Source organism: Ruegeria intermedia, assembly GCF_900129345.1.
In the GTDB taxonomy this organism is placed as follows: domain Bacteria; phylum Pseudomonadota; class Alphaproteobacteria; order Rhodobacterales; family Rhodobacteraceae; genus Ruegeria; species Ruegeria intermedia.
Genome location: NZ_FQVK01000012.1, coordinates 1 through 108,558, shown reverse-complemented (window position 1 = coordinate 108,558; position 108,558 = coordinate 1). Strand labels below are relative to the sequence as shown.

Sequence of the window (108,558 nt, the reverse complement as noted above, 5' to 3'; positions counted from 1 at the left end):
GCAGAGGGGCCGGGCAACGAAACTCTGATATTGACTCGGGTCTTCGGGCGAAAGAATCTCTCGGTTTTCCCGAGGCGCGGCATTCTGGCAACAACGAAAAAGGCGCCGCTCGCGGCGACGCCTTCTTGATCGGGATTCGTCAACAAATATTGACGTAAAGTCAGCCCAGCGCTTTGACCCGGGCCGACAGGCGCGACATCTTGCGAGCCGCGGTGTTCTTGTGGAACACGCCTTTGGTAACGCCGCGCATCAGCTCGGGCTGGGCCGCGCGCAAGGCTGCGGTTGCGGCTTCCTTGTCACCGGATGCGATTGCTTCTTCGACCTTGCGCAGGAAGGTGCGGATGCGCGAACGACGTGCTTTGTTGATTGCGTAACGCTTCTCGTTCTGACGAGCGCGTTTCTTTGCCTGGGGCGAGTTTGCCATGTGTCTCTGACCTTTGTTCGGTACGTTTGTTTAGGCTTGCACGTCACGGAATTACCCGCACCGGATCAGAAATCACGAGTGTGAATCGGGCCAAGCGGGCCGCACGCGCATGTATGGTGGCGGTCAATAGCCAAGTTTTCAGTCTTTGCCAAGCCGATTCTCGGCCTTGTGGCCTGCCATGAAAAAAGGCGGGCAGCGCCCGCCTGATCCATCGGTCCTGTCGGCGCTGCCTATTTGTCGCGGAACTGGGCCGCGCGCTTTTCAAGGAATGCGGCCATGCCTTCCTTCTGGTCTTCGGTCGCGAACATCGAGTGGAACACGCGCCGCTCGAACAGCATGCCCTCGCTCAGCGGCACCTCGTAGCTGCGGTTGACCGCCTCTTTCGCGGCCATCGCGGTCAGCAGCGATTTCTCGGCAATCTTCTGGGCCGCGCCGGTCGCCTCTTCGATCAGCTTCTTGGCCGGCACCACGCGCGACACCAGGCCCGCGCGCTCGGCCTCTTCGGCATCCATGAACCGGCCGGTCAGGTTCATGTCCATCGCCTTGGACTTGCCCACGAACCGCGTCAGGCGCTGGCTGCCGCCCATCCCGGCGATGACGCCCAGATTGATTTCCGGCTGGCCGAACTTGGCGGTGTCTGCGGCGATGATGAAATCGCACATCATGGCCAGTTCGCACCCGCCGCCCAGCGCATAGCCCGCCACCGCCGCGATGATCGGCTTGCGGATCGCGGTGATCCGGTCGTTGGCGTCGGCGAACAGGTTGGTGGTGTAGACATCGACAAAGCTCATCTCGGACATCTCCTTGATGTCCGCGCCCGCGGCGAATGCCTTTTCCGATCCGGTGATGACGATGCAGCGCACCTTGTCATTGGCGTCCGCGTCCTCGAGCGCCTCGCACAGCTCACCCAGAAGCTGCGTGTTCAGCGCGTTCAACGCATCGGGTCTGTTGAGCTTGATTAGGGCGACGTGGTCTTCGATTTCGACGATGATCGTCTCAAAAGCCATGAGGTCTGAGCTTTCGGTTGTTCCGTTCAGGTCCATTTCCTTATCACGCGAAAAACTCGGATCAAGCTATCTTTGGCATTGCGCGCAATAGAAGGTCGACCGCCCAGACTGGGTGATTCTGCGGATCTCGGCCCCGCAGCCCTCGGTCCGGCAGGGCTGGCCCTCGCGCCCGTAGACGTCAAAACTGTGCTGAAAATATCCAAGCTCTCCATCGGCTTGCCGGAAATCTCGCAGCGAGGATCCGCCGGCCTCGATGGCCTCGGCCAGCACCGTCCGGATCACCGGAACCAGGGCTCGGACCCGCCCGGCCGAGATCTGACCCGCCTTGCGACGTGGCGACACTCTGGCGCGGTAGAGCGCCTCGCAGACATAGATGTTGCCCAGCCCGGCAACGATTCTCTGGTCCAGCAGCGCCGCCTTGACCGGTGTGCCCCGGCCGCGGAAGGCCTCGATCAGATAGGTCTCGTTGAAATCGTTGCCCAGCGGCTCCGGCCCCAGCACGGCCAGCAGCTTGTGCTGCTCGGCGGTGGCCGTGGGCAGCAGGTCCATCGCCCCGAACCGGCGCGGGTCATTGAAGGTGATGCGCGCGCCGTTGGCCATGTGAAACACCACGTGGTCATGTTTCTGCGGCATCGGGTGATGATGCACGAACTGGCCCAGCGGATCGCCCGACACGGTCATGCGGCCCGACATGCCCAAGTGAATCAACAGGGTTTCTCCGCCGCTCAGATCGGCCAGGATGTATTTCGACCGCCGCCGCAGACGTTCGACCCGCTGGCCGGTCAGCCGTTCGGCCATCCGCTCGGGGAACGGCCAGCGCAGATCGGGGCGGTTCACGTCCGCCCTTTCGATCACCACGTCTTCCATCGCCGGGGCAAGGCCGCGTCTTACTGTCTCGACCTCGGGCAATTCGGGCATTAGACGGCTCCTATTCCAAAGGGCCGCATTGTGCCCCGGTTTCCAGGCCCTATAACAGAGACGAAATTCGACGAACGGCAAGGCTTATGTCCGACAACAGCGACAAGACCACTCATTTCGGTTTCGAAACCGTCCCCGAGGCCGAAAAGGCCGGACGCGTGCAGGGCGTATTCAACTCGGTCGCGTCGAAATACGACGTGATGAACGATGTCATGTCGATGGGCATCCATCGGGTCTGGAAGGACGCGATGATGGACTGGCTGGCGCCAAGCCCCGGCCAGCGTCTGCTGGACGTGGCGGGCGGCACCGGTGACATCTCGTTCCGCTTCCTCAAGCGGGCGGGCCACGGCCATGCCACCGTACTGGATCTGACCGAGCCGATGCTGATCGAGGGCCGCAAACGCGCCGAGGCCGCGCAGATGGCCGACAGCCTGGACTGGGTGGTGGGCGACGCGATGGCCCTGCCGTTCGAGGACAACACCTTTGATGTCTACACCATTTCCTTCGGCATCCGGAACGTGACCCGCCCGCAAGAGGCCCTGAACGAGGCCTACCGCGTGCTCAAACCCGGCGGGCGACTGATGGTGCTGGAATTCAGCCAACTGCCCAATGACGGGCTGCAGAAACTCTATGACCTCTACAGCTTCAACGTGATCCCGCGCATGGGTCAGCTGATCGCGAATGACCGCGACAGCTATCAATACCTGGTGGAATCGATCCGCAAATTCCCAGATCAGGAGACCTTTCTGGGCATGGTCCGCGCCGCCGGATTCGAAAACGCGAAATACCGCAACCTCAGCATGGGCATCGCCGCCCTGCATTCCGGCTGGAAGATCTGACGCATGCGCGGCCCCCACAACATCATCCGCCTGATCCGCACGGGCGCCACGCTGGAGCGCACCGGCGCCATGAACGTGGTGCTGGACGCGTTCGAGGCTCCGCGCGCGTTGCGGGTCGTGGCCCACACTCTGGGCAAACCGTTCCAATGGCTGGGCTACAAGGGCGACCCGTCCATGCCGCCGGCGACCCGGGCGCTGACCGCCCTGGGCCCGGCCTACATCAAGTTCGGTCAGGTCCTGTCCACGCGCCCCGATGTCGTCGGCGAAGAGCTGGCCGGACAGCTCCGTGTCCTGCAGGACAAGCTGCCCCCCTTTCCGCGCGACGTGGCCATGGCCGAGGTCGAAAAGGAGCTGGGCCAGCCTCTGGATCAGATGTTCTCGGAATTCAGCGAACCGATCGCGGCCGCCTCGATCGCGCAGGTCCACAAGGCCAAGATGGCCAGCACAGGCGAGGACGTGGCCGTCAAGGTCCTGCGCCCCGGCATCGAACGCGCGTTCCGCAAGGATGTGGATGCGTTCTATTTCGCCGCCCGGATCGTCCAGCTTTTCGCCCCCGGTGCGCGCCGACTGCGCCCGATGGAAGTGATCGAGCATTTCGACGGCGTCGTCCGCGGCGAACTGGATCTCAGGCTCGAAAGCGCGGCGGCCTCGGAATTTGCCGCCAACACGCAGAATGACGAAGGCTTCTGGCTGCCGCCCGTGGTCTGGTCCCTGTCCGCGCGCCGGGTCATGACGCTCAGCTGGGCCGACGGTATTCCGCTGGGCGACAACGCCACGCTGGACGCCGCAAATCACGACCGCCGCGACCTGGCCGAGCGCGTGCTGCGCCTGTTCCTGCTGCACGCCCTGCGCGATGGCTTCTTCCACGCCGACATGCACCAGGGCAACCTCAAGGTCGCCGCGAACGGGGACATCATCGCCTATGACTTCGGCATCATGGGCCATATCGACGAATACACCCGCCGCGTCTATGCCGAGATCCTCTTCGGCTTCATCCGCCGCGACTACAAGCGCGTGGCCGAGGTGCATTTCGAGGCCGGCTACGTCCCGGCCGATCAGGACGTCGATGAATTCGCCCGCGCCCTGCGCGCAGTGGGCGAGCCGATCTTCGGCATGGATGCCACCCATATCTCGATGGGCCGCCTGCTGAACTACCTGTTCGAGGTGACCGAACGCTTCGGCATGGAAACCCGCACCGAACTGATCCTGCTGCAACGCACGATGGTGGTGGTCGAAGGCGTCGCCCGCTCGCTCGATCCGCATATCAACATCTGGGAAGTCGCCCGCCCCGTGGTCGAGGACTATATCAAGCAGTCCATCGGCCCCCGCGCCGCCCTGCGTGATTTTGGAAAAACAGCGCTGGTTCTTGCACGGTTCGGGCCCCGCCTGCCTGATCTGGTCGAAAATGCCCTGATCGCCCAGACCCGCAAGGATGATCCCTCCGGATCAGATTTCTGGCCCAAGGCCATTCCCGCCGCGATCGGAGCAGTCGCCGGGGCAGTGGCCGTCCTGCTCCTTTCGGGTCTGGGCTGACAGGCGCCGTCGCTTCATCTGGCCGAAAATATCCTCGGGGGGAATCGCGCCCCGGCGCGATGGGGGGCAGACAGCCCCCCTGCCCGGCCCGGGATCAGAGCCGCTCGATGGCGATGGCAATCCCCTGCCCGCCACCGATGCACATGGTGATCAACCCTTTCGACCCGCCGATGCGCTCCAACTCGTACAGAGTCTTCAGCGTGATGATCGCCCCGGTGGCCCCCACCGGATGACCCAGGGCGATGGCCCCGCCATTCGGGTTCACCTTGGCCGGGTCCAGCCCCAGTTCCTTGTTCACCGCCAGCGCCTGGGCGGCAAAGGCCTCGTTGCTTTCGATCACGTCGAAATCGCCTGCCGACAGGCCGGTCCGCTCCAACAGGTTGCGCACGGCCGGAACCGGGCCGATTCCCATCACCTCGGGGCGAACGCCGGCATGGGCATAGCCCAGGATGCGCGCCTTGGGCGTCAGGCCGACTTTCTCGGCGGCATCCGCCGTGGCCAGAACCATCGCCGCCGCGCCGTCATTGATGCCCGAGGCGTTGCCCGCAGTCACACGCCCGTCCTTCTGGAACACCGGCCGCAGCCCGGCCAAGGCCTCGGCCGTGGTGGCCTTGGGATGCTCGTCGACCTTGAAATCGACCATGTCGCGCTTGACCTTGACCTGCACCGGCGCGATCTGGCTGTCGAAATAGCCCGCCTCGATCGCGGCCGCCGCCCGCTGCTGGCTGGTCAGCGCAAACGCGTCCATCTCCTCGCGCGTGATCTGGTGCTCATCGGCCACGTTCTCGGCGGTCACACCCATGTGCCCGGTGCCAAACGGGCAGTTCAGCGCGCCCAGCATCATGTCCAATGACTTGATGTCGCCCATCTTGGCGCCCCAACGCGCCTGCGGCACGATGTAGGGGCTGCGCGACATGCTCTCGGCACCGCCGGCCACGGCAAACTCGGCATCCCCCAGCATCAGCGACTGCGCCGCCGATACGATGGCCTGCGCGCCCGACCCGCACAGCCGGTTCACGTTCATCGCCGGAGTGCCGTTCGGAATGCCCGCCTGCATCGCCGCGACGCGCGACAGGTACATGTCGCGCGGCTCGGTGTTGATGACGTGCCCGAACACCACATGCCCGATCCGGTCGCCTTCGACGCCGGATTTCTCAAGCGCGGCCTTGGTCACGACTGTGGCCAGATCGATCGGCGGGGTCGCGGCCAGCGACCCTCCGAACGTACCGATTGCTGTGCGGGCACCGTCCAGAATCACGATGTCGGTCATGTCTCTCTCCTCTAGGATTTGCGCGCAGTATGCACCCGCAGCATGGGCCTGTCGCGCGGGACGTTCCGTCATCGGCGGAATTGACAATTCGCGCCCGGACGCGCAAGAAATTCCGCCATGACGGAAAATTCAGACGATATCCTGACACGCCTGCCCGCCCGCCTGAAAGAGGCCCGGCGCGCCAAGGGGCTGTCACTGGAAGCAGTGGCCAATCTCAGCGGCGTATCCCGGTCGATGGTCAGCCAGATCGAACGCGGCGAAAGCAGCCCCACGATCTCGACTCTGTGGAACCTGACCCGCGCGCTGCAGGTCGATTTCGCCGGTCTGCTGGAAGAGTCCGAGACCACCGACCAGATCGAGGTGCTGCGCAGCGCCGAGGTGCCCAGCATCGACAACATGGGCCAATCCTGCCGGATCCGCATCCTCTCGCCACCCGAGGAGGCCGGCGGGCACGAGGTCTATGATATCCGGTTCGACGCAGGTGGCGCGTTGAACAGCCAGCCCCATGCCCGCGGTGCGCGCGAACAGCTGACCGTGTTGGAAGGGGCCGTCCGCGTCACCTCGGGCGCCGCGACGATGGAACTGCAGCAGGGCGACACGGCCCGGTATGCGGCCGACGTGGCCCACGCCATCGCAGCACCGGACGGGCCCGCCCGCGTGTTCCTGATCGTCAAGAACGCCTGATCCGCACAAATCGGCCAATTTCCGCCTTCGCGGATTTTTTTCCGCCATACTGAAAATCTCCTATTTGGGACGCGCGTCCGTTATGTTAGATACGCGACTCAGAAAAAGGAGATCGCCATGGCTGATGCATTCCTGTCCCACGTTTCGGACACCCTCTCGCAGATCAAGGCGGAAGGCCTGTACAAGACGGAACGAATGATCACCTCGCCCCAGGGCGGCGAGATCACGGTGGGCGGACGTCAGGTCATCAACCTGTGCGCCAACAATTACCTGGGTCTGGCCGACCATCCGGCGCTGATCGAGGCCGCGAAGAACGCGATGGAGCCCAAGGGGTTCGGCATGGCCTCGGTCCGGTTCATCTGCGGCACGCAGGACATCCACCGCGAACTGGAGCAGCAGCTGGCCAAGTTTCTGGGCAAGGACGATTCGATCCTGTTCGCGGCCTGCTTCGACGCCAATGGCGGGTTGTTCGAACCCCTGCTGGGCCCCGAGGATGCCGTCATCTCGGACAGTCTGAACCACGCCTCGATCATCGACGGGATCCGGCTGTGCAAGGCCAAGCGCTATCGCTACATCAACAATGACATGAACGACCTCGAAGCCTGGCTGAAACAGGCGCGCGCGGACGGGGCGCGGCACATCATGATCGCCACCGACGGCGTGTTCTCGATGGACGGCTACCTGGCCAACCTGCCCAGGATCCGCGAACTGGCCGACAAATACGACGCGGTCGTGATGGTCGATGACTGCCACGCCACCGGATTCATGGGGCCGCGCGGCGCGGGCACGCCGGATCATTTCGGCGTGGACGTGGACATTCTGACCGGGACATTGGGCAAGGCACTTGGGGGGGCAATCGGCGGTTACATCGCCGGGCCGCAGCCAGTGATCGACCTGCTGCGGCAACGGGCGCGGCCCTATCTGTTCTCGAATTCGCTGCCGCCCTCCATCGTCGCCGCCGGGCTCGAGGCGATCCGCCTGGTCGAAGACGGCGACATGCTGCGCAAGCAACTGTTCGGCAATGCCAAATACTGGCGCGCCGGGCTGGAAAAGCTGGGGTTCGACCTGCTTCCGGGTGAACATCCGATCATCCCCGTGATGCTGGGCGAAGCGCAGCTGGCGCAGGACATGGCCGCCCGCCTGTTCGACGAAGGCGTCTATGTCTCGGGCTTTTTCTTCCCGGTGGTCCCGCGCGGCCAGGCCCGCATCCGCACTCAGATGAACGCGGCGCTGACTCGTGACGAGCTGGACCGCGCGCTGGCGGCCTTCGGCAAGGTCGGCAAGGAATTGGGGGTGATCTGATGCGACCCAACACGATGAAGGCGCTGGAGAAGTCCAGGCCCGAAGAAGGGCTGTGGATGGTGCAGGCCCCGGTCCCCGAGCTCGGCCCCGACGAGGTTCTGATCCGCGTGAAGAAGACCGGGATCTGCGGCACCGACATCCATATATGGAACTGGGATGAATGGGCATCGCACACGGTGCCCGTCCCCATGATCACCGGCCACGAATTCGCCGGCGAGATCGTCGAGCTGGGCCGCAACGTGACCGGGTTGAAGATCGGCCAGCGCTGCTCGGGCGAGGGTCACCTGATCGGCACCGACAGCCGCCAGAGCCGCGCGGGAAAGTTCCACCTGGACCCCGGCACCCGCGGGATCGGGGTGAACGAACAGGGCGCCTTTGCCCAATATCTCAAGCTGCCGGCCTTCAACGTGGTGCCCCTGCCCGACGACATCCCTGACGAAATCGGCGCGATTCTCGACCCGCTGGGCAATGCCGTGCACACCGCGCTGAGCTTCGACCTGCTGGGCGAGGACGTGTTGATCACCGGCGCCGGCCCGATCGGGATCATGGCCGCCGCGGTGGCCCGCCACGCCGGCGCCCGGCATGTGGTGATCACCGACATCAACCCCGACCGGCTGGCGCTGGCGCAGCATGTCGTGCCTTCGGTCCGGACGGTGAACGTGGCCGAGGAAGAGCTGCAATCGGTGATTTCCGACCTGGGCATGAGCCAGGGTTTCGACGTCGGGCTGGAAATGTCGGGCTCGCAGGCGGCGCTGGACCAGATGGTCGAGGCGCTGGTGATGGGCGGCAAGATCGCCCTGCTGGGCATTCCGCCCGGCAAATCGCCCGTCGACTGGAGCCGCATCGTGTTCAAGGCGATCACCATCAAGGGCGTCTACGGCCGCGAGATGTTCGAGACCTGGTACAAGATGATCGCGATGCTGCAGAACGGGCTGGATGTCAGCCGGGTCATCACCCACCGTTTCGCCGCCGATGACTTTGCGCAGGGCTTTGCCGCCATGAAGTCGGGAAAATCGGGCAAGGTGGTGCTGGACTGGACCTGACCCTCTGGATAGTTGCAAACGCACCTTCTAGACAGGTGCGCACACATGCCGGGGAGGAAATGAGATGGCCGACAAAGCCAAGGGCGACCGCCCGCTGGAACGCGGAATCGAAGACACGCTGGTGACCGATTTCGCGGACACCCACCGCAAAAGCTATGGCGATTTCCTGCAGCTCAAGACCCTGCTGAACCTGCAGAAAACCTTCCAGGACCCGGCCCAACCGGATGAGATGCTGTTCATCATCATCCATCAGGTCAGCGAGCTGTGGCTGAAACTGATGCACCATCAGCTGGTCGAGGTGCGGCGTTTTCTGCAGCAGGACGAGTTCGGCCCCGCGATGAAGAACCTGGACCGCATCAAGGCGATCCAGCGCCAGCTGATCGCCGCATGGGAAACCCTGCTGACCATGACGCCCGCCGACTACATGACCTTCCGCAAGGCGCTGGGCAATTCATCCGGCTTCCAGAGCTACGGCTATCGCCAGATCGAGTTCATCCTGGGCAACAAGGACACCGCCACCCTGAAGGTGCATGAACACGACCCCGAAGTGATGGAGATGCTGACCGCCGCCCTGGTCAAGCCGTCGCTGTACGACGAGGTGTTGCACATGCTGGCGCGGCAGGGGTTTGACGTGCCGCAGGACCTGTTGGACCGGGACTATTCAAAGACCTATTCCGGCGATCCGCGCATCGTGAAGATCTGGGCCGAGATCTACCGGAACACGGGCCGGTACTGGGACCTGTATGCGCTGGGCGAAAAGCTGATGGATGTGGAATCGCTGTTCCAGCGGTGGCGCTTCGACCATGCGACCGCCGTCGAACGGGTGATCGGCATGCAGCCCGGCACCGGCGGCTCCAGCGGCGTGGCCTTCCTGCGCAAGGCGCTGGAGCTGCGGTTTTTCCACGATCTCTATGATGTGCGCACCGACCTCATGTACGGCGAACAGGGCTGAGCCATGCTGTATCGCGGGTTTTCCCAAGAACAACTGGAACGCGAATACGCGCCCAGTTCGATGATCGGCGGCGACATTGCGCCCTATCTGGCGGCCTATTCGGCGCTCAGCGCGCAGGCGCGGGCGCAACTGACGGTGCAAGAGAACCTGGACTATGGCGACGCGCCCGCGCAAGTGCTGGATTTTTTCCCGCCCGCGCGCCTGGCGCATCACTGCATGTGTTCATCCACGGCGGCTATTGGCAGGCGCTCAGCCAGCGCGATTCGGCGATGATGGCACCCGCGCTGGTCCAAGGCGGGCAGGCGTTTGCAACGGTGAACTACACGCTCGCCCCCGACGCGCGGCTGGGCCAGATGGTCGATGAATGCCGGACCGCACTGATGTGGCTGGCCACCCGGGCCAAGTCGCTGGGGTTCGATGCCTCGCATGTCACCCTGTCCGGGCACAGCGCCGGCGCGCATCTGGCGGCGATGGTCATGGCGACATCGGCCGACCAATTCGCCCGGATCGGCCTGCGGGTGCGCGAAGTCATCCTGATCAGCGGCGTCTACGACCTGGAACCGATCAGCCTGACCCCGGTCAACGATCCACTGCAGCTGACCCCGGTCGAGTTGCACGACCTGTCCCCCATTCTGAACCTGCCGGCGCCCGGGCCGCGCTATCGGGTCACGGTGGGCGAGCGGGACACCGGCGAGTTCATCCGGCAGAGCCGCGACTATGCCGAAGCGTTGCGCAAGGCCGGGCATGCCGTCAGCTTTGATCTGCAGCCGGGCACGCACCATTTCGACATCATCCTCAAGGACGGGACGTTTCTGAACGACCACCCCTGAAAACGAAAACGGCGGCCCCTGGGGACCGCCGCTTCCTTCACTTTCGACCGGATCAATCCAGCGTGCGGGTGACTTCCTCGCGCTCGAAGATCTCGATCACGTCGCCGGGGCGGATATCGTCGTAGTTCTCGAACGCCATACCGCATTCCTGACCCGACTGAACCTCGGCCACTTCGTCCTTGAAGCGTTTCAGCGTCTTCAGCGTGCCTTCGTGGATCACCACGTTGTCGCGCAGCAGGCGCACACCGGCCGAGCGGCGGGCAACGCCCTCGGTGACCAGACAGCCGGCAACCTTGCCGACGCCGGTGACCTTGAACACTTCCTTGATCTCGGCATAGCCGATGAACTTTTCGCGGATCTCGGCGCTCAGCAGGCCCGAGGCGGCGGCTTTGACGTCATCCACCAAGTCGTAGATCACCGAGTAGTAGCGGATCTCGACGCCCTTCTGGTTGGCGGTGTTGCGCGCCGATGCGTTGGCCCGCACGTTGAAGCCAAAGACCGGAGCCCCCGACGCTTCGGCCAGGCCGATATCGGTTTCGGTGATGGCGCCGACGCCCGAGTGCAGCACGCGCACGCGCACCTCGTCGTTGCCGATCTTCTCCATCGCCTGCACGATCGCCTCGGCCGAACCCTGCACGTCGGCCTTGACCAGAATGGGCAGCTCGGCCACGTTCTCGTCTTCCTTGGCCTTCTGCATCAGCTGTTCCAGCGTGGTCGCGGCACCGGCGGCGGCGCGCTTGTCCTTGGCGACCTGCGCGCGGTACTCGGCGATCTCGCGGGCCTGCGCCTCGGTCTCGGTCACGTTCAGAACGTCACCGGCCTCGGGCGTGCCGTTGAGGCCCAGAACCTCGACCGGAACCGACGGGCCGGCTTCTTTCACGCGTTCGCCCTTGTCGTTGATCAGCGCGCGGACCTTGCCGTACTGCTCGCCCACGACGAAGATGTCGCCCTGGTGCAGCGTGCCCTTCTGGACCAGAACGGTCGCGACCGGGCCACGGCCCACGTCCAGCTGAGCCTCGATCACGGCGCCCTGCGCGGCGCGGTTCGGGTTGGCCTTCAGCTCCAGGATCTCGGCCTGCAGCGCGATGGCTTCCAGCAGGTCGTCCAGACCCTGACCGGTGATGGCCGACACTTCGACATCCTGCACGTCGCCGGACATCTTTTCGACGATCACCTCGTGCTGCAGCAGGTCGGTGCGCACCTTGTCGGGGTTCGCTTCGGGCTTGTCGATCTTGTTGATCGCCACGATCATCGGAACACCGGCGGCCTTGGCGTGGTTGATCGCCTCGACCGTCTGCGGCATCACCGCGTCATCGGCCGCAACCACCAGAACGACGATATCCGTCACCTGAGCCCCGCGCGAACGCATCGAGGTAAAGGCCGCGTGGCCCGGCGTATCCAGGAAGGTCAGCGTGGTGCCGTCCTTGGTCTGCACCTGGTAGGCGCCGATATGCTGGGTGATGCCACCGGCCTCGCCCGACACGACCTTGGTGTTGCGGATCGCGTCCAGCAGAGAGGTCTTGCCGTGGTCGACGTGGCCCATGATGGTGATGACCGGCGGACGCGGCTGCAGGTCTTCTTCCTTGTCCTCGATATCGGCGATGACGTCCTCGACATCGGCGTCGGACACCCGCACGACCTTGTGGCCGAATTCCTCGATGATCAATTCGGCGGTGTCGGCGTCGATGCTCTGGTTCTGCGTGACCATCATGCCCATGTTCATCAGCGACTTGACGACGTCGGACACGCGTTCCGCCATGCGGTTGGCCAGTTCCGAGACCACGATCGTCTCGGGCAGCTGAACCTCGCGGATCACCTTTTCACGCTCGACCGAGCCACCCATGGCCTTCTGGCGCGCGCGTTCCTGCTTGCGCTTCATCGCGGCCATGGACCGCTGACGCCCACCTTCGCCGCCCGAAAGCGCCTGGTTCAGGGTCAGCTTGCCCGAACGGCGGCCATCGTCACGGCCCTTGCCGCGGTTCTGGCGCTGGTCGCGCTCGCGGTCGGTCTTGCGCGGCGATTCGGCGGGCGCCTTGCCCGTCGGCGCGGCCTTGGGCTTGGGCGCTTCTTTCGCCGCGGCGGCCTCGGCGGCCGCGCGCTGAGCGGCGGTCTCGGCCTCCTTGCGCTTGCGCTCTTCTTCTTCCGCCTTCCGGCGCGCCTTTTCTTCGGCCTCGCGCTGTTCGCGCTCCTTGGCCTCCTGTTCGGCGCGGCGACGCTCGCGCTCTTCGGCACGCGCCTTTTCCTCGGCCTCGCGCTTGGCGGCCTCTTCGGCCTCGCGTGCCTTGGCGGCCTGCAACGCCTTCAGGCGCCGGGCCATTTCGGCGTCGGAAATCCCGGCCGGCCGGCGCGAAGGATCACCCGCCGGCGCAGCGCCGCCGCTGGGTTTGGTCGCTCCCGGCTTGGGAACCACCACGCGTTTGCGTTTGGTTTCCACCACGACATTCTTGGTCCGTCCGTGGCTGAAACTCTGTTTCACGTTCCCGGGGCGTGCCCCGCCACGCAGACCCAATGTCTTTTTGCCGTCACTATCGCTCATAAAGCTTCTTACCCTTCCGCGCGGCCCTTGCCGCCGTCATCCGTTTCGCGCAAGCCACGCAGGCGCTGCGCTTCCTCTACAACACGTTTGGCGAGTCCGCCAGAGGCGAGCGCCGCATGAATCACCGTTTGGCGCCCAAATGCCTGTCCAAGCTCGTCCGCGGTCAGCCAGCCGATGTATTTGCCGAAATGCGGCGTGCTCAGCTTGGACTTGCCGCGCCCCGACCCGTCAACCGCTTGGATCAGCACCCAGGCCTGTTCCCGGTCCAGCCAGGTCTTGACCTTTTCATAGCCCGCGACCGCGTCACCCGACTTGCGCGCCAGACTGATCAGTTCGACCACCCGGCGCGACAATTGGCGTTCGACCTCGTCCACCAGGTTCTGCGGCACGGTGACCTGCGCCTTGAACCCGCGCGCGAACAGCTTCTTGCCGACGGCCGTGTCCAGCGCCTTGCGGTCCGCCGAGACATAGACCCCACGCCCCGGCAATTTCGCCGCGACGTCCGGAAACACCTGCCCGTCCGGGCCGGTCACAAAGCGGATCAGGCCGAATTTCGGCTGCACATCGCCCGTGGCGATGCATTTCCGCTCTGGCCCGTCGGACCGATCCTTATGGACGCCACCGCGACTCATTCACGTCACCCGAGGCCCGCAATCAGGCCTCGGCCTCCTCTTCCACCGTTTCACCCTCGGCGTCTTCCTCGGGCTGCTCCAGCTCGGCGGGATCGACCCAGCCCAGCATGACCCGTGCCGTCATGACCAGGTCCTGCGCCTCTTCCAGCGTCACGCCGAAGGGCTCCAGAATACCGTCGTCCTTGACCCGCTGGCCGTCAACCGTGGTCCAGCCGCCGGCCAGTTCCCAATCGGCGCAGGTGGCGAAGTCCTCGAGCGTTTTCACGCCGTCCTTGGCCAGTGCCTCAACCATCTGGGGCGTCAGGCCCTCGAATTCAATGAGGCTGTCCTCGGCGCCCAGCGCACGGGCGTTGTCCAGCGCCGCCTTGGCCTGGGCTTCGATGACGTCGCGGGCGCGTGCCTGCAGCTCGTTCGCGGTGCCCTCGTCGACACCGTCGATTACCAGCAGCTCGTCCAGCTCGACATAGGCGACCTCTTCGAGGTTGGTGAAGCCTTCCGAAACCAGAAGCTGGGCGAAGAATTCGTCCAGGTCGAGGCTGTCCATGAACAGCTTGGTCCGCGCCTCGAACTCCTTCTGGCGGCGGGCCGATTCCTCGGCCTCGGTCATGATGTCGATGTCCAGACCGGTCAGCTGGCTGGCCAGGCGCACGTTCTGACCGCGGCGGCCGATGGCCAGAGACAGCTGGTCTTCGGGCACGACGACCTCGATCTTGCCGGCTTCCTCGTCCAGAACCACCTTGGAAACCTCGGCCGGCTGCAGCGCGTTCACCAGGAAGGTCGGCTGATCCTCGTTCCACGGAATGATGTCGATCTTTTCGCCCTGCAGTTCGTTCACGACGGCCTGCACGCGGCTGCCGCGCATACCGACACAGGCGCCGACGGGGTCGATCGAGTTGTCATGCGAGATCACGGCGATCTTGGCGCGCGATCCGGGGTCGCGGGCCACGGCCTTGATCTCGATGATGCCGTCATAGATTTCCGGCACTTCCATCTTGAACAGCTCGGCCATGAACTCGGGCGCGGTGCGCGACAGGAAGATCTGGTGACCGCGCGGTTCGCGGCGGACTTCCTTGATGTAGGCGCGCACCCGGTCGTTGGGGCGATAGCTTTCGCGGCCGATCTTGTCGTTGCGGCGCAGAACCGCCTCGGCCCCGCCCAGATCGACGATCACGTTGCCGAATTCCTCGCGCTTGACGGCGCCGTTGATGATGGTGCCGACACGATCCTTGAAATCTTCGTACTGGCGGTCGCGCTCGGCCTCGCGGACCTTTTGCAGGATGACCTGTTTGGCCGACTGCGCGGCGATCCGGCCCATTTCGACGGGCGGAACCTCTTCCTGGAACACGTCGCCCACCTGCGGACCGGTCGAGAAATCCTCGATCGGCTGTCCGTCGCGCAGCCAGACCGCGCGACCATCCTTGCTGGGTTCGAAATAGGCGCGCGCCTGATCGACGGTCATCTCGGCCTGATAGTTCTCGAGCTCTTCCTCATCTACCACGGTGCGCACGCGGGTAAAGGTCGCCCTGCCGGTCTTGCGGTCGATCGAAACGCGGATGTCCATCTCGGCGCCGTAGCGGCTCTTGGCGGCACGGGCGAGCGATTCCTCCATCGCTTCGACGACCAGACCGGGGTCGATCATCTTTTCGCGGGCCACGGCCTCGGCGGTCTGCAGCAGCTCCAGCTGGTTTGCTGAGGTGATTGCCATCAGTTCGTCTCCTCTTCGGACCCTTCGGTCTCAATCTCGTCGAAAGCGTTTTCGTTCAGGGCGCCGGCATCCTTGCGCTGGCGCAGCATTTCCTTGATCAGGTCATCGGTCAGGACCAGCTTGGCGTCGCTCAGCCAATCGAATTGCAGACCGATGGTCACGGTCTCTTCGCCATTGGGGATGTTGATCAGAACCTCATCCCCTTCGACACCGGCCAGTTCCCCCTTGAAGCGGCGGCGGCCGTCGATCAGTTCGGTGGTTTCCAGCTTGGCCTCGTAGCCCTCGAACGTCTCGAAGTCCTTCAGCCGCGTCAGCGGACGGTCGATGCCGGGGCTGGACACCTCGAGCGTATAGGCGTCGAGGATCGGGTCCTCGACGTCCAGCGTGGCGCTGACCGCGTTCGAGATCTCGGCGCAATCATCCACCTCGATGCCGCCATCGGGCTTGTCGGCCATGATCTGCAGCGTGGTCTGCTTGCCGCTCATCAGGCGGATGCGGACCAGCTCATACCCCAGATCCTCGATCACCGGAGTGATGATCTCGGCCAGTCGTCGGTCGATCGCCGCCTTGGCTATCAGGTCGTTTGTCATGTGGTGCTCTACCCTTCGATCGGGCACAAAAAAACGGGCGCGCGGCCCGTCAAACTTTCCGGTGGAGCCCCGGACCAGTAGTCCGACGCGCCGCTGTTGCAACTGCATATACGCAGGACGCCCCGAGTCTGCAACCCCTGCCGTCAACGAACGGACAATCGGCGTCGGTTTTCAGGCCGGTTTCAGGCCATCCACCAGCGTTCCGCGATGCGCCCATCGTCCAAGGGGGCCCCCCGCCCGATCCGGCGCGGCAGGCCCACGGTGCCGGAGATCGCCAGCGACATCTCTGATTCGCTGGGGAAGAACCGCACGCCACCCAGACCGCGCAGCCCTTGCGCCGCCGGCAGCACCGACACGTCCACGTATCGGTCGCGCAGCGCCTCGGCCCGCACGGCCGGGTCGGAGATCACGATGATGTCGACCGCCTCCAACCAGCCGGCCTGACCATCCTTGTAGTGGCCCTCGACCCGGCGGCCGCGGAAATGGCGCCCGTCCTCGGCCCGCTCGACCCGGTAACACCCGGTGCCGTTCGCCTGCTGCAGCGGCGACACGCTCTGCCCGTCGCGGGTGATGACGAACCGGGTATCGGCCAGCAGGAACGGCAGGCCGGGGTTGGCCTCGGCCAGTTCGATCCGGATGCGGTCCGACGCCAGGGCTTCGGCGCGTCCGACCTCGGACAGGACCGCCAGAACATCCCCGGCCGTCAGCGCCGCGCCGTCGTGAAACACCGCATCGGCACGCAGGTCGAAGGTCCAGACCCGGGCCTCGGAATCGGTCTGCCAGGCGGTCGCCAGCTCGCCGCGCAGAGTGCCGTCGGGCGCAATCTCGGTCAGGGTGTCGAACACCGCACCCCGGGCCAGCCGGTCCAGACTGTCGTCTCGCGGTACCGCAATGCGCAGCACGCCGCCCGATTTCGGCGTATCCGCCAGCGAGGCCCCCGTCGCGGCCAGCAGGGCCGCGGCGGCACCCGAGGTGAACAGGGCACGGCGGTCGATGCGGGTCATGCCATCTCCTGCGCGGTTCGGTCCATGATGCGCACCAGTTCGGCGCTGATCCCCGGTTCCGACAGGGCGTGACCGGCCTGCCGCACCATCTTCAGCTCGGCCTCGGGCCACTTCTCGGCCAGGCTCCAGGCCGCCTGCGGGGGGCAGATCATGTCATACCGGCCCTGCACGATATGGCCGGGGATATGCGCGATCCGGTCCATCCGGTCCAGAATCTGGCCGTCATATTCCAAAAACGCCTTGTTGATGAAATAGTGATTCTCGAGCCGCGCGAAGGTGCGCGCATATTCGCCGGGGCTTTCACCGACGGCACCATTCGTGTGGATCGAGGCCAGCGCGTTTTCCCAGTGCGACCAGGCGCGGGCGTACAGGATCTCGGTCGCGCGATCGCCCGAGAACAACCGCTTGTTGTAGGCGCCGATGGTGTCGGACAGTTCCGAGTCGCGCAGCAGCGAGGTGAAGCGCGCCCATTGCTCGGGCCAGAACTTGCCGGCCCCGCCGCCATAGAACCAGTCGAGCTCTGCCTGCGTGGCCAGAAACACGCCGCGCAGAACCAGGCGGGTCACCCGGTCGGGGTGGGTTTGAGCATAGATCAGCGCCAGCGTGGCGCCCCAGCTGCCGCCGAACACGATCCAGTCATCGATCTCGAACAGTTTCCGCAGGCGCTCGATATCGGCCACCAGGTGCCAGGTCGTGTTGTTCTCGACCGAGGCCGTGGGCCGCGACCGGCCGCAGCCGCGCTGGTCGAACAGAATAACCCGGTAGACCTCGGGGTCGAAATAGCGCCGCATGGCCGGGCTGCAGCCGCCGCCGGGCCCGCCATGCAGAACCACCACCGCAATCCCGTCGGGATTGCCGCATTGCTCCACATAGATGCGGTGCCCGTCGCCCATATCCACCACGCGCTGGTCGAACGGATCGACCGGCGGGTAAAGATATTGCACTGCGCGCTTTTGGTCCGGGTACTTGTCCATTATGGCACTATATAGTCTTACAGCGTAAAAGAGCACACGGAGACAGGAATGCAAGCGCATCCGAACACGGTGGACCCGTCCGAGATCGCAAAATTCGAGGCCATGGCCGCCGAATGGTGGGACCCGCACGGGAAATTCAAACCGCTGCACATGCTCAATCCGTGCCGTCTGGACTATATCACACAGCAGATCGCGGGCGAATTTGACCGGGATCTGACGGCTCCGAAACCGTTCGAGGGCCTGCGCCTGCTGGATATCGGCTGCGGCGGCGGGCTGCTGAGCGAGCCGATGGCGCGGCTGGGGGCCGAGGTCGTGGGCGCCGACGCGGCCGAGCGCAACCTGCCCGTGGCCCGCATCCATGCCGAGCAATCCGGCCTGCAAATCGACTATCGCCACACCACCGCCGAGGCGATGGCCGACGCGGGCGAGCAGTTCGACGTGGTGCTGAACATGGAGGTGGTCGAGCATGTGGCCGACCCGCTGGCCTATCTGACCGCCACGCAACGGCTGTTGAAACCCGGCGGGCTGGAAGTCTGTTCGACCATAAACCGCAACCCGAAATCCTACGCCATGGCGATTTTCGGGGCCGAGGTCGTCATGCGCTGGCTGCCGCGCGGCACCCATGAATGGTCCAAGTTCATCACCCCGGACGAGCTGTTTGACCTGCTGCGCCAGGCCGGTCTGGACCCGGTGGACCGCAAAGGATTCGTATTCAACCCGATCACCTGGAGCTGGTCGATCTCGGACCGGGACCTGAGCGTGAACTACGTCACCGCCAGCGTGAAGCCGGGCTGAGGCCTATTCCTCTTCCAGCTTCATGCGCAGGTCGCGCAGAACCGGCAGGGTCGTGCGCACACGCTCAAGACCCAGCTCGCCCACGACCCGGTTGATCAGAGGTGCGATGGCCGAGATCGCCTGATCCCGTGCCCGTCGGCCGGCCGGGCTGATCGCCACCATCTTGCGGCGGGCATCGTCCCAGTCGGGGCGGATGTGGATGTATCCGGCCCATTCCAGCTTGGCCAAGGTGTTGGTCATCGCCCCACGCGTCACGTGGAACGTGCGGGCCAGCTGCGCGGGCGTCCGCTCGCCCCCCACGAACACCAGGTGGTTCAGCACCGAGAAATGCGAAATTTCCATGCCCTTGGGCAGCACCCGGCTCAGCCGGTTCCGCAGCAATTGGTCCGCGGTCAGGATCTCGCTGAACAGCGCGACCGCCAGGGCGTTGGTTTCGTCAGTCATAACCCGGTTCTGGATCAGGGCCCGTCGAACGGGCGAACATGTGTCAGGGACGGCACGCGCCGCCGTGCCTCTGTAACAGACCTATCATCCAGATCAAAAAAGTGAATGCCGGTCTGAGTGCCTGCGTCGATCAGCACCTCGCCCCAGGGCGTCACGACCATGCTGTGCCCGTGGGTCTGGCGCGTTTTGCCGCGGGTCTTGGGGTGTTCTCCGGTCTGCGCGGGGGCAATGACCCAACAGCCGGTCTCGATGGCGCGGGCGCGCAGCAGCGGTTCCCAATGGGCCGCGCCGGTCACCGGAGAAAACGCCGCCGGAACCGTCAGGATCGTGGCCCCGCCCTGCGCCAGCGCGGCGTGCAGATGCGGGAACCGGATGTCGTAGCAGATGGTCATGCCGACCTTGCCGAAGGCGGTCTCGGCGATCACCGCCCGCGACCCGGGGCGATAGCTGGCCGATTCGCGAAAGGTCTCGGTCTCGGTGACCTGCACGTCGAACATATGGATCTTGTCATAGCGCGCCACGATCCCGCCCTGCGGGTCGATCATGAAGGACCGGTTGGCGAACCGCCCGTCGGCGTCATGAGTCTTCAGCCCCAGCGATCCGATCAGCAGCCACACGCCCAATTCCGCCGCCTGTTCGCGCAGGCCCGCCAGGGTGATGTCGTCTTCCTCGTGCTGCAGCACCTCGCGTTGGCGCGTTCCGCTGGTCGAGACGCAGTTGGTGACCTCGGGCGTCAGGATGAACCCCGCGCCCCGGTCCGCGGCCTCGGCCATCATGGCGCGCACCATGTCCAGGTTCGCGGCCGGGTCGTCCGACGAGGTGATCTGCAGCAGGGCGGTTCTCATCAGGCGGCCAACAGCGGGTCCAGCTTGCCGGCCTGTTCGAGTTCATACAGGTCGTCGCAGCCACCGACATGGGTGTCACCGATGAAGATCTGAGGCACCGTGCGCCGGCCGCCCGCCCGCTGGATCATCTCGGGCTTGCGTTTGGGGTTCATCAAAACGTCGATCTCCTCATAGGCGACGCCTTTCTGGTTCAGCAGCCGTTTGGCCGCGTGGCAAAAGCCGCACAGCGGCGAGGTATAGATGACAACCGGTTTCATGGTCCGTTCCCTTGGATTTCGCGCAATCTAGGGGGAATTAGGCATCCTTGGCAACGCGCGCCAGTACCAACACGGAAATATCATCCGCCCCGGCCGCCCGGCAGGCGCGGGCGCAGGCCGCCAGGGTCGCACCCGATGTCATCACGTCATCGACCAGCAGCACGGGGCGCCCCGGCAGGCGGTCCGCCCGGCGCGGATGCACGGTGATCGCATCGCGCAACGTTTCGGTCCGTTCGGCGGCCGTTTTCCCCTCCAGCGCCGGGGTGCGCCGGCTGCGCAGCAGCAGGTCGGGGCAAACCGGCAATCCGACCGTTTTTCCCAGATGCTGCGCCAGCAGCGCCGACTGGTTGTACCGACGCTTCAACAGGCGCGACCAGTGCAGCGGCACCGGTGCAATCAGCATATCCGACCGAAACAGAGAGCGCCCGGCTTGCGCCATCCAACGCGCCGCGGGCCTGGCCAGTTCCGTCCGGTCGCCATGTTTCAGCGCCAAGACCAACGCCCGCGCCTTGCCCGCGTACAACAGCGTACCGCGCCCCTCGGACCAGGGCGGCGGCTGGCGCATGCAGTCATCACACTCGACCCGGTCACCGTCGTCCTCGCCCGGCAACGGGACGCCGCAGCTGGCACAGACCAGCCCCCCGATGAACGGCGTATCGCGCCAGCATGGCCCACACAGCCCGAAATCCGATTCGGTCATCTCGCCGCAACCGATGCAGCGCGGCGGGTACACGACCTTGATGGCGGTTTGAATCCGCTGCCATATGCGATAACTGCGCTCTATGGACCCATCCGCAGCCAAGACACCCTCATTGTTTGACCGATCCGCCCTGGCCGCGCATCGCGCCCGGGCCCGGGACGACGCCCTGTTCCTGCACCGCGCCGCCGTCGACGAGGTGCAGGATCGCCTCGCCGTGGTTAACAAAACCTTTACGGCGCCCGCGATCGTGACCCCTTTTGCCCAAGTATGGGCAGGCGTTCTGAACGGCGCGCGCATCGTGCCCGATGACGAGGTTCTGGACCTGTCCCCGGGCGCGCATGACCTGGTGATCCACGCCATGGCTTTGCATTGGGCGAATGACCCGGTCGGTCAGCTGATCCAATGCGCCCGCGCCCTGAAGCCGGACGGGCTGTTGCTGGTGGTCTGTCTGGGCGGCGAGACGCTGCACGAATTGCGGGCCGCGCTGGGTCAGGCCGAGATCGAGGTGACCGGCGGGCTCAGCCCGCGTGTCGCGCCGATGGCGGAACTGCGCGATCTTGGTGCCCTGTTGCAACGCGCCGGGTTGGCCCTGCCCGTGGCCGACCGGGTGCCGCTGACGGCGACCTACCGCGACCTGTGGCACCTGATGGCCGACCTGCGCGCCATGGGCGAGGCCAACGCGGTGACCGAACGGCTGAAACACCCCACGCGCCGGTCCGTGTTTCATAGGGCACAACACATCTATGCCGAAAGCTTCGCCGCCTCCGACGGGCGCCTGGCCGCCACGTTCGAGCTGGTCTGCCTGACCGGCTGGGCACCGGATGCCAGCCAGCCCAAGCCGCTGCGGCCCGGCTCGGCCCAGGTCAGCCTGGCCGAGGCCCTCGGCACGAAAGAAGGCAAACTGTACGATTGACCCCGTGATCCATCCGATTAATTCAGGCACTTAAGGAAAAACTCAGGAAACCCACCATGTTCGACGCCATCCGCCCCGCGCACGCGCCCGCAGATCACCCGAAGGTCAAGATGGGGCGCGTCGGCATTCTGCTGGCCAATCTGGGCACGCCGGATGATTACAGCTATTGGCCGATGCGCCGCTATCTGAACGAATTCCTGTCCGACCGGCGGGTGATCGACTATCCGGCCTGGAAATGGCAGCCGATCCTGCAGGCGATCATTCTGACCAAACGCCCCTTCAGCTCGGGCGCGGCGTACAAGTCGATCTGGAACCACGACAAGGGCGAAAGCCCGCTGATGACCATCACCAAGGACCAGACCGCCAAGCTGCGCGCAGCGATGCAGGACCGCTATGGTGACAAGGTCATGGTGGATTTCTGCATGCGTTACGGGAACCCCTCGACCAAATCCAAGGTCCGGCAGATGGTGGCCGAGGGCTGCGACCGCATCCTGTTCTTCCCGCTCTATCCGCAATATGCGGGCGCCACGACCGCCACCGCGAACGACCAGTTCTTTCGCGCGCTGATGGAGGAGGCCCGGCAGCCCGCCAGCCGCACGGTGCCGGCCTATTTCGACGAGCCAGCCTATATCGACGCCCTGGCGCAGTCGGTCGAGCGCGCCTATGCCGCAATGGAGACCAGGCCGGACATTCTGGTCTGTTCCTATCATGGCATGCCGGAACGCTACCTGATGCAGGGTGATCCGTACCACTGCCAGTGCGCCAAGACGTCGCGACTGCTGAAAGAGCGGCTGGGCTGGTCGGACGATCAACTGGTGACCACCTTCCAGTCACGTTTCGGACCCGAGGAATGGTTGAAACCCTACACCGTCGACCACGTCGCCGAACTGGCCCGACAAGGCAAAAAGAACATCGCCGTCATTGCCCCGGCCTTTTCCGCTGACTGCATCGAAACTCTGGAAGAGATCAACGAAGAGATCCGCGAAAGCTTTGAAGAGGCCGGCGGCGAGACCTTCACCTATATCCCCTGCCTGAACGACGAGGACGCGCATATCGCGGCCCTGGGCAAAGTTGTCGAGGACAACCTGAAAGGCTGGCTGGACTGAACCGGCCCCGGAACACGCATGAAAAAAGGCGGTGGAAATCCACCGCCTTTCTTTTTTTCATGGTCCGTCGGGCTTAGCCGGCAGCAACAGCTGCGGCAACGACGACCAGCAGGATCAGCGGCAGGATGATGCCCTGCGACGAGCCCTGGGTCTCTTCGACGACAACCGGTGCTTCCACAACCGGCTCTTCCAGGTTGCCGGCATATGCGGTCGAAGCAGCAGCGGTCAGGGCAGCAGCGAGAACGAGTTTCTTCATGTTAACCTCCAAAGTTTGCGTGGCCCCGGGATATTGGAGCCCCGCACCTAAGACTTACCTCGTGATTTTTTCTAAGCAGCAAAGCGTCGCGAATGCAATTGCAACTTGTGCCACCGGCGGGTTGGCGCGGGAAAATGTCGTCAAATTAGCAACACTTGCGTGCCGACCTTGGTCAGAGCGTACAATTCGGCGATATGTTCGTTGAACAGGCCGATGCACCCGTTCGACGACCGCCGCCCGATCTTGCGCGTATCATGCGTGCCGTGAATGCGATAATATTTCCAGCTCAGATACAGGGCATGGGTTCCCAGCGGATTGTCGGGCCCCGGCGGAATATAGTCAGGCCATTCCGGGTTTCTCTTCTTCATCGACGGCGTCGGCGACCAACTGGGCCCCTCGACCTTGCGGATGACGCTGGTGCGACCGCGGCGGGTCAGCTCCTCGGTCAGCGGAACCGAGGACGGGTACAGCTTGTATACCGTCTGATCCTCGGACCAGTAGTGCAGTGCGCGCGACACCGTATCGACCAGAATCGCCCCGTTTCGGGTGTTCGAGAAATAGGGCTGCCACTCCATGGCGCGGAACCCGGACACGTTGCGCCGGACCGGCGGTTCGGGTTCGGGCGCGGGGCGCAGTGGATCGCCGGGTATGAACTGCGCGATCGCCGGACTGGCCAGCAGGGACGTGGCCCCGGCCAGGAACCCGCGGCGCGAAGGCAGGTGAACGTGTTTCTTGGCCATGCCGAAAGGTCCTTTGACAATCAGTATTCAAATTCACCCGCATTTTATGGCCAGAATGCTTCAGTCGCAAATCAAACCGGCAGAAATACGCGAACAAAGGCGATTGGGTCTTTGCGCGATGCATTCGTGCAGGCTATCCCCTCTGCGGAACAACGAACTGGGTCCATGATGACGCGTATCTTTTCTTTGCTGGTGATCTGCCTTGTCGCGCTTGCGGCATGTACCGAAACCTCGGGCACCTCGGCACTGGGGGCGGACGGACGACCGCTGCCCAAGGTCTACAAGATCCGCGGCAACCCCGAGAAGCTGCAGTTCCGCATGCTCGATTCCGTCAACGCGCTGCGCCAGGCCTCGGGCTTGCAACCGGTTCAGCTGAATGCCCAGCTGAACGCGGCCGCGGCGACGCATGCCAAGGACATGGCCCGCCAGAATCGCCCCTGGCACTTTGGGTCCGACGGGTCCTCGCCATTGGATCGCGCGGCACGCGTCGGCTACCCGGGAACGTTTCGAGGCGAGGCCATCTCGGAAACCTACGAGACCGAAACCGAGACCCTGGCCGCCTGGATGCAGGAGCCCGGCCCGCGCTCGGTCATCATGGATCCGAAGGCCACGCAGATGGGGTTTGCCTGGTTCCAGGAAAAGGGCGGAAAGATCTGGTGGGTTCTGGAAATGGGCACCGGCGGCTGACCCTGCCGCGTCCGGCCAGCCCGAAAGGGGCGCACCGCCACATCAGCGGGATCAGGCCGCCTGAACCGATTGCCCAGTGGTCAGAATCGCATACAGCTTGACCGGATCGGGATTGGCCCGCAGCTTGGCGCAGACCGAAGTGTCACGCAGGGTCCGTGACACCAGGGCCAGCGCCTTGAGGTGCTCGACACCGGCCTCCTCGGGGGCGAACAGGGCAAAGGCCAGATCCACGGGCTGCCGGTCGACCGAACCGAAATCAATCGGCTTCTCCAGCATCACGAACACGCCCGCCACGGTATCAAGGCCCGACAGACGAGCATGCGGCAGCGCCACCCCGTGCCCGACACCGGTCGGGCCGAGGCTCTCCCGCTCGAGCAGGCTGTCGACCACGGTCTGCGCATCCAGCCCCAGGGCGCCGGCGGCGACATCCCCGATTTCCTGAAACAGGCGCTTCTTGCTGGATGCGGCGGACAACACGCGCACCGCTTCGGGCTTCAATATGCTCGAAAGCTCCATCATCATGCTCCACGGCAAAGCCCCCGCCGCTGCGGAGGCCCTGCCTTCATCCTTGCCTGTTACGGATCGATCCAGCCGATGTTTCCATCGTCGCGACGATACACGACATTCAATCCGTCCTTGTTTTCGTTCCGGAACACCAGCACCGGAGCGCCCGCGAGTTCCATCTGCATGACAGCCTCACCAACGCTCAGCGATGGGATCTTGGTTTCCATCTCGGCAACGATGATTGGCTGCAAGGAGTCGGGTTCCTGCTCCGGCTCCGATTCGTTCGAGGCGAGGATATAGGACGACGCCCCGAAGAGTTCAACCGGCTCGGACCGCTCGCGGTGGTGGTCCTTCAGGCGGCGCTTGTAGCGGCGCAACTGTTTCTCCATCTTGTCACAGCACGCCTCGAATGCCGCGTAGATCTCGGTGGCATGGGCCTTGGCCTGGGCCGTCAGGCCGGTGGACAGGTGCACGGTGGTTTCACACACATATTCATGCGCCGAACGGGAAAAGACGACGTTGGCGTCCGTTGCGCGCTGGGCATATTTGCCCACAACCTCGCCCAGTTCGGTCTGCACGTGGGTCTGCAGGGCCGCACCGATGTCGATCTGTTTGCCGCTGATTTGGTAACGCATGTGATCTCCTTCACAATTCACACCCCTGTTTGCGCCGCATCATGCGGCAGACTTGTTGTTATGGGGTGGGGGGTCGAGACGCTGTACGGGGTTGCCGATCATCGCGCCCTTCAACGAAGGGGGTCGAGATCCAGACTGAATCCACGCAAGCGTCATGTCCCAATTCAGCCAACAGGCGGCGGCAGAGTCAATCAAAACACGAGCGCATATCCGAGAAAACTGTCGCGGACTTCCGCCGCCATCCGACAAGTCTATGAAATTCGGAAGTTTTCACCCAGATAGACGCGGCGCACGTTCTCGTTCTCGACGACCTCGTCCGGGGTGCCCGACATCAGAACCTGCCCGTCATGCAGGATATAGGCGCGATCCACGATTTCCAGGGTCTCGCGTACGTTGTGGTCGGTGATCAGCACGCCGATCCCGCGCTTTTTCAGGTCGGCCACAAGATGGCGGATATCCCCCACGCTGATCGGATCCACCCCGGCAAACGGTTCATCCAGCAGCAGATATTTCGGATCGGCCGCCAGACACCGCGCGATTTCCACCCGCCGCCGCTCGCCACCCGACAAGGCCAGCGCCGGCGCCCGCCGCAGGTGCTCGATCGAAAAATCCGACAGCAGTTCCTCCAGCCGCTCCTTGCGCCGATGCGCATGCTTGACCGAGATATCCAGAACCGCTGCGATGTTGTCCTCGACGCTGAGCCCGCGGAAGATCGACATCTCCTGCGGCAGATAGCCGATTCCCATCCGTGCCCGCCGGTACATCGGCAGCGTGGTGACGTTCTGACCGTCCAGCGTTACCGAGCCGGCCTCGGGAAAGACCAGCCCGGCCACGGAATAAAACGTCGTGGTCTTGCCCGAACCGTTCGGCCCCAGCAGCGCCACGACTTCGGACCGGTCCAACGTCATCGAGACATCCCGGATCACCGTCTTCTGGCGATAGGATTTCCGCAGCTTGTCGATTTTCAGCCCGGACGCCCCTTCGGTAACGGACAGTTTCGGCCCCGCCATCAATCACCGCCCGACTTGAGGATTGTCTTGACCCGCCCGCTCATGGTCGCGGTTCCGTCCGCCAGATTCGCGACCATCCGGTCGCCGCTGATCGTGCTGGGCCCCTGGCTGAGCAGAACGTTGCCCGTCATGACGACAACCCCGCTGTCGATCGTGTATTCCGCCCAATCCCCTTCGGCCGCATCCGGCGGGCTGACCAGCAGAACGTTGTCGGACGCCTCGAGGCGCTCGATCCCCGAGCGGTCCTCGTTGTAGATCACCAGAACCCGGTCGGCTGACAGGCGCATCTGGCCCTGCACGACGACGACATTGCCCAGAAATTCGGCCGACCCGTCCTCCTGGTTGACCTTGAGCGTTTCCGACGTGACCTCGACCGGAAGGCTTGGGTCGGCCTTGACCGCCCCGAATGCAACCTGGGCTTCCTGGGCGCCCGCCGGGGCCGCCCCAAAGGCCAGTACGGCACACAAAGAAACTATTCGAAAATCAAACACGGGTTATCTTTCGGTCTTTTTCGGCTCGTATATCAGCTTCACGCCGTCTGTAAAAACAATATGGACGGGGCCGTCGGAATTTTCGGCACCGAAGGTCATCCGCCCGGCCGTGAAGTTGCCGATCGGCCCGGTGCCGGCAACCTGCCCCGGAGTGTCGCCCCGAATCTCGTCCAGCGACGTGTTCAGAAGATCGGTCGTGACCCGGAAGCCGTCGGTCGTGGTGACGACCACATCGTCGGAGAAGGTCGCCATGCCCTTGTCGGGACGGATCAGGCCGGTGTTGGAATCAAGGGTGATGACGCGGCCGCCATTCAGGCCAAGCCGCCCCTTGAACTCGGCCGCCGTGGGCGCCTCGTCGGCGGTGCCGCGGCTGGCGCGGACGGCCTCCACCTGGATATCCTCGCCGTTGCGGGTGACGCCGCGATAGTTCGGCTGCGTCACAAGCTGATTGTTCAGGCGGTCATCGATATCCTGCTGCGAAAACGGAACCGCCACCTGGGTCTCGATGCTGCGCGACAGCAGGAACACCATCGACAGCAGCAGGATGGCCGCCAGCGGCAGCAGAACCTTGAGGAACTGCACCATGCGCGAATAGCGATCCATCCCGGCCCTCACTCAACCCAGCCCGACGCGCAGGCAGTCGTGGATGTGCAACAGCCCCTGCGCCCGGCCCGGCCGGTCCGGGTCCACCACGAACAACGAGGTGATCTTGCGCGCGTTCATGATCGCCACCGCCTCTTCGGCCAGGGCGTCGGGGGCGATGGTCGTGGGGTTTGCGGTCATGACCTGGGCCGCCGTGTTGTTCAGCAACCCGTCCATATGCCGGCGCAGGTCGCCGTCGGTGATGATGCCGACCAGGGCGCCATCCGCATCGGTCACGCCGACCACGCCAAAGCCCTTTTGGCTGATCTCGATCAGCGCGTCGCTCATCGGGGTGTCGGCCGACACCAGCGGCAGCGCGTCGCCGCCATGCATCAGGTCGCGCACCGCGCTCAGCTGCGCGCCCAGCTTGCCGCCGGGGTGGAAGGCACGGAAATCCTCGGGCTTGAAATCGCGGTATTTCATCAGCGCGATCGCCAGCGCATCGCCCATCGCCAGCGTCAGCGTGGTCGAGATCGAGGGCACCATGCCGTATCCGCAGGCCTCGCCCAGCGCCGGGATCAGCAGATGCACGTCGGCCTGCTTCATCAGGGTACTGTCCGGCCGGCTGGACAGGCCGATCAGCGGAATCCCGAACCGCCGGGTAAAGGCCAGCAGGTTGGCCAGCTCGGGCGCCTCGCCGGAATTGGATATCGCCAGCACCACGTCATCCTTGGACACCATGCCCAGGTCGCCATGGCTGGCCTCGGCCGGGTGCACGAAATAGGCGGGCGTGCCGGTACTGGCCAGCGTGGCCGCGATCTTGTGACCGATATGGCCCGACTTGCCGATGCCGCTGACGATCAGCCGGCCCTTGGCCTGCAGGATCAGCCGCACCGCGTCGGCGAAGCGTTCGTCCAGCCCTTCGGCCAGAACCCCAAGCGCGCGGGCCTCGTCGGTGACGACCTGGCGGGCGGTTTTAAGAAAGGATTCGGTATCGGTCATGAGTGCGCAAAGATGTCGGTTTCGGGCCAGCCCGCCAGATCCAGCCTGGCGCGCATCGGCAGAAAGTCGAAACAGGCCTGCGCCATCTCGGTCCGGCCCTCGCGTTCCAGCCGCGCGTCCAAGGCGGCGCGCAGCTGGTGCAGATACAGAACGTCCGAGGCGGCATAGTCCAGCTGCGCCTCGGTCAGGGTCTCGGCGCCCCAGTCGCTCATCTGCTGCTGTTTCGAGATGTCGATGCCCAGCAGTTCCTGGCACAGGTTCTTCAGCCCGTGCCGGTCGGTATAGGTGCGCACCAGGCGGCTGGCGATCTTGGTGCAATAGACCGGCGCCGCCAGCGCGCCAAACGCATGATACATTGCGGCGATGTCGAAACGGCCGAAGTGGAACAGTTTCAGCACCTCGGGGTTTTCCAGCATGGCGCACAGGTTCGGGGCCTCGGCCTGACCCTTTTCCACCTGCACGATGTGGCTGTGACCGTCGCCACCCGACATCTGGATCACGCACAGACGGTCGCGATGCGGGTTCAGGCCCATGGTTTCGCAATCGATGGCCACGACGGGGCCCAGGTCCAGCCCGTCGGGCAGGTCGTTCTTGTAGAGGTGGTTCGCCACGAATGTTTCCTTTGCTCGGTGTTGCCCCCGAAATAGGGTGTTTGGCCCGCAAACTCAACGCCGTCTGCCCCTTGGCGGCACTCGGGCGTCATTGCGGTTGAGGCATCCGCGCCGGGCGCATAGGGTCGGGCCATGTCTCGACCGTCCTGCGCCTCGTTCGAACAAATCACCGCCCGCCCGAGCGACGGCGGCCCCCACGACGCGCGCGGAGCCATTTCAGAGTTTTTGCCATGCTGAAGATTCTGCGGAACCGAACATATCGTCACCTTCTGGCTGCGCAGGAGGTGGCGCTGCTGGGCACCGGGCTGGCGACGGTTGCGCTGGGGTTGCTGGCCTATGATCTGGCCGGCGAGTCCGCCGCGATGGTGCTGGGCACGGCCCTGACCATCAAGATGGTCGCCTATGTCTCGATTGCGCCCGTTGCCGCGGCTTTTGCCGAAAGGCTGGACCGCCGCCGCATGCTGGTGACGCTGGACATGGTGCGGGCCGTCGTCGCGCTGTGCCTGCCCTTCGTGACCGAGATCTGGCAGGTCTATGTGCTGATCTTCGTGCTGCAATCGGCCTCGGCCGGGTTCACACCCGCGTTCCAGGCCACGATCCCCGATGTTCTGACCGACGAGCAGGAATATACCAAGGCCCTATCGCTGTCGCGGCTGGCCTATGATCTGGAGAACCTCGTCAGTCCGATGCTGGCAGCCGCGCTGCTGCTGGTCGTCAGTTTCGACAGCCTGTTCTGGGGAACGGCGCTGGGCTTTGCGGCCTCGGCCCTGCTGGTGGTCTCGGTGGCCCTGCCCTCGCCCACGCCCCGTCAGCCGCGCGGGGTCTTTGACCGGACGACGCGCGGCATTCGCATCTATCTGCGGACACCGCGCCTGCGCGGCCTTCTTGCGCTGAGCTGGACCGCCGCCGCCCTCAGCGCGATGGTTCTGGTCAATACCGTGGTGATCGTGCGCGGCGACCTGGGCCTGCAGGACAGCGCCGTGGCGATCGCGCTGGCCGGGTTCGGCGGCGGGTCGATGCTGGCGGCTTTCGTGCTTCCGGCGCTGCTGGAGCGCCTGCCCGACCGGCCGGTGATGCTGGCCGGCGCAACGCTGGCCACCGCCACCATGGCAACCGCCGCGCTGCTGTCGGCGGTGGCGCCGATGTCGCTGGCGATGCTGACCGCGCTTTGGGCGCTGGTGGGTTTCGGCTACTCCTCCACGCTGACGCCCTCGGGGCGATTGCTGACCCGATCCGCCCACCCCGAAGATCGCGCGGCCGTGTTCGCCGCCCAGTTCACCCTGTCCCATGCCTGCTGGCTGGTTCTGTATCCGCTGTCGGGCTGGCTGATGACCCAGCATGGCGCAACCGTGGCGATGGCCGCGCTGACCGTTCTGGCCCTGGGCGGTCTGATGCTGGCCGCCTGGGCCTGGCCCGCATTCCAGCCGCGCTCCATCGCGCATGACCACCCGGACCTGCCAGCCGATCACCCGCACCTGTCCGGGGTCGAACCGCATGCGCACCCGATCATCATCGACGACCTGCACCCCCGTTACCCGCACGCGCCTTGACGGCGACCGCCCTTCTGCCCGACACCCGAACCACACGACCGACAGCCGAAAGCCCCATGGACCAGCTTGACCGCCGCATCATCGCCGCCCTGCAGCACAACGCACGCGCCTCGACGACGCAGATCGCGGCCCGGCTGGGCGTGGCCCGGACCACCGTACACGAGCGCATCCGGCGCATGGAGGACGCGGGCGTGATCGCGGGCTACTCGGTCGTGCTGGGCCGGGCCGACGACACGCCCAGGGTGCAGGTCGTGGTGCTGCTCGAGGTGCAGCAGAAAGAGACCGCGCGCATCATCAAGCGGCTGGAAGCCTATCCCGAGGTCAAGCTGTGCCTGTCGATCAACGGCGAGTTCGACCTGCTGCTGTCGGCCGAAGCCCCCCGGATCGAGGATCTGGACATCCTGGTGGACGAACTGGCCAAGATCCCCGGCGTGCTGCGCACCAATACCAGCGTCGTGTTCGGCCGCAGAATCGACCGGAACTGATCGGCGCTAACGCTCTGTAAACCGATAGCTGGCTAGCTTGGCCCGGTCAGAAGAATCCCGGACCGGCAGAATGCCAGAACTCAAGATCGTCTTCCTATCGCTGTGGGTGCAGGCCCTGGTCGCCACGGCGGCCCTGGCCGTACCGGACATGCGCACCGCCGATATCTGCGACCGGGCGGCCCGACGTGCCGCCCGGGCCGAGGGCGTCCCGCTGGATGTCATGCAGGCCATCACCCGGGTGGAAACCGGGCGCCGCGTCGATGGCAGCCTGCACCCATGGCCCTGGACCGTTAACCTTGAAGGCAAGGGATACTGGTTCGGGTCCGAGGCCGAGGCCAAGGCCTATGTGTTCGAGGTGTTCAAATCGGGCGCCCGCAGCTTTGACGTCGGCTGTTTCCAGATCAATTACCGCTGGCACGGCAAGGCGTTTCGGTCGATCGACGCGATGTTCGACCCCGATCAGAATGCTGCCTATGCGGCGCAGTTCCTGAAACGGCTTTACGCCGAACATGGCGACTGGTCGGCCGCTGTCGGCGCCTATCACTCGCGCACCCCCGAATATGCCCGCAGATATGTCGCCCGGTTCCAGACGGTTCTGGCCGCGCTGTCCGATGCGCCCGAACCGGTCGCCCGTCAGGCCGTCGACCCGTTCCACCGCACCGCGCTGCCGCTGATCCCGCTCGGCCCCTCTGCCGCCGGGGCCGACCGCCCGGCCCTGGGATCACTGGTTCCGGCATCCGGGACCGCCGTGGCCTTCATCACATTCGATCAGGAGTGACGCGTGCCGAAACTTGACCCAAGGACCCTGTTTTCACCCACGGTTCTGCTGGCGCTGGCGCTGATGACCGTGATCGTGATGATGATCCTGCCGATGCCGTCCTGGGTGCTCGACATCGGGCTGGCGGCCTCTTTTGCGCTGGCGATTTTGATCTTCACCCTGACCCTTTTCATCGAACGACCGCTGGATTTCTCGTCTTTCCCAACCATCCTGCTGGCCTCGCTGATGCTGCGGCTGTCGCTGAACGTGTCCTCGACCAAACTGATCATCGGGCAGGGCCACACCGGCCCCAATGCCGCCGGCGACGTGATCGAAGGTTTTGCCCAATTCGTCATGAGTGGCAGCATCTTTCTGGGTCTCGTCGTGTTCGGCGTGCTGCTGATCGTGAATTTCATGGTCATCACCAAGGGCGCCGCGCGCATGGCCGAGGTCGGCGCAAGGTTTGCGCTGGACGGGATGCCGGGCAAGCAGCTGGCCATCGACGCCGACATGTCGGCCGGTGCTATCGACCACCAGCAGGCCAAGGAACGGCGCGAGCTCGAACAGCAGGAAACCACGTTCTTCGGCTCGCTGGACGGGGCGTCGAAATTCGTCAAGGGCGACGCGGTCGCCGGGCTGCTGATCACGCTTCTGAACCTCGTGATGGGGCTGATCATGGGGGTGATCGTGCATGGCATGCCGGTTGCCTCTGCGTTCGAAACCTATGCCATCCTGACCGTGGGCGACGGGTTGGTGTCGCAGATTCCGGCCGTGATCATCTCGATCGCATCGGCCCTGTTGCTGGCGCGCGGCGGCACGCAGGGGGCCACCGACAACGCGTTGTTCTCGCAACTGGGCCGTCATCCGGCGGCGCTGGGCACGGTGGCGGTGCTGATGGCTCTGTTCGCGCTGGTGCCGGGCCTGCCCTTCCTGCCCTTCATTCTGGGCGGGGCGGTCCTGGGCTATGCCGCATATCACGTTCACAAGAAACAGAAGGCCGAGGCGCTGGCCGCGCAATCGCCCACACCCGAAGCCCAGGCGCCCTCCGCGCAGGCGATCGGCGATGTTCTGGACCTGGACGACGTGCATCTGGAGTTCGCGCCCGACCTGGTCAGCATGGTTCTGAACCCCGGAACCGGCCTGGACGCGCGGATCGCAAACATGCGGACCTACGTCGCCTCGAGCTTCGGCCTGATCCTGCCCGAGATCCGCCTGACCGACCGCGCCGATCTGCCGATGGGCACCTATGTGATCAAGGTGCAGGGGGTCGAGCAGGCCCGCGGCGTGCTGCACCCCGACCTGATCCTGGCACTTGTGCAGGATGGCGCCGATCTTCTGCCCGACGGCAATGACGTGACCGAACCGGTCTATGGTGCCCCGGCCCGGTGGATCCTGCCCAAGGACCAGGAGGCAGCCGCCCTGAGCGGCGCCACGATCGTGACCCCGCCCGAGATCCTTGCCACGCATCTGCTGGAGATCATCAAACAGAACTTCTCGCGCCTGCTGACGCTCAAATCCTTGCGCCGCCTGCTGTCCGAGATGACCCGCCTCAGTGATCCCGTACGGGCCGAGGCCAACCGCAAGCTGCTGGACGAACTGATCCCCGACAAGGTTCCGATCGACACGCTGCATGCGGTGCTTCGGCTGCTGCTGGACGAGCGGGTCTCGATCCGCAACATGGCGCTGATCCTGGAAAGCGTGGCCGAGGCGCGGATGACCACGACCCAGCCCGAAGCCATCTGCGAGATCGTGCGCCAGCGGCTGGGCTTCCAACTGGTGGCCGAACTGAAGCGCGGCGACGGCTCGATCCCGCTGATCCAGCTGGCACCGGAATGGGAAGAGACCTTCGCATCGTACCAGATCGACGCCCCCGGCGCCGGATTGGATGTGGCGCTGCCGCCCAACCTGTTCAACAAACTCGCGGACGGAGTCGTGCAGGCCCTGGCGCGAACCGCGGATCAGGGACTGTTTCCTGCCCTGGTCACATCCACGCGCCGCCGAAGATTGCTGCGCACGATCCTGCAGGCCCGCGGCGTGTCGAACCCGGTTCTGTCCTTCGAGGAAATCGGGCTCGAGGCGCGGCCGGCATTGGTCGGGACGGTGCCGGCATGATCGCCCTGCCTCCGGCGCTGCTCGACCAGCTGGGGGCCGGGCTTTGGCTGGCCTTCATCGTGTTTCTGCGCGTTTCGGCCTTTGTGTCGCTGCTGCCGGCCTTCGGCGAGCGCAGCATTCCCACCCGGGTCAAACTGGGCGCGGCCATCGCCTTCACCCTGCTGATCGCTCCGGCGGTACCGGGGCCGGAAGTTTCTGCGGGCCTGCTGCCATTGGTGAAGGCAATTCTGACGGAGACCCTGATCGGGCTGGTTCTGGGTTTTGGTCTGCGGCTGTTCGTGCTGGCGCTGCAAACCGCCGGGTCGATCGCGGCCCAGGCAACCTCGCTGTCCCAGATCCTGGGGGGTGCCGCAGCCGAGCCGGTGCCCGCCATGGGGTACCTGATGACACTGGCCGGGCTGGCATTGGCGACGGTGATGGGCCTCCACATCCGCGCGGCGCAGTTCCTGATCCACAGCTACACGCTGTTTCCGATCGGCAGCGCACCCGCAGCATCGGATCTGTCGCAATGGGGCGTGGGGCAGATTTCCCAGAGCTTTTCCCTGGCCTTCGGGCTGGCGGCCCCATTCGTCATCGCCTCGCTGATCTACAACCTGGCCCTGGGTGTCATCAATCGCGCCATGCCCCAGCTGATGGTCGCCTTCGTGGGGGCGCCCGCGATTACTTTCGTCGGTCTGTTCCTGCTGTTTGCCGGAACGCCCATCATTCTGTCCACCTGGAGCGACGCCATGTTCGCGTTTCTCATTGACCCGGTCGGAACCAGCCCGTGAGCAGCCAGGACGACGACAGCGACAAGTCATTCGAAGCCACGCCGCAGAAGCTTCGAAAAGCGCGCGAAAAAGGCGAGGTGGTCAAGTCCAATGACCTGTCCGCCGTGGCGGCCTATGCCGGGCTGACGATCGCATTGATCGTTGTCGGACAATACTCTGCCGAGCACCTGGGCTCGGCCTTCGTGGTCTTGATCGACCAGTCTTTCGCACTCGGCCCGCTGCTTGTCACCGGGTCTTCCAGCGGTCCGGTGGGGGGATTGATGGCGGTCGTTGCAGGCTCGGCCGGTGCGCTGTTGGCCGTGCCCGCCATCGTGGTACTTCTGAATCTTCTGGCGCAAAGGGCGCTGGTATTTGCCCCCAGCAAACTGAAGCCGAAGCCGTCACGTGTTTCCATCCCCTCAAACGCAAAGAACAAGTTCGGCCGCGGAGGTTTGTTCGAGTTTGCCAAGAGCTTTGCAAAGCTGGTCATCTACAGCGTTTGCCTGGCATTTTTTCTGCACGCAAACCTGTCCCAGATCCTGTCGGCCGCAGCCGCGCCGCCCAAGGCGTCGATCCTCTTGATGATGAACCTGCTGCTGCGCTTCCTCTTCATCGTAGTTGCCGTGACGCTCACGATCGGCGCTATCGACTATCTTTGGCAATACGGCGAACACATGCGCAAGAACCGGATGTCGCGAAAGGAATTGCAGGACGAAACCAAGGAGTCCGAAGGCGACCCCCACCTGAAGCAGCATCGCAGACAGCGCGCGCAGGAAATCGCGACCACGCAAATGATGGCGGACGTGCCAAAAGCCGACGTGGTCATCGTCAACCCCACGCATTATGCCGTCGCCCTGAAATGGTCGCGCGCACCCGGAACGGCGCCCACCTGCGTGGCCAAGGGGGTCGATGAAGTTGCGGCGACGATCCGCAAAACCGCGATCGAGGCCGGCGTTCCCATCCATTCCGACCCGCCGACGGCGCGCGCGCTGCATGCGTCGGTGGAAATCGGTCAGGAAGTCCCCGAAAACTACTATCGCCCCGTCGCCGCTGCCATCCGCTTTGCCGAGGCCATGCGCAAACGCGCCAGGAAAGGTATCTGATGAAGACCGACAAGCTCTCAGACCTTGTTGCGGTGACCACCGCCGCCTTTGAAAAGGAACATCAAAAGCTGCGCCCGATCCTCGAACAGGAGGCGCGTATTCAGAACCGGATCTCGCAATTGGACGCACAACTGGCACAGGTCCGTTCGACGGCCGCCGACGCGACGGGCTACAGAATGGCCGGCGCCGACGTCATTTGGTACGGATGGGAGGCATCAACCCGCAGGCAACTGAACACCGAGCTCGCGCAGATCCGGTCGCAGAAGCTTGCGATGATGGACGGGTTGCGCCAGGCCTTCGGGCGAAAACAGGCTGTGGAAAAACTCGCAAAAAGACAGGCAGCCGCGCTGCGGCGCGCACGCCTGCAAAAAACTGACTGAGGCGATACCGCCAAGACAGGAGAGGAGCCGTCAGGTATCCTGACGGCTCATGCTGACGATCAACACGCGGTTGACTTCATCCCCAAGGTCTTTCCTGGCGGCCTCCAGAAGAGATCGACGCAAGGTTTCCATGTTGTCCGAATGGGTGAACTCCCCGTCAAACCCTCCCATGTTCGCGTGGTCGAACAACACCTGCAGGAACGCGTCACGCAACTTCGGCTCGAGCCTGTAGAACTTCTCTGCGTTGCCGGGCTGGGCTTCGAGGCTGAGCGATACGGTCACCAGGGCGGAAATTTTGTCATCCTCGACCAACGGTACAACGAACTGCTTGGTCAGCTTGAGGTACTCATAGCCCCCGCCATCGTGTCCATTCCCGTGAGCGCCGCCATCATGAGAATCCACGGGGGCTTTTTCCGTCCCGTGTTTTTCCTCCGCGGCGTGTTCGTTTTCTTTCTTGGCGCCATCTTCTTCTGCGTGGTCTTCTGCCGACTTGTCCGGCGCAAGGAAAAGGCCGGCTGCGGCGCCCGCGCCCAGCCCCAGGACCAAAAACACGATAGGCAACAGTTTCTTCATCTCGCATCACTCTCAAAACGGCAACAGGGCGTCCAGAACCTGCTGCCCGTACCTGGGCTGTTGGACATCGGTGATCTGGCCGCGGCCACCGTAGGACACACGGGCCGAGGCGATCTTGTCGTAGGTGATCTCGTTCTGGCGCGAGATATCCTGCGGTCGCACATAGCCCGAGACCAGTAGTTCCCGCAGTTCGAAGTTCACCCGCAACTCCTGTGACCCGGAGATCGACAGAACGCCGTTGGGCAGCACGTCCACGACGGTTGCAGCCACGCGCAGCGTCAGCTTTTCCTTTCGCTTGACCGATCCCTTCCCCTTGCTCGAGGATGACGAGTCGATGGAAACGGCCTCATCCAGGGATGCGCCCTCCGGCAAGTGGCCGGCCGCCCTCTGCGGCAGGCCGAACAGGCCCGGTATCTTCAACTCGTCCGACCCGCTGCGCGATCGGCTGGTATAATTCGAAATTTCCGCTTTTTCATCCAGTTCGATCACGACCGTGAGGATATCGCCCTTTTTCATCGCACGCTGGTCGCCCAACAATGATTGCTGACCGCCGCTCCACAGCGACGCACGATCGACCGCGCGCTGCGGTTGCGTGTGCAGAGGCAGGCCGGGCCACAGCATGGCGACATGTTCAGGAGATTCCGTGTTGGGGGACAGGCTTGGTGGCTTGCCCAGATGGTCCAGACGCCCGCAGGCGGACAATGCCAGAATGGCAAGAAGCAATGTTGAAACTTTCATGATCAGTTCACCTCGATTTGGCCATCCGGCTGGATTTCGCCCGACACCGTCGTGCGGGATGACAGGTTCATGACCCTGATCCGCTCGCCGGCCGCCCCCCGGCCCAACGCCCGGCCCTCCACGGCAATGGTCAGGCCGTTCCGGGAAAACACCAGCGTCACCAGATCATTTCGGTCCACGATTGCCGGCGGGCCAACGTCAGATGGGCGGACGGGGCGACCCGGATAGAGCGCTGTTCTTGCCTCTTTCCCGACCAGCTGCTCCACGGACCGGGCCGCACCGGCCACATCACCCGGCTTGGTCTGCAGATCCGTTTCCGCGATGATTTCCTTGGGCCGGATCGTTCGGGTCGGCACGACGATATCGGCCAACGCGGAAAGCGGGCTGAACAAACACAGGGAAAGAAGCATAACCTTCATCAGCGCACCTGCGTCGTCGCGCCCATCATCTGATCGACGGCCGAGATCACCTTGGCGTTCATTTCATATCCACGCTGTGCTTCGATCAGTTCGGTCACTTCGCGCACCGCATCCACCGAACTGTCTTCCAGATAGCCCTGCCGCAGCGTACCCAGACCATCTTCGCCCGGTGTCCCCACGATCGGCGCCCCCGAGGCTTCGGTTTCCTTGAACAGGTTGCTGCCGATCGCTTCGAGCCCCTTGGCATTCGAAAAACTCGCCAGCGTGAACTGGCCCAACAACTGCCCTTCGGCGGTGTCGTCGAAATAGGCATAAACCTCGCCGGCCGCGTTGATCGAGATCGACCGGGCATCGTCCGGAATGGTGACTTCCGGTGCGACGGCGAACCCGTCCGACGTGACGATCAACCCTTCGGCCGAACGCTTGAGGCTGCCATCGCGGGTATAGGCCGATTGCCCGTTGGGCAGCGTCACTTCCAGATATCCACGCCCTTCGATGGCGATGTCCAGATCGCTGCCCGTCGCCGAGAGCGCACCTTGGGCCAGTTGCACGGTGACCGCCGCCGGACGGACCCCCAGACCCAGCTGGATTCCCGTCGGAAGAACGGTTCCGTCCGAAGCGTTGACCGTTCCGGCCCGCGCCATCTGCTGATAGTGCAGATCCGCGAACTCGGCGCGCCGCGCGTTGTAGCCGGTGGTGTTCATGTTCGCCAGGTTGTTCGAGATCGTCTCGACCCGCATCTGCTGGGCCGACATTCCGGTCGCGGCAATCTTGAGAGCTCGCATTTCACATTCTCCTGCTGCTTGAGATCAGCGCATCAAGGTTTTAAGGGCACCGCGGACTCGTTCGTCCTCGGCCTCGAGAAAGCTCTGGCCCAGTTCGTAGGCGCGCTGGATCTCGATGAGCTTGGTGACCTGGTCGATCGCATTGACATTCGACCCTTCGAGGAACCGGTTCAGCACCACCGGTTCCTCCACCGGCTCGACGTCGCCTTCGGGCCGGAACAGGGTACTGGCTTCACGCACCAGCCGCGTCCCCTCCGTGGGGCGATAGACCCCGATCTGGCCCAACAACTGCCCGTCGACGCTGAGCGTTCCATCGCCCCCGACATCGATCGTCGCTGCGTCGGGCGGAATGAAGACAGGCGCGCCGTTGCTGTCCAGAACCCGATACCCGTCAGGAGTGACCAGGTCACCGTTGGCGTCGGGCGCAAAGCTGCCCGCGCGGGTCAGACGGTTGCCGGACGGGGTTTCGATCAGGAAGAAACCGTCACCCTCGATTGCAAAGTCGAACTGACCGCCGGTCTGCGTCAAAACCCCCTGCTGGAACGAAGTGTTGCGCACCTGCGCACGGCTCATGGACAGTGACGGGCTGCCCGACAGATCCCGAACGAACTCGGAGAACACCAGACCTTGCTGGCGATAGCCGGTGGTATTGGCGTTGGCGATGTTGTTCGCCACGATGCGCATTTCGCTCATCAGCCCCGACTGCCGGGACAATGTGACATAGGCGGTTTCCATCAGCGGCCTCCTGCAATCAGCGGAACCAGTGTCGAGGTGAAGAAGGTGACCAGCGTCTGGGTCATGAACCCCATCGAGATCCAGAAGACGATCACGATGGCCACCAGTTTCGGAACGAAGGTCAGTGTCATTTCCTGGATCGAGGTCAGCGCCTGGAACAGGCCGACCGCCAGACCGGTGACCAGCGCCACCGTCAGGATCGGAACCGAGGTGATCACCGCGATCCACAAGGCCTGGCGCACGATGTCATAGAACAAACCTTCGCTCAGCATGGCTCAGACCGGCATCCGCAGGATTTCCTGGTAGGCCTCGACCACCTTGTTGCGCACGACAACGGCCGTTTCCACGGCAAGTTCGGTCTGGGCCAGGGCCTGCACCAGCGCATGAGGATCCGCCTGCCCGACCATCGCGTCCTTCGCCACGCTTTCGCTGTGTTTCAGCGTCGCGGCAAAATCCTGGAAGGTGGCCCGCAATCCTTGCGCGGCGCCGGACCGCTCCGGGTCGGCCTGCGTGGCCGGACGGGCATGGGCATAGTTCTGTGCGGCGTTGATCGTTCTGATATCCATTCTGGTCGTCCCTTATTTTCTCAGCAATTCCATCAGGCTGGATGACATCTGTCGCGCCTGGTCGAACATCTTCAGGTTGGCCTCGTAGCTGCGCTGCGCTTCGCGCGCGTCCGCGATCTCGATCATCAGATCCACGTTCGACCCCTGATAGTGGCCGCTTGCATCCGCCAGCGGGTGGCTGGGGTCATAGATCTGCGACAGCGCGCTCCGGTCCAGCTTGACGCGCCCGGTCCGGACCAGATCGACACCATCCTCGTTCACCGCCTCGAACGAGACGGTCTTGCGGCGATAGCCGGGCGTGTCCGCGTTCGAGATGTTCTCGGACACATGGCGCAGCCGGGCCGCCTGAGCCCGCAATGCGCTGGCCGTCACTTTCAGGGAATCCGAAAAATCACTCATGTCCCGCTCCTCATGCTTTGCCCAGGCTGGTGCGCAGGATGCCGATCGACGATTTGTAGATGGCCAGTGCCCGGTCATGCTGGCGCTTGACCTCGACGGCCTTCAGCATCTCCTCCTCGAGCGAGACGCCATTACCGTTGGGGTCGACGGCCCCTGCGCGGACCTGTTCGGCCCACAGCCTGCCATCCGCACCCACGCCGTTCAGGTGGCCGGGCCGTGTGGCGACCATGGCCGGCGTGGATGAGGTGTTTTCGAATGCTTTGGAAAACGGCTCGATATCGCGGGCCCGATAGCCGGGCGTATCCGCATTGGCCATGTTGCGCGAGATCACGGCCTGCCGCTGACCGGCATGGGTTGCCATGGCGTACGCAACTTTAAAGACGTTCAGGTCCGAGAACATCGGGGCTTCTCCCTCGATCAATTTCAATCAAGGCTTAACCCCGATTCCTTTAGAAACCGTTTTCAGAAACCAATTGGAGCCAACGCCATGTCAGACCTCGATCCGTCGATCCTGAAACCCGTATTCGACCGGCTTTCACCGGTGCGGCGGATGGGTCTCGTCAACGGAGTCACCCGCGGGGTGATCGAAATCGAGGGGCTGGAGAACGCAGCCCGAATCGGTGACCACCTCACCTTGCAGCGGCAATCCGGCCCGGATCTGGCGGGTGAGGTGCTGCGGGTCGAAAGCGGCATCGTTCACATGCTCCCCGCCGGCGCGCCCGATGGCGTCCGCCTGGGCGACCGCGTGTTTCTCGAGCCGACCCCGGTCTTTGCCCCTGGCATGCATTGGCTGGGCCGGGTCGTGGACCCGTTCGGCCAGCCGCTGGACGGCAAGCCGCTGCTGCCGGGCACGACCCCGCGCGACATCATGGCCGCCCCCCCGCCGGCGGTCGAGCGCAAGCCGCTGGGGGAACGCATGGCAACCGGGCTGGCCGTCCTGAACACGGTTCTGCCCATCGTACGCGGGCAGCGCATCGGCTTGTTCGCGGGATCCGGCGTCGGCAAATCGACCTTGCTTGCCACCCTGGCCAGATCGATGCAGGCCGACGCGGTGGTCGTGGCCCTGGTCGGCGAGCGGGGCCGCGAGGTCAACGCGTTCGTCGAAGAGGCCCTCGGGGCGGACGGGCTGAAAAGATCGGTGGTCGTGGCCGCGACATCGGACCAGTCGGCCCTGGCCCGGCGCCGCTGCGCCTGGTCGGCCATGACCGTTGCCGAATTTCTGCGCGATCAGGGGTTGAACGTCTTGTTTCTGGCGGATTCCGTCACCCGATTCGCCGAAGCCCACCGCGAGATCGCGGCCGCCATGGGCGAGACTCCATCGTTGCGCGGTTTCCCGCCCTCGACCACGCCCCTGATCGCCGGCCTGTGCGAACGGGCCGGCCCCGGCACCGCGAAACAGGGGGACATCACCGCCGTTTTCAGCGTTCTGGTGGCCGGGTCGGACATGGACGAGCCGGTGGCCGACATCCTGCGCGGGGTTCTGGACGGCCACATCGTCCTGAGCCGTGAAATCGCGGAACGCGGGCGTTTCCCGGCCATAGATCTCAGCCGCTCGGTGTCGCGGTCCCTGCCGGACGCCGCCACGGACGAGGAGAACCGGATGATCGCCGAGACCCGCAGACTGGTGGGCAGCTATGAGCAATCCGAGGTTATGATCAAGGCCGGGCTGTACACGCCGGGCACCGATCCCCTGCTGGATCAGGCGGTGCGCGCCCATGATGAGCTGGATGGATTCTTCGCCAAGCCTGAGCCCGACGGGATCCAAAACAGCTTTGACCGCCTGTCCGTCATCCTGCGCCGTGCCAAGGCCGGAACCGCGCTCCAGCACTGAGGTCGTTTCTTAGAATTTTAAGTGTTAAGCGGACCTTAAGCCCTTCCCGATAGATCTGAACACCGGGTGAAAAAGGGTGGTGAAGATGGGTGCGCAAACGAATGCGGCGCCGATCATCATCAAGAAGAAGCGCGCATCAGGTGGCGATGGCCACCATGGCGGTGCCTGGAAAGTCGCGTATGCCGACTTTGTCACGGCGATGATGGCCTTCTTCATGTTGATGTGGCTGCTGAACGCAACGACCGAAAAACAACGCAAGGGGCTGGCGGACTATTTCTCGCCGACGATTCCGGTGCACCCGGTGTCGGGCGGTGGCGACGGCGCCTTCGGTGGCGAGAACATGTTTTCGGAGAAGACCATGGTGATGGACGGCTCCGGAGCAACGAACAAGAATCCGACCGAATCGAAACGGGCCCGCGGATCGACCGGGGTCGATTCCCTCGGCGGCGGGCGCGGGGCATTCGAGGACTTTTCGACGCTCGAAGCGCAATTGCTGGGCCGGGCCGGTGAAAGCCTGGTCTCGAAGAAGGCTCTCAAACACATCGTGACGCGGGTCACCGATGAAGGCCTTGTCGTCGAACTTTTCGCGACCGAATCCGAACCGCTGTTCGAACCGGGCACCGACACGCCGACGCAGATGATGCGCGCGCTGATCCTGCTGGTCGCGCGGTCCTCGGATCTTGTGACCAACGCGATCGCGGTGAATGGCCATGTCCGGTCCGCTCCGGTGGTTCTGGCCCGGGATCCTGCGTGGGATCTTTCCACGTCCCGCGCGCAGGCGGTCCGCAAATTGCTGCAGGACGATGGAGTCGATGCCCGCAGGCTGGACCGCGTGACCGGCCATGCCGACCGGGAACTGGCCGTCGAAAACCCGATGGCCCCGCGAAACGACCGGATCGAGATCGTGTTCCTGCGTGACCCATGACCGGAAATGATGCGTGGCATTTTACCTGTTAGCGCGCTGTTAAGGCCCGGTGCGTTAGCTGTTGCGGAAAGATTAGACGCAACAGAAGGGCGTGCCGATGACAATTTCTTCTTCGCTGAATGCCGGCGTGGCCGCATTGAAGGCCAATGCGAACCGGCTTGCGACCATTTCGGACAACATCGCCAACTCCTCGACCTACGGATACAAGCGGGTTGAAACGGATTTTCATTCCATGGTCACGTCCGGCCAGGGCGGCAGCTATTCCGCCGGCGGCGTGCGCACGACCAGCCAGCGCCTGATCGACCAGCGCGGGTCGCTGGTGACCACCAACAATTCCACCGATCTGGCCGTGCGGGGCCGCGGCATGCTGCCGGTTCGGTCCAGCTCTCAGATCGGCACATCCTCGAACGAGATGCTGCTGACCACGACCGGTTCGTTCCGGACCAACGCCGAAGGCTACCTTGTTACCGAATCGGGTCTTGTACTGCTGGGTTGGCGGGCCAATTCCGACGGTTCGATCCCCAACGTCTCGCGCGACACGCCCGCCGCGCTGGAGCCGGTGCAGCTGAGCGTCAATCAGCTGTCGGGCTCGCCCACGACCGAAATGAACCTGCGCATGAACCTGCCGGCTACGGCCACCGATGCAGGCGCGCCCGGCGATCCGCAGCCCCTGTCTGTCGAATATTTCGACAACCTCGGCAAGCCCGAGACCGTGGACATCGAGCTTGTGCCGACCGTCCCGGCCACTGGCTCAAGCAACCAGTGGACGATGACCCTGCGGGATTCGGCCTCGGGCGGGGCGATCGTCGGAGAATATGTTCTGACCTTCACCGACAGCCGCACCGCTGGCGGGACCCTGGCCAGCGTCACGGCGGTTTCGGGTGGGGCCTATGACCCCGCGACCGGAAGTTTCGTGGTCAACGTCGCGGGTGGGCCGATGGAGGTCAATGTGGGGCTGATCGGCGACGCTGACGGAATCACGCAATTGTCCGACACGTTCGCTCCGGTCTCGATCACGCGCGACGGTTCTGCCGTCGGCACGATGTCGAGCGTGCAGGTTGATGAAAAAGGCTTTGTCTATGCGTTGTACGATACCGGGGTGACGCGCCTGATGTACCAGATCCCGCTGGCGGATGTTCCAAACCCCAACGGCCTGACCGCACTGGACAGCCAGACCTATGCTCCCTCGCGCGACAGCGGCACCTATTTCCTGTGGAACGCGGGCGAGGGTCCGACCGGTGAACTGATTTCCTTTGCCCGTGAAGAATCGACGACCGATGTCGCCACCGAATTGACATCGATGATCCAGACGCAACGCGCCTATTCGTCCAGCGCGAAGGTGATCCAGACCGTGGACGAGATGCTTCAGGAAACCACGAACATCAAACGCTGAGCCTGACCTGAGCACCTGAAAGGAGCGGTCCCATGAGCATGTCAACGGCACTGAACAACGCCCTGGGCGGGCTGAACGCGGCCAGCCGTGGCGCCGCCGTCGTATCCGGCAACATCGCCAACGCGCTGACCCCCGGCTATGCCAAGCGAACGCTGGAACTGGCGACCAGTCAGATCTCGGGGAACGGAGTGCAGGTTGTCGGTATCACCCGGCACCACGACCCGGTGCTGACCGCCAATCTCAGGGCTGCGGATGCCGATTTGGCGCTGAATTCGGCCATCGCCGATTTTCACGCGGGTTTCGAGACGCTGGTCGGCACGCCCGATGACGCGGCCTCAGTGTCGGCGCGGCTGGTTGATTTCGAAAACAGCCTGATCACCGCAGCCAGCAATCCCGGCTCGGCCGAACGGTTGGATCAGGTCGCGCGTGCCGGCGACGATCTGGCCCGAGCCCTGAACGATGCGTCGGAAGGGCTGCGGGACATGCGATCCGATGCAGACCGCAAGATCGGAAGCTATGTCGATACGCTGAACGCCACTCTGAAGGACATCGAGGACCTGAATGCCCGCATTCCGGCCGTTCAGAACGCCGGCGGCGACATCAATGGCCTTCTGGACCGGCGGCAGGTTCTGATCGATCAGGTCAACGAGCTGATTCCCGTGAACGTGGTGGCACGGGACAACGACCGCGTGTCCTTGTACTCGGACGGTGGCCTGATCCTTTTGGAAGGGCGCGCAGCCGAATTCACGTTCACGACGACGGGCGACACCAAACCGCACATGACGGTTGGCAACGGGCTGTTGTCCGGCCTCGAGATGAACGGGCAACCAGTCCGCACCAGCGGCGAGACCGCGCAGATTCGCGGCGGCGCCCTGATGGCGCAATTCCAGATCCGGGACGAGCTGTCGATCGAAGCGCAGGCCCAACTCGACGCCGTCGCCCAGGACCTGATCGAACGCTTTGAAACGCCCGGCCTGGATCCGACGGCCTTGGCAACCGATCCTGGCCTGTTTACTGACGACGGGGCCCGGTACTCCGCAACCGCGCCGGCGGGATTGGCCTCGCGTCTTGCATTGAACGCTGCGGTCGATCCGGATGCCGGGGGGAGCAGTTGGAAGCTGCGCGCGGGTCTGGGTGCCGCCGCCCCGAATGATCCCGGCGACGCCACGCAACTGCAGGCCTTCAGCGCGGCGCTGAACCAGGCGCGCCCGGTCTCCATTCCAGATTTCGGCACCGGCAATCTGCGCGCGGCCGAATTGTCCGAGGCGCTGCTGTCCAAGGCCGGCACGAGTGCGCACACGGCCCAATCCCGACAGACCTATGCGGCCAGCTTGCACCAGCAGATGGAGCAACTGGTCGCGGAACAGGGTGTGGACAGCGACGCCGAGTTGCAGCGGATGATGCAGATCGAGCAGGCCTATGCCGCCAATGCCCGGATCATCTCGGTCGTCGATGAACTGATGGATATGTTGCTGAGGATGTGAACATGACACTGAATGCCATCGGCGATCTGGCGCGCGGCCTGACCCTTCGGACCCGCAGCACCGAGATCAAGTCACAGATCGAAACGCTGTCCTACGAGATGTCTACCGGCCAGGTGGCAGAAGTTTCCGGCCGGGTCGGCGGAGACTATTCTCACCTTCTGGATCTGGACCGGAAAATCGCGCAGCTGGATGCTTTCTCGATCGCCACCTCCGAGGCCCGCCTGTTCTCGGACGCAATGCAACAGAGCCTATCGACATTCAGCGACTCGCTGGGCGAAATATCCGGGTCTCTTCTGGCGTTCGGCACGTCGAACCAGGCCGTGACGCATGCCCAGGCCGCAGATCAGGCACGCAACGAACTGGACAGCATGATCTCGGCGCTCAACACGCGGGCCGGGGGGCGCAGCCTGTTCGCCGGCACCGCCACGGACGCGGCGCCGCTGGAGTCTGCCGATACCCTACTGAGCGCGCTGCGCACGCAACTGGCCGGGTTGACAACTGTGACCGACATTCGTCAGGCCGCCGAGACCTGGTTCAACGATCCGGCCGGATTCGAAGCGGTCATGTACCGTGGGTCGAATACGACGCTGGCGCCGATGCAGGTCTCGGAAACCGAGCGGGTCGAGCTTCCGTTTACGGCAAATGATCCAGCCATGCGCGATGCCTTGCGCGATGTTGCGGTGGCCGCGTTGGCGTCGGATCCCAGCCTGGGCTGGTCGCCGACCCTGCAGACCGCTTTGTTCACTGAACTCGGGGTCGATCTGGCCAATGCAAAGGATGATACGACGACGATGCGTGCCCAGGTCGGCGCGGTCGAGGCCCGGATCGAACAGGCCGCGACGCGCAACTCGGCCGCCAAGACCAGTTTCGAGTACGCCAGAAACGAAATCGTGGCGGCGGACCCGTACGAAACTGCCGCCAAGTTGCAGACCGTCCAGTTCCAGCTTGAAAGCCTCTATTCGGTCACCGTCCGCAATTCGAACCTTTCACTGGTGAACTTCCTGAGATGAAACTCCTGGCTTTTGTTTTGATGCTGCTTCCGACCGTTGCATTCTCGGGTGCCGTGCGCCTCAAGGACCTGGTCGATTTCGACGGGGTGCGCGGCAACGATCTGGTCGGATACGGCCTGGTCGTCGGGCTGAACGGTACCGGTGACGGGCTGCGCAATTCCCCGTTCACTGAAGAGATCATGTCGAACATTCTCGAACGGTTGGGCGTCAACGTGAATGGCGAGGATTTTCGGCCAAAGAACGTCGCCGCGGTTCTGGTGACCGCGACATTGCCGCCGTTTTCGCGGGTCGGCAGCCAGATTGACGTCACGGTGTCGGCCATTGGCGATTCCAAAAGCCTTTTGGGCGGGACACTTGTGATGACTCCGCTGAACGCCGCCGACGGACAGATCTATGCGGTGGCCCAGGGGACGGTGCTGGCCGGTGGAGCCGTGGCCGAAGGCGAGGCCGCATCCGTCACCCGGGGAGTGCCGACATCGGGCGTGATCCCTTCGGGCGCCCGTGTCGAACGCGAAATCGACTTCCAGCTTTCGGGCCTGACGCAACTGCGCCTTGCCCTTCGCGAGCCGGACTTCACGACCGCCGGCCGCATCGAAGCGGCGATCAACCGCGAGTTCAACCGCCCGGTCGCGATCATGCGCGATTCCGGCACCGTCGAGCTGAGCATCGCCGAAACGCGCGCGGCATCGACCGCCCATGCGATCGGTCGCATCGAAAACATCCTGATCGAGCCCGAGTCCAAGGCCCGGGTCGTCGTGGACCAGCGATCGGGAACCATCGTCATGGGGCAGGATGTGCGCATTTCGCGTGTTGCCGTCTCGCAGGGCAACCTGACCTTGCGGGTCGAGGAGGCTCCGATTGCCGTTCAACCCAATCCGTTCGCCGAAGGTCAGACGGTCGTGGTTCCGCGCACCGTTGCCGGGCTTGAGGAAGAGGAAGGCACTGGCTTGGCCGAAATCCCCGAGGCGACCACCTTGTCCGAAGTGGTCGCGGGGCTGAATGCGCTGGGCGTTTCACCGCGTGACATGATCGACATTTTGAAAACGATCAAGGCCGCAGGCGCGCTCCATGCCGAATTCGTGGTCAGATGAACTCTGCCGGTTTTCCTGCCGCGCTGACGCCGCTGGACTGATCGAACCCTATTTCGATTTCCGTCCCTCCCACCAGCGACGCAGGCCGGAACGCCGTTCCTCGATCGCGTCGCCAACGGCATAAAGCCCATCCTCGGCTTGCTCCAGCAGCGGATCTATCCGCGCTTCGCGGAACCGCCGCCAGCGGACCCAGATTGCCCAAACGAGGCCGAAGAAGACGGTCAGGAACACAATGTTGAACCAGGGGATGATCCGCACGTCGGGGCCTTCGACATGTTTGATCGAGATGGCATTCGGAAAGATCGAAAGAAACTCGTTCCGCCATCCGTAGTGGGTCACGACGACCCATTCGGGATCGTCTTTTGACGAGATCGCATCATTGGCTTCGGTATACAGGTTCGCGGTATCGAACTTGAAATAGGGCGGCCACCCCCATCCTGTATCCTCGTTGCGGTAGACGATCGGCTTGCCGTTCGCCCTTACGGCCTGAATGAACTGGACATCCCTGCTGGAGAGGTTGGTGGATTGATCCTCCGGCTCGGACCAGAACATGCGCGTCCAATCGTTCAGATCCTGCCGCTCTTCATAGGTGTTCACGATGCGCACGATGTCGTGCTGCGGCAGGGCATAGTGAAGAATGGCGCCGACAGTGGCCCAAAAAACCACGATGATTGCCCATTTGGCATAGACCATTCCCAAGACCTCACAAGTAGTTCACGACATAGATGACGGCCGCGATGGCGGCCCAGGGTACAATATAGACGCCGAGGATCAGTTTGCGGCGGAAAGACCTGTCATAGGCCCTCAGTCCACGCTCGACGAAAGCGTCCTTGCTGCCCGTCTTTCCCTTTTCGTCCCACCTTTCCTCAAGCTTGCGCCGACGGGCCCGCCGCGCATACAGCGACAGCACCGCATAGGCAATCGACTGTACCACGAACAGACCGACAAACAGGCGCAAAGCTCCGATCATTTCACACTTTCCAGCCCCCAACCCGTGCCGGCACCGGGCCGCCGCCCAAATGGTTCCATGACGAACTGTGCAGCACCCGATCCGGCATTGTCCACCGCATTTCGCGGTTCGCCACGCCGCACGGAATTCGAATTTTTGATCAAATCTGGATTGATCGACTCGTCCCGGTGGCCCTAGACATGACGGGCACCACCTGTTTGGTTGTGCGCAAATCCTATCCCTGCGCCGGAGGCCGCCTCATGCTGGATACCACGACCGACCTGAAATCGCTGTTGAAGAACCCCGACCTTCTGGTCACCAAGGCCTATATCGGCGGGCAATGGGTCGATGGGGACAACGGCACCTTGGCCGTCACCAACCCGGCCCGCGGCGACGTGATCGCCGAGGTCGCGGATGTCAGCCGCGCGCAGGTGGCCGGTGCCATCGCGCAGGCCGAGGCGGCGCAGAAGGAATGGGCCAAGCTGACCGGCAAGGAGCGCGCCGCGATCCTGCGCCGGTGGTACGACCTGATGATGGAAAACGCCGAGGATCTGGGCAAGATCCTGACCGCCGAACAGGGCAAACCCCTGGCCGAGGCGGTGGGCGAAATCGCCTATGGCGCCTCCTTCATCGAATTCTTCGGCGAAGAGGCCAAGCGGGTCTACGGCGAGACCATCCCCGGCCATCAGCGCGACAAGCGGATCATGGTGCTGAAACAGCCGATCGGGGTGGCGGCCTCGATCACGCCATGGAACTTTCCCAACGCGATGATCACGCGCAAGGCAGGCCCGGCACTGGCCGCCGGCTGTGCCTTTGTCGCGCGCCCGGCCACCGAAACGCCTCTGTCGGCGCTGGTTCTGGCGCTGCTGGCCGAACAGGCCGGCATTCCCGCGGGGGTGTTCAACGTGGTGCCCTCGTCACAGGCCAGCGAGATCGGCAAGGAATTCTGCGAGAACCCCGGCGTGCGCAAGCTGACCTTTACCGGCTCGACCGAAGTGGGCCGGATCCTGCTGCGTCAGGCCGCCGACCAGGTCATGAAATGCTCGATGGAGTTGGGCGGCAACGCGCCGTTCATCGTGTTCGACGACGCCGATCTGGATGCCGCCGTCGAAGGCGCGATGCTGTGCAAGTTCCGCAACAACGGCCAGACCTGCGTCTGCGCCAACCGCATCTATGTGCAGGCCGGCGTCTATGACGCCTTTGCCGCCAAGCTCAAGGCCGCGGTCGAGGCGCTGAAAATCGGCGACGGCCTGTCCGATGGCACAACGACCGGCCCGCTGATCAGCGACGAGGCGGTGGCCAAGGTGCAGGAGCACATCGCCGACGCCAAGGCCAATGGCGGCACGATCCTGACCGGTGGCCTGCCGCACGATTTGGGCGGCACCTTCTTCCAGCCCACGATCATCACCGACGTGACCCAAAACATGAAGGTCGCTCAGGAAGAGACCTTTGGCCCGCTGGCACCCCTGTTCAAGTTCGAGGACGAGGACGAGGTGATCGCCATGGCCAATGACACGATCTTCGGCCTTGCCTCGTATTTCTACGCCAAGGATCTGAGCCGCGTGTACAAGGTGGCCGAGGCGCTGGAATACGGCATCGTCGGCATCAACACCGGTATCATCAGCACGGAACTGGGGCCGTTCGGCGGCGTCAAGCAATCCGGTCTGGGCCGTGAAGGCAGCCATCACGGCATCGACGAATATCTCGAGATGAAATACATCTGCATGGCGGTCTGACCGGACCGGCCAGGACACGAAGGGCGCCCGGCGACGCCCTTTTTCTTCCGGCAACCGAAAACCCCGCGCTCCGAAGGAACGCGGGGCTGGCGATAATCGAGGGAGGAAGCGATTATCGGATCGGTCGGTTGCCGCCTCAGTTCACGGGCTTGGCGTCGACCACGTCCTTTTGGATGGCCTTGGCCGAGGTGATCGCGATCCGGCGCGGCTTCAGCGCCTCGGGCACCTCGCGTTTCAGGTCGATGTGCAGCATGCCGTTTTCCAGGCTGGCGCCGGTCACGCGAACATGATCCGCCAGCGCAAAGCGGCGCTCGAAGGCGCGGGTGGCGATGCCGCGGTGCAGATAAGTGCGTTCCTTGTCGTCGGCGGCCTTCTTGCCGGCCACGACCAGTGCGTTTTCCTTCACTTCGACCGACAGGTCATCTTCGGCAAAACCGGCGACGGCCAGCGAGATGCGATAGGTGTCGGCATCGGTCTTTTCGATGTTGTAGGGGGGATAGCTGGGTTGTGACACTTCGCTGGTCAGAACCCGGTCCATGATATCGGCAATCTGGTCAAAGCCGATGGTTGCACGATGCAACGGTGCAAAATCAAAACTGCGCATTGTCGTCATCCTCATGTCAGAGCGATCTACGATTTGGCCCTCCGTTCGGACGGGCGGTGATGTTCAACGGGCCCCGGTGCGGCGGCCCGTCAGACATGAGATGGGAAGCGTTTCGGCGCGGTTCAAGACCCGCCCGGGCGGATGAATTTCGCGCCCGAGCCGGATTTTCCCGACCCGACCTGCAGCCGCTTGATCGCGGCCTTGGGCCGCGGCGCGTCGCGCCGCATGATCGCCTTCAGCTCCGACACGATCCCCGACAATTCCATGCCAAAGCCGATCTTGCCCCGACCGTCATTGCCCACCGCCGAAACGACCGACAGGATCTGCCAGCGCGGACCGTTGCGGGCTAGGATGGCCGACCCGGACGACCCGAAGGTGATGTCGCAGTTGAAGGTGATCAGGCCCTGCCGCCGCTCGAGAATCCGGCAGGACCGCTCGCGCGTGATAGCCTCGGACCGGCCTCGGCCATAGGACGCGATGCTGATCTCGTTTCCGGCCACCCGGCCGCTGTGCAGGGCAAAGGGGTTGGCGATGCCATAGGGGATGGGCTCTTCCAGCCGCATCAGGGCCACGTCGGCGCGTACGCTTTCCGGTGACAGGCCGGCCCCGGGGTCGTAATCGGGATGCGCGGCGATCTGCACCACCTTGCGGTCGGCCAGCGCGTGACCATTGCTGAGCCCCGCGCGAAACTTGACCTCGCCCGGCGCATAGGGCTGCCCTGTGGTTCGGTCCATCGCGCAATGGGCCGCGGTCAGCACCAGATCCTGCGCAATCAACGTTCCGGTGCAGAACGACCGGGTTCCGATATCCAGGCGCCCGATCGCCTCCCAGCCGTACAGGTCGTCGCGGTCGGTCAGGCGGCGTTTGCCGCTGTCCTGGGCCAGCGCGGCGCCTGCCAGGACGCACAGGCAAAGCACTGCCCTGAACATCGCCCCGATCATGGCCGCACGAACCTTGCGCCCAGGTTCTTGCCCGCACCCGACGCGCTGCCTGACAGGCCAAAGCCCCGCCCTGCGGACAGTTCGGCCTGCAATACCTCGAGCGATTCTTCCAAGGCCGTGCCAAGCGCCACGCGTTGCCCCTGCAGCTCGGCCTTGGCCGAAACGACCGACACGATACGCGGGTGATCGCCCGAGAAGGAAAAGATCGGCGCCCCCGAGGCGCCGAAATCCACGTCGCAGGACATCACCAGAACCCCGGATTGCCGCGCCATGACCGAACAGACCTCCTGCAGCGAGGGGGCCTCGGCCCGGTCATGCGCATAAGACACGACACCGACATCCTCGCCGCGCGACGGGCGGTAACCGGTCTCGAACGGAATGACGGCGGTGTTGCGGATGGGCTGCCACAGTTCGATCAGCGCGATGTCGTGGCGTACTCGGGTGACGGTGGCCCTGCCGTCATAGTCATAGTCGGGGTGGATCACCGCCTGCCGCGCCGCACGATAGGCCGAGGCCCGCCCCCGCCGCCAACCGGCCAGGAACTCGATACGCGACGGGTCGATCCGCTGGCGCGTGGCCTTGTCGAACAGGCAATGCGCCGCGGTCAGAACAAGAGTCGGAGAGATCAGCGCACCGGTGCAGAACCCGGTGCCGTCGATGTCCAGCCGCCCGACCGCCATCCAGTCGCGCCCCGACTCCGAGGTCTCGAGGCTTTGCAGCCCGGTATCCTGCGCCATCGCCGCCATCGGCAAGACACACAGCGCAATCGCCCTTATCCATCTGCGCACGCGGTTCTCCGGCTGTTTGGTTTCGGGCCATGGTGGTACGCGCCGCGTTTGGCAAAAATAGGGCACGCGCGGGCCGCCGGGATTCCGGCGCCGACTGATGCGTCGGCGCATCAGGCCCGATCACCGCAGGATCGGAACCGCATCCCCAGACTGTCCGACCCGATCCAGCGCAGGGGGCCGAGGCCCGCCCGTGGCCCAATCCAACAGCTCGACCGTATGCACGATGGGCAGTCGGGTGCCCGACCCGATCTGCATCATGCAGCCGATGTTCCCGGCCGCTATCAGATCGGGGTTCCTGGCCTCGAGCGTGCGCACCTTGCGCTGTTTCAGTTTGGCCGAAATCTCGGGCTGCATCAGGTTGTAGGTGCCGGCGCTGCCGCAGCACAGGTGGCTGTCGGCGGGTTCGACCACGGTGAACCCCGCCTTTTTCAGCAGGTCCTTGGGATAGGTCTTGATCTGCTGCCCGTGTTGCAGCGAGCAGGCCGCGTGATAGGCCACCGTAAGCCCCTTGTCGTCGCCCTGCGGCAAGTCCAGTTGCATCAGGATCTCGCTGACATCCATGGCAATGCCCGACACCCGCGCCGCGTCCTCGGCCAGCGGATCGTCGCGGAACATGTGCCCATAATCCTTGACGGTGGTGCCGCAGCCCGAGGTATTGATGACGATCGCATCCAGCCCCTTGCCGTCCATCTCGCGCGTCCAGGCGCGGATATTGGCGGCGGCGGTGGCATGGCTTTCGCGGGTCTTGCCCATGTGATGTGTCAACGCCCCGCAGCAGCCGGCGCCCTCGGCCACAACGACCTCGCAGCCCAGCCGAGTCAGCAGGCGGATCGTGGCATCGTTGATGTCGGTGTTCAGCGCCTTTTGCGCACAGCCTGTCATCAGCGCCACGCGTTTGATCGCCTGCCCCTTGGGCGCAAAGCTTTGCGGGTCGTCATTGCGGCTGACCGGCGGGATGTGTTTCGGTGCCATGTCCAGCATCGCCCGCAGGCGCGCGTCGGGCATCAGAAAGCGGAACGGCCGCCCCAGCCTGGCCCCGATCAGCGCCCAGCGGAACCGCATCGGATAGGGCAGGATCCGTGCCAGAATCCATCGCAGCGCCCGGTCCGAGAAGGGGCGCTTGTAGCGGTTTTCGATATATTCGCGGGCGTGATCGACCAGATGCATGTAATGCACGCCCGACGGGCAGGTCGTCATGCAGGCCAGGCAGGACAGGCAGCGGTCGATATGCTTGACGGTCTTTTCATCCGGCACACGCTCGTTTTCCAGCATGTCCTTGATCAGGTAGATACGCCCGCGGGGGCTGTCCAATTCGTCGCCCAGCACCTGATAGGTCGGGCAGGTGGCGGTGCAGAACCCGCAATGCACGCAGTTGCGCAAAATCTCGTTTGCGCGGCGGGTGCCGGGGTCTTTCAACTGGTCTTCGGTGAATGTGGTCTGCATCGCCCTATTCCATCAGCCCGGGGTTGAACATGCCGCGCGGGTCGAATTTCTGTCGAATCCCCTGTGTCAGAGCCGAAATGCCCTGCGGTTCCGGCTGGAACCGGCCCAGCCGGGCAAGGGTATCGGCCCCGGCCCGCACCAGCGTGGCGTGGCCGGAAAACGCGCCAATGCGCGCGCGCAGGTCGGTGCCTGCGGGCACCAGCACCCAGATCAACCCGCCGCCCCAGTCGAACAGGGTGCGGTCGGCCTCGGCCCGCGCGGCGATTTCGGGCGCGTCGCCGGGTTTGACCGAAATCCGCCAGACATCGCCGGGCGTGTCGGCGAAATCGGCCGCATCGCGGGTCGTCTGCCACAGGGCGTCCGACGGCTCGACCGGATCAACCGCGCCGAACTGGCCCAGCAACTCCTGCAGGCGCCCGGAGCGATACGAGACCGATTCCGCAAACCCCTCGATCCGGATCAAGGCGCACTGCTGCTGCGGATCATAGGCTGCGCCGGTGACCTCAAAGGGTGATTTCAACGCCTCGGACAGGATGCGAACCGCAGTCGCTGCGTCCTTGGCGGGTACGGCCAGCGTCGCGCTGGCCTCGGGTTTGGGCAGCACCTTCAGCGACATCTCGGTCAGCACGCCCAGCGTGCCCCAGGACCCGGCCATCAGCTTGACCAGATCGTATCCGGTAACGTTCTTCATCACCCGGCCGCCATTCTTGATGATCTGCCCCTGCCCGTCGACAAAGCGCACGCCCAGCAGGAAATCGCGGCAGGCCCCGGCCTGGATCCGGCGCGGCCCCGAGACGTTGGCGGCCACGACACCGCCGATCGTGGGCTCACCGGCGGACCCCAGCAAGGCGCGATGGTCCATCGGCTCGAATGCCAGTTGCTGGCCTTCGGCCTCCAACGCGGCCTCGATCTCGGCCAGTGGCGTTCCGGCCTGCGCCACGAGCGTCAGCGCTCCGGGCTCGTACAGGGTGATACCGCGCAGCCCCTCGGTGCTCAGCATCCGGTCGGGGCCAGTCACACCGCGCGTGCCGCCACCGACAACGCGTACCGGTTCGTTCAGGCCGGCCACGATTTCGGCCAGTTCAGACTCTGATTCAGGTCTCATTGCGGTGTCCGTTCTGTCTTGGGAGTCATTCCGCCGCCATCGGCACGACGCGGCGGGCCGCACTGGCATCCAGCGGGAACACCTTGGCAGGGTTCAGCAGCCATTTCGGGTCGAACACGTCCTTGACGGCCATCTGCGCCTCAAGGTCCTGAGGTGCGTATTGATGATGCATCAGATCGCGTTTTTCGATGCCCACCCCATGCTCGCCGGTCAGGCAGCCGCCGGCATCGACGCACAGTTTCAGGATCTCGGCCCCGAAGGCCTCGCATTTTTCCAGATCGCCGGGCTTGTTCGCGTCGAACAGAATCAGCGGGTGCATGTTGCCGTCGCCGGCATGGAACACGTTGCCCACGGGCAGGCCAAACTCTTTGCTCAGTTCACCGATGCGGCGCAGCACGTCCGGCAGGGCCGACACCGGGATCGTGCCGTCCAGGCACATATAGTCGTTGATCTGCCCCATCGCGCCAAAGGCCGATTTCCGGCCCAGCCAGATGCGAGCGCTTTCCTCGGCCGACTGGCTTTCGCGCAGCTCGACCGGGTTGTGGCGTTTGGCGATCTCGACGATCTTGGCCAGCTGGCTGTCGATCTCGGCGTCCGAGCCCTCGACCTCGACGATCAGCAGCGCCTCGCAATTCGGATAGCCGGCATGGGCAAAATTCTCGCAGGCCTCGATGCACAGCCGGTCCATGAACTCGATCGCCACGGGCAGGATGCCCGATTTGATGATGTCCGAGACGCATTCGCCCGCCACCGCGTTGTCATCAAAACCCATCAGGACCGGGCGCGCGCCTTCGGGCTTGCGCAGGATGCGCAGCGTCGCCTCGGTGACGACCCCCAGCTGCCCTTCCGAGCCGCAGATCACGCCCAGCAGGTCCAGCCCGCCGGAATCCAGATGCGCGCCGCCGATCTCGACCACGCGGCCATCCATCAGCACCATGGTCACGCCCAACAGGTTGTTGGTGGTCACGCCGTATTTCAGGCAATGCGCGCCGCCCGAGTTCATCGCGATATTGCCCGCGATGGCGCAGGCCAGCTGCGACGACGGATCGGGCGCATAGAAGAAATCCTGCTCTTCGACCGCGCCGGTGACGCTCAGATTGGTGCGGCCGGTCTGCACGCGGATGAAGCGGTTGTCATAGTCGACCTCGAGCACCTCGTTCATGCGGGCCACGCCCAGGATCACGCAATCGGCGGTGGGCAGCGCCCCACCGGCCAGCGAAGTCCCGGCCCCGCGCGGCACGACCGGCACGCCTTCGTCATGGCAGATGCGCAGAATGTCCGAGACCTCCTGCGTCGAGGACGGCAGAACCGCGATCATCGGCGCGCATTTGTAGGCGGTCAGGGCGTCGCATTCATAGGCGCGGGTTTCGGACGGATCGGCAATGATGGCATCTTCGGGCAGAACCTGCCGCAGACGGGCTAGTACGCTGGCCTTGCGGGCCAGAACGTCGGGGTTGGGCTGTGGCATGTCCATGGCGGGTCCTCCGGTTTGGTAAAATAATATTACCAATTTCTGCATCTGGCAAGTTGCCTTCGTCGGACGTACTGTCGCGCCATGACATTGACAGAACGCGCCCTGCTGTTTTCGCCTTTGGACTACGCCGCCGTCCTGCTGTTGCTGATCGCATGGCAATGGATCGGCTGGCGGATCGAGAACCCCGCGCCGGGCAAGCGCTCGGTCGCGGTGATGATGGACGAATTCCGCCGCTGCTGGATGCGCGAAATGGTGACCCGTCAGCCCCGCATGTTCGACGCCCAGGTCGTGGGCACGATGCGTCAGGGCAGCACGTTCTTTGCCTCGACCACGATGATCGCCATCGGGGGCGGGCTGGCCCTTCTGGGCAATACCGAGCGGCTGTCGGGCGTCGCCAAGGATCTGGCCATCGGCAGCGCACCGGCCATGGTGTGGGAGGTCAAGATCCTGATCGTGTTGCTGTTTCTGTCGAATGCCTTTCTGAAATACGTCTGGGCGCATCGGTTGTTCGGCTACTGCGCGGTGCTGATGGCGGCGGTGCCGAACGACCCCGAGGATCCGCAGGCCTATCCCCGCGCGGCGCAGGCGGCCGAGATCTGCGTGACCGCCGCGCGCAGCTTCAACCGTGCCCTGCGCGCCACCTATTTCGCGCTGGCCTCGCTGGCGTGGATCCTGGGCCCGATCGCGCTGATCATCGGCACGCTTCTGACATTGGGGGTTCTGTATCGGCGCGAGTTTGCCTCGCATTCCCGCGCGATCCTGCTGAGCCTGCCGCCGGACACGCAGACGTGATCACGCCCCGCCCGATCAGATCCTAGACTGGCGCAATGCGACACCTGATCCCCTGCCTGTTTCTGGCCGCCCCGGCCCTCGCCGACCCGCCGACGGTCGAAAATGTCACCGCGACGCGCACGGGCGAGACCTGGCGATTCGACGTGACCATCCGCCACCCCGATACCGGGTGGGACCACTATGCCGATGGCTGGCGCGTTCTGGCGATGGACGGGACCGAGCTGGGGATGCGGGTGCTGCATCACCCGCACGAGACCGAGCAGCCCTTTACCCGGTCGTTGGGCGGGGTCGCGATCCCCGAAGGCGCGAACCAGGTCCAGGTCCAGGCCCGGTGCAGTGTCGATGGCTGGAACGCGGACACCACGCTTGTGACGCTGGACTGATCGTCAGAACACGCCCAGCGACAACCCGGCGCCCAGCGCGGCGCCGATCTCGCGGCATTTGTCCAGGTCATCCTCGGGGATGGTCTTTTCCGCCAATATCGCCTCGGGCGTCTGGGCATGGGTGCAGATGATGAGGGGCGGCTGCACCTCTTTCAGGCGCCAACCGGTGGCGATGCGCGCCAGCTGCCGCGCCGCGTTCTGACCGTCGGACCCGGCGCAGATCATCTGCGCATAGGGCCGCCCCTCGATCCGGCCCAGAACCGGGTAATAGCAGCGATCGAAGAAGTCTTTCATGACGCCTGACAACGCCGCGAGGTTCTCGGGCGCGCAAAAGATGTATCCGTCGGCCGCCAGCAAATCGTCGGGTCCGGCCTGGTCGGCGGGTTTCAGGCTGACCTCGGCCTCGGTGCTGGCCGCCTGTGCGGCCGCATCGGCCATCTGCCGGCTGCCGCCGGTGCGCGAATGATAGACGATCAGCAGACGGGCCACAGCGGTCAGGCCCGATGATACGGGCCGCCCGACAGGATCGTCGCGGCACGATAGAGTTGTTCCGACAGCATCACCCGGACCAGCATATGCGGCCAGACCATCGCGCCGAAAGAGATCGAGAAATCGGCCTCGGCCCGCAGCGCCGGGTCGATCCCGTCGGCGCCACCGATGACAAAGGCCAGATCCTGCCGGCCCATGTCGCGCCACCCGGCCAGCTTCCGCGCGAAATCGGGGGACGACATCACCTTTCCCCGCTCGTCCAATGTGCAGATCAGCGCCCCATTGGGCAGCGCCTTGCGCAGCAAGGCGGCCTCGGCGCCCATGCCGGCGTTCTTCTTGTCCTCGACCTCGATCACGCGCGCAGGCCCCAAGCCCAGGCTGCGGCCGGTCCGGTCGAAACGGGTCAGATAATCGTCAAGCAGGGTCTTCTCCGGTCCGGCACGCAATCGCCCGACCGCACAGATGCTGATACGCATGTCGCTCTCGCCGCCGGCCCTTCAATACGGGCCGGGATGGCGCCTCAGTTGGCCGAGGCGCTGCCGCCCTGGGGCAGCCACATCTTTTCCAGCTGGTAGAATTCGCGCACTTCGGGGCGGAAGATATGGACGATCACGTCGCCCGTATCGATCAGCACCCAGTCGCCGGCATCCTTGCCTTCGACCTTCGAGGTGAACCCGAATTCCTGCTTGATGCGATCCGTCAGCTTTTCCGACATCGCCGACACCTGACGCGTCGACCGGCCCGACGCGATGACCATGTAGTCGGCCACCGAGGATTTCCCGCGCAGATCGATCTGCACGACGTCTTCGGCCTTGTCGTCGGAAAGAGAGGAAAGAACACGCTCAAGCAGCTTTTCGCTGATTGGCTGAGACTGGGCCATCACCGTGGCCCCATCATCGGCGGGCAAACCCGCCTGTGTATGCAGAGACAGGACATGGTCCTCCTTGATAAAGCGCCGCCAAACCCCGGCGCCGGGGTAGTAATAAGGTAGCAAGCCGATTGCAACAATTCAATGAATCGCAGGCGGTGCGCACACAGGGGTGATCATTCCGTGTCGATTTGTTGCGCAACGACGCCGGTCTGCCCCTGGCCCAGCAAGCGCACCTCGCGCTGCGGGAAGGGAATCGAGATGCCCTCGGCCTTGAACGCATCCCACAGCGCCAGATAGACATTGCCGCGGATGTTGGTCAGTCCGGCGGTCGGGTCGCGGATCCAGAACCGCAGCACGTAATCGACGCTGCTGTCGCCAAACCCGGTGATGTGGCAGACCGGTTCGTGCTTGCCGCCGCTCAGCACGCGCTTGACCGTTTTCACCGTTCGCACGGCGGTCTCGCGCACCTTGTGCGGGTCGTCGCCGTAGCTGGTGCCGAAGGTCAGATCCAGCCGGACGAATTCGTCGGAATGGGACCAGTTCACCACCCGTCCGGTGATCAGATCCTCGTTCGGGATCAGGTATTCGCGCCCGTCGCGGGTGACGACCGAGACATAACGGGCGCCCAGCGCGTTGATCCAGCCGAACGTGTCGCCCAGCGAGATCACGTCGCCCGGCTTGATCGACCGGTCCATCAGGATGATGATCCCCGAGATCAGGTTCGACACGACCTTCTGCAGGCCGAAACCGATGCCCACGCCCACCGCGCCGGACAGCAGCGCGATCCCGGTCAGGTCGAAGCCCAGCGTGCGGATCCCGATCAGAAAGACCAGCCCGTACAACGCGACCTGGATGCCCTTGGCCAGCAGCACCTGCATCGAGGGCGAAATATCTTCGTTGTTCTTCAGCCCCCGTTCCGCCGCCCGGGTGCCCAACCGCGCCAGCACCAGCAAAGTGCCGATCAGCAAGGTCGCCTTGAGAATCCCGAGAACGGAAATGTGCAGATCACCGATCGTGATCGCGACCCCGTCCAGAAACTCGGCCACGTCGTCGGTCAGGCTCAGCGCGACCAGCGTTGCATAGATCCACATCGACCAGCGGAAGATGCGCCGGATCGTGCGGTTGCGCACAAGATGCGACAGCAGCGCAATGACCAGCCACGCGGTTGCCAGCGTTGCCAGAACGCCGATGATATAGCTGCGCGACGGCCAGGTGACCTGCTGCATCACCAGGTAGACGCCCCAGGACAGAAGCACGAAATAGACCAATGTCAGCCGCCGCATGAACTGGACCAGAGTCCGCAGCCGCCATTTGGGCCAGCCGCTGCGGGAACGGGCCCAGGCTTCCCATCTTCCAAGTGTGGCGGCCTTCAGAACAAAGGAAGCGGCCACCAGGAGCAGCACGATCAACAATTGATACTGACGCCAGCCCGGGGTCACGATCAGCTCGATCAGTGCTCCGAACTGAAGCAGGAATGCCTCGACCATTGTATCGAACAGCTCGGAAATCGAGCGGGGGATCAAGTCGCTGTCCATTCACGCCTCCTGTCGGCCAGATTGACCAGCTACGCGCCGGTATGCAAGGCACCGGGTGGCCACGGCATTGAACCTTGATTGACAGACGCTCGCGATATATCTGGATCGCATGACATTCCATCAGGCCCCTGCTCCCAACCTGCAAGACCGCGCGCGCCTGCGTGAACGGTTCTTCGGGGCCGCCCGCACGGTTCTGGCCCGCCTATAATCGGCGCCCAGCCACTCGCCAGCATTTCTCAATACAAAACGGGAGAGGACCGATGTCCCCCAAAACACTCTATGACAAGATCTGGGACGCCCATGTCGTGCACGAAGCCGACGATGGCACCTGCCTGCTGTATATCGACCGTCACTTGGTGCACGAAGTGACCAGCCCGCAAGCCTTCGAAGGCCTGCGCATGGCGGGCCGCAAGGTGCGCGCGCCGGAAAAGACCATTGCCGTGCCGGACCACAACGTGCCCACCACGCCCGACCGCGTGAACGGTATTGAAAACCCCGAATCGCGCATTCAGGTCGAAGCGCTGGACAAGAACGCCCGCGAATTCGGCATTCACTACTACCCGGTGAATGACATCCGTCAGGGCATCGTCCACATCGTCGGCCCCGAACAGGGCTGGACCCTGCCGGGCATGACCGTGGTCTGCGGCGACAGCCACACCGCCACCCACGGCGCGTTCGGCGCGCTGGCCCACGGTATCGGCACCTCCGAGGTCGAGCATGTTCTGGCCACGCAGACGCTGATCCAGAAAAAGTCCAAGAACATGAAGGTCGAGATCACCGGCAAGCTGCAGCCGGGCGTGACCGCCAAGGACATCACCCTGGCCGTGATCGGCGAAACCGGCACCGCCGGCGGCACCGGCTATGTGATCGAGTATTGCGGCGAAGCGATCCGCGACCTGTCGATGGAAGGCCGCATGACCGTCTGCAACATGGCCATCGAGGGCGGCGCCCGCGCCGGCCTGATCGCGCCGGACGAAAAGACGTTCGAATACGTCAAGGGCCGCCCGCATGCCCCCAAGGGCGCGCAGTGGGAGGCCGCCATGGCCTGGTGGAAGACGCTTTATTCCGATGACGACGCCCATTGGGACAAGGTCGTCACCATCCGCGGCGAGGACATCGCCCCCGTGGTCACCTGGGGCACCAGCCCCGAAGACGTTCTGCCGATCACCGCGACCGTGCCCAACCCCGAGGATTTCGAGGGCGGCAAGGTCGAGGCCGCGCGCCGCTCTATCGAATACATGGGCCTGAAGCCGGGCCAGAAGCTGAGCGACATCGAGATCGACACGGTCTTCATCGGCTCTTGCACCAACGGCCGGATCGAGGATCTGCGCGCCGCCGCCGAGATCCTCAAGGGCAAAAAGATCAAGGACGGCATCCGCGCCATGGTCGTGCCAGGCTCGGGCCTTGTCCGCGCGCAGGCCGAAGAGGAAGGAATCGCCGAAATCTTCAAGCAGGCCGGGTTCGAATGGCGCCTTGCGGGTTGTTCGATGTGCCTGGCGATGAACCCCGACCAACTGCAGCCCGGCGAACGCTGTGCCGCGACCTCGAACCGCAATTTCGAGGGCCGTCAGGGCCGTGGCGGGCGCACCCATCTTCTCAGCCCGGCCATGGCTGCCGCTGCGGCAATCACCGGAAAACTGACAGATGTGCGCGAATTGATGTAAGGTCCCCTCATTGTTTCTTTTTTTGAGGGAGAACTGAAATGAGTGATTGGGTCAAATGGCTCCTGATGGGGCTGCTGTCGATCGTGTTCGGCATCTTCGTTCTGGGCGCGCCCATCGTGGCATCGGTGGCGGTGACCGTGGTTACCGGGGCGTTGCTGCTGATCTCGGGCGTGCTGCAGGTCGTGGGCGGGTTCTCGGTGGAAGGCATCGGCAACAAGATCCTGGCCTTCATCATGGGCGCCGTGATGCTGTTTCTGGGCTGGTCCTTCCTGGATCATCCGCTGCAGGGCGTTCTGACGCTGGCCACGGTGGTGATGATCCTGTTCATCGCCGGCGTCTCGCCCGGATCATCCTGTCGTTCCAGATGCGCGGCACGCAGTATTTCTGGCCCACGCTCATTTCCGGCCTGCTGTCCCTGGTGCTGGCCGGCTACATCATGGCCAATGCCTCGGTCGGACTGGCGCTCAGCCTGCTGGGAATCCTTTTGGGCATCGAGATGCTGTTCAACGGGTTCGGCCTGATCTTCATGGCGTTCTTCGTCAAGAACGCCGGCAACGAAACGACGGAAGCGAAACAAGCTTGAAACGCGGGGCATGGGGCCGGGCCTCTCCCGCAGGAGTGTGAACATGGAAAAGTTTGAAAAAGTCCACGGCGTGGCCGCCCCCATGCCCCTGATCAACATCGACACCGATATGATCATCCCCAAGGTGCATCTGAAAACGATCAAACGGTCGGGCCTGGGCGTCGTGCTGTTCGACGAGATGCGCTATCACGATGACGGGCGCGAGAACGAAGAGTTCGTTCTGAACAAACCCGCCTATCGCAACGCCGAGATCCTGGTGGCCGGCGACAATTTCGGCTGCGGCTCGTCGCGCGAACACGCGCCATGGGCGATCAAGGATTTCGGCATCAAGGTCATCATCTCGACCAGCTTCGCCGACATCTTCTTCAACAACTGCTTCAAGAACGGCATCCTGCCGATCGTGGTCGAGGACGAGCATCACGCCATCCTGATGGAAGACGCCCACAAGGGCGAAAACGCCCGCATGACCGTGGACCTCGAAGAGCAGAAGGTCGTCACCTCGGACGGGGTCGAGATCACCTTCGACATCGACCCGCACCGCAAGCACTGCCTGCTGAACGGCCTGGACGATATCGGCCTGACCATGGAGAAGGCGCACCACATCGACCAGTTTGAATCCCAGGCCAGCCAGGCCCGCCCCTGGGTGTGACGCGGGCGGCGAATCTTTCGATACTCAACCAGACGGGGTCGCTGCGGCGGCCCCGTTCGCGTCTTAGGGGTTGACGGTCAAGCAACCACAACATGTAGTCGCGCCCGACAAGTCAGCGACGATTCTGCGGCGCAATTGATGCAAAGCCGCACCAGTTTCGCCATCATTTTGCCCGAAATCACCTGTTTTCTGCCCATCGGCCTGAGCGAAATGCCGCTTATCGCCGATGATGGCGCCAAACGGCATCCGCCACTTGGGAATGGGCGGGCACAAGTTGGAATTGAGTCGGCAAAGAAACGACGGGTCCGGTTTGGAAAGGGTTCGGATAGTGATTGCACGCACAACAGGGGCGGCAGTTCGTGGGATTTTGGTGGCGCTTCTGGTGCTGACCCCCGCGCTATATCTGCCGGTCTCGGCCACCAACGGTACCGAAGTTGTCGTCTTCGTCGCCATCCTGGCGTTCATCCTGACCTTTGCCGAATACAACTCGGCCTTTCCCAGCTTCATCGAATTCCGCGACGCACCGCCCGTCAACCGGCTGAGGTTCGTCGGGCTGATGTCGATGGTGTCGATCCTGACCTTGATCTGCAAGAACGTCTACACGCCCACGGATCTGACCAGCGCCGCTTATTCCGTGGGCGTGGCCGTGGCCAATGTCGTCGACTTCCCCTATTCACCGGTCCGCTTGGTGGTCCTCATGCTGCCGGCCGAGGCCAGCGCACCGCTGACCGAACTGGTCCGCATCACCGCAAGCGTCGCCTATGTCGCAGCGCTGGTGACGATCGCCAGCTTCGTCTATGCGGTCAAGGTCCGGGGATGGCCCACCGGGAACGGGGCGTTTAACGTGTGGACCAACCTGCCCCTGTTCGACCCGACCAAGGGCGGAGACGTGGTGACCCGCCTGCAACGCGACGGGCGGCTGAACATATCGATCGGCATCCTGCTGCCGTTCCTGATCCCTGCGCTGATCAAGCTGCTGACCAATGTCATCGATCCGCTGACCTTGGCCAATCCGCAGACCCTGATCTGGACCATGAGCGCCTGGGCCTTCCTGCCGGCCAGCATGATCATGCGCGGCATCGCCACGCTGCGAATCGCGGGGCTGATCGTCGAAAAGCGGCGCGCCTATTCCACTTCCGAGGCCACCCAGACCGCATGATCCGCATTCTGGTTCTGGCGCTGCTGCCTTTTGCGGCCCAGGCCGACCCTCTGCGCGTGGCCAGCTTCAACACCGAATTGCAGCGCGATGGGCCGGGGCTGATGCTGCGTGACATCCGCAAGGAGACACCGCAGGTCCGCGCCGTCGTCGATGTTCTGCGGGCCACGGCGCCGGATGTCGTCGCCCTGCAGGGGCTGGACTGGGACCATGACAACGTGGCGCTGTCGGCGCTGGCCGATCTGCTGGCGGCGGCGGGTCTGGACTATCCCTATCGGTTCGCCCGTCAGCCCAATTCGGGGCTGATGACCGACCTCGATCTGGACGGAGACGGCAGGCTCGGCGGGCCGGGCGATGCGCAGGGCTGGGGGCGATTCACCGGCAATGGGGGAATTGCCGTCCTGTCCCGGTATCCGATCATCGAAGATCAGATCGCAGACCACTCGGCCCTGCTGTGGAAGGATCTGCCCGGCGCCATGCTTCCCGGCCGGGACGGCGCCCCGTTTCCCTCGGAGCAGGCGCAATCGGTCCAACGGCTGTCCTCGACCGCGCATTGGGTCGTTCCGATCGACACGCCGCAGGGCCGGTTGACCCTGATGACCTTTCACGCCACCCCGCCGGTCTTTGACGGCCCCGAGGACCGCAACGGCCTGCGCAACCGCGATGAAATCCGGTTCTGGTCCGTTCTTCTGCGGGGCGATCTGGGGCCGGCGCCGACCCGCCGCTTCGTAATCGCCGGGGATGCCAACCTGGACCCCGCGCGTGGCGAAGGCCACACCGAGGCCCTGCGCGCCCTGCTGACCAACCCGTTGCTGCAGGATCCGCGACCGACGGATGCAACCGGCGCAGACACGACCGTCACCTGGAAAACCGTCGGAGACCGCCGCGTCGACTATGTTCTGCCATCGGCGGATTGGGTGGTCGAAGACGCCGGCGTGTTCTGGACCGGTGCGGACGGTCAACCCCATCCCGCGGCGCGGGCGGCAAGCCGGCACCGGCTGGTCTGGGTCGACCTGACCGGAGCGGGCGCGCAGGACCGGCCGGCCGGTACCGACTGACGCGCCGCCCACCCTTGCCGACCTGCGCCCGCATGACGCGTGATGCCCGGGCAAAACGGGCGGAACGCCTCATTGACCAGATGCCCCGCAAACGCTAGGCCCGATGCTGAAAAACGCAAGGAGACCGCTCATGTCCAACCCCTCGCTCCTCATCCTGCCCGGAGACGGAATCGGCCCCGAAGTGATGACCGAAGTGCGCAAGATCATCGACTGGTTCGGCGCCAGGCGCGGCCTGAAATTCGACGTGAGCGAGGATCTGGTCGGCGGCGCCGCCTATGACAAGCACGGCGTTCCGTTGGCGGACGAGACGATGGCCAAGGCGCAAGAGGTCGACGCGGTTCTGCTGGGCGCCGTGGGCGGCCCGAAATACGACGATCTGGATTTCAGCGTGAAGCCCGAGCGCGGCCTGCTGCGCCTGCGCAAGGAGATGGACCTGTATTCCAACCTGCGCCCGGCCCAGTGCTTTGACGCGCTGGCCGATTTCTCGTCGCTGAAAAAGGACGTGGTCGCCGGGCTCGACATCATGATCGTGCGCGAGCTGACCTCGGGCGTCTATTTCGGCGAGCCGCGCGGCATCTTCGAGGAAGGCAACGAGCGCGTCGGCATCAACACCCAGCGTTACACCGAATCCGAGATCGAGCGGGTCGCGCGCTCGGCCTTCGAGCTGGCGATGCGCCGCAACAAGAAGCTGTGCTCGATGGAAAAGGCCAACGTGATGGAATCGGGCATCCTGTGGCGCGAGGTGGTAACCCGCGTCGGCAAGGATTACCCCGAGGTCGAGCTGAGCCACATGTATGCCGACAACGGCGCCATGCAGCTGGTGCGCGCGCCGAAACAGTTCGACGTGATCCTGACCGACAACCTGTTCGGCGACATCCTGTCGGACTGCGCGGCAATGCTGACCGGCTCGCTGGGCATGCTGCCCTCGGCCTCGCTGGGCGCACCCATGGCCAACGGCCGACCCAAGGCGCTGTACGAACCCGTCCACGGCTCGGCCCCCGACATCGCCGGTCAGGGCAAGGCCAACCCGATCGCCTGCATCCTCAGCTTTGCCATGGCGCTGCGCTATTCCTTCGACCAGGGGGCCGAGGCCGACCGTCTGGAAGCCGCCATCGAGAAGGTGCTGGCCGATGGCGTGCGCACCGCCGATCTGCTGGCCGAAGAGGGCGTGCAGCCGGTCTCGACCAGCGAAATGGGCGACGCGATCGTCGCCGCGCTGGACGCCAGCCTGTAAGAATTGATCCGGGCGGCGCCCAGCGCCGCCCGTCCGATCAACCGCGGCCTAGTTGCCGCCGAAGATATCCTTCAACAGATTGTCGACGGCCTTGGCAAAGCCTCCCTGCTGTCTGCGCCGGGGCTGGGTTTGCCGTGTCGTCTGGACCGGAGCCGCCGGCGCCAGCATCGGCAGGTGCGTGGGGGTCATGCCCTCGGTCACGCGCAGCATGGTTTCCCGCCAGATCTCGGCCGGCAACCCGCCGCCGGTGACGCCTTTCAGGGGCGTATTGTCGTCATAGCCCACCCAGACGCCGGCCACGTAATCGGCGGTAAAGCCGATGAACCACGCATCGCGCGCGGCCTGGGTCGTGCCCGTTTTGCCCGCCACCTGCCATCCCGGCAATTTGGCGCGCTGGCCGGTACCTTCGGACACCACACGCTCCATCATCCAGATCAGCTGTTTGGCGGCCTCGTCGCGGATCACGCGTTCGCCGATGCCAGTCGTCGTCACCATCACCGGCGTGTCATCGCCCAGCAGCTTCAGCTCGGTCAGGCCATAGGGTTCCACCGCCGAGCCGCCGTTCAGGATGCCCGCATAGGCGCCGGTCATCTCGATCAGCGTGCTTTCCGACGCGCCCAGCGCCAGCGCCGGCCCGGCCGCCAGATCGCTTTCGATGCCGAACCCGCTGGCCACCGTGCGCACATTGTCCAGCCCGGCCACTTCGGCCACCTTGACCGCCGGAATGTTCAGCGAATTCTTGAGCGCATCCGCCAGCGTGACGCGGCCGTAGAACTTGTTTGTGTAGTTCTTGGGGCACCACTGGCCGGACCCCGGGATGTCGATGCAATAGGGCTCGTCCACCACCGTGGCCAGTGGCGAATAGCCCAGCTCCAGCGCGGTGGCATAGACGAAGGGCTTGAACGAGGACCCGGTCTGGCGCAGCGCCTGCGTCGCGCGGTTGAACGCGCCCGACACCTTGGTCTTGCGCCCGCCCACCATGGCCCGGACCGCACCATCGGCCGACATCACCACGATTGCCGCCTGTGCCTTTGACCCTTCGCTGACCTTTTCGTCGAACACCTGTTTCAGCGCCGCCTCGGCCGCCTGCTGGATCCGCTGGTCCAACGTGGTCTTGATCACCACGTCCTCGGTGGTGTTGCGGGTAAAGAACTCGGGGCCGCTGGCCATGACCCAGTCGGCAAAGTAGCCCCCGGCGCGGGCGGCGGCGGCCTCGGACAGCTCGGCCGGGTTGTTCCGCGCCGCATTGGCCTGTGACTCGGTCAGGTAACCCTGATCCTCCATCAGGCTGATAACCACCTTGGCCCGGTCCTGCGAGCGTTGCAGGTTGTTGGTGGGCGCGTAGCGCGTGGGCGCCACCAGCAGCCCCGCCAGCATCGCCGCCTCGGCCGGGTCCACTTCGGCGGCGGACTTGCCGAAGTACCGCTGGCTGGCCGCCTCGAACCCGCGGGCCCCGGCCCCCAGAAACACCCGGTTCAGATAGATGGTCAGGATCTCGTCCTTGGTATATTTGGCCTCCATCGCCATCGCATAGATCGCTTCCTTGGCCTTGCGCCACAGCGACCCCTGGCGGCAGTCAGCCTCGTACGCCGCTTCCGATTCCCACTGGCTCGGATCATAGGGCACGCCCAGGCACAGCAGCTTGGCCGTCTGCTGTGTGATGGTCGAACCGCCATGCCCCGACAGCGGGCCACGCCCTTCGGACAGGTTGATCCTGATCGCACTGGCGATGCCGCGCGGGCTGACACCGAAATGCCGATAAAACCGCTTGTCCTCGGTCGCGATGACCGCGTTCTTCAGATGGGGCGACACGGTATCGGCGGTGATGACGCCACCGAACTGATCGCCCCGCCAGGCAAAGACCTTGCCGTCGCGGTCCAGCAGGGTGACCGACCCGCGCGCGCGCCCGTCCAGCAGGGCATCGACCTCGGGCAAGGTGCTGTAGACGACGCCGACCGCCAGCGCGATCAGCAGCGCCACCACCGCCCCCACGCGCCAGGTCACGCCCCAGATCAGCCGACCGATCCAGCGCAACAGCCGGCGAAAGAAGCCGCCCTGCCCGCCACCCGAATGCTTGCGCCGGGTTTTGCGCGTGGTGGTCTTGCGCGCCGTCGCCTTCTTGCCCGCCGGTTTCGCCGACCGCTTGGCAGACGCGGTCTTGCGGCCTCCGGACGGATACCGTTTGTCCGCCACCAGCGGTTTTCGACGCTTGGACTCAGTCATGCTCAAACTCTGCCCGTTTATCGTTTCTTCGCACCATACCCTGCTGGCGTATCGGTGTAGAGATGTGAAATAGCGGCAATCTCCCTCTCATACCCGCCCATTTTTTCATCATCGGCGGGAATTTGTGCAAATAATGTGCAATTTTGCCCCTCTGCCCCGGCATCTTTTTGCCCAAACCGTTCCTTGGGCGGCCCTGTCGCGCTCTTTTTCTGCAGGTGCAAAGCCGGCCCCGCCGGACCAGAAGAGGGGAAAGACGTGAAACTGATCATTGCGACAATCAAGCCGTTCAAGCTCGAGGAGGTGCGCGAGGCACTGACCGAGGCGGGCGTGCGCGGCATGATGGTGACCGAGATCAAGGGCTTCGGCTCGCAATCCGGTCACACCGAAATCTATCGGGGCGCCGAATACGCGGTGAACTTCGTGCCCAAGATCAAGCTGGAAATCGTGGTGCCCGCCGCGATGACCGACCAGATCGTCGAGACCATCACCAAAACCGCCAAGACCGGCAAGATCGGCGACGGCAAGATTTTCGTCCTCGATGTCGAGCAGGCCCTGCGCGTGCGGACCGGGGAACTCAACGAAGAGGCGCTGTAAGGCGCCGCGACCGACAATCATTCGAGGACTGAACATGAACCTGATGAAATCACTCATCCCTGCCGCCGCGATCGTCGCGCTGCCGCAGATGGGCCTGGCGCAGGAGGCCGCCGCAACCGGCGAAACCGCGCAGCATACGCAATACATCCTGACTTCGCTGCTGTTCCTGATGGGCGGCTTCCTGGTGTTCTGGATGGCCGCAGGCTTTGCAATGCTCGAGGCCGGTCTGGTGCGCTCCAAGAACGTGGCGATGCAGCTGGTCAAGAACATCGGCTTGTTTTCCTTTGCCGCGATCATGTACTGGTTGGTCGGCTTCAACCTGATGTATCCGGGCGACGGCTGGACCATCACCGGCATTCTGGGTGCCTTCTCGCCCACCTCGCTGGAACCGGTCGGCCTTGAGGGCGTCGAAACCGATCTGTCCTATGCGTCGGTCGGTTCGGACTTCTTCTTCCAGCTGATGTTCTGCGCCACCACCGCCTCGATCGTGTCGGGCACCATGGCCGAGCGGGTCAAGCTGTGGCCTTTCTTCATCTTCGTGATCGTCCTGACCGGTGTCATCTACCCGATCGAAGCCTCGTGGCAGTGGGGCGGCGGCTGGCTGTCCGAAATGGGCTTCAGCGATTTCGCGGGCTCGACCCTGGTGCATGCCGCAGGTGGCTTTGCCGCACTGGCCGGTGCCATCGTGCTGGGCCCCCGGATCGGCAAATACAGCAAGGACGGCAAGGTCGTTCCGATCCCAGGCTCGAACCTGGCGCTTGCCACCCTGGGTACGTTCATCCTGTGGCTGGGCTGGTTCGGCTTCAATGGCGGCTCGCAGCTGGCCATGGGCACGATCGGCGACATGGCTGACATCAGCCGCATCTTCGCCAACACCAACATGGCCGCAGCCGCCGGCGCTGTCGCTGCCCTGATCCTGACGCAGGTGATGTACGGCAAGGTCGACCTGACCATGGTGCTGAACGGTGCGCTGGCCGGGCTGGTCTCGATCACCGCGGAACCGCTGGCACCGTCGCTGTTCCAGGCACTGATCATCGGTGGCATCGGTAGCGTGATCGTGGTCTACACCGTGCCGCTGCTGGACAAGATGAAGATCGACGACGTGGTCGGCGCCATCCCGGTTCACCTGATCGCGGGCTTCTGGGGCACCTTCATCGTGGCCTGGACCAACGGCGACGCGTCCTTCGTGACCCAGATCATCGGCTTTGCGGCCATCGGGATCTTCGTCTTCGTGGTCAGCTACATCCTGTTCTCGATCCTCAAGGCCACCGTCGGCCTGCGGGTGGGCGAGGAAGAAGAGATCAACGGCCTCGACATGGGCGAGCTGGGCATGGAAGCCTATCCCGAGTTCTCGAAGGGCTGAGCCCCGTTTGCCCAGCCGCAAGCATGATCGCAGCCGCGACGTCCCCGTCGCGGCTGCATCCTTTCCCGGACAGCCTCCGAGTGGTCGCTATGCGCGCCGAAAGCGCGGCTGACGCGGCCCCGCGCCACGCATGGCGCGCCGCGCGGATCAGCCCGCCGCGGCGGCAATGCGCCGATACCCGGCCTGACCGTGGTAGAACCCGTTCGAGAACGGAACCGCGTCGCAGATCCGGCGCAGCGCGGCCTCGGCCCCGGCCGGATCGAGCCGGTCGTCCAGCAGGTCCCGGACCGTGCCGGCCACCGCCACCATGTCGACCGCCTGCGGCATCAGCCGCAGATGGGTAACCCCGTCGGCGATCAGACGCCGGGTTTCAGGCAAAAGGTCGACATAGCTTTCGGATTGGGTCTGGATGCCGTTCACGCGCAGGATCGGACGGTCGTCGGTCGTGCGCAGCGGCATGCCGTCGGCATCTTCTTCGCAGACGAACTGACAGTTGTCCTTGGTGCGGCCATGCGCACGCGCATGGTAGCAGCGCGCCGACACCGCAAGCGAGGCCCGACCAAACACCTGGACCTCGACCCCCAGCCCCAGTTCGCGCGCCGTTGCAGCCGCCGTGGCGATCGCCGCGCCGGGCAGTTCGGTGGGCAGGCAGACATGCGTCGCACCCTGCGATGCCATCCAGGCGATCGTGGCCTCGTTGTAGGCGTTCAGAAACGGCCCGACCCGGTGCGGGCGCCGCCCGCGCGCGTACAGGCCGGCGGCGTTGTTGATCTCGATCTCGGGCGCGTCCAGCGCAGCAAGATCGGCGGTGGCCTTGCGTTCGCGTTTCAGCATAACCTCGGCCAGCGACGACACGATCACCGTCTTGCCGCCGCGCTGCAGCCGCTCGATCGTGGCCGGCAGGTCGGGCTCGTGGAAGGGCGCGCGTTTCGAGCAGATCACCTCGCCAAGATAGACCTCATCCACCGGTGCCTCGTCGGCGATGCGGGCGTAGAAATCCCGCCGGTCCTCGGCCGGCCAGTGATAGGCGATGGGTCCCAAAGTCAGTTTCGTCATCTCTCTTACCGCCATTTCTTGGTTTCGAACGCGCCCTGGGTCTGTTTCTGACCCTCGGTCAGGGCGACCAGATCGGCGATGTTGGCCTGCCGGCCCGCCCGAATGTCATCGACAGCCTGCCGGAAGGCCGAGACCACGCCCCGCACATAGCTCTTGGATCGCTGACGCCCCTCGATCTTGAAGGCGTGAACCCCGGCATCGATCAGTTCGGGCAGCAGGCGCGACAGGTTCAGGCTGATCGGCTCTTCGAAGGCGTAATACCCGTCGGGCCGGTGCGGCGCCCGATAGCGCCCCTTGCAGATCGTGGGATAGCCCGCCTTTTCGTCGGCGCCGAAACAATCGATGGTGAACCCGGCCAGCCGGGACGACATCGACCCGTCGGCATGGCGGGCATATTCCACGTCCGAAGCCGGAGAACACACCCCGTCCATGTTGGTGGACTGTCCGGTCAGATAGTTGGTCAGGCTGCAGCGGCCTTCGACCATCAGCCCGTGGTTCCCGAAGATGAAGGTTTCGATCTCGCAGGGGATTTCCCGGCGGATCTCGCGGATTTCGGGGATGGTCAGGATGCGCGGCAGCACCACGCGCTTGACGCCGAAATTGTCGCAGTAGTACCGGATCGCCTCGGGGCTCGAGGCAGCGGCCTGGACCGACAGGTGCAGGCGGATATCCGGATGGGTGCGCGCGATATAGTCGGCCACGCCCATGTCGGCCACGATGAAGGCATCGACGCCGATCCGCGCGCCCGCATCGGCGGCCTGCCGCCACAGATCGACCTTGCCCGCGGGCGGATAGGTGTTCAGCGCCAGCAGCACCTTGGTGCCCTTGTCATGCGCATAGGCCACGGCGGCGGCCATCTCGTCGGGGGTGAAGTTCAACCCGGGGAAATTGCGGGCGTTGGTCGCATCCTGAAATCCGCAATAGACCGCGTCGGCGCCGGCATCGACGGCGGTGCGCAGGGCGGCGGGCGTGCCGGCTGGGCAGATCAGTTCGGCAAGGCTCATGGGCGGGAGGTCCTTTCTTCAGGTTTGATAGGCGCGGCGCAGCCGGGCCAGGATGGCGCGGCCCGGAGGGCCGAACATCGCGGCGGCATCCTCGGCGATCGAGCCATCGACATCGTCCAGCGCATTGCGCAGACGCACCACCGCCTCGGTATCGCCCGTGACCTCGAGATCGCGCGCGAAGAACGCGGCATCGCCGTCTTCCTCGGAATCGATGAGTTCAAGCAACAACAGGAACGTACCGCGGATGGTGGCGCCGGCGGGCGGCACCGCATCGCGGGGCACGGCACGGAACACCAGCGCCCGCGGATCCGGGCGCAGGTGCAGGGCAAAGGGCAGATCCACCGGGTCGATCACGAAATCGGTGCCCTGATGCGGCCCCAAACGCTCGAACAGCGTCGGGTGCTGCGCCGCGATGCGCCGGACCACGCGGGTCAGCACGGGCTGCACGATCAGGCAGGACAGACGGGCAAGGACGGGTCTGGCCGGGACGGCGGTGCGGGGAACGGTATCTGGATGTGCGGTCATGGCGGGGCCTTCATCGGGTGGGGTCTGCCGGTCCGGGCCGGACCGGGGTTTCGAACCGTGGAAACAGCAGCTCATTTTCAAGATATCGGTGCTCGTCCAGATCCTCGGCCAACCGGCCCAGCCCGGCATAGAGCCGCCGCCACGACGGGCAGGCGCTGCGCGGCAGGCGGAACCCGTGAGTCATGGCGGCGATCCGGTTCAATGCGGCTTCGTGTTCCGCATGGTCGTCGCGCAGACCGGCCAGCGCCTCCTGCACGCGGCCCGCCTGCCCCCGGCTCAGCGCGGGGAAGACGACGGCTTCCTCGTGGTCAATATGGGCGTCAAGCGCCTGCGAGATGGCCTCCAAGGCCGCCGTCAGACCATGCGGTGCGGCGATGTCGTCGGCATGGCGGGCTTCAACCTTTTGGGCCAGGCTGACCAGCCGCGGCAATTGCCGTCGATGCGCATGCAGCACGCGATCTCGGATATGGCTCATCAGGACCAGAGTCGGCGTTTGGGCATCAGGAACCAGCATTCACACCTCGCGGGGCATGGCGGCGGCCGTTCGGCACCACCGCAGGATGGCGGTTTCGTCCGGCGGCAGCGGGCTGTGCATCCCGTCCGCGAACTGCTCGAAGGCCCGCCGATGGGCTTCGGTCAGCCCGGTCAGCACCGGCACACCCCGGACCACCGCATCCGAGATCAGCGACCGGAACCCGCGCCCTTCGGCTTCGCTCAGGCCGAATTTGTTCAATACGATCAGGTCGGCGCCTTCGGCGGCAAGCCGGGCCGTGACGATGCCCACACCCCGTTCCAGCGCCCCGGCGTCCATCCGGCAGGCGGTCGACCCGGCGCCCAGATCCTGGGTGATCCGCAGAACCGGCCCGTCCGGCAAAAGCCGCAGGTCACTGTTGCAAGGGGCGGCGTCCCGCGCACCGGCGGCGCGCAGCGCGCCAAGCACCTTGCACCCTTCGGCGCTCAGCTGCGCCACCACCGCTTCCAGCAGGCGGTCCGTTTCCCCGCGACCCTGTGCCGAAACGCTTGCCAGCCGCATGTCAGGTCCTCGCTCTGGTCCGACTCGGGACGAATTGGTATTTGATTTGCCGAATATACTTGTGTATGCGCATTGTAAATACTGATTAAAGGAGTCATCTTTTGCGCCTCACCTCCTTCACCGATTTCGGGCTGCGCGTTCTCATGCGGATGGCGGGCAGCCCCGACCGGGCCTTCACCACGGCGGAACTGGCGGACGAGTTCCGCGTATCACGCAATCATCTGGCCAAGGTGATCTCGGCACTGTCGGCAGCGGGATATCTGAAGACCCGGCGCGGCGGCGGCGGCGGCGCGATGCTGGCTCGGCGCCCCGAGACCATCCGGCTGGGCGACGTGGTCGCCTATCTCGAGGCGGATCAGGTGCTGGTCGAGTGCTTTATGCCCGGCGGCGCGGCCTGCACGTTGACCCCGCATTGCCGGCTCAAGGCGCGACTGGCCGAGGCCGAGGCCGCCTTCATCGCCGACCTCAACCGCAGCACGTTGTCCGATTGCGTCTATCAGCCGCCGCAGCCGTGACACGGCGCGGACAGGGCACGCCGAACCGAACACGCCATTCGCGGAAGCCGGATTTCGGACAAGTCCCGGCCACCCGTTCTGCGAAAAAATGCCCGGCAGTGCATCAGCACATTGCCGGGCGCAGGGTTGCGGACCCCTGGTCGCGAAATTTCGCGATCAGGAGGCAAGGTCGTTCAAGATCGGCCTCAGACGCCGACGTCGACGATGGCCTTGGCCAGGATCGGCACGGTGGCCTCGTTCAACCCGGCGATGTTCATGCGGCTGTCGCCGACCATGTAGATGCCGTGCTCGACCCGCAGCTTCTCGACCAATTCGGGCGCGGCGCCCAGGCGCGAGAACATGCCGCGGTGCTGGGCCAGGAAGCCGAACCGGTCCGATCCGCTCAGCCGCTGCAGCTCGTCCGCCAGCTGGCGGCGCAGGCCCAGCATCGACAGGCGAACCTCTTCCAGTTCGGCCATCCAATCGGCGCGCAAACCCTCATCCATCAGGATCGTGGTCACCACGCGCGCGCCGTGATCGGGCGGGAACGAGTAGTTCTGGCGGTTCAGAAAAGCCAGCGTGCCTTGGTTCAGCGCGGTCTGGCCCGCATCGGCGCTGACGGCCATCAGCAGGCCGGTGCGCTCGCGGTAGACACCGAAATTCTTCGAACAGGACGCCGCGATCAGGCATTCCTTGACCGACGACGCGACAAGCCGGGTCGCCTGCGCATCCTCGTTCAGGCCGTCGCCAAAGCCCTGATAGGCGATGTCGATCATCGCCACCAGGCCGCGGTCGTTGATCAGGTTCACCACCTCTTGCCACTGGACCATGTTCAGGTTGGCGCCGGTCGGGTTGTGGCAGCAGCCATGCAGCAGCACGACGTCGCCGGCCTTGGCGGTCTTGAGGTCCTCGATCATGCCGTCGAAATCGACGCCACGGGTTTCCTCGTCGAAATAGCGGTAGGCGACAGTTTCGATGCCCAGGTAGTTCAGGATCGAGATGTGGTTCGGCCAGGTCGGGTTCGACACGAACACCCGGGCCGAGGGGTTGGCCATGCGGATCAGCTCGAACGCTTGGCGGCAGGCGCCGGTGCCGCCCGGGGTGGCCACGGCGGCGATATTGGCGCGCGGCACGCTGGTGCCCAGAATCAGCGTGATCATCGCATCGGCATAGGCCGGGTCACCGGCCAGCCCGGTATAGGCCTTGGTCTGCTGTTCTTCCCAGATGCGGTGCTCGGCGGCCTTGACCGCGCGCATCACCGGCGTCACCCCCTGCGCATTCTTGTAGACGCCCACGCCCAGGTCGATCTTCTGCTCGCGGGGGTCGTCGCGATACATCTGCATCAGGGCCAGGATCTTGTCGGCGGGCTGCGGCTTGAGATTTTCGAACATCAGGACTCTCCGGTTGCGACGGGCAGGGTCGGGAAGGCGCCCCATTCGGCCCAGCTGCCGTCATAAAGCGAATGATCTTTCTTGCCCATGCGCTCGAGCGCGAGGCTGAGGATCGCGGCGGTCACGCCCGACCCGCAGGTGGTGATGGCGGGCTTCGACAGATCGACGCCTGCAGCCTCGAACACCGCGCGGCACTCCTCGGGCGATTTCATGGTGCCATCGGGGTTCAGCAACTGTCCGAAGGGCACATTGCGCGAACCGGGGATGTGCCCCGCCCGCAGCCCGTGGCGCGGTTCGGGCTGGGTTCCGGCAAAACGGTCGGCGGCGCGGGCGTCGATGATTTCGTGATCGGCCAGCTTGGCGGCGGCTGAGACCTGGGTCACGTCGCGGACCAGGTGGTTCTGCACGCGCACGGTCATGTGGCGGTCGCGGATGACGGGGGGCAGATCCTCGATCTCGCGCCCTTCGGCAACCCATTTGGGCAGGCCGCCGTCCAGAACGGCGATGTTCTCTTGCCCCATCAGGCGGAACAGCCACCAGACCCGCGCCGCCGAGAACAGGCCCGCGCCGTCATAGACCACGACCTGATGGCCGTCGCCCACGCCCATGGCCCGCAGGCGCGACATGAATTTCTCGACCGGAGGCGCCATATGCGGCAGGTCCGAGCGGTGGTCCGAGATCTCGTCGATGTCGAAGAACCGCGCACCGGGAATATGTCCGGCCTCGTATTCGGCGCGGGCGTCGCGCCCCTGCTGCGGCAGGTACCACGAGGCGTCGAGGATCCGCAGATCCGGGTCCTTGAGGTGGGCGGCAAGCCACTCGGTGGAAACCAGGGTTTTTGGATCGTCCAGCATCAATGCCTCCCCTTTACGCGCAGGGATTTCCCTATACGCGCAAGGGTGCGGGTTCAAGGCTGGATCGGGTCCCTGCGGCCCTATCGCGCCCGTCGCAGGCGGAAATGCTGGATGATGCCGATCACGCTTATCGCGATCCAGAAACTTTCGATCAGCATCGAGGCCAGGTTGAAGTTCTGCAGCAGCGAATAGACGATCAGAACCGACCCCACCAGGTTGACCACCGGAAAGGCCAGATCGTCGGAATTCATCATCCGCATCTGGGTGGCGAAATAGGCCGCAACCACGATCAGCGCCCCGAAGGACCCGATGCCATCGGCCAGCGTCAGGCCGTTCAGGAAATCCGCCATGATGTCTCCCCTTTCCGCCGTATCAACCGGCCGCGGCGGTCGCGGGCCGGGGTCCGTAGTGATGCATGTTCAAGAATGCCGCACCCTCGGGACCGGCGCGATAGCCATGCGGCAGGTCGGCGGGAAAGCGCAACCCCTGGCCCGCGCTCAGCGGCACCCATTCGCCGTTCCGCAGCACCTCGAGCACGCCATTGAGTACGAAGACCTCCTCGGTCACGCCGGCGGCATGGGCGGGGGATTCGTGGCACTGGTTGGGGTCCAGTTCGACGTGAAAGGTCTCGGCCGCCAGAACCGGGTCGAAGGGAAAGACGATCTTGACCTTCAGACTGCCCGGAAAGGTCACGGTGCGGAACCGGGCCGCATCCGCCGGATCGCGCAGGGCGCTGGTGCCGATCAGCGCGCTTAGCGGCATCTGGAACCCCTTGGCGATCTTCCACAGGGTGGCGATGGTTGGGCTTGATTCGCCGCGCTCGATCTGGCCCAGCATGGCCTTGCTGACTCCGGTCAACTCGGCCGCTTTGGCCAGGCTCAGCCCCGATGCCGCCCGGACCTCTCTGAGTTTCAGGGTGATGTCGTCCGATTCCATGGCCACGTCCCGCGATTTACCTTGTGCGTTATAACGCACATGTGCTACGTGCGCTATAACGCACGCAACACTGGTTTTGCAACCGGGCAAAAGGGAAACAGCATCATGCCAATGTACCGATCCAGAACTTCGACCCATGGCCGCAACATGGCCGGTGCCCGTGGCCTGTGGCGCGCCACCGGGATGGGCGACGACGATTTCGGCAAGCCGATCATTGCCATCGTCAACTCGTTCACGCAATTCGTGCCGGGACACGTCCACCTCAAGGATCTGGGCCAGATGGTCGCCCGCGAGGTCGAGGCCGCCGGCGGTGTGGCCAAAGAGTTCAACACCATCGCCGTCGATGACGGCATCGCCATGGGCCATGACGGGATGCTGTATTCGCTGCCCTCGCGCGAGATCATCGCCGACAGCGTCGAATACATGGTCAACGCACACTGCGCCGATGCGATGGTCTGCATCTCGAACTGCGACAAGATCACGCCGGGCATGCTGATGGCGGCGATGCGGCTGAACATCCCGACCATTTTCGTGTCGGGCGGCCCGATGGAGGCCGGCAAGATCGACATCGCCGATCTGGACGCCAAAAAGATCGACCTAGTCGATGCGATGGTCGCGGCGGCCAGCGATGCCTATACCGACGAACAGGTGCAACATATCGAGGAAAACGCCTGCCCCACCTGCGGATCGTGCTCGGGCATGTTTACGGCGAATTCTATGAACTGCCTGGCCGAGGCGCTGGGTCTGGCGCTGCCGGGCAATGGCTCGACCCTGGCCACCCATGCCGACCGCAAGGAACTGTTCCTGGAAGCCGGCCGCCGCATCGTCGAGATCACCAAGCGTCACTATGAGCTGAACGAAAAAGGCTTCCTCCCGCGCGAGATCGCCACGTTCGAGGCCTTCGAGAACGCCATGAGCCTGGACATCGCCATGGGCGGCTCGACCAACACGGTGCTGCATCTGCTGGCCATCGCGCATGAGGGCGGGGTGAATTTCACCATGTCCGACATGGACCGGCTCAGCCGCAAGGTGCCCTGCCTGTGCAAGGTCGCGCCCAATACCGAGAACGTCCACATGGAGGACGTGCACCGCGCGGGTGGCATCTTCTCGATCCTGGGCGAGTTGAGCCGCGCCGGCCTGCTGCATGACGACTGCGGTACCGTGCATTCGGCCACCATGGCCGAGGCGATCGCAAACTGGGACATCAAGGTCACCAACAACCCAAAGGCGCAGGAACTGTTCAAGGCCGCCCCCGGCGGCGTGCGCACGACCCAGGCGTTCAGCCAGTCGAACCGCTACAAGGAGTTGGACACTGACCGCGTGAACGGCGTGATCCGGTCCAAGGAGAACGCCTTCAGCCAGGATGGCGGTCTGGCTGTGCTGTTCGGCAACATCGCGCGCGACGGCTGCATCGTGAAGACCGCGGGTGTGGACGAGAACATCCTGAAATTCACCGGCACCGCCTATGTCTGCGAAAGCCAGGACCAAGCGGTGAACGACATCCTGACCGGCAAGGTCAAGGAAGGTGACGTGGTCGTGATCCGCTATGAAGGCCCCCGCGGCGGTCCTGGTATGCAAGAGATGCTGTACCCGACCTCGTATCTGAAATCCAAAGGCCTGGGCAAAGCCTGCGCACTGCTGACCGACGGGCGGTTCTCGGGCGGCACTTCGGGCCTGTCGATCGGTCACGTCTCGCCCGAGGCGGCCGAAGGCGGCGAGATCGGTCTGGTTCAGAACGGCGACAGGATCGAGATCGATATCCCCAACCGCTCGATCTATCTGGCCGTGTCCGACGAGGAACTGGCCGAACGCCGCAAGGCGCAGGACGCGAAAGGCTGGGAGCCGGCGCAGCCGCGCAAACGCAAGGTGTCCACGGCGTTGAAGGCCTATGCAAAGCTGGCCACCAGCGCCGCAAAAGGCGCCGTGCGCCAGGTCTGAACACTGCCGGCCTGCGTGATGCGGGCCGGATCGTTGCCTGAAACCAAAGGGCTCCCGCGTCTGACAGGCCCCATCGGCTGCGCCGCTGCCGCCGTCAGCCTTGGGCCGGGCGCCGCGCGATGCGCGGCGCCCGGCCCAACCAGAGGAGGTGTCTCGCCAGAGACATCGACGATGGGCGGGAGCACCTCTGCCTGTGGGATCAATCACCCAGCTTGGCGTGAATCTCATCCAGATCGATTTCGCCCGTCGGCATTTTGTTGGCCGGGTTTTCGAAATCGTATTTGAACAGCTCGAAATCCTGCTTGTAGATCTCGTAGACCAGATGCATCGACAGGTCGTCGAAATAGTCCTCGACCGGATGCGCGCGCTTTGGGCCGTGGCCTTCGGACTCGTTGAAGCGCGGGATTTCGGACAAAGTCACCGGGTGGGGCGTTTCGATCTGATCCAGCACGCCCTGCATGCCTTCGTTGAATTTCTCGGTCCAGAATATCCGGTCATAGCGCCCGCCATTCACGATGAAGGTCGAGACATGCCCCGACATGGCCGACCAGTGGATGTCCGGGTCCATTGGCCGGCGCCAACGGATCGTGTCGCGCGCAAACAGAAGAAACCGGCGGAAACTGGCAATCTGGTCGAATTCGCCCTTGCCGTCCTCGCCTCCGACCTCGATCCCGTAATTGTAGATCAGCGTCGGCACCAGATTGCCCCGGTACCGTTTCCCGTTGCGCTGAATGCCGCAGATCTTGTCGAAGAACGAACTGAGGATCCGCGTATAGGGGTTGCGAACGCAGGTGAAGGCGAAGGACTTGTGCCCGCGCACATTGGCCGAGATCGGATCCTGGCTGTGACCGAAGGCCCATTTGTGCAATCCGTCCTTTGCATCATGGATATCGCCGTCAAAGAACCGGCCATGATCCGAGTAATACATGATCTGCCCGATGGTCGAGCAGGCGCATTTGGGCACCACGCGATAGACCATGCTTTCGCTCTCGGTCATCCATGTGCCGGGAAATCCCATCTGCCATGCCTCCTCTGCCAGCCGAGTCTCAGGGTGATGCGCCAGCTTTTGGCGCCAGACAAGCAAAAATATTCTGTTTATTCAATCGTTCATCCTCAGTATCACGGTCGGAACCGGGCAGTAACGGAAAACGACGACGCCAATGGCCAGAATCGCCTATATTCTGCTGTGTCACAAAGACCCCGACGCGATCATCGCGCAGGCCGAACGCCTGACGGCGGTCGGCGACTACATCGCGATTCATTTCGACGCCAGCGCCTCGGCGGCCGATTTCAAACGTATCCGGGGCGCATTGAAAAACAGCCCCAACGTCGCCTTCGCGAAAAAGCGGATCAAATGCGGCTGGGGCGAATGGTCGTTGGTTCAGGCCTCTCTGCATGCGGTGCAGGCCGCGGTAGAGGCCTTTCCCCGCGCCACCCATTTCTACATGCTGTCGGGCGACTGCATGGCGATCAAGACCGCGGAATACGCCCATCGCTTTCTGGACGAAAACGACAAGGACTTCATCGAAAGCCACGATTTCTTTGCCAGCGACTGGATCAAGACCGGCATGAAGGAAGACCGGCTGATCTATCGCCACTATTTCAACGAACGCACCCAGAGCAAACTGTTCTACGCCGCCTACGAGGCCCAGAAACGCCTCGGCCTGACTCGCGAAATCCCTGAGGATCTGCAGATCATGATCGGCAGCCAGTGGTGGTGCCTGCGCCGCCGCACGATCGAGGCGATCCTGGAGTTTCTGCGCCAGCGCCGCGACGTGGTGCGGTTCTTCTCGACGACCTGGATCCCGGACGAGACGTTCTTTCAGACCCTCGTGCGCCACCTGATCCCGCGCTCGGAGATCGAGAACCGCACGCTGACCTTCCTGATGTTTTCCGACTATGGCATGCCGGTGACTTTCTACAACGATCACTATGACATGCTGCTGAGCCAGGACTACCTGTTCGCGCGCAAGATCAGCCCCGAGGCACATCAGCTGAAACAGAAGCTGGGGGAGCTCTATGCCAGCGAAGGGGTGGCGTTCCAGATCTCGAACGAGGGCCGAAACCTGCATGGTTTCCTGACGGGCCGCGGCCGCGTGGGCCGCCGGTTCGCCCCCCGCTTCTGGGAGGCCGCCAACACGATCGGCCCCGATCGCGACCTGTATCTTGTGGTGTGCAAGAAATGGCACGTGGCCAAGCGGCTGATCGACCAGATCGCCTCGGAAACCAACCTGCCCTGCATCGAATACCTGTTCAACGAAGCGGACGCCCCCCTGCCCGATCTGGGCGGGATCGAGACGACGCTGGTCAAGCGGTCACGCCATCGCCGCGCGGTGATGCGGCTGCTGTTCGATCATTTCGACACCGACAAGCTGGTCATCTGCCTGGACCCCGCCAGCCTGGACATCGTGCAGGATTTCTGTTCGGACCGCGCCCGCACCCATGTTCTCGAGGTGCAATGCACCTATTCCGACGACTACCTGGTGGGGCATGCCCACCGGGTCGGGCTGGCAGGTCAGAACTCACCCGCCGCCACGGTTGAACGTCTGCTGCCCACGATCCGCAGCGATCTGGCCTATGAATCCGAACAATTGCGCAGCGCCGGGCTGGACCGGTTCCACCGGCTGCGCGAAACCGGAGATCCGGCGGAAAACGTCGCCGCGATCTCAAAGTTTCTGGGCGTGCCGAAGGACACCGCGCAGGCCATTCTGCGGCTGGACTACCTGTTCGCCGATTGACGGCCCGGCCGCACCGGGCCGCCGGGCCGGGCGGTCAGATGTCGAACTTGACGCCCTGCGCCAAAGGCAGCTCGGCCGAATAGTTGATAGTGTTCGTCTGCCGCCGCATATAGCCCTTCCATGCGTCCGAGCCGCTTTCGCGTCCGCCGCCGGTTTCCTTTTCGCCGCCGAACGCGCCACCGATCTCGGCGCCCGAGGGGCCGATATTCACGTTGGCGATGCCGCAATCGGACCCGGCGGGCGACAGGAATTGTTCCGCCTCGCGCATGTTCAGCGTGAACACGCAAGACGACAGGCCCTGCGGCACGTCGTTCTGCATCTCGAGCGCCTCGTCGAAACCGTCATAGCCCATCACATAGAGGATCGGCGCAAAGGTCTCGGTCTTTACGATCTCGGTCTGGCCCGGCATTTCGACGATCGCGGGCTGCATGTAGACACCGCCCTCGGGCACGCCGTCTGTCACGCGCCTGCCGCCAAAGACGGTACCGCCCTCGGCCTCGGCCGCCTTCAGCGCGGCCTGCATCGCCTGCCCCGAGGCCTCGTCCACCAGCGGCCCGACCAGCGTGCCTTGGGCCAGCGGGTCTCCGATGGGCAGACCGGCATAGGCCTTTTTCAGCCGCGCAACCAGATCGGCACGGATCGAGTTGTGCACGATCAGCCGCCGCAGCGAGGTGCAGCGCTGACCCGCGGTGCCGACGGCCGAGAAGACGATGGCCCGCACCGCCATTTCCAGATCGGCCGAGGGACCCACGATCATGGCGTTGTTGCCGCCCAGTTCCAGGATACATTTGCCGAACCGCTGCGCCACGATCGGCGCGACCGCGCGGCCCATTCGGGTCGAGCCGGTGGCCGAAATGATCGGCACCGCCTCGCTGGCCACAAGCGCCTTGCCCAGATCGGCACCACCGATCAGCAGTTGCAGCAGCCCGTCGGGCGCGTCGCCGAACCGGGCCACGGCCTTTTCAAGGATCTTCTGACAGGCCATCGCGGTCAGGGGCGTTTTCTCGGACGGTTTCCAGATCACCGGGTCGCCGCAGACCAGCGCCAGCGCCGCGTTCCACGACCAGACCGCGACCGGGAAGTTGAAGGCCGAGATCACGCCGACCGGACCGGCCGGGTGCCAGGTCTCCATCATCCGGTGGCCGGGGCGTTCCGAGGCGATGGTCAGGCCATACAGCTGGCGCGACAGGCCGACGGCGAAATCGCAGATGTCGATCATCTCCTGCACTTCGCCCAGACCTTCCGAGGTGATCTTACCGGCCTCCCAGCTGACCAGCGCGCCCAGGTCCTCCTTGGCCGCGCGCAGCTCCTCGCCCAGCAGGCGGATCAGCTCGCCCCGTCGCGGGGCGGGCACGGTGCGCCAGGCCTTGAAGGCCGTCGTGGCGCGGGCAAAGACCGCATCCATTTCGGCAACGGGCGTTTCATGCACCCGCGCCAGCACGCGGCCGTCGATGGGCGAACGGACATCCAGCGTCCCGCCGGTCAGCTCGGCCGCCGTCAGGCCCAGTTTTTCGAGTGTGTGTTCTGCAGTCATGACTACGTCTTTCATGTTCAGGCCGCCTTGTTCTGGGGGGTCACTTCACCAGCGCGGTACAGCTGGCCGAATTCGGTGTTCAGGAAATCACCCAGCCGGACCTGCTCTTGCCGGACAAAGCCTTGGGTGGGCAGCGCGCCGGTGCGCATCAGGTCGACCACGCCCAGAACGCCGGCGGCGGTGGTGATCTGGATCGCGCTCCAGACCTGGCCGTCGATGGTGCGGGCAAAGGACTTGTTGATCAGGGATTTCTCGCGCAGCGCCCCGTCGATCATGCCCTTGGCCGTGCAATAGACCAGAACCACGTCCTGATCGGTGCGCGGCAGCGCGGTTTCAAAGATGTCCTTTAACAGGTCGCGGCGTTGGCCCAGGCCCAGATCGGTCAACAGCAGTTTCAGGATGTCGCGGTGGCCGGGATAGCGGATCGAGCGATAGGACACCGCCCGCGCCTTGCCGGCCAGCGTCTCGGGCAAGGTGCCCAGGCCGCCCGACGTGTTGAAGCATTCGTATTCCACACCGTCATGGCCGATGATCTCGTAATCCTCGAGCGGCGCGGTCTTGACCCGTTCGCCATTCACGATGGCGTCGCAGAGATTGCAGTATTCGTTTATCAGCCCGTCGGTGGACCAGGTCAGATTGTATTTCAGCGCATTGGTCGGGTAGAGCGGCAGCGCACCCACCCGCATGTGCAGGCTGTCCAGCGTGTCGAATTCGGCCGCCAAAGAGGCCCCCGCGATGCCGACGAAACCCGGTGCCAATCCGCATTGCGGCATGAAGGCGGTGCCGCTGTCGCGGGCCAGTTCGCGCACGGCGTTGGTGGCGGCGACATCCTCGGTCAGGTCGAAATAATGCGCACCCGCCGCCTTGGCTGCCTTGGCGATGGCAGGCGTCAGGAAAAACGGTGCGGCCGAGATCACCGCATCGAACCCCGCAAGCCCCTGTGCCAGCCCGGCTTCGTCGCCCGCGTCGATCTGGCGGGTGGTGATGCCCTGCCTGTTCAACGCCGACAAGGCCGTCAGGTCATGGTCGGCCACGGTTACGGTATAATTGTGCGATTTCTTCAACAGGGCGGCGATCATCTGTCCGATCTTTCCGGCCCCGACGACGCAGATGTTCCAACTCATTGCGCGCCTCCTCCTCTGCTCTGGTTCCAGTATGACCGCGCCGCCGTCCGGGCACAGCAATCGAGTTGACGAAACGGGCATCTTTTCCGTCATAATGACGGAAATTGAATCACAATGTCAGATCACGGCCTGCAGCGCTTTGGAACCTGACGTCAGGGGTGGAAACCCCTTGCAACCGATTGCACCAGTTTTGCAATGATGCGACAGTCAACAGACCCGATCGACCGAACAAAGGAGACCAGGCAGGTGGGCGTTACGCTGAAGGAAGTTGCGGCCTTGGCCGGGGTGTCGCGGTCGGCGGTGTCGCGCACCTTCACGCCGGGCGCCTCGGTCTCGGCCAAGACCCGCGCCAAGGTGGAAAAGGCCGCCAAGGAACTGGGCTACAGCCCCAACGCGTTGGCCTCGTCGCTGACGACGGGGCGGACCAAGCTGATCGGGCTGATCTCGAACAACTTCCACAACCCCATCTTTCTTGAGGTTTTCGACCAGTTCACCCGCGCCCTGCAGGAACGCGGGCTGCGTCCCCTGATCGTGAACCTGACCGACGAGACCGAGCCCGCCAATTCCGTGCGCATGCTGCGGCAGTATTCGGTGGATGCGGTGATCGTCGCCTCGTCGACCTTGCCGCCCAGCTTTGCCAAGGCGTTCCACGATGCCGGCGTGCCGGTGGTGCACACCTTCGGGCGCTCGGCGACCTCGCCCGAGGTGCATGTGGTGGGCATCGACAATGTGGAATGCGGGCGCATGGCCGCGCGCGAGCTGGTCGCGCGGGGCTATGCCAGCGTGGGCTATCTGGGCGGGCCGCAGGATGCGACCTCGTCCCTGGACCGGCAACGGGGCTTTACCGAGGAAATGGCCAACCATCCGCAGATTCCGGTCAGCCACTCCTTCGCCGGGGCCTACTCCTTCGAGGCCGGCCGGGCCGAGATGCTGCGCCTGCTGGCGGGTGACCCGGCGCAGGCCTACTTCTGCGGTGACGACATCCTGTCGATCGGGGCGCTGTCGGCGCTGGCCGATCACGGGCTGAAACCGGGTTCCGACATCGGGATCATCGGCCTGAACGACATGGAGATGTCGCGCTGGGAATACATCAACCTGACGACCATCCATCAGCCGATCAAGCAGATCATCACCGCCTCGGTCGATCTGGTCGAAGAGATGCTGAAGACACCCGATCGCTACCCCGAGGCGCGGATCTTCCCCTGCCGGGTGATCGAGCGGGGCACGTTGCGGCCCCGCCCCTGATCAGCGGAACATCGGCGGGCGCGCGTCCTGCCAGGCGCCCTCGGCCCGGGCCGAGGCCACGGCCGCGTGCACCGCGGCAATCGAGCGGACGCCATCGGCGGCATCGGGCAGCCCATCGCGCGGTTCGCCCCGGATCGCGTCGGCCAGATCGCAATAGATATTGGCCACGGCCAGCGGAAAGCCTTCGGGATGGGCAATCGCCACGCGCGACAGGCGCATGGCGTCGTCATGCAGGCCGCCCTCGCCCTTTTCGATGATCTGGGTGCGCCCACCGACCGGGGTATAGATCAGCTGGTTGGGGTGTTCGGACGCCCAGCGCAGCCCGCCGGTTTCGCCGAACACCTGGATATCGAACCCGTGCTGCCGCCCGATCGCCACGGACGAGGTCCACAACCGGCCCACGGTGCCGCCTTCCATGCGGAAATTGACCATGGCGTCGTCCTCCAGCTGGCGGCTGGAAATGGTCGAGGCCATGTCGGCCGACAGCGTCGCGACCTTGTCATCGCAGATGAAGCTGGCCATGTGCAGCGCGTGGATGCCACAATCGGCGAATTGCCCCGACACGCCCGCCATGGCCGGATCATAGCGCCAGCGCACGCGCGGATTGTCCGCGTCGGTGGCATCCCCATGATGGCCGTGGCTGAAATTGGTGACGACCAGGCGCACCTTGCCAATCTCGCCGGCGCGGACCATGGCGCGGGCCTGCCGCACCATCGGATAGGCCGAATAGCAGTAGTTGACCGCGCAGATCCTGCCCGAAGCCCGGGCCACGCGCACGATCTCCTCGCCCTCTTCCACGGTCATGGTCATCGGCTTTTCGCACAGCACGTTGAACCCGGCCTCGAGATACGCCTTGGCGATCTCGAAATGGGTCGCGTTCGGGGTGGCGATGGTCACAAGGTCGATCCGGTCGGGCCGGTCCTTTTCACCGGCCAGCATTTCCTGCCAGTCGCCATAGGCGCGGTCGGCGGGCACACCCAGCCGCTGCGCATATGCCCGCCCCGCCTCGGGCCTGTGGTCCAGCGCGCCGGCGGCGAATTCGAACAGGCCGTCGGCCTGTGCGCCCAGACGGTGGGCGGGCCCGATCTGGCTGCCTTCTCCGCCCCCGATCATGCCCCATTTCAACTTTGCCATGGTCTTGGTCTCTCTGCGAACGATGTTTGAAAACGCGCCGCGCCTAGAATGCGCTGACGTCCTGCCAGCCGCGACTGTCGGCCGAGGCCAGCGCTGCGACCAGCACCCGGTTCACCTCGTGCCCGTCCCGGAAGGTGGGCCAGATGTTCCGTCCGGAGTGAATGGCGGTCAGAAAATCCTTGGCCTCGATGATGATCTGATCCTGATATCCGGTGCCGTGGCCTGGACCCTGGCAGAAGGGTTCATAATCGGGATGCGCCGGGCCGGTCAGGATCTTGGTGAAACCGCGATGGGCCTCGGGGCCTTCGCGGCGATAGAGCCACAGGGCGTTCTGATCCTCCTGGTCAAACCGGATCGCGCCCTTGGTGCCCGATATCTCGTAGGCATAGCCCATCTTGCGGCCCGTCGCGATGCGGCTGAAATAAAGGTTCCCCATGACGCCGTTTTCAAACCGGCACATCATCTGGGCGTGGTCGTCATTGGTCACCACGCCGCCCGGGCGGGTGTGGTGAACGGTTTCCACATCGGCCATGACCTGCGCGATCGGTCCCACCAAGGCCAGCGCGCCATTGACCATATGCGGTGCCAGATCGCCGATGGTGCCGTTGGCCATGCCGGTCGTGCGCCAGGTCGCGGGGGCCTCGGGGTCGGCATAGAAATCCTCGGTATGTTCACCGCGGAACCATGTGATGTCGCCAATCGCGCCGTCGGCGATCAGCTGGCGGGCAAACTGGCTGGCCGGGGTGCGGATATAGTTGAACCCGACCATGTTGACGGTGCCCGAGGCCTCGGCCGCCGCCACCATGGCACGGCTGTCCTCCAGCGACGCACCCAGCGGTTTTTCGCACAGCACCGGCTTGCCCAGCGCCAGCGCCGCCTCGGCGATCTGCCGGTGCGTGGATTGGGGCGAGGCGATCACGACGGCCTCGACCGCCGCGTCATTGACCAGCGCCTGCCAGTCGGCTGTGGCACGCCGGAACCCGTAGGCGGCGCGGTAGCGTTCGGCGCTGTCGGGGCTAGAGGCGCAGATCATCTCGAGCCGCGGTCTGAGCGCGGTGTCAAACACGGCGCCCACGGCGGACATGGCCACCGAATGGGCCTTGCCCATATAGCCGCCTCCGACGATTCCAATTCCGATTTCTGGCATTTTGGACGGCTCCGAACATACTGATTGCAACCGGTTGCAAAATCAGTATCGTGAGAATCGATCCAATGCAAGGTCCATCGGATCGGCGGGATCAAAATGCCTGGGAGGAACAGTTTGAGTCACTTGATCGACGGTATCAAAGGAAACCGGTTTGCCGTTTTCGGCCGCGCCGGCATGGACCTGTTCGCCGATCCGGTCGGCGTCAAAAGCGAACATGCCGACATGTTCCGCGCCGATCTGGGCGGCTCGTCCGCGAATATCTGCGCGGGTCTGGTCAAGCTGGGCAGCCAGGCGTCGCTGATCACCTCCGTCTCGGATGATGCGGTGGGTCGGTTCTGCCTGAACAAGCTGCACCACTACGGCGTGGACACGTCCTACATTCGCGTCGTCGGCGGTGAATACCGCACGTCTCTGGCCGTCTATGAAAGCTGCATCGAGAACTTTCAGAACGTCATCTACCGAAACGGCGCCGTCGATTTCCAGGTCACCGAAGATGACATGGACCGGGTCGACTATGGCCGTTTCAGCGCGGCGATCTCGGCCGGAACCGTGTTTGCCGCCGAACCGTCTCGCAGCGCAACGTTCCGCGCCTTCGAAAACGCGCGCAAGGCTGGTCTGCCGGTGATCTTCGACATCGACTATCGGCCCTACAGCTGGCCCTCGGCGCAGGTCGCCGCCGACGTGCTATCGCGCGCGGGCGAGGCCAGCGACATGATCGTCGGCAATGACGAAGAGTTCGGCTTCATGGCCGGCGGGATCGAGAAAGGCTTCCGGAAAGCCTGCGATCTGGCCGAGAAACCCGGCCGCATCGTCATCTACAAGATGGGCGAAAAGGGCGCCGTCACTCTGACCGACGGGCAAGAAATCCACACGGGCATCTACCCGGTCACCGCCGTCAAACCCAACGGCGCGGGCGACAGCTTCATGGCCGGGCTGCTGGCCTCGATCGCGGCGGGCCATCCGCTGGAACAGGCGGTGTTGCGCGGATCGGCCTGCGCCTCGATCGTCGTGTCCAAACCGGGCTGCGCGCCCGCCATGCCAACCACCGAAGACCTGGACGCTTTCCTTGCGTCCCACCCCGGCCCCACCCCGGCCGGATAGGAGAACCCAATGCACATCCCCCCGTTCGACAACCAGAACAAGCCCATCGTCGATGTCGATGACCCGACCGTGCCGCTGAACTATTTCAACATCGTCAAGTTGAAGCGGGGCGAAGCTTTCGAATACCAGGTCCCGGGATACGAGACCTGCATCGTGCCCGCCACCGGCAGCGTCGATGTGGATGTCGAGGGCGTGCGCTTTGCACATCTGGGCAACCGGGGCGAGGATGTCTGGGATGGCGAGCCCGAGGGCGCCTATGTCCCGTCGGGGGCCCGGGCGCAGATGGTCTGCGTCTCGGAAACGGCCGAGGTGTTCGTGGCCGGCGCGAAGTATGACAAGGTGCTGGACCCGTTCGACGTGCGCGAGCACGATCTGGTGCAATATGGCAGCGACGACACCAAGACCCATCGCAAGATCAAGCATATCCTGGGCCAGAAGCAGCATGACAAGGTCGGCCGCCTGCTGGTCAGCGAGCTGTTCACTGTGGGTCAGGGCGGCTGGTCGGGCTTTCCCAGCCACAAGCACGACACCAACCGCCTGCCGGACGAGACCCGGCATGACGAGACCTACAATTTCCGCTTCAAACCCAACTGGGGCTCGGGCCTGCAGATGTTGCAGCGCAAGGACAACGAACCGGGTGACGCCTATCACATCGTCGATGGCTCGACGATCTGCATCGACAAGGGCTATCACCCCTGCTGCGTGCTGCCGGGATACGAGATGTATTATTTCACCATCCTCGGCGGGCTGACCCAGCGGTCGCTGGTGCAGTATTTCCAACCCACCCATGCCTATCAGATCGAGACGATCCCGGGCATCAAAGACATGATCGCCAAGTTCAAATGACCCTCGTTACGCTCAAAGACGTCCTGCAACCCGCCTATGAACAGGGCTATGCCGTCGGCGGCCTGGTGACGCTGGGCTGGGAGGACATGCGCGCCTATGTCGCCGCGGCCGAGGCCGAAAACGCCCCGGTGATCCTGCAGGCCGGCCCCAGCTGCCGCGAGCACACGCCGCTGCCGATCCTGGGCAAGATGTTCCGGTATCTGGCCGAGAACGCCTCGGTTCCGGTCGTGGCGCATCTGGACCATGGCTATACGTTCGAGGAGTGCAGGATCGCGCTGGACAGCGGGTTCACCTCGCTGATGTTCGACGGATCGCGCAAGCCCCTGCAGCAAAATATCGACGAGACCGCCGCGATCGCCGAAATGGCCCATGCCGCCGGGATATCGTGCGAGGGCGAGATCGGCTTCGTCGGCTATTCCGGGGGCGAAGGCTCGGCCGGGACCGACCCGGACGAGGCCGCCACCTTCGCCGCCCAGACCGGCGTGGATGCGATGGCGATCTCGGTCGGAAACGTCCATCTTCAGCAGAACAAGGAAGGCGGGCTGGACGAGGACCGCATCCGTCGGATTCAGGCCGTGACCAACGTGCCGTTGGTGATCCACGGTGGATCAGGTGTGCCGGTCGAACAGCGCGCGCGGCTGGCGCGTGAAACCGCGATCTGCAAGTTCAACATCGGCACCGAACTGCGCATGGCCTTCGGCGCCGCCCTGCGCGAGGCCGTGAACCGCGACCCCGACCGGTTCGACCGGGTGACGATCCTGAAGGAAACCCATGACCCGGTTGAGGCTGCTGCCCGCACCGTGATCCGCGCCTTTGGTGCGCCGCCGCAGCGGTGACGCTCAGAGCGTGAATGCCGACCGGAAGGCGCCCAACGCGTCTTCCGGATCGCCTGAGGCAAAGGCTTCCATCCCGACAGGGCCACGATAGCCTAGGTCGTTCAATGCACGCGCCACTGTGGCATAATTGATCTCGCCGGTCCCGGGCTCGCAGCGGCCGGGATTGTCGGCCACCTGCACTTCTCCGATCCAGGGCAGGCATTTTTCACACCAGCGGATCAGGTCCCCCTCGCCGATCTGGGTATGGTAAAGGTCGAGATTGATCCGCAACTGCGGACGATCAACCGAAGAAACCAAGGAAAGCACGTCCGCCGTTGACCCGAACGGACAGCCGGGATGGTCCAGTGGATTCAGGTTTTCAAGCGTGAACACCACATCGTTCGCCTCGGCCAGATCGCAGATGCGGTTCAGGGTGTCCCGAGCCTTGAGCCACATCGACCCTGTGATCACGTCATGCTGCCAGATCGGGATTCCGCCATCGCCCAGACCGGTGCCATGCAGGTTCAGACGTGCAACGCCAAGTCGCTTGCCGACCTGAATCGTTTCGGCGGCCGAAGCCAGCAGCATATCGGCCCCGTCATCATCAGCCAGCCGCCCCTGAAGATAGCCGTTCATGATGGTGAAACTGGCGCCGGTTGCGATCAGCTTGTCAATATCGAGACCCGGCCAGTTCCACAGCCCGACGCCGAACCCCAACTCGGCCAGCCGGGCGGCGCGCCATTCCATCGGCCTGTCCAGCCACAGCATCTCGGCACAGGCCGCAAGTTGAAACGGTTGAGGCATTGATTTCGCTTTCGGCATGAAAGGACTCAGATCGAGCCGCCCTCGACCATGAAGTTCCCGGCACTGCACATGGCCGCGTCGTCCGAGGCCAGAAACAGAACCATCCGCGCCACATAGACCGGGTCGATCGGGTCGGGCAGGCATTGGCGGTCGATCTGTTTGGCCAGCGCCTCGGGCGTGACCCACAGGTCTTTCTGGCGCTGGGTCATGATCCAGCCGGGCACGACCGTGTTGACCCGGATCCGGTGATCGCCCAATTCCCGCGCCATGGTGCGGGTCAGGCCGTGCACAGCCGATTTTGCGGTGGCATAGGCGGGAAAGCCCGCGCCGGCCTCCCACCACGAGTTCGAGCCGATATTGATGATCGACCCCGCGCCCTTGTCGATCATGGCGGGCGCCACGGATTGGATGGCAAAGAACATGTGACGGAGGTTGGTCGCCATGCGCTCGTCCCAATAGTCCGGCGTCACCTCGCGCCAGTCGTGCCGGTCGTCATGTGCGGCGTTGTTGACCAGTACGTCCGCCGTGCCCAGCGCGCCCGCCAGCTCGTCAAAAGCGGACCGCAACGCCGCGATGTCGCGCAGGTCGCAGGCGGCAAAGGCGTGGGTTCCGTCCAGTTCGGCCAGCAGCGCATTGCCGCCCTCGGAGTTGATGTCGACAAAGCCGACCTTGGCCCCCTGCTCGGCAAAGCCGCGCACGATCTCGCGCCCGATGCCCGAGGCCCCGCCGGTCACGAATACGGTGCGCCCTTTCAGGCTGGGATAGATGGCAAAACCCTTGGTCATTTGTCGCGCTCCATGATCCATTCCACTTCGGGTGCTGGCACGAAACGCCATTTGCGCAGCGGCCCGGCCATGACGTTGAGGTAATACATCTCGAACCCGTAGGGCGCCCCGCAAGGGTGGTGCCCGCGCGGCACCAGGACGACATCGCCATCGGACACGGCCATGGTTTCGTCCAGCTGACCGTCATCGGTATAGACGCGCTGGATGCCGAATCCGCTGGCCGGGTTCAGGCGGTGGTAATAGGTCTCTTCCAGATAGGTGATGCGGGGATAGTCATCCTCGTCATGCCGGTGACTGGGATAGGATGACCAATGACCGCTGGGGGTAAAGACCTCGGTCACCAGCAGGCTGTCCGCGTAATCCTCGGCCTCCATCGCGATGTTGTTGATGTGGCGCGTGTTCGTTCCCTTGCCGCGCTCGGTCAGGGTGATGCCCTCGGGCCCGATCCGGCGCGCGGCATGGCCGCCCTTGCCCGGAGCCGAGCACACGGCGATCACGCAGTCGGTTTCGGCCGTGGCCTCCCACTCGGTGCCGTTGGGCAGGTACAGGCAATGGGGCGGGGACTTTTCGAACACGTTCATCCGGTCGCCCAGCACGCCCCAATCCTGCCCGGCGCCGGTGATCCGGGCCTTGCCCTCGACCATCACCAGAATGACCTCGCGGTCACCGGTGACTTCGGCGGCGCGCTCGCCCGCCCGCAGGTGATAAAGGCCAAAGCCCACATAGCGCCAGCCGGCGCTGGCCGGCGTGATGTCATGCACCTTGCCATGGGTTCCGAACGGTTTTCTCAGCAGTTCTGCCATCGGTTTCACCTGTGTTGGGGCAGCACCGGCCGCCCGGGTTCCGTCATGCCGCCTGCCGCGCCTGCTGCGCGTCCAGCGCCTGTTCCAGCTGTGCCTGCGTCCAGCTTTCCGACACCGCACGGCGCAGGATGTCGGCCTGGCTGGGCGGGGCGTTTCCGCCCACCGGCGGATCGGTGTCCAAATTGGTCGGAAAGGGATAGCCTTCGGCCGTGGCCGCGATCACGGCATCGATGCGGGCATCATCCAGATCGCCGCGCTGTTTCAATGCCACCAGTGCCGGGAATACGGCCAAACACATCGCCTTGCGGTCCACCGCCTCCATCGCGCGCCCGAAGGCCGACGAAACCTGCAGCAGGTTGGCCATCCGGTGGATGTCGGCGCTGCGGTTTTCGCCGGCGGCATGGAACAGCGCCGGGTTGAAGAACACCGCATCGCCCTTGGACAGCGGCAACTGGATGCAGACCCGTTCGAAATGCGCCCGATGCGCATCGTCGTGAAAGGCGACATAGCCGGGGCCATAGAGCTGCGAGAAGGGCAACAGCTTGGTCGGGCCGCTTTCAACGGGCATGTCGCAATGGGCAACCGCGCCCTGCAGGGTCAGCGCAGCGGTGACCATATGGGCATGCGCCGGGAACTGGGCCGCCTTGTCGGCGGTCTGGAACCCCAGGTGATAGTCGCGATGCGCCTGCTGGGCCTTGCCGCCCGGCCGCACCTGGTTGATCTGCGCAGTCACCTGGTAATCGGGGCCCAGCCAGGCCTCGCTGGCGGCGGCAATCGCCGTGTTGCCGAAATAGAGCGCAAAACCCTCGGGGTCGCGCAGGCATTGCTTTTGCAGCGCATTCCACACCCGGTCATTCGCGCCCGAGGCCGCAAAGTGATCGCCCTCGCCACCCCCGGCCTGACGCTCATCTTCGATGATCCGGCGAAACACCTCGGTCGCCCGGTCGATGACCGCGGTATCCGCATAGGCGCCTTTCAACGCGATCACCCCGGCGGATCGGCCCAGAACCCAGCCCCATTCGGCCAGCAGGGCGCGCCGGGTGTCGGGGGTTTCCAGGGCGGGCCGCAGCGCGTGCATGTCATAGACCGGCACGTTCTTTTCCACCGCGGCCGCGTGGGGCACCTGCTCGGGCCGCAGACTCTGCGAGGTCAGCGCCTTGAATTCGTCCAGGTCACAGGACTCGGGGCCGAAATAGCCGGCGAAACCAGGTTGCTGACGGACCATGAAACGCTCCTTTCCCATGGCGGCGCCCCGGGGGCGAAGGATCAGGCCGTGATCGTCAATCCGGCCTGACCGCAGACCTCGACGATGTGGTCATAACCCATCTTCGAATATTCATAGGGCGGGGCCTTGGCCGGGTCCTGTTCGGCCTCGACCACGATCCAGCCCTCGTAATCCATGGCTTTCAACGCATGGGCGACCTCCTGAAAGTCGATGCAGCCATCGCCGGGCACCGTGAAGGCCCCCGCGATCACCGCATCCAGGAAACTGCGCCGGTTGCCGCGCGTGTCGCGCACGATGCCGGGGCGGATATCCTTGAAATGCACGTGATGCACCCGGTCGCCCCAGCGGTTCAGCGTGGCCAGCACATCACCGCCGCCGAACAGCAAATGGCCGGTGTCAAAGCACAGCTTCACCTCCGGCCCCGACCCCTCCATCAGCCAGTTCACGTCATCTTCGCTTTCGATGATCGTGCCCATGTGATGGTGATAGGCCATCGGCATGCCCTGATCGGCCATCCACTTGGCCAGTTCGGTGATCCTGGCGCCATAGGCTTTGATCTCGTCCTTCGACAGTTGCGGGCGGTCGTTGACCGGGGTGCCGATCTGACCCTGAACCGTGTTCGAGCATTCGGCATAGACGATGCAGGGGCTGTTCAGCGCCACGAACTGTTCGACCTGCGCGCGCACCGCGTCGCGTTCGGCGGCGAAATCATTGACCAGCGAATTGCCCGAACACCAGCCGCCGCACAGAGCGATGTCGTTGCCTTCCAGATAGGCGCGCAGGCCTTCGGTGTCGGCGGGCATGCGCTGCCCGCGCTCGACCCCGGTATAGCCGATCTGTCGCGCCTCTTTCAGGGCCTGTTCCATCGTGAACGCCGCCGTCAGGTCGGGCAGGTCGTCATTTTGCCACGCAATCGGAGAGATGCCGATCTTCACGCTCATTTGGTGTTTCTTTCCTTGATTGCAGCCTCGTAGGCTGCGCGCTTTTCATTCACTGCAGGGCGGACACTGACCTCGGGCACCGCCACTTCCCACCACGTGCCGCCATATTCGGTCGAGGGGTACGGGTCGGTGTCGATGACGATCACATAGGGGCCTTTTATGTCGCCGCGTTTGGCCAGCGCCTCTTCCAGCTCGGCGATCGATCCGACCTTGACCGAGGTCGCCCCCATTGCCGCTGCATGGGCCGCAAAGTCGATGGCCGAGGGCGTCTCGTGCACCGCATGGTCCAGCAGGTTGTTGAACTCGGCCCCGCCGGTGCCCATCTGCAGCCGGTTGATGCAGCCAAAGCCCCGGTTGTCGGTGATCACCACGGTGAAGGACACGCCCATCATCGCCGCCGTCGCCATTTCCGAGTTGGCCATCATGTAGGTGCCGTCCCCGGTGAAACAGATCACGTCGCGGTCGGGCTGGGCCATCTTGATGCCCATGGCGCCGGCGATCTCGTAGCCCATGCAGCTGAAGCCGTATTCCATATGATAGGCCCCCGGACGCGGCGCCTTCCACAGCTTGTGCAGCTCGCCCGGCATAGTGCCGGCGGCGCACATCACCACCGTGTCGTCATGCGCCGCGCGCTGCACTGCGCCCACTACTTGCATGTCGGTGGGCAACGCGTTTGCGTCGCCCGGCGCATCGGTCAGCGCATCGACCTTGGCAAACCACTCAGCCTTGAGCGTGTCGGCCACCGGATCGGCGCGATAGCCCTGCAGGGCCGCGCCCAATTCCTCGATCCCGACCCGCGCATCGGCCAACAGAGGCATCGCGCCGTGTTTCGCGGCGTCATAGGCGGCCGTGTTCAGGCAGACCATCTTGCGCTCGGGGTTGGAAAACAGCCCCCAGGACCCGGTGGTAAAGTCCTGAAACCGCGTGCCGATGCCCAGGATCAAGTCCGCCTCGGCGCAGACGGTGTTGGCGGGTTCGCCCCCGGTCACGCCGACGGGACCGAGGTTCAGCGGGTGATCCCAAGCCAGGGCCGACTTGCCGGCCTGCGTCTCGGCAACAGGAATGTTGTGGGTCTCGGCAAAGGCCTGCAGCGCGTCGGTCGCGCCCGAATAATGGACACCGCCGCCGGCCACGATGATCGGGCGTTTGGCCGACCGGATGGCCTCGGCCGCGCGGGTCAGCTCGGCTGCGTCGGGGCGGATGCGGCGCTGGTGCCAGATACGCGGCTCGAAGAAGCTGAGCGGATAGTCATAGGCCTCGGCCTGCACGTCCTGGCAAAAGCCCAGGGTCACCGGCCCGCAATCGGCCGGGTCGGTCATGGTGCGGAAGGCGCGCGGCAGGGCGGTCAGCAGGTGCTCGGGCCGGGTGATCCGGTCGAAATAGCGGCTGACCGGGCGGAAACAGTCATTGGCGCTGACGGTGCCGTCGGTGAAATCCTCGATCTGCTGCAGAACGGGGTCAGGGCCGCGGCTGGCGAACACATCGCCGGGCAACAGCAGCACCGGCAGGCGGTTCACATGGGCCAGCGCGGCGGCCGTGACCATGTTGGTGGCCCCCGGCCCGATCGACGAGGTGACCGCCATGGCCCGGCTGCGCCGCATCTGCTTGGCATAGGCGATGGCGCAATGGGCCATGGTCTGTTCATTGTGACCGCGATAGGTGGGCAGGCTGTCGCGCACCCCATAGAGGGCCTCGCCCAGACCGGCCACGTTGCCATGGCCGAAAATCGCCCAGACACCCGCGATGAAGGGCTCGCCGTCTTCGTTCATCTGCGCGCCAAGGTAGCGCACCAGCGCCTGCGCCGCGGTCAGTCGGATTGTCTTGCTCATCATGATCCCTTTCAGAACGAGGCCGCCGTGGGCAATCCGTTGCAATCATTCTGTCGTGAAAGGATCCGACACGCCCACCACCCAGACCGGGTGGTCCAACCTGCCGGACCCAAGTGATTGTGGTGCCCCGCATGAAGCGGGACACCGGGGAGAATCCTTCAGACGGTGCCGCCCAGCGACCCTTCCAGTTCGGCCATCTCCTGCCCACCGGCCATCATGTCCTGCAGCTCTTCGGGCGAGATCTCGCCGCGCCGGGCGGTGCCCAGCGTCTTGCCGCGGTTCAGAACCGTGAACCGGTCGCCCACGGCCAGCGCGTGCCGGACATTGTGGCTGATGAAGACCACGCCGATGCCCTGGCTGCGCACCTTGTCGATGGTGGCCAGCACGTTCGAGGTCTGCCGCACACCCAGTGCCGAGGTCGGTTCGTCCAGGATCAGGATCCTGGCGCCGAAATAGACCGCGCGGGCAATCGCCACGGTCTGACGCTCGCCCCCCGACAGGGTGCCCACCGCCTGATCGGGGCCGCGCAGGTTGATGCCCATCTTGCGCATCTCCTCCATGCAGACCTCGTTGGCGTGCTCGATGTCGAACCGTTTCAACAGGCCTTTCCCCTTGGTGGGTTCGCGCCCCATGAAGAAATTGCGCGTGACGCTCATCAGCGGGATCATCGCGAGGTCCTGGAACACGGTGGCGATGCCCGCCTCCATCGCGTCGCGGGGCGTGTCGAAGGACATCGGCTGACCTTCGAAATAGATCTCGCCCTTGGTGGGCTTGTGCACGCCCGACATCGTCTTGATGAAGGTCGATTTGCCCGCCCCGTTGTCACCCAGCAGGCAGTGGCATTCACCCGGCTTGACGTCGAAGCTGACGCCCGCCAGCGCGATGATGTTGCCGAAATGTTTTTCGATGTCCTTCATTTCGACGATCGGGGCCACGTCCTTGACCGCGTCGCCGTGGTGGAACTTGGTGTCTTCGGTCATGTCAGCGCTCCCCGGTTACGCGTTTGCGGATCGCGTTGTTGAACAGAACGGCGATCAGCAGCATCGCCCCCAGGAACACCTGGAACCAGTCCTGATCGAAATCGGTATAGGTCAGGCCGATGACCACCATGCCGAAGATGATCGCCCCGAAGAATGCTCCGATGGCCGATCCATACCCGCCGGTCAGCAGACAGCCGCCGATCACCGCGGCGATGATCGCCTCGAATTCCTTCTGGAAGCCGCGCCGCGCGTCGGTCGAGCCTGCGTCGATCACGGTGATGATCGCCACCAGCGCGGCACAGCAGGCGGTCAGCATGAACAGCGATACCTTGACCCGGTTCACCGGAACGCCCGAGTTCGACGCCGCGACCCGGTCGCCGCCCGAGGCGAAGATCCAGTTGCCGGCCGGGGTGCGCAGCAGAACATAGGTGGCGGCGATGGCGAAGGCCACGAACCACAGGATTTCAACCGGGACACCCGGCACTTTGGGCGCGCCGCTTTTGAACGTGTCGATCAAGCCCTTTTCGGCCAGCCAGCTGAACAGGCCGCCGAAGGCCTCGCCGGAAAAGAACGGCGCGAGCCAGTCATTTTCGACCTGGTCGCGCACGCCGCGCAGCTGGGTCGACCCGCCGGTGGCCGCCTTCAGCCCCACCAGGGACAGGCCGCGCAGAATGAACAGAAAGGCCAGCGTCACGATGAAGGACGGCAGGCCCGAGCGGATGACGATGGTGCCGTTGACTGCTCCGACAAAGGCCGCAAAGACAAAGGTCATCGGGATCGCGGCCGCCAGCGGCAATTGCCAGGTCACCACGCAGACCCCGAAGAACAGGCCGGCAAAGGCCACCATGGACCCGATCGACAGGTCAAACTCGCCCCCGATCATCAGCAGCGCCGCGCCGATCGCCAGAATACCCAGTTGGGCGGCCGGGGTCATGAAGTTCATGATGCCGGCAAGCGTGAACATCGTTTCATCGGCCGTGATGGCGAAGAAGATGAAGACAAGGATCGCCCCTGCGATGGCCCCCAGTTCGGGCCGCTTCATCAGTTTGGTCAGGAACGGTTCCTTCTTGATCCGTTCGTCCACCGCCACTTGTGCAGACTCGGTCATGGTTTCCTCCCGTTTGGCAGGGGCGGCGCCCAGACGCCGCCCCGATTTTCAGCCCGCCGGTATCAGCGGATGCCCTGAGCGGACAGCTCGACCACCTGACCGGCCTTGTCGGCGGTGATCAGGTTCGGACCCGAGGGCACGTTGCCGCCCGGCATCAGGCCGTACTTGGCGTTCAGCGCCATGAACACGACCGGCAGATAGCCCTGCAGATACTGCTGCTGGTCCACGGCAAAGGCCGCGTCACCATCGACGATCGACTGCAGGAAGTTGGCCGACAGGTCGAACGAGGCCACGTTCACGTCGCGCCCCGACCCTTTGACGGCGGCCACGGCGGGCTCGCCGGCCGAGCTTGCGCCCAGCGCCATCACGGTATCGATGCTTTCATCCGCAGCCAGAGCCGCCGACACTTTCGACTCGATCTCGGACGGGTCGTTCGACGTAGGCAGAACGGTCACGTTGCCGCCAAAGCCCTCGGTGAAACCGGCGCAGCGCAGGTCCAGCGCGACGTTGCCGACCTCGTGGTTCACGCAGATCGCGTTCTTGCCGCCCATTTCGGCCAGCTTCTCGCCGGCGGCCTTGCCGGCGTCGAACTCATCCTGGCCGACATGCAGCGCCGCGCCCAGCTTCTTGGACACGTCCGAGCCCGAGTTCATCGAGATCACCGGGATGCCCGCAGCAACCGCGCGTTCGATCGAGGGGCCAAGCGCGTCGGCGTCCGGGATCGAGACGATCAGCCCGTCGGGCTCCTGGTTCACGGCGGCGTCGATCAGCTGCGACATGGCAACCATGTCGAAGGTTTCGGGCGCGCGGTATTCGACGTTCACGCCCATGTCCTTGCCGGCTTGCTCGACGCCGTTCTTGACCACGTTCCAGAACGCGTCATTGGCCTGGCCGTGCGACACGACCACGATATCCTGCGCAAAGGCCGGAGTGGCCAGCGCCAGCGCGCCGGCGGCCAGCGCCCCTTTGAAAAATTTGTTCATTACGTTTCCTCCCACTAGGACAGATCATTTCCTTGTCCGGGTCCCAGGACCCTTTCATTCGGCCGAGGCCGAATCTCTGCCGTCCCGCAGTGTGACGGGACCATTTCAGTTTCCGCATTCGGCGTCATTTTGCAACCGGTTTCAAAATTTCCTCCAATCGGACCGGCGCGCCGGTCCGCGCCGAGCGGGTCGCGGCCTCGGCCATCGCCAGCGCGGCGACCCCGTCTTCCAGGGTGACCGGCACCTGGGTTCCGGTGGTGACCGCCGTCACGAACGCATCCCATTCGGCGCGATAGGCCGCCATGTAGCGTTCGAGGAAGAAATAGGTCGGTTTGGCGCTGAGGACGCCATCGGCGGTGGATTTGACGACCGTGTGTTCCAGAACGTTCTGCGCCTGCAGCAACCCGCCCGAGCCCAGGATCTCGACGCGCTGGTCATAGCCATAGACCGCGCGGCGCGAATTCTTGATGACCGCGATCCGGCCATCCGCATAGGTCATGGTGACGACGGCGGTATCGACATCACCGGCGGCGGCGATTTCAGGGTCGACGACCGAGGTTCCGACCGCCGAGACGGTTTCGGGCAGCGCGCCCATCATGTAGTTGGACAGGTCGAAATCGTGGATCATCATGTCCCGGAACAGCCCGCCGGACACTTTGATGTAGCTGACCGGCGGCGGCGCCGGATCGAACGAGGTCACGGCCAGCAGTTCGGGCGCACCGATCTCGCCGTCCTGCAACGAGGCCTTGAGGGTCGCGAAATTCGGGTCGAACCGGCGGTTGAACCCGATCATGACGGGTTGCCCGTTCTGGGCGGCAACGCGCTGACAGGCCATGGCGCGGGCCAGGTCAAGGTCCACCGGCTTCTCGCACAGCACCGCCTTGCCCGCAGCGGTTGCGGTCTCGATCAGGTCCGAATGGGTATCGGTCGGCGTCGCGATCAGGACCGCGTCGATCTGGGGATCCGCGATGATGTCCTCCGAACGGCGCATCTCGGCCCGATGCGCCGCGGCCAGCGTTCGGGCGCTGTCCTCGATTGCATCCGAAACCGCGGACAGGACACTGTTGGGGTGCTGCGAGATCGTCCGCGCATGAACCTGCCCGATACGACCCGCCCCAAGCAATCCGACCCTGAGCATTTCGATCCCCCCAGATTAGAAATCTGAGGGGACCATGTTATTTTTTGCAACCGGTTGCAAGCCTTTTCTTCGGGGTGGCCCGCCACAAATGGCGGCGGCAACCGGACAAGCGCCGGGTGCGCAGTTGCGATACAGCCTACCGCGACAGACAATCGGCCAGAGTCCGGGCAATGTTGCGGATGGTCTGCGGGTACAGATCCGCGCCCGGCTCGAGAGTCGCCCCCAGCGGGTCCAAGACGGCCGTCTCGGCCGTGGATCCTTCCAAAACGGTTGCGACGAGGCCCGGGTTGAATTGCGGCTCGGTCAACACGCAATCGACACCTTCATCCCGGATGCGCGCCCGGATTTCCGCAAGTCGCGCCGGCGACGGGTCGGTCGCGTCGCTGACCGAGATCGCACCGGAGGCCGGGAAATCGAACGCGTGCTCGAAATACTGATAGGCATCGTGGAACACGATGAACCGCCCGCCCCGGACCGGCGCAAGCATGGTGGTGAGTTCATCGGTCAGAGCCGACAGGTCCTCTTGCGCAGCCGTGGCGTTGGCGTAGTAGGCGCCTGCATTCTCGGGGTCGGCCGCCGAAAGCTGTGCTGCGATCAAGGTCAGCCAGTTTTGCGCGTTTTGCGGAGACAGCCAGGCGTGCGGATCATGCGCGCCATGTGAATGACCATGTCGGTCTGCGTGGTGATCGTCGTGCTCGTCTTCGTGGCCATGGTCGTCGTGATCCGCATGGTCGTGCCCTTCATGGTCGGCATGATCATCATGATCCGCATGGTCGTGCCCTTCATGATCGGCATGATCATCTTGATCGGCATGATCGTCATGGTCGTGTGCTTCGAACAAAGCCCCTTCGCGGATGTCCAAAAGCTGCGTGCCATCGGAGTCCAGCAGGGTGGTCACGGTCGCCCCGCCCGCCAGCGAATCGATCGCACCTTCCAGCCAGGGGGTCAGATCTTCACCCATCCAGAACACCAGATCGGCCTCTTGCAGCGCGGCGGCTTCGGACGGACGCAGATTGTACTCATGAGGCGAAGCGCCGGGCGGCACGATCAGGTCAGGGCTGCCCACCCCGGCCATGACCCGCGCCACCAGCGAATGGACCGGCGCAATATCGACGGCCACGCGCGGTGCATCTGCCATGGCCGCGCCCCCCAGCAAGACCGCAGCGATCGTTTTCAAGACAAGCGTTCTGGACATCGGACCCTCTGTGTGATTTTATAACATTGCGAGCGACATACATGATATAAAATAACATGACAAGTGATCCGCAATCCCCGCCGTCCGACCACACGTCCCCGGTCGGATTTCGGGCGCATGACCATGACAGCTGCGTGGAAACGGCCTTGGCCGCGGCCGAAGCACAATGCAAGGAACGTGGGCTGCGCATGACCCCGGTCCGGCGCAAGGTGCTCGAGATGTTGTTGCAGGAACATCGCGCGATGGGCGCCTATGCCATTCTGGACCGCCTGCGCGAAGCGGGATTCGGTTCTCAGCCGCCGGTGGCCTATCGGGCGCTGGAATTCCTTGTCAAAAACGAGTTTGCCCACAAGATCGAGCGCCTCAACGCGTTTGTCGCCTGTTCGCATCCTGGGGCCGCCCATTCGCCGGCCTTCATGATCTGTCGGAAATGCGATGCGGTCGCCGAGGCAATGGCAGCAACGGCCAAGGGTGGCCTGGGCGCCGCCGCCCGCGCGGCGGGGTTCGAAATCGAACGCGCCGTGGTGGAAGCCGAAGGCTTGTGCCCGGATTGCACCGAAAAGGCCCAATAATGCCCCTCGTGACCGTTGAAAACCTCAGCCTGCGCTATGGCGCCAACACCGTTCTGCGCGACGTGGACATGGTGATCGAGCCGGGCGAGATCGTCACCATCGTCGGCCCCAACGGGTCGGGCAAGACCAGCCTGTTGCGGGCCATTATCGGCGCCGAGAAGCCAAGTTCCGGCCGGGTCATCCGCAAGCCCGGCCTCAAGCTTGGCTATGTGCCGCAAAAGCTGCATATCGACCCGACACTGCCGATCTCGGTCGAACGGTTCATGCGCCTGACCCATCCGGTGACACGCAAAGACTGTGTTGCCGCCCTGAAACGCGCCGGCGCCCCCGACCTGATGAAGCGTCAGATGTCGCAGCTGTCCGGCGGGCAGTTTCAAAGGGTTCTGCTGGCGCGCGCGCTGATCGACCGGCCCGATCTGCTTTTGCTTGACGAAGCGACGCAGGGGCTGGACCAACCCGGCTCGGCCGCCTTCTATCGCCAGATCGAGGAGGTTCGCCAGGAAACCGGCTGCGCCATCTTGATGGTCAGCCACGAGTTGCACGTGGTCATGAGCGCCTCGGACCGGGTCATCTGTCTCAATGGGCACGTGTGCTGCGCGGGCTCTCCGGCGGTGGTGGCCTCGGCGCCGGAATACCGGGCGCTGTTCGGCACCGGCACCGGCGGCGCATTGGCCTTGTACCGCCACGACCATGACCACGCCCATGACCAATGCGACACCACGCGGGAAGCTGCTGAATGATGCTTGATGATTTCATGATACGCGCCACGCTCGCAGGGGTCGGCGTCGCCTTTGCCGCTGCCCCTTTGGGATGTTTCGTCGTCTGGCGCCGCATGGCCTATTTCGGGGATGCGACCGCCCATGCCGCGATTCTGGGCGTGGCGCTTTCACTGGCATTTCAGATGTCGGTCTTCACCGGCGCCTTGGTCGTTGCACTGTTGATGGCCCTGACGGTCACCATGCTGTCACGGCGCGGCTACGCGATGGATACGTTGCTGGGCGTGATGGCGCACTCGGCACTGGCATTCGGCTTGGTAGCGGTGTCCTTCCTGTCCGGCGTACGAATCGACCTCATGGCGTATCTCTTCGGCGACATCCTCGCGGTGTCGCGCGCGGATCTGGCCGTCATCTGGGGCGGGGCCGCTCTTGTCGTCGCGCTGATCGGCTGGCGCTGGTCGCGATTGCTGACGGCGACGTTGAACGAGGATCTGGCCTATGCCAGCGGGTTCGACCCCAGGAAGGAACAACTGTTTCTGACGGTTGCTCTGGCCGTGACGGTGGCGGTTGCGATCAAGGTCGTCGGCGTGCTGTTGATCGCAGCGATGTTGATCGTTCCGGCCGCAGCGGCCCGCAACCTTGCGCGATCGCCCGAGACCATGGCCTTGACCGCCGCGGTCATTGGCGGGGCGTCAGCCGTGGCCGGACTTCGAGCCGCCTATGTGGCGGACACGCCGGCGGGGCCGACGATCGTTTGCATGGCATCCCTCGTATTTGCTTGCCTGAGCTTTTTTCCGTCGAGAGCTCAGGGCCGCCGCTAGTATTCCGATTCCCAACAGGTCTTTTTGCCCAACTGTGACTGAGCAGCCTCATCTGACTGCTCCAATTTGATTGTTGGTGCATCATTGGCCTCTGCTCCATCGGAATGGTCGTTTCAGGTGCTGGCGGGCGATAGTCCAGCGCACTGTGGGGACGTTTTGTGTTGTAGTGTTTCCTCCATTGTTCGATCAGGATTTGCGCTTCGCGCAGGCTGTAGAAGACTTCACCGTTGAGCAGTTCATCCCTGAACCGGCCATTGCAACTTTCACGGTATCCGTTCTCGCACGGGCTCCGAGGTTCGATGTAAGCCGTTTTGGCGCCAACTGCGGCGATCCAGTCTCGGACAGCCTGGGCGATAAATTTTGGCCAATTGTCTGAACGCATGAATCGGGGTGCACCCCGAAGTATGACCAGATCCGTTCGGGCATAGATCACATTGACCGAGTTCAGTGTGCGCTTCACTCTAATCGCCGGGCCTTCCCGGCTGTCCGCGCGGTACCAAGGCGTCCGCACTGTCGAAGACGAAGGCAAGCGCATGACCTACGCGAGCGAGGGCGAAATGGCCGCCGCGCCCGCGGACCTCAACCTACAGATCGCAGGGGCGACCGAGTGCATCTCAGTCGCCCGCGTCCAATTCTCGAAAAGGCTCTGAGATGAAGAACTACCATCAGAACGGCCACATCGTCCGCGTCACCACGCCCGCGGGCGTCACCGCCTCGGGCAACGCGCTGATCGTGGGCAGCATCTTCGGCATCGCCGCGTATTCGTCAGCCTAAGGCAACCCGGTCGAGCTCTCCAACCCGGCGTGTTCCAACTGCCCAAAGCGAGTGTCGCGGTGCGGCTGGACGGGGTGGCGAAAGCGGCATACGAATCGCTCAATCAGCCGAGTTTGTTGATGCCGAGTGCGCGCGATCTGCTTCCGAAGATTCTTGAGCCCCCTGCGCTCGCTCGGGGTCTTCGGAAGCGTGATGGCGTCCAAGCCGTCAAAGCCCTTGTTGGCTTCTAGCCGGATATGCTTGTTGTCGGACTTCTCCGAATAACCATGTCGGGTGAGGAGCGAAGTCAATTCATTCGCAATCCTCTTTGGGTCTTTCGTCGCTCGCTCAAGGTTGTGAACCGGCATGCAAAATTGACCCCGGTATTGGGGTAATCGGCGTCCAAATTTGACCCCCCTGATATTTGATTTCGGTAGCTTTCTCACGGAT

General features: G+C 64.3%; 120 protein-coding genes and 1 pseudogene. 49 read left to right on the top strand and 72 right to left on the bottom strand.

Annotated features, from left to right (window positions below):
* Positions 1-160: 160 nt before the first annotated feature.
* The 3 genes from rpsT to mutM all read right to left on the bottom strand — a co-directional run bounded on the left by rpsT (position 161) and on the right by mutM (position 2,349).
* Positions 161-424, bottom strand: a complete 264-nt coding sequence (gene rpsT / locus F3H26_RS10495; RefSeq protein WP_005979273.1) for a 30S ribosomal protein S20 — start codon at positions 422-424, stop codon at positions 161-163.
* Between the two features lie 230 nt (positions 425-654).
* Positions 655-1,431 (bottom strand): enoyl-CoA hydratase, encoded by a 777-nt coding sequence (locus F3H26_RS10490; RefSeq protein WP_149776007.1) that lies wholly within the window; start codon positions 1,429-1,431, stop codon positions 655-657.
* A 66-nt stretch (positions 1,432-1,497) separates the two neighbouring features.
* The gene (gene mutM / locus F3H26_RS10485; protein ID WP_149776006.1) at positions 1,498-2,349 is read right to left on the bottom strand and encodes a bifunctional DNA-formamidopyrimidine glycosylase/DNA-(apurinic or apyrimidinic site) lyase; all 852 of its coding nucleotides are present in this window, start codon (positions 2,347-2,349) and stop codon (positions 1,498-1,500) included.
* 86 nt (positions 2,350-2,435) lie between these two features.
* Here mutM and ubiE point away from each other — a divergent pair, with 86 nt between their 5' ends.
* Positions 2,436-3,188 (top strand): bifunctional demethylmenaquinone methyltransferase/2-methoxy-6-polyprenyl-1,4-benzoquinol methylase UbiE, encoded by a 753-nt coding sequence (ubiE, locus tag F3H26_RS10480; RefSeq protein ID WP_149776005.1) that lies wholly within the window; start codon positions 2,436-2,438, stop codon positions 3,186-3,188.
* A gap of 3 nt (positions 3,189-3,191) precedes the next feature.
* Positions 3,192-4,721 (top strand): 2-polyprenylphenol 6-hydroxylase, encoded by a 1,530-nt coding sequence (ubiB, locus tag F3H26_RS10475; RefSeq protein ID WP_149776004.1) that lies wholly within the window; start codon positions 3,192-3,194, stop codon positions 4,719-4,721.
* Positions 4,722-4,815: 94 nt separating this feature from the next.
* Here the strand turns inward: ubiB and F3H26_RS10470 are convergent, their stop codons facing one another.
* Positions 4,816-5,991 carry an acetyl-CoA C-acyltransferase family protein gene (locus F3H26_RS10470; RefSeq protein WP_149776003.1) on the bottom strand — a complete coding sequence of 392 codons (1,176 nt, stop codon included), beginning with the start codon at positions 5,989-5,991 and terminating at the stop codon, positions 4,816-4,818.
* A gap of 117 nt (positions 5,992-6,108) precedes the next feature.
* On the opposite strand from F3H26_RS10470, the gene F3H26_RS10465 reads away from it, so the two are divergent.
* The 6 genes from F3H26_RS10465 (at position 6,109) to F3H26_RS10445 (ending at position 10,802) form a co-directional block, all read left to right on the top strand.
* A complete protein-coding gene (locus F3H26_RS10465; protein WP_149776002.1) occupies positions 6,109-6,675 on the top strand; it encodes a helix-turn-helix domain-containing protein in 567 nt (188 codons plus the stop codon).
* 117 nt (positions 6,676-6,792) lie between these two features.
* Positions 6,793-7,977: a glycine C-acetyltransferase gene (locus tag F3H26_RS10460; protein WP_149776001.1), complete on the top strand. Its 1,185-nt coding sequence runs from the start codon at positions 6,793-6,795 to the stop codon at positions 7,975-7,977.
* A gap of 14 nt (positions 7,978-7,991) precedes the next feature.
* Positions 7,992-9,020 carry an L-threonine 3-dehydrogenase gene (tdh, locus tag F3H26_RS10455; RefSeq protein WP_149776018.1) on the top strand — a complete coding sequence of 343 codons (1,029 nt, stop codon included), beginning with the start codon at positions 7,992-7,994 and terminating at the stop codon, positions 9,018-9,020.
* A 64-nt stretch (positions 9,021-9,084) separates the two neighbouring features.
* Positions 9,085-9,972: a tryptophan 2,3-dioxygenase gene (locus tag F3H26_RS10450; RefSeq protein ID WP_149776000.1), complete on the top strand. Its 888-nt coding sequence runs from the start codon at positions 9,085-9,087 to the stop codon at positions 9,970-9,972.
* A gap of 3 nt (positions 9,973-9,975) precedes the next feature.
* Positions 9,976-10,245, top strand: coding sequence for a hypothetical protein (locus tag F3H26_RS19620; RefSeq protein ID WP_223162481.1), 270 nt, complete (start codon positions 9,976-9,978; stop codon positions 10,243-10,245).
* The gene (locus F3H26_RS10445) at positions 10,191-10,802 is read left to right on the top strand and encodes an alpha/beta hydrolase (protein ID WP_223162480.1); all 612 of its coding nucleotides are present in this window, start codon (positions 10,191-10,193) and stop codon (positions 10,800-10,802) included. The genes F3H26_RS19620 and F3H26_RS10445 overlap by 55 nt, the downstream gene beginning before the upstream one ends.
* Positions 10,803-10,854: 52 nt before the next feature.
* On the opposite strand, the gene infB is transcribed toward F3H26_RS10445, so the two are convergent.
* The 6 genes from infB to pip form a co-directional block, all read right to left on the bottom strand.
* The gene (infB, locus tag F3H26_RS10440; protein WP_149775999.1) at positions 10,855-13,338 is read right to left on the bottom strand and encodes a translation initiation factor IF-2; all 2,484 of its coding nucleotides are present in this window, start codon (positions 13,336-13,338) and stop codon (positions 10,855-10,857) included.
* An 8-nt stretch (positions 13,339-13,346) separates the two neighbouring features.
* Positions 13,347-13,970, bottom strand: a complete 624-nt coding sequence (locus tag F3H26_RS10435; RefSeq protein WP_149775998.1) for an RNA-binding protein — start codon at positions 13,968-13,970, stop codon at positions 13,347-13,349.
* 22 nt (positions 13,971-13,992) lie between these two features.
* The gene (gene nusA, locus F3H26_RS10430; protein WP_149775997.1) at positions 13,993-15,675 is read right to left on the bottom strand and encodes a transcription termination factor NusA; all 1,683 of its coding nucleotides are present in this window, start codon (positions 15,673-15,675) and stop codon (positions 13,993-13,995) included.
* Entirely contained in the window at positions 15,675-16,265 is a 591-nt protein-coding gene (gene rimP / locus F3H26_RS10425) for a ribosome maturation factor RimP (RefSeq protein WP_149775996.1), read from the bottom strand. Before rimP ends, nusA begins: the two co-directional genes overlap by 1 nt.
* Positions 16,266-16,447: 182 nt before the next feature.
* Complete coding sequence (locus tag F3H26_RS10420) at positions 16,448-17,269, bottom strand: ABC transporter substrate-binding protein (protein ID WP_149775995.1); 822 nt, start codon at positions 17,267-17,269, stop codon at positions 16,448-16,450.
* A complete protein-coding gene (gene pip, locus F3H26_RS10415) occupies positions 17,266-18,243 on the bottom strand; it encodes a prolyl aminopeptidase (RefSeq protein ID WP_149775994.1) in 978 nt (325 codons plus the stop codon). Before pip ends, F3H26_RS10420 begins: the two co-directional genes overlap by 4 nt.
* 48 nt (positions 18,244-18,291) lie before the next feature.
* Between pip and ubiG the strand changes: the two genes are divergently transcribed.
* Positions 18,292-19,038 carry a bifunctional 2-polyprenyl-6-hydroxyphenol methylase/3-demethylubiquinol 3-O-methyltransferase UbiG gene (gene ubiG, locus F3H26_RS10410; RefSeq protein ID WP_149775993.1) on the top strand — a complete coding sequence of 249 codons (747 nt, stop codon included), beginning with the start codon at positions 18,292-18,294 and terminating at the stop codon, positions 19,036-19,038.
* 3 nt (positions 19,039-19,041) lie between these two features.
* On the opposite strand, the gene F3H26_RS10405 is transcribed toward ubiG, so the two are convergent.
* From F3H26_RS10405 to F3H26_RS10390, 4 genes are read right to left on the bottom strand one after another with little or no spacing between them, the layout of a single operon-like run.
* Entirely contained in the window at positions 19,042-19,482 is a 441-nt protein-coding gene (locus F3H26_RS10405) for a MarR family winged helix-turn-helix transcriptional regulator (protein ID WP_005979313.1), read from the bottom strand.
* A gap of 14 nt (positions 19,483-19,496) precedes the next feature.
* Complete coding sequence (locus F3H26_RS10400; RefSeq protein ID WP_149775992.1) at positions 19,497-20,327, bottom strand: carbon-nitrogen hydrolase family protein; 831 nt, start codon at positions 20,325-20,327, stop codon at positions 19,497-19,499.
* Positions 20,327-20,584: a glutaredoxin 3 gene (grxC, locus tag F3H26_RS10395; RefSeq protein WP_005979317.1), complete on the bottom strand. Its 258-nt coding sequence runs from the start codon at positions 20,582-20,584 to the stop codon at positions 20,327-20,329. The genes F3H26_RS10400 and grxC overlap by 1 nt, the downstream gene beginning before the upstream one ends.
* A 37-nt stretch (positions 20,585-20,621) precedes the next feature.
* Positions 20,622-21,386, bottom strand: coding sequence for a ComF family protein (locus tag F3H26_RS10390; RefSeq protein WP_188127741.1), 765 nt, complete (start codon positions 21,384-21,386; stop codon positions 20,622-20,624).
* Here F3H26_RS10390 and F3H26_RS10385 point away from each other — a divergent pair.
* Positions 21,367-22,197: a methyltransferase domain-containing protein gene (locus F3H26_RS10385; protein ID WP_149775991.1), complete on the top strand. Its 831-nt coding sequence runs from the start codon at positions 21,367-21,369 to the stop codon at positions 22,195-22,197. The two genes, F3H26_RS10390 and F3H26_RS10385, sit on opposite strands and share 20 nt — an antisense overlap.
* A gap of 56 nt (positions 22,198-22,253) precedes the next feature.
* A complete protein-coding gene (gene hemH, locus F3H26_RS10380) occupies positions 22,254-23,303 on the top strand; it encodes a ferrochelatase (protein WP_149775990.1) in 1,050 nt (349 codons plus the stop codon).
* 73 nt (positions 23,304-23,376) lie between these two features.
* Here the strand turns inward: hemH and F3H26_RS10375 are convergent, their stop codons facing one another.
* Both F3H26_RS10375 and F3H26_RS10370 read right to left on the bottom strand, forming a co-directional pair.
* The gene (locus F3H26_RS10375) at positions 23,377-23,559 is read right to left on the bottom strand and encodes a hypothetical protein (protein WP_005979327.1); all 183 of its coding nucleotides are present in this window, start codon (positions 23,557-23,559) and stop codon (positions 23,377-23,379) included.
* Positions 23,560-23,699: 140 nt separating this feature from the next.
* Entirely contained in the window at positions 23,700-24,299 is a 600-nt protein-coding gene (locus tag F3H26_RS10370) for a L,D-transpeptidase (RefSeq protein WP_149775989.1), read from the bottom strand.
* A 168-nt stretch (positions 24,300-24,467) separates the two neighbouring features.
* Here F3H26_RS10370 and F3H26_RS10365 point away from each other — a divergent pair, with 168 nt between their 5' ends.
* Positions 24,468-24,986, top strand: a complete 519-nt coding sequence (locus tag F3H26_RS10365; RefSeq protein ID WP_149776016.1) for a CAP domain-containing protein — start codon at positions 24,468-24,470, stop codon at positions 24,984-24,986.
* Between the two features lie 51 nt (positions 24,987-25,037).
* Here the strand turns inward: F3H26_RS10365 and F3H26_RS10360 are convergent, their stop codons facing one another.
* The 7 genes from F3H26_RS10360 to F3H26_RS10330 all read right to left on the bottom strand — a co-directional run bounded on the left by F3H26_RS10360 (position 25,038) and on the right by F3H26_RS10330 (position 29,821).
* Positions 25,038-25,502 (bottom strand): PTS sugar transporter subunit IIA, encoded by a 465-nt coding sequence (locus F3H26_RS10360; RefSeq protein ID WP_149775988.1) that lies wholly within the window; start codon positions 25,500-25,502, stop codon positions 25,038-25,040.
* A gap of 59 nt (positions 25,503-25,561) precedes the next feature.
* Positions 25,562-26,125, bottom strand: a complete 564-nt coding sequence (gene hpf / locus F3H26_RS10355; protein WP_149775987.1) for a ribosome hibernation-promoting factor, HPF/YfiA family — start codon at positions 26,123-26,125, stop codon at positions 25,562-25,564.
* A 251-nt stretch (positions 26,126-26,376) separates the two neighbouring features.
* A complete protein-coding gene (lptB, locus tag F3H26_RS10350; RefSeq protein ID WP_149775986.1) occupies positions 26,377-27,135 on the bottom strand; it encodes an LPS export ABC transporter ATP-binding protein in 759 nt (252 codons plus the stop codon).
* Positions 27,135-27,602, bottom strand: coding sequence for an LptA/OstA family protein (locus F3H26_RS10345; RefSeq protein WP_223162479.1), 468 nt, complete (start codon positions 27,600-27,602; stop codon positions 27,135-27,137). The genes lptB and F3H26_RS10345 overlap by 1 nt, the downstream gene beginning before the upstream one ends.
* Positions 27,603-27,629: 27 nt before the next feature.
* Positions 27,630-28,229: an LPS export ABC transporter periplasmic protein LptC gene (gene lptC, locus F3H26_RS10340; protein WP_149775985.1), complete on the bottom strand. Its 600-nt coding sequence runs from the start codon at positions 28,227-28,229 to the stop codon at positions 27,630-27,632.
* 12 nt (positions 28,230-28,241) lie between these two features.
* Positions 28,242-29,210 carry a KpsF/GutQ family sugar-phosphate isomerase gene (locus F3H26_RS10335; RefSeq protein WP_149775984.1) on the bottom strand — a complete coding sequence of 323 codons (969 nt, stop codon included), beginning with the start codon at positions 29,208-29,210 and terminating at the stop codon, positions 28,242-28,244.
* A complete protein-coding gene (locus tag F3H26_RS10330) occupies positions 29,207-29,821 on the bottom strand; it encodes a ribonuclease D (RefSeq protein WP_149775983.1) in 615 nt (204 codons plus the stop codon). Before F3H26_RS10330 ends, F3H26_RS10335 begins: the two co-directional genes overlap by 4 nt.
* Before the next feature lie 230 nt (positions 29,822-30,051).
* Here F3H26_RS10330 and F3H26_RS10325 point away from each other — a divergent pair, with 230 nt between their 5' ends.
* The 7 genes from F3H26_RS10325 (at position 30,052) to F3H26_RS10295 (ending at position 36,957) form a co-directional block, all read left to right on the top strand.
* Positions 30,052-31,371 carry an MFS transporter gene (locus F3H26_RS10325; protein ID WP_149775982.1) on the top strand — a complete coding sequence of 440 codons (1,320 nt, stop codon included), beginning with the start codon at positions 30,052-30,054 and terminating at the stop codon, positions 31,369-31,371.
* A complete protein-coding gene (locus F3H26_RS10320; protein ID WP_223162478.1) occupies positions 31,368-31,856 on the top strand; it encodes an Lrp/AsnC family transcriptional regulator in 489 nt (162 codons plus the stop codon). The genes F3H26_RS10325 and F3H26_RS10320 overlap by 4 nt, the downstream gene beginning before the upstream one ends.
* 70 nt (positions 31,857-31,926) lie before the next feature.
* A complete protein-coding gene (locus F3H26_RS10315; protein ID WP_149775980.1) occupies positions 31,927-32,634 on the top strand; it encodes a lytic transglycosylase domain-containing protein in 708 nt (235 codons plus the stop codon).
* 63 nt (positions 32,635-32,697) lie between these two features.
* Positions 32,698-34,725, top strand: coding sequence for a flagellar biosynthesis protein FlhA (gene flhA, locus F3H26_RS10310; protein ID WP_394349769.1), 2,028 nt, complete (start codon positions 32,698-32,700; stop codon positions 34,723-34,725).
* A complete protein-coding gene (locus tag F3H26_RS10305; protein ID WP_149775978.1) occupies positions 34,722-35,495 on the top strand; it encodes a flagellar biosynthetic protein FliR in 774 nt (257 codons plus the stop codon). Before flhA ends, F3H26_RS10305 begins: the two co-directional genes overlap by 4 nt.
* On the top strand, positions 35,492-36,577 hold the full coding sequence (gene flhB, locus F3H26_RS10300) for a flagellar type III secretion system protein FlhB (RefSeq protein ID WP_149775977.1): 1,086 nt from the start codon (positions 35,492-35,494) through the stop codon (positions 36,575-36,577). The genes F3H26_RS10305 and flhB overlap by 4 nt, the downstream gene beginning before the upstream one ends.
* Complete coding sequence (locus F3H26_RS10295; RefSeq protein ID WP_149775976.1) at positions 36,577-36,957, top strand: hypothetical protein; 381 nt, start codon at positions 36,577-36,579, stop codon at positions 36,955-36,957. Before flhB ends, F3H26_RS10295 begins: the two co-directional genes overlap by 1 nt.
* A gap of 30 nt (positions 36,958-36,987) precedes the next feature.
* Here F3H26_RS10295 and F3H26_RS10290 read toward each other — a convergent pair whose 3' ends face one another.
* From F3H26_RS10290 to F3H26_RS10250, 9 genes are read right to left on the bottom strand one after another with little or no spacing between them, the layout of a single operon-like run.
* Positions 36,988-37,530 (bottom strand): flagellar basal body-associated FliL family protein, encoded by a 543-nt coding sequence (locus F3H26_RS10290; protein WP_149775975.1) that lies wholly within the window; start codon positions 37,528-37,530, stop codon positions 36,988-36,990.
* Between the two features lie 12 nt (positions 37,531-37,542).
* Positions 37,543-38,268 (bottom strand): flagellar basal body L-ring protein FlgH, encoded by a 726-nt coding sequence (gene flgH / locus F3H26_RS10285; protein WP_149775974.1) that lies wholly within the window; start codon positions 38,266-38,268, stop codon positions 37,543-37,545.
* A gap of 2 nt (positions 38,269-38,270) precedes the next feature.
* Complete coding sequence (flgA, locus tag F3H26_RS10280) at positions 38,271-38,687, bottom strand: flagellar basal body P-ring formation chaperone FlgA (protein WP_149775973.1); 417 nt, start codon at positions 38,685-38,687, stop codon at positions 38,271-38,273.
* Positions 38,687-39,472, bottom strand: coding sequence for a flagellar basal-body rod protein FlgG (gene flgG / locus F3H26_RS10275; RefSeq protein WP_149775972.1), 786 nt, complete (start codon positions 39,470-39,472; stop codon positions 38,687-38,689). Before flgG ends, flgA begins: the two co-directional genes overlap by 1 nt.
* Positions 39,473-39,496: 24 nt before the next feature.
* Entirely contained in the window at positions 39,497-40,207 is a 711-nt protein-coding gene (locus F3H26_RS10270; protein WP_149775971.1) for a flagellar hook-basal body complex protein, read from the bottom strand.
* Positions 40,207-40,479, bottom strand: coding sequence for a flagellar biosynthetic protein FliQ (locus tag F3H26_RS10265; protein ID WP_149775970.1), 273 nt, complete (start codon positions 40,477-40,479; stop codon positions 40,207-40,209). Before F3H26_RS10265 ends, F3H26_RS10270 begins: the two co-directional genes overlap by 1 nt.
* A 3-nt stretch (positions 40,480-40,482) precedes the next feature.
* Positions 40,483-40,773 (bottom strand): flagellar hook-basal body complex protein FliE, encoded by a 291-nt coding sequence (fliE, locus tag F3H26_RS10260; protein ID WP_149775969.1) that lies wholly within the window; start codon positions 40,771-40,773, stop codon positions 40,483-40,485.
* A gap of 12 nt (positions 40,774-40,785) precedes the next feature.
* Positions 40,786-41,172 (bottom strand): flagellar basal body rod protein FlgC, encoded by a 387-nt coding sequence (flgC, locus tag F3H26_RS10255; RefSeq protein WP_149775968.1) that lies wholly within the window; start codon positions 41,170-41,172, stop codon positions 40,786-40,788.
* A 10-nt stretch (positions 41,173-41,182) separates the two neighbouring features.
* Complete coding sequence (locus F3H26_RS10250) at positions 41,183-41,572, bottom strand: FlgB family protein (protein WP_149775967.1); 390 nt, start codon at positions 41,570-41,572, stop codon at positions 41,183-41,185.
* An 87-nt stretch (positions 41,573-41,659) separates the two neighbouring features.
* On the opposite strand from F3H26_RS10250, the gene F3H26_RS10245 reads away from it, so the two are divergent.
* The 6 genes from F3H26_RS10245 to F3H26_RS10220 all read left to right on the top strand — a co-directional run bounded on the left by F3H26_RS10245 (position 41,660) and on the right by F3H26_RS10220 (position 48,906).
* Entirely contained in the window at positions 41,660-43,003 is a 1,344-nt protein-coding gene (locus tag F3H26_RS10245) for a FliI/YscN family ATPase (protein ID WP_149775966.1), read from the top strand.
* 85 nt (positions 43,004-43,088) lie between these two features.
* Complete coding sequence (locus F3H26_RS10240) at positions 43,089-43,928, top strand: flagellar motor protein MotB (protein WP_149775965.1); 840 nt, start codon at positions 43,089-43,091, stop codon at positions 43,926-43,928.
* A 97-nt stretch (positions 43,929-44,025) separates the two neighbouring features.
* Positions 44,026-45,321, top strand: coding sequence for a flagellar hook protein FlgE (locus F3H26_RS10235; RefSeq protein ID WP_149775964.1), 1,296 nt, complete (start codon positions 44,026-44,028; stop codon positions 45,319-45,321).
* Between the two features lie 32 nt (positions 45,322-45,353).
* Positions 45,354-46,805 (top strand): flagellar hook-associated protein FlgK, encoded by a 1,452-nt coding sequence (gene flgK, locus F3H26_RS10230; RefSeq protein WP_149775963.1) that lies wholly within the window; start codon positions 45,354-45,356, stop codon positions 46,803-46,805.
* 2 nt (positions 46,806-46,807) lie between these two features.
* Complete coding sequence (locus tag F3H26_RS10225; protein ID WP_149775962.1) at positions 46,808-47,815, top strand: flagellin; 1,008 nt, start codon at positions 46,808-46,810, stop codon at positions 47,813-47,815.
* On the top strand, positions 47,812-48,906 hold the full coding sequence (locus F3H26_RS10220) for a flagellar basal body P-ring protein FlgI (protein WP_149775961.1): 1,095 nt from the start codon (positions 47,812-47,814) through the stop codon (positions 48,904-48,906). The genes F3H26_RS10225 and F3H26_RS10220 overlap by 4 nt, the downstream gene beginning before the upstream one ends.
* Before the next feature lie 48 nt (positions 48,907-48,954).
* Here the strand turns inward: F3H26_RS10220 and F3H26_RS10215 are convergent, their stop codons facing one another.
* Both F3H26_RS10215 and F3H26_RS10210 read right to left on the bottom strand, forming a co-directional pair.
* Positions 48,955-49,599, bottom strand: a complete 645-nt coding sequence (locus F3H26_RS10215) for a DUF1523 family protein (RefSeq protein ID WP_149775960.1) — start codon at positions 49,597-49,599, stop codon at positions 48,955-48,957.
* A gap of 10 nt (positions 49,600-49,609) precedes the next feature.
* Entirely contained in the window at positions 49,610-49,876 is a 267-nt protein-coding gene (locus F3H26_RS10210; protein ID WP_149775959.1) for a hypothetical protein, read from the bottom strand.
* 239 nt (positions 49,877-50,115) lie between these two features.
* Here F3H26_RS10210 and F3H26_RS10205 point away from each other — a divergent pair, with 239 nt between their 5' ends.
* Positions 50,116-51,591 (top strand): NAD-dependent succinate-semialdehyde dehydrogenase, encoded by a 1,476-nt coding sequence (locus F3H26_RS10205; protein ID WP_149775958.1) that lies wholly within the window; start codon positions 50,116-50,118, stop codon positions 51,589-51,591.
* Between the two features lie 136 nt (positions 51,592-51,727).
* On the opposite strand, the gene F3H26_RS10200 is transcribed toward F3H26_RS10205, so the two are convergent.
* The 6 genes from F3H26_RS10200 to F3H26_RS10175 all read right to left on the bottom strand — a co-directional run bounded on the left by F3H26_RS10200 (position 51,728) and on the right by F3H26_RS10175 (position 57,946).
* On the bottom strand, positions 51,728-52,195 hold the full coding sequence (locus F3H26_RS10200; protein WP_149775957.1) for an Hsp20 family protein: 468 nt from the start codon (positions 52,193-52,195) through the stop codon (positions 51,728-51,730).
* Between the two features lie 122 nt (positions 52,196-52,317).
* Positions 52,318-53,124, bottom strand: coding sequence for a trypsin-like serine peptidase (locus tag F3H26_RS10195; protein ID WP_394349768.1), 807 nt, complete (start codon positions 53,122-53,124; stop codon positions 52,318-52,320).
* An 8-nt stretch (positions 53,125-53,132) separates the two neighbouring features.
* Positions 53,133-53,924, bottom strand: coding sequence for a trypsin-like serine peptidase (locus F3H26_RS10190; RefSeq protein WP_149775955.1), 792 nt, complete (start codon positions 53,922-53,924; stop codon positions 53,133-53,135).
* A 120-nt stretch (positions 53,925-54,044) separates the two neighbouring features.
* Entirely contained in the window at positions 54,045-55,367 is a 1,323-nt protein-coding gene (gene glcF, locus F3H26_RS10185) for a glycolate oxidase subunit GlcF (protein WP_149775954.1), read from the bottom strand.
* Between the two features lie 4 nt (positions 55,368-55,371).
* The gene (locus F3H26_RS10180) at positions 55,372-56,472 is read right to left on the bottom strand and encodes an FAD-binding protein (protein ID WP_149775953.1); all 1,101 of its coding nucleotides are present in this window, start codon (positions 56,470-56,472) and stop codon (positions 55,372-55,374) included.
* A 25-nt stretch (positions 56,473-56,497) separates the two neighbouring features.
* Positions 56,498-57,946 carry an FAD-linked oxidase C-terminal domain-containing protein gene (locus F3H26_RS10175; protein ID WP_149775952.1) on the bottom strand — a complete coding sequence of 483 codons (1,449 nt, stop codon included), beginning with the start codon at positions 57,944-57,946 and terminating at the stop codon, positions 56,498-56,500.
* Positions 57,947-58,027: 81 nt separating this feature from the next.
* On the opposite strand from F3H26_RS10175, the gene F3H26_RS10170 reads away from it, so the two are divergent.
* Positions 58,028-58,738: a DUF599 domain-containing protein gene (locus F3H26_RS10170; protein ID WP_149775951.1), complete on the top strand. Its 711-nt coding sequence runs from the start codon at positions 58,028-58,030 to the stop codon at positions 58,736-58,738.
* Positions 58,739-58,773: 35 nt separating this feature from the next.
* Positions 58,774-59,121: a hypothetical protein gene (locus F3H26_RS10165; protein WP_149775950.1), complete on the top strand. Its 348-nt coding sequence runs from the start codon at positions 58,774-58,776 to the stop codon at positions 59,119-59,121.
* Between the two features lie 3 nt (positions 59,122-59,124).
* Here F3H26_RS10165 and F3H26_RS10160 read toward each other — a convergent pair whose 3' ends face one another.
* The 4 genes from F3H26_RS10160 to F3H26_RS10145 form a co-directional block, all read right to left on the bottom strand.
* Entirely contained in the window at positions 59,125-59,610 is a 486-nt protein-coding gene (locus F3H26_RS10160; protein ID WP_149775949.1) for a flavodoxin family protein, read from the bottom strand.
* A gap of 5 nt (positions 59,611-59,615) precedes the next feature.
* Positions 59,616-60,086: a 23S rRNA (pseudouridine(1915)-N(3))-methyltransferase RlmH gene (gene rlmH / locus F3H26_RS10155; protein WP_149775948.1), complete on the bottom strand. Its 471-nt coding sequence runs from the start codon at positions 60,084-60,086 to the stop codon at positions 59,616-59,618.
* A 44-nt stretch (positions 60,087-60,130) separates the two neighbouring features.
* Positions 60,131-60,490, bottom strand: coding sequence for a ribosome silencing factor (gene rsfS / locus F3H26_RS10150; protein ID WP_149775947.1), 360 nt, complete (start codon positions 60,488-60,490; stop codon positions 60,131-60,133).
* Positions 60,491-60,654: 164 nt separating this feature from the next.
* Positions 60,655-62,016 carry a mechanosensitive ion channel family protein gene (locus F3H26_RS10145; protein ID WP_149775946.1) on the bottom strand — a complete coding sequence of 454 codons (1,362 nt, stop codon included), beginning with the start codon at positions 62,014-62,016 and terminating at the stop codon, positions 60,655-60,657.
* Positions 62,017-62,125: 109 nt separating this feature from the next.
* Between F3H26_RS10145 and F3H26_RS10140 the strand changes: the two genes are divergently transcribed.
* From F3H26_RS10140 to leuB, 7 genes are all read left to right on the top strand, one after another.
* Entirely contained in the window at positions 62,126-62,224 is a 99-nt protein-coding gene (locus F3H26_RS10140) for an isopropylmalate isomerase (RefSeq protein WP_149775945.1), read from the top strand.
* A 52-nt stretch (positions 62,225-62,276) separates the two neighbouring features.
* Positions 62,277-63,680, top strand: a complete 1,404-nt coding sequence (gene leuC, locus F3H26_RS10135) for a 3-isopropylmalate dehydratase large subunit (RefSeq protein WP_149775944.1) — start codon at positions 62,277-62,279, stop codon at positions 63,678-63,680.
* A gap of 38 nt (positions 63,681-63,718) precedes the next feature.
* Positions 63,719-64,201 (top strand): HdeD family acid-resistance protein, encoded by a 483-nt coding sequence (locus tag F3H26_RS10130; protein WP_223162477.1) that lies wholly within the window; start codon positions 63,719-63,721, stop codon positions 64,199-64,201.
* Between the two features lie 105 nt (positions 64,202-64,306).
* Positions 64,307-64,912, top strand: a complete 606-nt coding sequence (gene leuD / locus F3H26_RS10125; RefSeq protein WP_149775943.1) for a 3-isopropylmalate dehydratase small subunit — start codon at positions 64,307-64,309, stop codon at positions 64,910-64,912.
* Positions 64,913-65,240: 328 nt separating this feature from the next.
* Positions 65,241-66,071, top strand: a complete 831-nt coding sequence (locus F3H26_RS10120; RefSeq protein WP_149775942.1) for a hypothetical protein — start codon at positions 65,241-65,243, stop codon at positions 66,069-66,071.
* On the top strand, positions 66,068-67,126 hold the full coding sequence (locus F3H26_RS10115) for an endonuclease/exonuclease/phosphatase family protein (protein WP_149775941.1): 1,059 nt from the start codon (positions 66,068-66,070) through the stop codon (positions 67,124-67,126). Before F3H26_RS10120 ends, F3H26_RS10115 begins: the two co-directional genes overlap by 4 nt.
* Positions 67,127-67,256: 130 nt before the next feature.
* Complete coding sequence (gene leuB / locus F3H26_RS10110; RefSeq protein WP_149775940.1) at positions 67,257-68,360, top strand: 3-isopropylmalate dehydrogenase; 1,104 nt, start codon at positions 67,257-67,259, stop codon at positions 68,358-68,360.
* A 48-nt stretch (positions 68,361-68,408) separates the two neighbouring features.
* Here the strand turns inward: leuB and F3H26_RS10105 are convergent, their stop codons facing one another.
* Both F3H26_RS10105 and F3H26_RS10100 read right to left on the bottom strand, forming a co-directional pair.
* Positions 68,409-70,583 carry a transglycosylase domain-containing protein gene (locus F3H26_RS10105; protein WP_149775939.1) on the bottom strand — a complete coding sequence of 725 codons (2,175 nt, stop codon included), beginning with the start codon at positions 70,581-70,583 and terminating at the stop codon, positions 68,409-68,411.
* Between the two features lie 17 nt (positions 70,584-70,600).
* Positions 70,601-70,852, bottom strand: coding sequence for a hypothetical protein (locus tag F3H26_RS10100; protein ID WP_149775938.1), 252 nt, complete (start codon positions 70,850-70,852; stop codon positions 70,601-70,603).
* Between F3H26_RS10100 and F3H26_RS10095 the strand changes: the two genes are divergently transcribed.
* A complete protein-coding gene (locus F3H26_RS10095; RefSeq protein ID WP_093963790.1) occupies positions 70,839-71,177 on the top strand; it encodes a P-II family nitrogen regulator in 339 nt (112 codons plus the stop codon). The genes F3H26_RS10100 and F3H26_RS10095 overlap by 14 nt on opposite strands.
* Before the next feature lie 34 nt (positions 71,178-71,211).
* Positions 71,212-72,540 (top strand): ammonium transporter, encoded by a 1,329-nt coding sequence (locus tag F3H26_RS10090; RefSeq protein ID WP_149775937.1) that lies wholly within the window; start codon positions 71,212-71,214, stop codon positions 72,538-72,540.
* Positions 72,541-72,687: 147 nt separating this feature from the next.
* Here the strand turns inward: F3H26_RS10090 and ubiV are convergent, their stop codons facing one another.
* Genes ubiV through F3H26_RS10065 form a run of 5 tightly spaced genes read right to left on the bottom strand, consistent with a single transcriptional unit; the run spans position 72,688 to position 76,158 of the window.
* The gene (ubiV, locus tag F3H26_RS10085; protein WP_223162476.1) at positions 72,688-73,596 is read right to left on the bottom strand and encodes a ubiquinone anaerobic biosynthesis protein UbiV; all 909 of its coding nucleotides are present in this window, start codon (positions 73,594-73,596) and stop codon (positions 72,688-72,690) included.
* A 5-nt stretch (positions 73,597-73,601) separates the two neighbouring features.
* Positions 73,602-74,600, bottom strand: a complete 999-nt coding sequence (gene ubiU / locus F3H26_RS10080; RefSeq protein ID WP_149775935.1) for a ubiquinone anaerobic biosynthesis protein UbiU — start codon at positions 74,598-74,600, stop codon at positions 73,602-73,604.
* Between the two features lie 18 nt (positions 74,601-74,618).
* Complete coding sequence (ubiT, locus tag F3H26_RS10075; protein WP_149775934.1) at positions 74,619-75,125, bottom strand: ubiquinone anaerobic biosynthesis accessory factor UbiT; 507 nt, start codon at positions 75,123-75,125, stop codon at positions 74,619-74,621.
* Positions 75,126-75,135: 10 nt separating this feature from the next.
* Positions 75,136-75,639, bottom strand: a complete 504-nt coding sequence (locus F3H26_RS10070; RefSeq protein WP_149775933.1) for a hemerythrin domain-containing protein — start codon at positions 75,637-75,639, stop codon at positions 75,136-75,138.
* Positions 75,640-76,158 (bottom strand): DUF2478 domain-containing protein, encoded by a 519-nt coding sequence (locus F3H26_RS10065; protein WP_149775932.1) that lies wholly within the window; start codon positions 76,156-76,158, stop codon positions 75,640-75,642.
* Between the two features lie 101 nt (positions 76,159-76,259).
* On the opposite strand from F3H26_RS10065, the gene F3H26_RS10060 reads away from it, so the two are divergent.
* Positions 76,260-76,673 carry an Rrf2 family transcriptional regulator gene (locus F3H26_RS10060; RefSeq protein WP_149775931.1) on the top strand — a complete coding sequence of 138 codons (414 nt, stop codon included), beginning with the start codon at positions 76,260-76,262 and terminating at the stop codon, positions 76,671-76,673.
* A 185-nt stretch (positions 76,674-76,858) separates the two neighbouring features.
* Here F3H26_RS10060 and F3H26_RS10055 read toward each other — a convergent pair whose 3' ends face one another.
* From F3H26_RS10055 to F3H26_RS10040, 4 genes are all read right to left on the bottom strand, one after another.
* Positions 76,859-78,043, bottom strand: coding sequence for an amino acid aminotransferase (locus tag F3H26_RS10055; protein ID WP_149775930.1), 1,185 nt, complete (start codon positions 78,041-78,043; stop codon positions 76,859-76,861).
* Positions 78,043-78,897: a 3-mercaptopyruvate sulfurtransferase gene (gene sseA / locus F3H26_RS10050; RefSeq protein WP_149775929.1), complete on the bottom strand. Its 855-nt coding sequence runs from the start codon at positions 78,895-78,897 to the stop codon at positions 78,043-78,045. The genes F3H26_RS10055 and sseA overlap by 1 nt, the downstream gene beginning before the upstream one ends.
* Before the next feature lie 80 nt (positions 78,898-78,977).
* Positions 78,978-79,247, bottom strand: a complete 270-nt coding sequence (locus F3H26_RS10045; RefSeq protein ID WP_149775928.1) for a CBU_0592 family membrane protein — start codon at positions 79,245-79,247, stop codon at positions 78,978-78,980.
* Positions 79,248-79,269: 22 nt separating this feature from the next.
* Positions 79,270-79,833: a helix-turn-helix domain-containing protein gene (locus tag F3H26_RS10040; protein ID WP_149775927.1), complete on the bottom strand. Its 564-nt coding sequence runs from the start codon at positions 79,831-79,833 to the stop codon at positions 79,270-79,272.
* A 105-nt stretch (positions 79,834-79,938) separates the two neighbouring features.
* Here F3H26_RS10040 and ilvD point away from each other — a divergent pair, with 105 nt between their 5' ends.
* On the top strand, positions 79,939-81,771 hold the full coding sequence (ilvD, locus tag F3H26_RS10035; protein WP_149775926.1) for a dihydroxy-acid dehydratase: 1,833 nt from the start codon (positions 79,939-79,941) through the stop codon (positions 81,769-81,771).
* Between the two features lie 199 nt (positions 81,772-81,970).
* Here the strand turns inward: ilvD and F3H26_RS10030 are convergent, their stop codons facing one another.
* Positions 81,971-82,789, bottom strand: coding sequence for a sulfotransferase family protein (locus tag F3H26_RS10030; RefSeq protein ID WP_149775925.1), 819 nt, complete (start codon positions 82,787-82,789; stop codon positions 81,971-81,973).
* Between the two features lie 142 nt (positions 82,790-82,931).
* On the opposite strand from F3H26_RS10030, the gene F3H26_RS10025 reads away from it, so the two are divergent.
* Positions 82,932-84,509: a DUF5928 domain-containing protein gene (locus F3H26_RS10025; protein WP_149775924.1), complete on the top strand. Its 1,578-nt coding sequence runs from the start codon at positions 82,932-82,934 to the stop codon at positions 84,507-84,509.
* A 34-nt stretch (positions 84,510-84,543) separates the two neighbouring features.
* Here F3H26_RS10025 and amaB read toward each other — a convergent pair whose 3' ends face one another.
* A complete protein-coding gene (gene amaB, locus F3H26_RS10020; protein ID WP_394349767.1) occupies positions 84,544-86,043 on the bottom strand; it encodes an L-piperidine-6-carboxylate dehydrogenase in 1,500 nt (499 codons plus the stop codon).
* Between the two features lie 17 nt (positions 86,044-86,060).
* On the bottom strand, positions 86,061-87,167 hold the full coding sequence (locus F3H26_RS10015) for a saccharopine dehydrogenase family protein (protein ID WP_149775922.1): 1,107 nt from the start codon (positions 87,165-87,167) through the stop codon (positions 86,061-86,063).
* 246 nt (positions 87,168-87,413) lie between these two features.
* On the opposite strand from F3H26_RS10015, the gene F3H26_RS10010 reads away from it, so the two are divergent.
* Entirely contained in the window at positions 87,414-88,412 is a 999-nt protein-coding gene (locus F3H26_RS10010; protein WP_149775921.1) for a LacI family DNA-binding transcriptional regulator, read from the top strand.
* On the opposite strand, the gene F3H26_RS10005 is transcribed toward F3H26_RS10010, so the two are convergent.
* Positions 88,413-89,546, bottom strand: coding sequence for a Gfo/Idh/MocA family protein (locus F3H26_RS10005; protein WP_149775920.1), 1,134 nt, complete (start codon positions 89,544-89,546; stop codon positions 88,413-88,415). It abuts the gene before it with no gap.
* A 43-nt stretch (positions 89,547-89,589) separates the two neighbouring features.
* Positions 89,590-90,693: a Gfo/Idh/MocA family protein gene (locus tag F3H26_RS10000; RefSeq protein ID WP_149775919.1), complete on the bottom strand. Its 1,104-nt coding sequence runs from the start codon at positions 90,691-90,693 to the stop codon at positions 89,590-89,592.
* Between the two features lie 96 nt (positions 90,694-90,789).
* On the opposite strand from F3H26_RS10000, the gene F3H26_RS09995 reads away from it, so the two are divergent.
* The 3 genes from F3H26_RS09995 to F3H26_RS09985 are packed head-to-tail and all read left to right on the top strand — an operon-like array spanning position 90,790 to position 93,476.
* The gene (locus F3H26_RS09995; RefSeq protein WP_149775918.1) at positions 90,790-91,794 is read left to right on the top strand and encodes a PfkB family carbohydrate kinase; all 1,005 of its coding nucleotides are present in this window, start codon (positions 90,790-90,792) and stop codon (positions 91,792-91,794) included.
* A gap of 9 nt (positions 91,795-91,803) precedes the next feature.
* A complete protein-coding gene (locus tag F3H26_RS09990; RefSeq protein WP_149775917.1) occupies positions 91,804-92,640 on the top strand; it encodes a 5-deoxy-glucuronate isomerase in 837 nt (278 codons plus the stop codon).
* Positions 92,637-93,476 carry a class II fructose-bisphosphate aldolase gene (locus F3H26_RS09985; RefSeq protein ID WP_149775916.1) on the top strand — a complete coding sequence of 280 codons (840 nt, stop codon included), beginning with the start codon at positions 92,637-92,639 and terminating at the stop codon, positions 93,474-93,476. Before F3H26_RS09990 ends, F3H26_RS09985 begins: the two co-directional genes overlap by 4 nt.
* Before the next feature lie 3 nt (positions 93,477-93,479).
* Here the strand turns inward: F3H26_RS09985 and F3H26_RS09980 are convergent, their stop codons facing one another.
* From F3H26_RS09980 to F3H26_RS09930, 11 genes are all read right to left on the bottom strand, one after another.
* Entirely contained in the window at positions 93,480-94,259 is a 780-nt protein-coding gene (locus tag F3H26_RS09980) for a TIM barrel protein (RefSeq protein ID WP_188127740.1), read from the bottom strand.
* Between the two features lie 26 nt (positions 94,260-94,285).
* Entirely contained in the window at positions 94,286-95,044 is a 759-nt protein-coding gene (locus tag F3H26_RS09975) for an SDR family NAD(P)-dependent oxidoreductase (protein ID WP_149775914.1), read from the bottom strand.
* The gene (iolB, locus tag F3H26_RS09970; RefSeq protein WP_149775913.1) at positions 95,041-95,847 is read right to left on the bottom strand and encodes a 5-deoxy-glucuronate isomerase; all 807 of its coding nucleotides are present in this window, start codon (positions 95,845-95,847) and stop codon (positions 95,041-95,043) included. Before iolB ends, F3H26_RS09975 begins: the two co-directional genes overlap by 4 nt.
* 43 nt (positions 95,848-95,890) lie before the next feature.
* Positions 95,891-97,072, bottom strand: coding sequence for a phytanoyl-CoA dioxygenase family protein (locus F3H26_RS09965; protein ID WP_149775912.1), 1,182 nt, complete (start codon positions 97,070-97,072; stop codon positions 95,891-95,893).
* A 41-nt stretch (positions 97,073-97,113) separates the two neighbouring features.
* The gene (gene iolE / locus F3H26_RS09960; protein ID WP_149775911.1) at positions 97,114-98,013 is read right to left on the bottom strand and encodes a myo-inosose-2 dehydratase; all 900 of its coding nucleotides are present in this window, start codon (positions 98,011-98,013) and stop codon (positions 97,114-97,116) included.
* On the bottom strand, positions 98,010-99,842 hold the full coding sequence (gene iolD / locus F3H26_RS09955; RefSeq protein ID WP_188127739.1) for a 3D-(3,5/4)-trihydroxycyclohexane-1,2-dione acylhydrolase (decyclizing): 1,833 nt from the start codon (positions 99,840-99,842) through the stop codon (positions 98,010-98,012). The genes iolE and iolD overlap by 4 nt, the downstream gene beginning before the upstream one ends.
* A gap of 158 nt (positions 99,843-100,000) precedes the next feature.
* Complete coding sequence (locus tag F3H26_RS09950) at positions 100,001-100,822, bottom strand: ATP-binding cassette domain-containing protein (RefSeq protein ID WP_149775909.1); 822 nt, start codon at positions 100,820-100,822, stop codon at positions 100,001-100,003.
* A gap of 1 nt (position 100,823) precedes the next feature.
* On the bottom strand, positions 100,824-101,930 hold the full coding sequence (locus tag F3H26_RS09945; RefSeq protein WP_149775908.1) for an ABC transporter permease: 1,107 nt from the start codon (positions 101,928-101,930) through the stop codon (positions 100,824-100,826).
* A 62-nt stretch (positions 101,931-101,992) separates the two neighbouring features.
* Positions 101,993-102,913: a sugar ABC transporter substrate-binding protein gene (locus F3H26_RS09940; RefSeq protein WP_149775907.1), complete on the bottom strand. Its 921-nt coding sequence runs from the start codon at positions 102,911-102,913 to the stop codon at positions 101,993-101,995.
* Between the two features lie 124 nt (positions 102,914-103,037).
* A complete protein-coding gene (gene iolG / locus F3H26_RS09935) occupies positions 103,038-104,051 on the bottom strand; it encodes an inositol 2-dehydrogenase (protein ID WP_149775906.1) in 1,014 nt (337 codons plus the stop codon).
* A gap of 136 nt (positions 104,052-104,187) precedes the next feature.
* Positions 104,188-105,246 (bottom strand): zinc ABC transporter substrate-binding protein, encoded by a 1,059-nt coding sequence (locus F3H26_RS09930; protein ID WP_149775905.1) that lies wholly within the window; start codon positions 105,244-105,246, stop codon positions 104,188-104,190.
* 56 nt (positions 105,247-105,302) lie between these two features.
* Here F3H26_RS09930 and F3H26_RS09925 point away from each other — a divergent pair, with 56 nt between their 5' ends.
* The 3 genes from F3H26_RS09925 to F3H26_RS09915 are packed head-to-tail and all read left to right on the top strand — an operon-like array spanning position 105,303 to position 107,355.
* Positions 105,303-105,818, top strand: a complete 516-nt coding sequence (locus F3H26_RS09925; RefSeq protein ID WP_149775904.1) for a Fur family transcriptional regulator — start codon at positions 105,303-105,305, stop codon at positions 105,816-105,818.
* On the top strand, positions 105,818-106,558 hold the full coding sequence (locus tag F3H26_RS09920; RefSeq protein WP_149775903.1) for an ATP-binding cassette domain-containing protein: 741 nt from the start codon (positions 105,818-105,820) through the stop codon (positions 106,556-106,558). Before F3H26_RS09925 ends, F3H26_RS09920 begins: the two co-directional genes overlap by 1 nt.
* The gene (locus F3H26_RS09915) at positions 106,558-107,355 is read left to right on the top strand and encodes an iron chelate uptake ABC transporter family permease subunit (protein ID WP_149776014.1); all 798 of its coding nucleotides are present in this window, start codon (positions 106,558-106,560) and stop codon (positions 107,353-107,355) included. Before F3H26_RS09920 ends, F3H26_RS09915 begins: the two co-directional genes overlap by 1 nt.
* A 100-nt stretch (positions 107,356-107,455) precedes the next feature.
* Here F3H26_RS09915 and F3H26_RS09910 read toward each other — a convergent pair.
* A pseudogene (locus tag F3H26_RS09910) lies at positions 107,456-107,839 on the bottom strand (integrase core domain-containing protein); the annotation flags it as partial.
* On the opposite strand from F3H26_RS09910, the gene F3H26_RS19990 reads away from it, so the two are divergent.
* Positions 107,805-108,005, top strand: coding sequence for a phage head-tail joining protein (locus F3H26_RS19990; RefSeq protein ID WP_149775902.1), 201 nt, complete (start codon positions 107,805-107,807; stop codon positions 108,003-108,005). The pseudogene F3H26_RS09910 and the gene F3H26_RS19990 overlap by 35 nt on opposite strands.
* 1 nt (position 108,006) lies before the next feature.
* Positions 108,007-108,129, top strand: a complete 123-nt coding sequence (locus tag F3H26_RS19840) for a hypothetical protein (protein ID WP_262504553.1) — start codon at positions 108,007-108,009, stop codon at positions 108,127-108,129.
* Positions 108,130-108,558: the final 429 nt, after the last annotated feature.

What these genes read in the sequence shown, in the direction of transcription:
- sseA (WP_149775929.1), bottom strand. Translation starts at nt 78,897, where the DNA reads ATGCTGGACGATCCAAAAACCCTGGTTTCCACCGAGTGGCTTGCCGCC.
- amaB (WP_394349767.1), bottom strand. Translation starts at nt 86,043, where the DNA reads ATGACTGCAGAACACACACTCGAAAAACTGGGCCTGACGGCGGCCGAG.
- iolB (WP_149775913.1), bottom strand. Translation starts at nt 95,847, where the DNA reads ATGGCAGAACTGCTGAGAAAACCGTTCGGAACCCATGGCAAGGTGCAT.
- F3H26_RS10235 (WP_149775964.1), top strand. Translation starts at nt 44,026, where the DNA reads ATGACAATTTCTTCTTCGCTGAATGCCGGCGTGGCCGCATTGAAGGCC.
- F3H26_RS10045 (WP_149775928.1), bottom strand. Translation starts at nt 79,247, where the DNA reads ATGGCGGATTTCCTGAACGGCCTGACGCTGGCCGATGGCATCGGGTCC.
- F3H26_RS10145 (WP_149775946.1), bottom strand. Translation starts at nt 62,016, where the DNA reads ATGGACAGCGACTTGATCCCCCGCTCGATTTCCGAGCTGTTCGATACA.
- F3H26_RS10225 (WP_149775962.1), top strand. Translation starts at nt 46,808, where the DNA reads ATGACACTGAATGCCATCGGCGATCTGGCGCGCGGCCTGACCCTTCGG.
- tdh (WP_149776018.1), top strand. Translation starts at nt 7,992, where the DNA reads ATGAAGGCGCTGGAGAAGTCCAGGCCCGAAGAAGGGCTGTGGATGGTG.
- lptC (WP_149775985.1), bottom strand. Translation starts at nt 28,229, where the DNA reads ATGGATCGCTATTCGCGCATGGTGCAGTTCCTCAAGGTTCTGCTGCCG.
- F3H26_RS10240 (WP_149775965.1), top strand. Translation starts at nt 43,089, where the DNA reads ATGGGTGCGCAAACGAATGCGGCGCCGATCATCATCAAGAAGAAGCGC.
- ubiV (WP_223162476.1), bottom strand. Translation starts at nt 73,596, where the DNA reads ATGACGAAACTGACTTTGGGACCCATCGCCTATCACTGGCCGGCCGAG.
- F3H26_RS09940 (WP_149775907.1), bottom strand. Translation starts at nt 102,913, where the DNA reads ATGAACAAATTTTTCAAAGGGGCGCTGGCCGCCGGCGCGCTGGCGCTG.
- flhA (WP_394349769.1), top strand. Translation starts at nt 32,698, where the DNA reads ATGACCGTGATCGTGATGATGATCCTGCCGATGCCGTCCTGGGTGCTC.
- F3H26_RS10270 (WP_149775971.1), bottom strand. Translation starts at nt 40,207, where the DNA reads ATGGAAACCGCCTATGTCACATTGTCCCGGCAGTCGGGGCTGATGAGC.
- F3H26_RS09925 (WP_149775904.1), top strand. Translation starts at nt 105,303, where the DNA reads ATGACAAGTGATCCGCAATCCCCGCCGTCCGACCACACGTCCCCGGTC.
- ubiT (WP_149775934.1), bottom strand. Translation starts at nt 75,125, where the DNA reads ATGACCGCACATCCAGATACCGTTCCCCGCACCGCCGTCCCGGCCAGA.
- F3H26_RS10100 (WP_149775938.1), bottom strand. Translation starts at nt 70,852, where the DNA reads ATGATCAGTTTCACGTCTTTCCCCTCTTCTGGTCCGGCGGGGCCGGCT.
- F3H26_RS10005 (WP_149775920.1), bottom strand. Translation starts at nt 89,546, where the DNA reads ATGGCAAAGTTGAAATGGGGCATGATCGGGGGCGGAGAAGGCAGCCAG.
- F3H26_RS19620 (WP_223162481.1), top strand. Translation starts at nt 9,976, where the DNA reads ATGCTGTATCGCGGGTTTTCCCAAGAACAACTGGAACGCGAATACGCG.
- infB (WP_149775999.1), bottom strand. Translation starts at nt 13,338, where the DNA reads ATGAGCGATAGTGACGGCAAAAAGACATTGGGTCTGCGTGGCGGGGCA.
- F3H26_RS10450 (WP_149776000.1), top strand. Translation starts at nt 9,085, where the DNA reads ATGGCCGACAAAGCCAAGGGCGACCGCCCGCTGGAACGCGGAATCGAA.
- F3H26_RS10305 (WP_149775978.1), top strand. Translation starts at nt 34,722, where the DNA reads ATGATCGCCCTGCCTCCGGCGCTGCTCGACCAGCTGGGGGCCGGGCTT.
- iolD (WP_188127739.1), bottom strand. Translation starts at nt 99,842, where the DNA reads ATGAGCAAGACAATCCGACTGACCGCGGCGCAGGCGCTGGTGCGCTAC.
- leuD (WP_149775943.1), top strand. Translation starts at nt 64,307, where the DNA reads ATGGAAAAGTTTGAAAAAGTCCACGGCGTGGCCGCCCCCATGCCCCTG.
- F3H26_RS09975 (WP_149775914.1), bottom strand. Translation starts at nt 95,044, where the DNA reads ATGACCAAGGGTTTTGCCATCTATCCCAGCCTGAAAGGGCGCACCGTA.
- pip (WP_149775994.1), bottom strand. Translation starts at nt 18,243, where the DNA reads ATGGACAAGTACCCGGACCAAAAGCGCGCAGTGCAATATCTTTACCCG.
- F3H26_RS10405 (WP_005979313.1), bottom strand. Translation starts at nt 19,482, where the DNA reads ATGACTGACGAAACCAACGCCCTGGCGGTCGCGCTGTTCAGCGAGATC.
- hpf (WP_149775987.1), bottom strand. Translation starts at nt 26,125, where the DNA reads ATGCGTTACCAAATCAGCGGCAAACAGATCGACATCGGTGCGGCCCTG.
- F3H26_RS10420 (WP_149775995.1), bottom strand. Translation starts at nt 17,269, where the DNA reads ATGACCCGCATCGACCGCCGTGCCCTGTTCACCTCGGGTGCCGCCGCG.
- F3H26_RS10130 (WP_223162477.1), top strand. Translation starts at nt 63,719, where the DNA reads ATGAGTGATTGGGTCAAATGGCTCCTGATGGGGCTGCTGTCGATCGTG.
- F3H26_RS10000 (WP_149775919.1), bottom strand. Translation starts at nt 90,693, where the DNA reads ATGCCAGAAATCGGAATTGGAATCGTCGGAGGCGGCTATATGGGCAAG.
- F3H26_RS10200 (WP_149775957.1), bottom strand. Translation starts at nt 52,195, where the DNA reads ATGCGCAGTTTTGATTTTGCACCGTTGCATCGTGCAACCATCGGCTTT.
- glcF (WP_149775954.1), bottom strand. Translation starts at nt 55,367, where the DNA reads ATGCAGACCACATTCACCGAAGACCAGTTGAAAGACCCCGGCACCCGC.
- rimP (WP_149775996.1), bottom strand. Translation starts at nt 16,265, where the DNA reads ATGACAAACGACCTGATAGCCAAGGCGGCGATCGACCGACGACTGGCC.
- flgA (WP_149775973.1), bottom strand. Translation starts at nt 38,687, where the DNA reads ATGAAGGTTATGCTTCTTTCCCTGTGTTTGTTCAGCCCGCTTTCCGCG.
- F3H26_RS09950 (WP_149775909.1), bottom strand. Translation starts at nt 100,822, where the DNA reads ATGACCGAAGACACCAAGTTCCACCACGGCGACGCGGTCAAGGACGTG.
- flgH (WP_149775974.1), bottom strand. Translation starts at nt 38,268, where the DNA reads ATGAAAGTTTCAACATTGCTTCTTGCCATTCTGGCATTGTCCGCCTGC.
- F3H26_RS09965 (WP_149775912.1), bottom strand. Translation starts at nt 97,072, where the DNA reads ATGGTCCGTCAGCAACCTGGTTTCGCCGGCTATTTCGGCCCCGAGTCC.
- F3H26_RS10205 (WP_149775958.1), top strand. Translation starts at nt 50,116, where the DNA reads ATGCTGGATACCACGACCGACCTGAAATCGCTGTTGAAGAACCCCGAC.
- rlmH (WP_149775948.1), bottom strand. Translation starts at nt 60,086, where the DNA reads ATGCGTATCAGCATCTGTGCGGTCGGGCGATTGCGTGCCGGACCGGAG.
- flgC (WP_149775968.1), bottom strand. Translation starts at nt 41,172, where the DNA reads ATGAGTGATTTTTCGGATTCCCTGAAAGTGACGGCCAGCGCATTGCGG.
- F3H26_RS10055 (WP_149775930.1), bottom strand. Translation starts at nt 78,043, where the DNA reads ATGTTCGAAAATCTCAAGCCGCAGCCCGCCGACAAGATCCTGGCCCTG.
- F3H26_RS09990 (WP_149775917.1), top strand. Translation starts at nt 91,804, where the DNA reads ATGCACATCCCCCCGTTCGACAACCAGAACAAGCCCATCGTCGATGTC.
- F3H26_RS10030 (WP_149775925.1), bottom strand. Translation starts at nt 82,789, where the DNA reads ATGGGATTTCCCGGCACATGGATGACCGAGAGCGAAAGCATGGTCTAT.
- F3H26_RS10470 (WP_149776003.1), bottom strand. Translation starts at nt 5,991, where the DNA reads ATGACCGACATCGTGATTCTGGACGGTGCCCGCACAGCAATCGGTACG.
- ilvD (WP_149775926.1), top strand. Translation starts at nt 79,939, where the DNA reads ATGCCAATGTACCGATCCAGAACTTCGACCCATGGCCGCAACATGGCC.
- F3H26_RS10365 (WP_149776016.1), top strand. Translation starts at nt 24,468, where the DNA reads ATGACGCGTATCTTTTCTTTGCTGGTGATCTGCCTTGTCGCGCTTGCG.
- F3H26_RS10115 (WP_149775941.1), top strand. Translation starts at nt 66,068, where the DNA reads ATGATCCGCATTCTGGTTCTGGCGCTGCTGCCTTTTGCGGCCCAGGCC.
- F3H26_RS10040 (WP_149775927.1), bottom strand. Translation starts at nt 79,833, where the DNA reads ATGGAATCGGACGACATCACCCTGAAACTCAGAGAGGTCCGGGCGGCA.
- F3H26_RS10295 (WP_149775976.1), top strand. Translation starts at nt 36,577, where the DNA reads ATGAAGACCGACAAGCTCTCAGACCTTGTTGCGGTGACCACCGCCGCC.
- lptB (WP_149775986.1), bottom strand. Translation starts at nt 27,135, where the DNA reads ATGGCGGGGCCGAAACTGTCCGTTACCGAAGGGGCGTCCGGGCTGAAA.
- rsfS (WP_149775947.1), bottom strand. Translation starts at nt 60,490, where the DNA reads ATGGCCCAGTCTCAGCCAATCAGCGAAAAGCTGCTTGAGCGTGTTCTT.
- F3H26_RS10490 (WP_149776007.1), bottom strand. Translation starts at nt 1,431, where the DNA reads ATGGCTTTTGAGACGATCATCGTCGAAATCGAAGACCACGTCGCCCTA.
- F3H26_RS09920 (WP_149775903.1), top strand. Translation starts at nt 105,818, where the DNA reads ATGCCCCTCGTGACCGTTGAAAACCTCAGCCTGCGCTATGGCGCCAAC.
- F3H26_RS10090 (WP_149775937.1), top strand. Translation starts at nt 71,212, where the DNA reads ATGAACCTGATGAAATCACTCATCCCTGCCGCCGCGATCGTCGCGCTG.
- F3H26_RS10140 (WP_149775945.1), top strand. Translation starts at nt 62,126, where the DNA reads ATGACATTCCATCAGGCCCCTGCTCCCAACCTGCAAGACCGCGCGCGC.
- F3H26_RS10105 (WP_149775939.1), bottom strand. Translation starts at nt 70,583, where the DNA reads ATGACTGAGTCCAAGCGTCGAAAACCGCTGGTGGCGGACAAACGGTAT.
- grxC (WP_005979317.1), bottom strand. Translation starts at nt 20,584, where the DNA reads ATGAAACCGGTTGTCATCTATACCTCGCCGCTGTGCGGCTTTTGCCAC.
- fliE (WP_149775969.1), bottom strand. Translation starts at nt 40,773, where the DNA reads ATGGATATCAGAACGATCAACGCCGCACAGAACTATGCCCATGCCCGT.
- F3H26_RS10435 (WP_149775998.1), bottom strand. Translation starts at nt 13,970, where the DNA reads ATGAGTCGCGGTGGCGTCCATAAGGATCGGTCCGACGGGCCAGAGCGG.
- F3H26_RS09995 (WP_149775918.1), top strand. Translation starts at nt 90,790, where the DNA reads ATGCCTGGGAGGAACAGTTTGAGTCACTTGATCGACGGTATCAAAGGA.
- F3H26_RS09915 (WP_149776014.1), top strand. Translation starts at nt 106,558, where the DNA reads ATGCTTGATGATTTCATGATACGCGCCACGCTCGCAGGGGTCGGCGTC.
- F3H26_RS10325 (WP_149775982.1), top strand. Translation starts at nt 30,052, where the DNA reads ATGCTGAAGATTCTGCGGAACCGAACATATCGTCACCTTCTGGCTGCG.
- F3H26_RS10215 (WP_149775960.1), bottom strand. Translation starts at nt 49,599, where the DNA reads ATGGTCTATGCCAAATGGGCAATCATCGTGGTTTTTTGGGCCACTGTC.
- F3H26_RS10375 (WP_005979327.1), bottom strand. Translation starts at nt 23,559, where the DNA reads ATGAAGAAACTCGTTCTCGCTGCTGCCCTGACCGCTGCTGCTTCGACC.
- F3H26_RS10175 (WP_149775952.1), bottom strand. Translation starts at nt 57,946, where the DNA reads ATGGACATGCCACAGCCCAACCCCGACGTTCTGGCCCGCAAGGCCAGC.
- nusA (WP_149775997.1), bottom strand. Translation starts at nt 15,675, where the DNA reads ATGGCAATCACCTCAGCAAACCAGCTGGAGCTGCTGCAGACCGCCGAG.
- F3H26_RS10460 (WP_149776001.1), top strand. Translation starts at nt 6,793, where the DNA reads ATGGCTGATGCATTCCTGTCCCACGTTTCGGACACCCTCTCGCAGATC.
- ubiB (WP_149776004.1), top strand. Translation starts at nt 3,192, where the DNA reads ATGCGCGGCCCCCACAACATCATCCGCCTGATCCGCACGGGCGCCACG.
- F3H26_RS10250 (WP_149775967.1), bottom strand. Translation starts at nt 41,572, where the DNA reads ATGTTCTCGGACCTGAACGTCTTTAAAGTTGCGTACGCCATGGCAACC.
- iolG (WP_149775906.1), bottom strand. Translation starts at nt 104,051, where the DNA reads ATGCTCAGGGTCGGATTGCTTGGGGCGGGTCGTATCGGGCAGGTTCAT.
- F3H26_RS10025 (WP_149775924.1), top strand. Translation starts at nt 82,932, where the DNA reads ATGGCCAGAATCGCCTATATTCTGCTGTGTCACAAAGACCCCGACGCG.
- F3H26_RS10290 (WP_149775975.1), bottom strand. Translation starts at nt 37,530, where the DNA reads ATGAAGAAACTGTTGCCTATCGTGTTTTTGGTCCTGGGGCTGGGCGCG.
- leuB (WP_149775940.1), top strand. Translation starts at nt 67,257, where the DNA reads ATGTCCAACCCCTCGCTCCTCATCCTGCCCGGAGACGGAATCGGCCCC.
- F3H26_RS10370 (WP_149775989.1), bottom strand. Translation starts at nt 24,299, where the DNA reads ATGGCCAAGAAACACGTTCACCTGCCTTCGCGCCGCGGGTTCCTGGCC.
- F3H26_RS10170 (WP_149775951.1), top strand. Translation starts at nt 58,028, where the DNA reads ATGACATTGACAGAACGCGCCCTGCTGTTTTCGCCTTTGGACTACGCC.
- ubiE (WP_149776005.1), top strand. Translation starts at nt 2,436, where the DNA reads ATGTCCGACAACAGCGACAAGACCACTCATTTCGGTTTCGAAACCGTC.
- F3H26_RS10265 (WP_149775970.1), bottom strand. Translation starts at nt 40,479, where the DNA reads ATGCTGAGCGAAGGTTTGTTCTATGACATCGTGCGCCAGGCCTTGTGG.
- F3H26_RS10360 (WP_149775988.1), bottom strand. Translation starts at nt 25,502, where the DNA reads ATGGAGCTTTCGAGCATATTGAAGCCCGAAGCGGTGCGCGTGTTGTCC.
- ubiG (WP_149775993.1), top strand. Translation starts at nt 18,292, where the DNA reads ATGCAAGCGCATCCGAACACGGTGGACCCGTCCGAGATCGCAAAATTC.
- F3H26_RS10400 (WP_149775992.1), bottom strand. Translation starts at nt 20,327, where the DNA reads ATGAGAACCGCCCTGCTGCAGATCACCTCGTCGGACGACCCGGCCGCG.
- F3H26_RS10070 (WP_149775933.1), bottom strand. Translation starts at nt 75,639, where the DNA reads ATGCTGGTTCCTGATGCCCAAACGCCGACTCTGGTCCTGATGAGCCAT.
- F3H26_RS09930 (WP_149775905.1), bottom strand. Translation starts at nt 105,246, where the DNA reads ATGTCCAGAACGCTTGTCTTGAAAACGATCGCTGCGGTCTTGCTGGGG.
- flgK (WP_149775963.1), top strand. Translation starts at nt 45,354, where the DNA reads ATGAGCATGTCAACGGCACTGAACAACGCCCTGGGCGGGCTGAACGCG.
- F3H26_RS10245 (WP_149775966.1), top strand. Translation starts at nt 41,660, where the DNA reads ATGTCAGACCTCGATCCGTCGATCCTGAAACCCGTATTCGACCGGCTT.
- F3H26_RS10315 (WP_149775980.1), top strand. Translation starts at nt 31,927, where the DNA reads ATGCCAGAACTCAAGATCGTCTTCCTATCGCTGTGGGTGCAGGCCCTG.
- rpsT (WP_005979273.1), bottom strand. Translation starts at nt 424, where the DNA reads ATGGCAAACTCGCCCCAGGCAAAGAAACGCGCTCGTCAGAACGAGAAG.
- F3H26_RS10015 (WP_149775922.1), bottom strand. Translation starts at nt 87,167, where the DNA reads ATGAGTTGGAACATCTGCGTCGTCGGGGCCGGAAAGATCGGACAGATG.
- F3H26_RS09985 (WP_149775916.1), top strand. Translation starts at nt 92,637, where the DNA reads ATGACCCTCGTTACGCTCAAAGACGTCCTGCAACCCGCCTATGAACAG.
- F3H26_RS10180 (WP_149775953.1), bottom strand. Translation starts at nt 56,472, where the DNA reads ATGAGACCTGAATCAGAGTCTGAACTGGCCGAAATCGTGGCCGGCCTG.
- ubiU (WP_149775935.1), bottom strand. Translation starts at nt 74,600, where the DNA reads ATGAGCCTTGCCGAACTGATCTGCCCAGCCGGCACGCCCGCCGCCCTG.
- mutM (WP_149776006.1), bottom strand. Translation starts at nt 2,349, where the DNA reads ATGCCCGAATTGCCCGAGGTCGAGACAGTAAGACGCGGCCTTGCCCCG.
- F3H26_RS10210 (WP_149775959.1), bottom strand. Translation starts at nt 49,876, where the DNA reads ATGATCGGAGCTTTGCGCCTGTTTGTCGGTCTGTTCGTGGTACAGTCG.
- F3H26_RS09980 (WP_188127740.1), bottom strand. Translation starts at nt 94,259, where the DNA reads ATGCCTCAACCGTTTCAACTTGCGGCCTGTGCCGAGATGCTGTGGCTG.
- F3H26_RS10165 (WP_149775950.1), top strand. Translation starts at nt 58,774, where the DNA reads ATGCGACACCTGATCCCCTGCCTGTTTCTGGCCGCCCCGGCCCTCGCC.
- iolE (WP_149775911.1), bottom strand. Translation starts at nt 98,013, where the DNA reads ATGAGCGTGAAGATCGGCATCTCTCCGATTGCGTGGCAAAATGACGAC.
- F3H26_RS10065 (WP_149775932.1), bottom strand. Translation starts at nt 76,158, where the DNA reads ATGCGGCTGGCAAGCGTTTCGGCACAGGGTCGCGGGGAAACGGACCGC.
- F3H26_RS10195 (WP_394349768.1), bottom strand. Translation starts at nt 53,124, where the DNA reads ATGTTCAGGGCAGTGCTTTGCCTGTGCGTCCTGGCAGGCGCCGCGCTG.
- hemH (WP_149775990.1), top strand. Translation starts at nt 22,254, where the DNA reads ATGTTCGACGCCATCCGCCCCGCGCACGCGCCCGCAGATCACCCGAAG.
- F3H26_RS10385 (WP_149775991.1), top strand. Translation starts at nt 21,367, where the DNA reads ATGGACCCATCCGCAGCCAAGACACCCTCATTGTTTGACCGATCCGCC.
- F3H26_RS19840 (WP_262504553.1), top strand. Translation starts at nt 108,007, where the DNA reads ATGAAGAACTACCATCAGAACGGCCACATCGTCCGCGTCACCACGCCC.
- flgG (WP_149775972.1), bottom strand. Translation starts at nt 39,472, where the DNA reads ATGCGAGCTCTCAAGATTGCCGCGACCGGAATGTCGGCCCAGCAGATG.
- F3H26_RS10335 (WP_149775984.1), bottom strand. Translation starts at nt 29,210, where the DNA reads ATGACCGATACCGAATCCTTTCTTAAAACCGCCCGCCAGGTCGTCACC.
- leuC (WP_149775944.1), top strand. Translation starts at nt 62,277, where the DNA reads ATGTCCCCCAAAACACTCTATGACAAGATCTGGGACGCCCATGTCGTG.
- F3H26_RS10220 (WP_149775961.1), top strand. Translation starts at nt 47,812, where the DNA reads ATGAAACTCCTGGCTTTTGTTTTGATGCTGCTTCCGACCGTTGCATTC.
- F3H26_RS09945 (WP_149775908.1), bottom strand. Translation starts at nt 101,930, where the DNA reads ATGACCGAGTCTGCACAAGTGGCGGTGGACGAACGGATCAAGAAGGAA.
- F3H26_RS10465 (WP_149776002.1), top strand. Translation starts at nt 6,109, where the DNA reads ATGACGGAAAATTCAGACGATATCCTGACACGCCTGCCCGCCCGCCTG.